Origin of the sequence: Shewanella sp. SP2S2-6 (assembly GCF_031931965.1) — a bacterium.
GTDB lineage: Bacteria > Pseudomonadota > Gammaproteobacteria > Enterobacterales > Shewanellaceae > Shewanella > Shewanella baltica.
The window spans coordinates 1-115343 of the sequence record NZ_JAUOEQ010000008.1; the positions used below are offsets into that span (position 1 = coordinate 1).

99 protein-coding genes, 2 tRNA genes, 1 rRNA gene, 2 pseudogenes and 1 riboswitch (1 of these 105 running past the window's edge) are annotated in these 115343 nt (G+C 47.5%); of the genes and pseudogenes, 58 read left to right on the forward strand and 46 right to left on the reverse strand.

Going from position 1 to position 115343, the window contains the following annotated elements; genetic code table 11:
* Window positions 1-108 precede the first annotated feature (108 nt).
* From rrf to Q4Q57_RS08035, 4 genes are all read left to right on the forward strand, one after another.
* Window positions 109-224: ribosomal RNA gene (gene rrf / locus Q4Q57_RS08020) — 5S ribosomal RNA — on the forward strand.
* Window positions 225-260: 36 nt separating this feature from the next.
* A tRNA-Asp gene (locus Q4Q57_RS08025) sits at window positions 261-337 on the forward strand.
* Between the two features lie 346 nt (window positions 338-683).
* The gene (locus Q4Q57_RS08030) at window positions 684-938 is read left to right on the forward strand and encodes a YkgJ family cysteine cluster protein (RefSeq protein WP_006083785.1); all 255 of its coding nucleotides are present in this window, start codon (window positions 684-686) and stop codon (window positions 936-938) included.
* A 22-nt stretch (window positions 939-960) separates the two neighbouring features.
* Window positions 961-1416 carry an Rrf2 family transcriptional regulator gene (locus tag Q4Q57_RS08035; protein ID WP_006083784.1) on the forward strand — a complete coding sequence of 152 codons (456 nt, stop codon included), beginning with the start codon at window positions 961-963 and terminating at the stop codon, window positions 1414-1416.
* Here the strand turns inward: Q4Q57_RS08035 and Q4Q57_RS08040 are convergent.
* From Q4Q57_RS08040 to gpmM, 4 genes are read right to left on the reverse strand one after another with little or no spacing between them, the layout of a single operon-like run.
* Window positions 1391-2158: a divergent polysaccharide deacetylase family protein gene (locus Q4Q57_RS08040; RefSeq protein WP_311890501.1), complete on the reverse strand. Its 768-nt coding sequence runs from the start codon at window positions 2156-2158 to the stop codon at window positions 1391-1393. The genes Q4Q57_RS08035 and Q4Q57_RS08040 overlap by 26 nt on opposite strands.
* Window positions 2159-2170: 12 nt before the next feature.
* A complete protein-coding gene (locus Q4Q57_RS08045) occupies window positions 2171-3376 on the reverse strand; it encodes a S41 family peptidase (RefSeq protein ID WP_011848272.1) in 1206 nt (401 codons plus the stop codon).
* 32 nt (window positions 3377-3408) lie between these two features.
* The gene (locus Q4Q57_RS08050) at window positions 3409-4542 is read right to left on the reverse strand and encodes a peptidoglycan DD-metalloendopeptidase family protein (RefSeq protein ID WP_311890502.1); all 1134 of its coding nucleotides are present in this window, start codon (window positions 4540-4542) and stop codon (window positions 3409-3411) included.
* A 10-nt stretch (window positions 4543-4552) separates the two neighbouring features.
* The gene (gene gpmM / locus Q4Q57_RS08055) at window positions 4553-6097 is read right to left on the reverse strand and encodes a 2,3-bisphosphoglycerate-independent phosphoglycerate mutase (protein WP_259528823.1); all 1545 of its coding nucleotides are present in this window, start codon (window positions 6095-6097) and stop codon (window positions 4553-4555) included.
* 267 nt (window positions 6098-6364) lie between these two features.
* Here gpmM and Q4Q57_RS08060 point away from each other — a divergent pair, with 267 nt between their 5' ends.
* The 4 genes from Q4Q57_RS08060 (at window position 6365) to Q4Q57_RS08075 (ending at window position 9971) form a co-directional block, all read left to right on the forward strand.
* Window positions 6365-6799, forward strand: coding sequence for a rhodanese-like domain-containing protein (locus tag Q4Q57_RS08060; protein WP_006083779.1), 435 nt, complete (start codon window positions 6365-6367; stop codon window positions 6797-6799).
* Window positions 6800-7094: 295 nt separating this feature from the next.
* A complete protein-coding gene (gene secB, locus Q4Q57_RS08065) occupies window positions 7095-7580 on the forward strand; it encodes a protein-export chaperone SecB (RefSeq protein WP_006083777.1) in 486 nt (161 codons plus the stop codon).
* A 4-nt stretch (window positions 7581-7584) separates the two neighbouring features.
* Window positions 7585-8601, forward strand: coding sequence for an NAD(P)H-dependent glycerol-3-phosphate dehydrogenase (gene gpsA, locus Q4Q57_RS08070; RefSeq protein WP_006084809.1), 1017 nt, complete (start codon window positions 7585-7587; stop codon window positions 8599-8601).
* Between the two features lie 185 nt (window positions 8602-8786).
* Window positions 8787-9971: an NAD(P)/FAD-dependent oxidoreductase gene (locus tag Q4Q57_RS08075; protein WP_311890503.1), complete on the forward strand. Its 1185-nt coding sequence runs from the start codon at window positions 8787-8789 to the stop codon at window positions 9969-9971.
* Between the two features lie 200 nt (window positions 9972-10171).
* On the opposite strand, the gene Q4Q57_RS08080 is transcribed toward Q4Q57_RS08075, so the two are convergent.
* The 6 genes from Q4Q57_RS08080 to Q4Q57_RS08105 form a co-directional block, all read right to left on the reverse strand.
* Window positions 10172-11758, reverse strand: coding sequence for an SIR2 family protein (locus Q4Q57_RS08080; RefSeq protein WP_311890504.1), 1587 nt, complete (start codon window positions 11756-11758; stop codon window positions 10172-10174).
* A 459-nt stretch (window positions 11759-12217) separates the two neighbouring features.
* Window positions 12218-13579: a TrkH family potassium uptake protein gene (locus tag Q4Q57_RS08085; RefSeq protein WP_311890505.1), complete on the reverse strand. Its 1362-nt coding sequence runs from the start codon at window positions 13577-13579 to the stop codon at window positions 12218-12220.
* Between the two features lies 1 nt (window position 13580).
* Window positions 13581-14279, reverse strand: coding sequence for a potassium channel family protein (locus Q4Q57_RS08090; RefSeq protein ID WP_126490862.1), 699 nt, complete (start codon window positions 14277-14279; stop codon window positions 13581-13583).
* 50 nt (window positions 14280-14329) lie between these two features.
* A complete protein-coding gene (locus Q4Q57_RS08095) occupies window positions 14330-15019 on the reverse strand; it encodes a response regulator transcription factor (protein ID WP_311890506.1) in 690 nt (229 codons plus the stop codon).
* A complete protein-coding gene (locus Q4Q57_RS08100; protein WP_012196484.1) occupies window positions 15020-16066 on the reverse strand; it encodes an ATP-binding protein in 1047 nt (348 codons plus the stop codon).
* Between the two features lie 272 nt (window positions 16067-16338).
* Window positions 16339-17262, reverse strand: coding sequence for a pirin family protein (locus tag Q4Q57_RS08105; protein WP_311890507.1), 924 nt, complete (start codon window positions 17260-17262; stop codon window positions 16339-16341).
* Between the two features lie 527 nt (window positions 17263-17789).
* Between Q4Q57_RS08105 and Q4Q57_RS08110 the strand changes: the two genes are divergently transcribed.
* From Q4Q57_RS08110 to mog, 6 genes are all read left to right on the forward strand, one after another.
* A complete protein-coding gene (locus tag Q4Q57_RS08110) occupies window positions 17790-19463 on the forward strand; it encodes a sensor histidine kinase (protein ID WP_297895283.1) in 1674 nt (557 codons plus the stop codon).
* Window positions 19457-20188: a LytR/AlgR family response regulator transcription factor gene (locus Q4Q57_RS08115; RefSeq protein WP_006083764.1), complete on the forward strand. Its 732-nt coding sequence runs from the start codon at window positions 19457-19459 to the stop codon at window positions 20186-20188. The genes Q4Q57_RS08110 and Q4Q57_RS08115 overlap by 7 nt, the downstream gene beginning before the upstream one ends.
* Window positions 20189-20295: 107 nt before the next feature.
* Entirely contained in the window at window positions 20296-21540 is a 1245-nt protein-coding gene (locus Q4Q57_RS08120; RefSeq protein ID WP_113941214.1) for an MFS transporter, read from the forward strand.
* A gap of 134 nt (window positions 21541-21674) precedes the next feature.
* Window positions 21675-22412: a sulfite exporter TauE/SafE family protein gene (locus Q4Q57_RS08125; protein WP_311890508.1), complete on the forward strand. Its 738-nt coding sequence runs from the start codon at window positions 21675-21677 to the stop codon at window positions 22410-22412.
* Window positions 22413-22548: 136 nt separating this feature from the next.
* A complete protein-coding gene (locus Q4Q57_RS08130; RefSeq protein WP_105250911.1) occupies window positions 22549-23013 on the forward strand; it encodes an NlpC/P60 family protein in 465 nt (154 codons plus the stop codon).
* A 318-nt stretch (window positions 23014-23331) separates the two neighbouring features.
* The gene (gene mog, locus Q4Q57_RS08135; protein WP_106648670.1) at window positions 23332-23865 is read left to right on the forward strand and encodes a molybdopterin adenylyltransferase; all 534 of its coding nucleotides are present in this window, start codon (window positions 23332-23334) and stop codon (window positions 23863-23865) included.
* Window positions 23866-23938: 73 nt separating this feature from the next.
* On the opposite strand, the gene Q4Q57_RS08140 is transcribed toward mog, so the two are convergent.
* The 4 genes from Q4Q57_RS08140 to Q4Q57_RS08155 form a co-directional block, all read right to left on the reverse strand.
* Entirely contained in the window at window positions 23939-24187 is a 249-nt protein-coding gene (locus Q4Q57_RS08140) for a hypothetical protein (RefSeq protein WP_306684054.1), read from the reverse strand.
* A gap of 108 nt (window positions 24188-24295) precedes the next feature.
* Window positions 24296-25435 carry an ABC transporter permease gene (locus Q4Q57_RS08145; RefSeq protein WP_311890509.1) on the reverse strand — a complete coding sequence of 380 codons (1140 nt, stop codon included), beginning with the start codon at window positions 25433-25435 and terminating at the stop codon, window positions 24296-24298.
* A gap of 94 nt (window positions 25436-25529) precedes the next feature.
* Entirely contained in the window at window positions 25530-26264 is a 735-nt protein-coding gene (locus tag Q4Q57_RS08150; RefSeq protein ID WP_107946174.1) for an ATP-binding cassette domain-containing protein, read from the reverse strand.
* A 3-nt stretch (window positions 26265-26267) separates the two neighbouring features.
* Window positions 26268-27899, reverse strand: coding sequence for an alpha/beta hydrolase (locus Q4Q57_RS08155; RefSeq protein WP_311890510.1), 1632 nt, complete (start codon window positions 27897-27899; stop codon window positions 26268-26270).
* 93 nt (window positions 27900-27992) lie between these two features.
* Between Q4Q57_RS08155 and Q4Q57_RS08160 the strand changes: the two genes are divergently transcribed.
* The 8 genes from Q4Q57_RS08160 (at window position 27993) to Q4Q57_RS08195 (ending at window position 37500) form a co-directional block, all read left to right on the forward strand.
* Entirely contained in the window at window positions 27993-28364 is a 372-nt protein-coding gene (locus Q4Q57_RS08160; RefSeq protein WP_311890511.1) for a GntR family transcriptional regulator, read from the forward strand.
* A gap of 52 nt (window positions 28365-28416) precedes the next feature.
* Window positions 28417-29280, forward strand: a complete 864-nt coding sequence (locus Q4Q57_RS08165; RefSeq protein ID WP_311890512.1) for an ABC transporter ATP-binding protein — start codon at window positions 28417-28419, stop codon at window positions 29278-29280.
* Window positions 29277-30587, forward strand: coding sequence for an ABC transporter permease (locus tag Q4Q57_RS08170; RefSeq protein WP_311890513.1), 1311 nt, complete (start codon window positions 29277-29279; stop codon window positions 30585-30587). The genes Q4Q57_RS08165 and Q4Q57_RS08170 overlap by 4 nt, the downstream gene beginning before the upstream one ends.
* 128 nt (window positions 30588-30715) lie before the next feature.
* Window positions 30716-32521: a long-chain fatty acid--CoA ligase gene (locus tag Q4Q57_RS08175; RefSeq protein WP_311890514.1), complete on the forward strand. Its 1806-nt coding sequence runs from the start codon at window positions 30716-30718 to the stop codon at window positions 32519-32521.
* A 140-nt stretch (window positions 32522-32661) separates the two neighbouring features.
* Window positions 32662-35118, forward strand: coding sequence for a hypothetical protein (locus Q4Q57_RS08180; RefSeq protein ID WP_311890515.1), 2457 nt, complete (start codon window positions 32662-32664; stop codon window positions 35116-35118).
* Between the two features lie 128 nt (window positions 35119-35246).
* The gene (locus Q4Q57_RS08185; RefSeq protein ID WP_220591617.1) at window positions 35247-35657 is read left to right on the forward strand and encodes a thioesterase family protein; all 411 of its coding nucleotides are present in this window, start codon (window positions 35247-35249) and stop codon (window positions 35655-35657) included.
* Between the two features lie 123 nt (window positions 35658-35780).
* Entirely contained in the window at window positions 35781-36329 is a 549-nt protein-coding gene (locus Q4Q57_RS08190) for an HPP family protein (protein ID WP_006083741.1), read from the forward strand.
* Window positions 36330-36495: 166 nt separating this feature from the next.
* Window positions 36496-37500: a Solitary outer membrane autotransporter beta-barrel domain gene (locus tag Q4Q57_RS08195; protein WP_311890516.1), complete on the forward strand. Its 1005-nt coding sequence runs from the start codon at window positions 36496-36498 to the stop codon at window positions 37498-37500.
* 54 nt (window positions 37501-37554) lie between these two features.
* Here Q4Q57_RS08195 and Q4Q57_RS08200 read toward each other — a convergent pair whose 3' ends face one another.
* Window positions 37555-37983: an acyl-CoA thioesterase gene (locus Q4Q57_RS08200; RefSeq protein ID WP_311890517.1), complete on the reverse strand. Its 429-nt coding sequence runs from the start codon at window positions 37981-37983 to the stop codon at window positions 37555-37557.
* Between the two features lie 156 nt (window positions 37984-38139).
* Between Q4Q57_RS08200 and Q4Q57_RS08205 the strand changes: the two genes are divergently transcribed.
* From Q4Q57_RS08205 to Q4Q57_RS08220, 4 genes are all read left to right on the forward strand, one after another.
* A complete protein-coding gene (locus Q4Q57_RS08205) occupies window positions 38140-38535 on the forward strand; it encodes a GFA family protein (RefSeq protein WP_311890518.1) in 396 nt (131 codons plus the stop codon).
* A gap of 3 nt (window positions 38536-38538) precedes the next feature.
* Window positions 38539-38895: a MerR family transcriptional regulator gene (locus tag Q4Q57_RS08210; RefSeq protein ID WP_311890519.1), complete on the forward strand. Its 357-nt coding sequence runs from the start codon at window positions 38539-38541 to the stop codon at window positions 38893-38895.
* Between the two features lie 218 nt (window positions 38896-39113).
* Window positions 39114-39500 carry a carboxymuconolactone decarboxylase family protein gene (locus Q4Q57_RS08215; protein WP_006083736.1) on the forward strand — a complete coding sequence of 129 codons (387 nt, stop codon included), beginning with the start codon at window positions 39114-39116 and terminating at the stop codon, window positions 39498-39500.
* Window positions 39501-39795: 295 nt separating this feature from the next.
* A complete protein-coding gene (locus Q4Q57_RS08220) occupies window positions 39796-40878 on the forward strand; it encodes a hypothetical protein (protein ID WP_012586387.1) in 1083 nt (360 codons plus the stop codon).
* A gap of 95 nt (window positions 40879-40973) precedes the next feature.
* Here Q4Q57_RS08220 and mtnC read toward each other — a convergent pair whose 3' ends face one another.
* The gene (gene mtnC, locus Q4Q57_RS08225; RefSeq protein WP_311890520.1) at window positions 40974-41654 is read right to left on the reverse strand and encodes an acireductone synthase; all 681 of its coding nucleotides are present in this window, start codon (window positions 41652-41654) and stop codon (window positions 40974-40976) included.
* A gap of 242 nt (window positions 41655-41896) precedes the next feature.
* Between mtnC and Q4Q57_RS08230 the strand changes: the two genes are divergently transcribed.
* Together Q4Q57_RS08230 and Q4Q57_RS08235 are read left to right on the forward strand one after the other, a co-directional pair.
* On the forward strand, window positions 41897-43054 hold the full coding sequence (locus Q4Q57_RS08230; RefSeq protein ID WP_311890521.1) for an alpha/beta hydrolase-fold protein: 1158 nt from the start codon (window positions 41897-41899) through the stop codon (window positions 43052-43054).
* A gap of 210 nt (window positions 43055-43264) precedes the next feature.
* Window positions 43265-43693 (forward strand): hypothetical protein, encoded by a 429-nt coding sequence (locus Q4Q57_RS08235; RefSeq protein ID WP_311890522.1) that lies wholly within the window; start codon window positions 43265-43267, stop codon window positions 43691-43693.
* A 132-nt stretch (window positions 43694-43825) separates the two neighbouring features.
* On the opposite strand, the gene Q4Q57_RS08240 is transcribed toward Q4Q57_RS08235, so the two are convergent.
* A complete protein-coding gene (locus tag Q4Q57_RS08240) occupies window positions 43826-46024 on the reverse strand; it encodes a TonB-dependent receptor domain-containing protein (RefSeq protein ID WP_311890523.1) in 2199 nt (732 codons plus the stop codon).
* A 353-nt stretch (window positions 46025-46377) separates the two neighbouring features.
* Here Q4Q57_RS08240 and Q4Q57_RS08245 point away from each other — a divergent pair, with 353 nt between their 5' ends.
* Together Q4Q57_RS08245 and Q4Q57_RS08250 are read left to right on the forward strand one after the other, a co-directional pair.
* Complete coding sequence (locus tag Q4Q57_RS08245; RefSeq protein WP_311890524.1) at window positions 46378-47391, forward strand: DUF3137 domain-containing protein; 1014 nt, start codon at window positions 46378-46380, stop codon at window positions 47389-47391.
* Window positions 47392-47684: 293 nt separating this feature from the next.
* Window positions 47685-47894: pseudogene (locus Q4Q57_RS08250) on the forward strand (hypothetical protein); the annotation flags it as partial.
* A 12-nt stretch (window positions 47895-47906) separates the two neighbouring features.
* Here the strand turns inward: Q4Q57_RS08250 and Q4Q57_RS08255 are convergent.
* The 3 genes from Q4Q57_RS08255 to Q4Q57_RS08265 form a co-directional block, all read right to left on the reverse strand.
* Complete coding sequence (locus Q4Q57_RS08255; RefSeq protein WP_259529361.1) at window positions 47907-49730, reverse strand: glycerophosphodiester phosphodiesterase; 1824 nt, start codon at window positions 49728-49730, stop codon at window positions 47907-47909.
* A 171-nt stretch (window positions 49731-49901) separates the two neighbouring features.
* On the reverse strand, window positions 49902-50519 hold the full coding sequence (locus tag Q4Q57_RS08260; protein ID WP_311890525.1) for an FMN-binding negative transcriptional regulator: 618 nt from the start codon (window positions 50517-50519) through the stop codon (window positions 49902-49904).
* Window positions 50520-50876: 357 nt separating this feature from the next.
* Window positions 50877-52547 carry an endonuclease gene (locus Q4Q57_RS08265; protein WP_311890526.1) on the reverse strand — a complete coding sequence of 557 codons (1671 nt, stop codon included), beginning with the start codon at window positions 52545-52547 and terminating at the stop codon, window positions 50877-50879.
* Between the two features lie 670 nt (window positions 52548-53217).
* Between Q4Q57_RS08265 and Q4Q57_RS08270 the strand changes: the two genes are divergently transcribed.
* Entirely contained in the window at window positions 53218-53778 is a 561-nt protein-coding gene (locus Q4Q57_RS08270; RefSeq protein WP_311890527.1) for a MarR family winged helix-turn-helix transcriptional regulator, read from the forward strand.
* Complete coding sequence (locus Q4Q57_RS08275; RefSeq protein ID WP_311890528.1) at window positions 53771-54523, forward strand: siderophore-interacting protein; 753 nt, start codon at window positions 53771-53773, stop codon at window positions 54521-54523. Before Q4Q57_RS08270 ends, Q4Q57_RS08275 begins: the two co-directional genes overlap by 8 nt.
* Window positions 54524-54640: 117 nt before the next feature.
* Here Q4Q57_RS08275 and hutI read toward each other — a convergent pair whose 3' ends face one another.
* On the reverse strand, window positions 54641-55867 hold the full coding sequence (hutI, locus tag Q4Q57_RS08280) for an imidazolonepropionase (protein ID WP_311890529.1): 1227 nt from the start codon (window positions 55865-55867) through the stop codon (window positions 54641-54643).
* 233 nt (window positions 55868-56100) lie between these two features.
* Between hutI and hutC the strand changes: the two genes are divergently transcribed.
* From hutC to selB, 9 genes and pseudogenes are all read left to right on the forward strand, one after another.
* Window positions 56101-56808 carry a histidine utilization repressor gene (gene hutC / locus Q4Q57_RS08285; RefSeq protein WP_311890530.1) on the forward strand — a complete coding sequence of 236 codons (708 nt, stop codon included), beginning with the start codon at window positions 56101-56103 and terminating at the stop codon, window positions 56806-56808.
* Window positions 56809-56975: 167 nt separating this feature from the next.
* Window positions 56976-58643, forward strand: a complete 1668-nt coding sequence (gene hutU, locus Q4Q57_RS08290; protein WP_311890531.1) for a urocanate hydratase — start codon at window positions 56976-56978, stop codon at window positions 58641-58643.
* 52 nt (window positions 58644-58695) lie between these two features.
* Window positions 58696-60237 (forward strand): histidine ammonia-lyase, encoded by a 1542-nt coding sequence (gene hutH / locus Q4Q57_RS08295; RefSeq protein WP_311890532.1) that lies wholly within the window; start codon window positions 58696-58698, stop codon window positions 60235-60237.
* A gap of 682 nt (window positions 60238-60919) precedes the next feature.
* Window positions 60920-63934 (forward strand): formate dehydrogenase-N subunit alpha, encoded by a 3015-nt coding sequence (gene fdnG / locus Q4Q57_RS08300; RefSeq protein WP_311890533.1) that lies wholly within the window; start codon window positions 60920-60922, stop codon window positions 63932-63934.
* Window positions 63935-63936: 2 nt separating this feature from the next.
* A complete protein-coding gene (gene fdxH, locus Q4Q57_RS08305; RefSeq protein ID WP_310188505.1) occupies window positions 63937-64848 on the forward strand; it encodes a formate dehydrogenase subunit beta in 912 nt (303 codons plus the stop codon).
* Window positions 64845-65486, forward strand: a complete 642-nt coding sequence (locus Q4Q57_RS08310; RefSeq protein ID WP_311890534.1) for a formate dehydrogenase subunit gamma — start codon at window positions 64845-64847, stop codon at window positions 65484-65486. The genes fdxH and Q4Q57_RS08310 overlap by 4 nt, the downstream gene beginning before the upstream one ends.
* Window positions 65486-66394: a formate dehydrogenase accessory protein FdhE gene (gene fdhE, locus Q4Q57_RS08315; RefSeq protein WP_311890535.1), complete on the forward strand. Its 909-nt coding sequence runs from the start codon at window positions 65486-65488 to the stop codon at window positions 66392-66394. Before Q4Q57_RS08310 ends, fdhE begins: the two co-directional genes overlap by 1 nt.
* A 57-nt stretch (window positions 66395-66451) precedes the next feature.
* Complete coding sequence (selA, locus tag Q4Q57_RS08320; RefSeq protein ID WP_311890536.1) at window positions 66452-67873, forward strand: L-seryl-tRNA(Sec) selenium transferase; 1422 nt, start codon at window positions 66452-66454, stop codon at window positions 67871-67873.
* 2 nt (window positions 67874-67875) lie between these two features.
* Window positions 67876-69669 (forward strand): annotated as a pseudogene (gene selB / locus Q4Q57_RS22095) (selenocysteine-specific translation elongation factor); the annotation flags it as partial.
* A gap of 93 nt (window positions 69670-69762) precedes the next feature.
* On the opposite strand, the gene Q4Q57_RS08330 reads toward selB, so the two are convergent.
* Window positions 69763-69857 (reverse strand) — tRNA-Sec (locus Q4Q57_RS08330).
* A 141-nt stretch (window positions 69858-69998) separates the two neighbouring features.
* On the opposite strand from Q4Q57_RS08330, the gene fdhD reads away from it, so the two are divergent.
* The 3 genes from fdhD to yedF all read left to right on the forward strand — a co-directional run bounded on the left by fdhD (window position 69999) and on the right by yedF (window position 72393).
* Window positions 69999-70835, forward strand: coding sequence for a formate dehydrogenase accessory sulfurtransferase FdhD (fdhD, locus tag Q4Q57_RS08335; RefSeq protein ID WP_259544549.1), 837 nt, complete (start codon window positions 69999-70001; stop codon window positions 70833-70835).
* A gap of 110 nt (window positions 70836-70945) precedes the next feature.
* Complete coding sequence (gene yedE / locus Q4Q57_RS08340; protein WP_311890538.1) at window positions 70946-72160, forward strand: selenium metabolism membrane protein YedE/FdhT; 1215 nt, start codon at window positions 70946-70948, stop codon at window positions 72158-72160.
* On the forward strand, window positions 72160-72393 hold the full coding sequence (gene yedF / locus Q4Q57_RS08345) for a sulfurtransferase-like selenium metabolism protein YedF (RefSeq protein ID WP_006084883.1): 234 nt from the start codon (window positions 72160-72162) through the stop codon (window positions 72391-72393). Before yedE ends, yedF begins: the two co-directional genes overlap by 1 nt.
* A 139-nt stretch (window positions 72394-72532) precedes the next feature.
* On the opposite strand, the gene Q4Q57_RS08350 is transcribed toward yedF, so the two are convergent.
* Complete coding sequence (locus Q4Q57_RS08350) at window positions 72533-73873, reverse strand: M48 family metallopeptidase (RefSeq protein ID WP_311890539.1); 1341 nt, start codon at window positions 73871-73873, stop codon at window positions 72533-72535.
* A gap of 214 nt (window positions 73874-74087) precedes the next feature.
* Window positions 74088-74723: a hypothetical protein gene (locus Q4Q57_RS08355; protein ID WP_311890540.1), complete on the reverse strand. Its 636-nt coding sequence runs from the start codon at window positions 74721-74723 to the stop codon at window positions 74088-74090.
* 409 nt (window positions 74724-75132) lie between these two features.
* Here Q4Q57_RS08355 and Q4Q57_RS08360 point away from each other — a divergent pair, with 409 nt between their 5' ends.
* Complete coding sequence (locus tag Q4Q57_RS08360; RefSeq protein WP_011982062.1) at window positions 75133-75771, forward strand: MliC family protein; 639 nt, start codon at window positions 75133-75135, stop codon at window positions 75769-75771.
* Between the two features lie 18 nt (window positions 75772-75789).
* Window positions 75790-76221: a VOC family protein gene (locus tag Q4Q57_RS08365; RefSeq protein ID WP_311890541.1), complete on the forward strand. Its 432-nt coding sequence runs from the start codon at window positions 75790-75792 to the stop codon at window positions 76219-76221.
* Between the two features lie 3 nt (window positions 76222-76224).
* Here the strand turns inward: Q4Q57_RS08365 and Q4Q57_RS08370 are convergent, their stop codons facing one another.
* Together Q4Q57_RS08370 and Q4Q57_RS08375 are read right to left on the reverse strand one after the other, a co-directional pair.
* The gene (locus tag Q4Q57_RS08370) at window positions 76225-77256 is read right to left on the reverse strand and encodes a DUF481 domain-containing protein (RefSeq protein WP_311890542.1); all 1032 of its coding nucleotides are present in this window, start codon (window positions 77254-77256) and stop codon (window positions 76225-76227) included.
* A gap of 92 nt (window positions 77257-77348) precedes the next feature.
* A complete protein-coding gene (locus Q4Q57_RS08375; RefSeq protein ID WP_311890543.1) occupies window positions 77349-77975 on the reverse strand; it encodes a DUF3157 family protein in 627 nt (208 codons plus the stop codon).
* A 232-nt stretch (window positions 77976-78207) separates the two neighbouring features.
* On the opposite strand from Q4Q57_RS08375, the gene Q4Q57_RS08380 reads away from it, so the two are divergent.
* Entirely contained in the window at window positions 78208-78600 is a 393-nt protein-coding gene (locus tag Q4Q57_RS08380) for a DUF1090 domain-containing protein (protein ID WP_311890544.1), read from the forward strand.
* 35 nt (window positions 78601-78635) lie between these two features.
* Here the strand turns inward: Q4Q57_RS08380 and Q4Q57_RS08385 are convergent, their stop codons facing one another.
* Entirely contained in the window at window positions 78636-79214 is a 579-nt protein-coding gene (locus Q4Q57_RS08385; protein ID WP_311890545.1) for a TonB-dependent receptor, read from the reverse strand.
* 208 nt (window positions 79215-79422) lie between these two features.
* Here Q4Q57_RS08385 and Q4Q57_RS08390 point away from each other — a divergent pair, with 208 nt between their 5' ends.
* Complete coding sequence (locus Q4Q57_RS08390; RefSeq protein ID WP_106648587.1) at window positions 79423-80691, forward strand: mechanosensitive ion channel family protein; 1269 nt, start codon at window positions 79423-79425, stop codon at window positions 80689-80691.
* Here the strand turns inward: Q4Q57_RS08390 and Q4Q57_RS08395 are convergent.
* Both Q4Q57_RS08395 and Q4Q57_RS08400 read right to left on the reverse strand, forming a co-directional pair.
* The gene (locus tag Q4Q57_RS08395; protein WP_259544538.1) at window positions 80688-81311 is read right to left on the reverse strand and encodes a LysE family translocator; all 624 of its coding nucleotides are present in this window, start codon (window positions 81309-81311) and stop codon (window positions 80688-80690) included. The two genes, Q4Q57_RS08390 and Q4Q57_RS08395, sit on opposite strands and share 4 nt — an antisense overlap.
* A gap of 27 nt (window positions 81312-81338) precedes the next feature.
* Entirely contained in the window at window positions 81339-81902 is a 564-nt protein-coding gene (locus tag Q4Q57_RS08400) for a lysophospholipid acyltransferase family protein (RefSeq protein WP_311890546.1), read from the reverse strand.
* 129 nt (window positions 81903-82031) lie between these two features.
* Between Q4Q57_RS08400 and Q4Q57_RS08405 the strand changes: the two genes are divergently transcribed.
* Window positions 82032-82484 (forward strand): nuclear transport factor 2 family protein, encoded by a 453-nt coding sequence (locus Q4Q57_RS08405; RefSeq protein ID WP_311890547.1) that lies wholly within the window; start codon window positions 82032-82034, stop codon window positions 82482-82484.
* 67 nt (window positions 82485-82551) lie between these two features.
* On the opposite strand, the gene Q4Q57_RS08410 is transcribed toward Q4Q57_RS08405, so the two are convergent.
* Window positions 82552-83349, reverse strand: a complete 798-nt coding sequence (locus Q4Q57_RS08410) for an NRDE family protein (protein WP_311890548.1) — start codon at window positions 83347-83349, stop codon at window positions 82552-82554.
* A 61-nt stretch (window positions 83350-83410) separates the two neighbouring features.
* Window positions 83411-85081, reverse strand: a complete 1671-nt coding sequence (locus tag Q4Q57_RS08415) for a metal transporter (protein WP_311890585.1) — start codon at window positions 85079-85081, stop codon at window positions 83411-83413.
* A 219-nt stretch (window positions 85082-85300) separates the two neighbouring features.
* Here Q4Q57_RS08415 and Q4Q57_RS08420 point away from each other — a divergent pair, with 219 nt between their 5' ends.
* Together Q4Q57_RS08420 and Q4Q57_RS08425 are read left to right on the forward strand one after the other, a co-directional pair.
* A complete protein-coding gene (locus Q4Q57_RS08420; protein ID WP_011848195.1) occupies window positions 85301-85894 on the forward strand; it encodes a YhgN family NAAT transporter in 594 nt (197 codons plus the stop codon).
* Window positions 85895-86210: 316 nt separating this feature from the next.
* Complete coding sequence (locus tag Q4Q57_RS08425) at window positions 86211-88814, forward strand: immune inhibitor A domain-containing protein (RefSeq protein ID WP_311890549.1); 2604 nt, start codon at window positions 86211-86213, stop codon at window positions 88812-88814.
* Window positions 88815-88908: 94 nt separating this feature from the next.
* On the opposite strand, the gene Q4Q57_RS08430 is transcribed toward Q4Q57_RS08425, so the two are convergent.
* Complete coding sequence (locus tag Q4Q57_RS08430; protein ID WP_006084902.1) at window positions 88909-89472, reverse strand: chorismate--pyruvate lyase family protein; 564 nt, start codon at window positions 89470-89472, stop codon at window positions 88909-88911.
* Window positions 89473-89588: 116 nt separating this feature from the next.
* On the opposite strand from Q4Q57_RS08430, the gene Q4Q57_RS08435 reads away from it, so the two are divergent.
* Window positions 89589-90011: a flagellar basal body-associated protein FliL gene (locus Q4Q57_RS08435; protein WP_006083670.1), complete on the forward strand. Its 423-nt coding sequence runs from the start codon at window positions 89589-89591 to the stop codon at window positions 90009-90011.
* A gap of 56 nt (window positions 90012-90067) precedes the next feature.
* Window positions 90068-91165, forward strand: a complete 1098-nt coding sequence (gene rlmF, locus Q4Q57_RS08440) for a 23S rRNA (adenine(1618)-N(6))-methyltransferase RlmF (protein ID WP_311890550.1) — start codon at window positions 90068-90070, stop codon at window positions 91163-91165.
* A gap of 73 nt (window positions 91166-91238) precedes the next feature.
* Here the strand turns inward: rlmF and Q4Q57_RS08445 are convergent, their stop codons facing one another.
* The 4 genes from Q4Q57_RS08445 to moeA form a co-directional block, all read right to left on the reverse strand.
* On the reverse strand, window positions 91239-91496 hold the full coding sequence (locus tag Q4Q57_RS08445) for a DUF333 domain-containing protein (RefSeq protein ID WP_311890551.1): 258 nt from the start codon (window positions 91494-91496) through the stop codon (window positions 91239-91241).
* Between the two features lie 17 nt (window positions 91497-91513).
* A complete protein-coding gene (locus Q4Q57_RS08450) occupies window positions 91514-92176 on the reverse strand; it encodes a Bax inhibitor-1 family protein (RefSeq protein WP_106648561.1) in 663 nt (220 codons plus the stop codon).
* Window positions 92177-92275: 99 nt separating this feature from the next.
* On the reverse strand, window positions 92276-93043 hold the full coding sequence (gene moeB / locus Q4Q57_RS08455) for a molybdopterin-synthase adenylyltransferase MoeB (protein WP_011982076.1): 768 nt from the start codon (window positions 93041-93043) through the stop codon (window positions 92276-92278).
* Window positions 93044-93053: 10 nt separating this feature from the next.
* Complete coding sequence (moeA, locus tag Q4Q57_RS08460) at window positions 93054-94307, reverse strand: molybdopterin molybdotransferase MoeA (protein ID WP_311890552.1); 1254 nt, start codon at window positions 94305-94307, stop codon at window positions 93054-93056.
* Window positions 94308-94656: 349 nt separating this feature from the next.
* On the opposite strand from moeA, the gene ftnA reads away from it, so the two are divergent.
* Window positions 94657-95193 (forward strand): non-heme ferritin, encoded by a 537-nt coding sequence (gene ftnA / locus Q4Q57_RS08465; RefSeq protein WP_006083664.1) that lies wholly within the window; start codon window positions 94657-94659, stop codon window positions 95191-95193.
* 72 nt (window positions 95194-95265) lie between these two features.
* On the opposite strand, the gene Q4Q57_RS08470 is transcribed toward ftnA, so the two are convergent.
* Window positions 95266-98490: an EAL domain-containing protein gene (locus Q4Q57_RS08470; RefSeq protein WP_311890553.1), complete on the reverse strand. Its 3225-nt coding sequence runs from the start codon at window positions 98488-98490 to the stop codon at window positions 95266-95268.
* Between the two features lie 442 nt (window positions 98491-98932).
* Window positions 98933-99586, reverse strand: a complete 654-nt coding sequence (gene ribB / locus Q4Q57_RS08475; RefSeq protein WP_011848186.1) for a 3,4-dihydroxy-2-butanone-4-phosphate synthase — start codon at window positions 99584-99586, stop codon at window positions 98933-98935.
* A 190-nt stretch (window positions 99587-99776) separates the two neighbouring features.
* A riboswitch (FMN riboswitch) is annotated at window positions 99777-100006 on the reverse strand.
* A 167-nt stretch (window positions 100007-100173) separates the two neighbouring features.
* Here ribB and Q4Q57_RS08480 point away from each other — a divergent pair.
* On the forward strand, window positions 100174-102309 hold the full coding sequence (locus Q4Q57_RS08480) for a S9 family peptidase (RefSeq protein WP_311890554.1): 2136 nt from the start codon (window positions 100174-100176) through the stop codon (window positions 102307-102309).
* A gap of 11 nt (window positions 102310-102320) precedes the next feature.
* Window positions 102321-102821: a GIY-YIG nuclease family protein gene (locus Q4Q57_RS08485; protein ID WP_311890555.1), complete on the forward strand. Its 501-nt coding sequence runs from the start codon at window positions 102321-102323 to the stop codon at window positions 102819-102821.
* Window positions 102822-103065: 244 nt separating this feature from the next.
* Here the strand turns inward: Q4Q57_RS08485 and Q4Q57_RS08490 are convergent, their stop codons facing one another.
* From Q4Q57_RS08490 to Q4Q57_RS08500, 3 genes are all read right to left on the reverse strand, one after another.
* Entirely contained in the window at window positions 103066-103758 is a 693-nt protein-coding gene (locus tag Q4Q57_RS08490; protein WP_311890556.1) for a hypothetical protein, read from the reverse strand.
* Between the two features lie 100 nt (window positions 103759-103858).
* Window positions 103859-104350, reverse strand: coding sequence for a hypothetical protein (locus Q4Q57_RS08495; RefSeq protein ID WP_311890557.1), 492 nt, complete (start codon window positions 104348-104350; stop codon window positions 103859-103861).
* Window positions 104351-104660: 310 nt separating this feature from the next.
* Entirely contained in the window at window positions 104661-105434 is a 774-nt protein-coding gene (locus tag Q4Q57_RS08500) for a hypothetical protein (RefSeq protein WP_311890558.1), read from the reverse strand.
* 276 nt (window positions 105435-105710) lie between these two features.
* On the opposite strand from Q4Q57_RS08500, the gene Q4Q57_RS08505 reads away from it, so the two are divergent.
* A complete protein-coding gene (locus tag Q4Q57_RS08505) occupies window positions 105711-106478 on the forward strand; it encodes a class I SAM-dependent methyltransferase (protein ID WP_311890559.1) in 768 nt (255 codons plus the stop codon).
* Window positions 106479-106503: 25 nt separating this feature from the next.
* On the opposite strand, the gene Q4Q57_RS08510 is transcribed toward Q4Q57_RS08505, so the two are convergent.
* The 3 genes from Q4Q57_RS08510 to Q4Q57_RS08520 all read right to left on the reverse strand — a co-directional run bounded on the left by Q4Q57_RS08510 (window position 106504) and on the right by Q4Q57_RS08520 (window position 111325).
* Window positions 106504-108555: a M14 family metallopeptidase gene (locus Q4Q57_RS08510; protein WP_311890560.1), complete on the reverse strand. Its 2052-nt coding sequence runs from the start codon at window positions 108553-108555 to the stop codon at window positions 106504-106506.
* 133 nt (window positions 108556-108688) lie between these two features.
* Complete coding sequence (locus Q4Q57_RS08515; protein ID WP_311890561.1) at window positions 108689-109807, reverse strand: FUSC family protein; 1119 nt, start codon at window positions 109805-109807, stop codon at window positions 108689-108691.
* A 267-nt stretch (window positions 109808-110074) separates the two neighbouring features.
* Window positions 110075-111325, reverse strand: coding sequence for a dicarboxylate/amino acid:cation symporter (locus tag Q4Q57_RS08520; RefSeq protein WP_311890562.1), 1251 nt, complete (start codon window positions 111323-111325; stop codon window positions 110075-110077).
* Window positions 111326-111864: 539 nt separating this feature from the next.
* Between Q4Q57_RS08520 and Q4Q57_RS08525 the strand changes: the two genes are divergently transcribed.
* Window positions 111865-112221 carry a hypothetical protein gene (locus Q4Q57_RS08525; RefSeq protein ID WP_311890563.1) on the forward strand — a complete coding sequence of 119 codons (357 nt, stop codon included), beginning with the start codon at window positions 111865-111867 and terminating at the stop codon, window positions 112219-112221.
* 75 nt (window positions 112222-112296) lie between these two features.
* On the opposite strand, the gene Q4Q57_RS08530 is transcribed toward Q4Q57_RS08525, so the two are convergent.
* A complete protein-coding gene (locus Q4Q57_RS08530; protein ID WP_311890564.1) occupies window positions 112297-114039 on the reverse strand; it encodes a hypothetical protein in 1743 nt (580 codons plus the stop codon).
* 373 nt (window positions 114040-114412) lie between these two features.
* Window positions 114413-115343 carry the 3' portion of a hypothetical protein gene (locus Q4Q57_RS08535; protein WP_311890565.1) on the reverse strand. It continues 371 nt past the right edge of the window, so the window shows 931 of its 1302 coding nt (coding positions 372-1302); its start codon lies off the right edge, out of view; it ends in the stop codon at window positions 114413-114415.

The window sequence follows — 115343 nt, forward strand, 5'->3', positions numbered from 1 at the left end:
GACAGAATATCGACACTTGATAAAGTTAAAGACTCAAAAAAAGCAAATCAGCTTTCCGAATTATTATTAACGTGGTCCAGAGATGGCCACGGTAATAAACAGAATTTGCTTGGTGACAATAGCCTTGTGGAACCACCTGATCCCATCCCGAACTCAGAAGTGAAACGCAAACGCGCCGATGGTAGTGTGGGGTCTCCCCATGTGAGAGTAGGTCATCGCCAAGCGCCTAATTTAGGTTAACGTGCAAACGTTAGACTAAAGGAGCGGTAGTTCAGTTGGTTAGAATACCGGCCTGTCACGCCGGGGGTCGCGGGTTCGAGTCCCGTCCGCTCCGCCAACATAAAGATGAAAGCCTCTACAGCAATGTAGAGGCTTTTTTCGTTATGCAATTTATTTCTATTGTCGCGGCTTCTTTTGCAAGGTTCTAGCCCACCCCGGCGTCGTGTTCATGAGTTCATCGTCTCTACCTGCATAGAATGAAAGTCTGTTTAAAGGTTGCAACTCATTCGTAGTAAATTTAAATCTCAGCCTACTTTTTTTGTCTAAGTTTGTCCTACTTTATTCATATTATATCTTTCTCGCACAGAATGGCGCTTGTGCGCGACTTGGCAGTATTGACCTGTGACACTGATCTCGGACAAATTAAACGGTATAATGCCTTATGTCTTTCATGAGTAACGAAAATGAATTGTCGTCTTGGGTGTGGTGCTTGCTGTATTGCGCCTTCAATTAGCAGCGGTATTCCAGGTATGCCAAATGGTAAGGCTGCGGGTGAGCGTTGTGTGCAGCTGAGTGATGCCAATTTATGTTTGATCTTCGGCTCGCCCGATCGTCCCGCAGTTTGCAGTGATTTCGATGCATCGGAAGATGTATGCGGTCATTCGAACGAAGAGGCGCTTTGGTTGATTACCCAACTCGAAGCTCAAACCTCTCATTAAGTTTATCGCTGACAGGTGAAATATGCAGTTAACTCGTTATACCGATTTTGGCGTTCGAACCTTGATGTATTTGGCGGTTCAGCCAGACAGAACCACTTTATTTAGAATTGCTGAAATTACTCAGGTATTTGATCTGTCTCCAAATCATGTCTCTAAGATAGTGCATCATTTAGGCAAGATGGGTTACCTAGAAACCATTCGCGGCAAGATGGGCGGTTTCCGTTTGGGTAAGCCTGCGAGTGAGATTAACTTAGGTCAGTTAGTTCGGGTGTTAGAAAACTCGTTAGCGCCGATTGATTGCAGTAAACCTTACTGCCGATTCACGCCTGCCTGTAAGTTGAAAGGCGTGTTAGCACAAGCAGTTGAAGCCTATTTGAATGTGCTTGATCAATATACCCTACTGGACATTGTGAGTAATCGTGATGAGTTACTTGCCTTGCTGCCTGACATGTCTATCTCAGTGTTACAGCTGGATTAGTTCCATTATTAGTTCCATTTTTGTGTGCAATGCCGATGGGGAGCAAGCTTGATGCAGGTACTAGATCAATCCCCTCGGTTTTTAGTCTTTGTAGATTGGCCTTTAAGAAGCGCATGGTTTCTGGATAAGGATGGGCAATCGCCACTAGGTTACCTTGAGTATGTGCCTGACTTATCATTAAGCTAAATTGTCTTTCGAGTGCTTTAGCACTGATGTCATTGTCTAGAAACAGTTGGCGTTTTAATAACGGCACGCCTAACTGATCCGCTGTCTCTCCCGCCTTTGTGAACTTTGTTGTCATACTATCGATAAAATACAGATGCTTTTGTTTGAGGGTTTCCATCACCCACAGCATAGGATCATCGAGTTGGGTCAGTAAGCTCCCCATGTGGTTATTGGCACCTTTAGCAAAAGGAACGCTGTTAATTGCATCGACAACACTGGCGCGAATTTGTACCTCAGTCATAGTATTGGTCAATCCCCCTAGCCCTAACGCCTTACCATTAAGCGCCTGCATAGGCAGATGCAGCATGATTTCGTGGCCCTTTTTATGGCCAGCATTTGCGAGTTCTTTGCCAAGAGGAGTATGAGGCAACACTGAGAGTGTCACTGTGCTGGGCAGTGCCAGCACGGCTTGATCGGTATGACGATAACCTATGTCATCAATAATGAGGGCAATCTGGGCAGCATGACTTTGAGAAATGCTTAGGGCCAATAGGGCCAAGGAATAAAGTAAGCGCACAGTTTCTTCTTATTAGTCATGATGCTGTATCCATGCAATGGCTGAGGTCACTTGATGATCTTGGGCCAGAGATGCATGGGCGGATAGGGCGTCGATTATAGCCAAATTACCCGCGCCGGAACCAGTTTCTGCGGCAATTTTTATGTCAGGGACGATTCCTATGTTGTGAATGTTTTCACCTCTGGGGGTATTGTACTGGGCAATGGTGAGTTTTATCGCGTTACCATCTTCTAAGATGGGGATCAGGCTTTGTACTGTGCCTTTGCCAAAACTGGTTTCACCTAACAGCTTAGCTCGACCATTTTCCTGCAGTGCGGCGGCGAGCACTTCGGATGCAGAGGCCGAGCCTTTGTTGATCAACACTAGCATGGGCACGTTAGTCAGCATGGTTTGTGGTGAGGCGTAGTAGTCGGAGTTGGCATCGAAGAAGCGGCCAGAGGTTGAGACTATTCGGCCTTTGGCGAGGAATAGGTCAGCAATTTTAACGGCTTGGTCGAGCAGGCCGCCGGGATTATTACGTAAATCTAAGATGAGCCCGGCGAGCGGTTTGTTTTGCCATTGGCTAAGTGAACGCACCATATCTTCGGTCGAGTTTTCTTGGAAGCTACTTAATCTGACATACCCAATATTGCCATCAAGCAATTGAGTGGTGACAGATTCGATAGTGATAGTGCTCGGCTTGAGTGACACCTCAAAGGTCGCATCGTCATTGCTGTGCTTAAGCACTAACTTAATGCTTTGATTGCTGAGGCTATGTTTTTTTATCTCGGCAAGGATATTGGCGAGGTTAGTCTCGGTCGCCAGTGTGTCGTTGAGCTTAACGATAATGTCGCCTGCGCGTATTCCGGCTTGTTCTGCAGGGGAATGGGCGAAGGGGGCGATGATGTTGATGTGGTCATTTTGGGTTGCGACTTCGAAGCCGAAACCAAAATATTCGCCGCGATTGGAGTCTTTGAGATCGAGTAATTCTTGGTGATTCAAAAAGCTAGAATAGGGATCTAAGTGCTCAAAAATACCTTTGATTGCCGCTTGCACTAACTCTTCTTTCGAAACGGTTTTTACGTAATAAGTTTCAACGGTTTCAAGTACATCTTGCAGTAAAGGATAGTCAAAATCACTGCGATAGGACTTAGCGTTCTCTTGACTAGAGAGGCTAATGGATAGGCCCAAAGTCAGGCCTAATCCAACGCAACTGATATAGCGGATCATGTGTTTCATAGCCGTCCCCTGTGATGAGGGGACCGTTATGATTAGCGACAGTATTTCGCTGGATCGACGGCTTGCCCCTTGTGCCTTATTTCAAAGTATAGGCCAGCCTCGCTCTGTCCACCCGAACGTCCGACTAAAGCTATCGCTTCGCCGCTTTTTACCATGTCGCCAGGGCTTTTTAATAGGGTTTGAGCATGGCCGTAAAGGCTCATATAACCTTTGCCATGATCGATAACCATCACTAAACCAAAACCACGTAACCAGTCGGCATAAATAACCTTACCACCTGAAACGGCTCGAATATTTTGCCCTTCTGGTGCGGATAACATAGTGCCTTTCCACACCACTTGGCCGGAACGTTGGCTGCCAAAGCTGGCACTGACGCGACCTTTCGTCGGCCATTTGAGTTTGCCACTTTGTTTACCAAAACCTTCCATCGAAGGATTGTCTTTCATGGCCCGCAGCGCTTGTTCGACCACACGCTTTAAGCTGGCCTCTTCAATTTGCAACTGCTCCAGCTCAGCGCCCTTAGAATTTAAGGTGCGTTGTAGCTCTTTGATGGTCAGTTGTCGCTGATCTTGCTCTTGGCTCAAACGTTTGGCTTGGACCTGTTGTTCGGCCACGAGTTTGGTTAATTGCTTTTGCTTACTCGTTTGCGACACCTTGATCTCATCTAGCTCGGTCAAGGTTTGCTTTAATTCGTTGATCGACTTCATCCGCGCTTTATTGAGGTATTGGTAATAGGCCAACATACGCTCGATAGTGGCAGGACTTTGCTGATTGAGCATCATCTTAGTGTAATCGTGATTACCGGCAAGATAGGCGCTCGACAGCTGTTTCGACAGTGTCTGTTGCTGACTCACTTTTAGCGTTTCTAACTCATCTTGACGTTGTTTCAGCTCGGTCAGTTTAGTGTCTATTTGCGCTAAGCTATTTTTGGTGCTGTTGACTTTTTTGGCCGCTGACGCAATCGCTTCTTCATCGCTTCGCAGCAATGACAGCAATTTATCTCTTTGTTTACTGGTGGTTTTTAACGCGCTTTGTTGTTGATTTATTTGCGATTGGATTGATTTCAACTCGGACTGACGCTTCTCCAAATCAGAAGCGTTGGCCGAGAAAGATAACATCATAAAGCCAGCAAGAATGCTGGCTTTAACAAGGAGTCGAGTGCTCACTAGGTAACGGTTACTCTTTAATGTGGATTAAGGGCTTGCCCGTCATCTCTGCTGGAATGGCTTCGCCAATCAAGGTCAAGATGGTCGGTGCGACATCGCTGAGTTTACCACCTTCATCTATGGTCGCATCGCGGCCCACAAAGACGAAAGGTACCAGTTCACTGGTGTGGGCTGTGTGCGCCTGACCTGTGGTTTCGTCCGTCATTTGCTCGGCGTTGCCGTGGTCGGCGGTAATAATGCATTCACCTCCTACCTTCGCCAGTGCATCCACTACACGGCCGATACAAGCGTCAACCGCTTCACAGGCTTTAACGGCGGCATCGAAATTACCCGTGTGGCCAACCATGTCGCCATTCGGATAGTTACAGATGATCACGTCGTACTTGGTCGATTCAATTGCCGCCACTAACTTGTCGGTCAGCTCGGCTGAACTCATCTCAGGCTGTAGATCGTAAGTCGCCACTTTAGGTGAGTTGATTAGGATGCGATCTTCACCTTCGAATGGCTCTTCTTTGCCGCCGTTGAAGAAGAAAGTCACATGGGCGTATTTCTCAGTTTCAGAGATTCGCAGTTGAGTGCGACCTTGTTTTTGCAGCACTTCACCTAAGGTATTCACCAAGTTTTCAGATGGATACGCGATAGGGGCTTTGATGTCGCCGGCGTACTCAGTCAGAGTGACAAAGTGCATTTTCGGCACTACAGCGCGTTCAAAACCATCGAAGTCTGGATTGATAAAGCTACGGGTGATTTGACGGGCACGGTCGGCACGGAAGTTCATAAATATCAGTGCATCGCCATCTTGCAAGGTGGCAACTTGGCCGTCTGCATCAGTAATCGCCGATGAAGAGACGAACTCGTCGTTCTCGTTACGCTCGTAAGCCGCTTCTAATGCAGTAACCGCATTGTCGTATTGGAATTTTGACTTACCTTGGGTGATCAAATCGTAGGCTTGCGAGACGCGATCCCAACGATTATCCCTGTCCATTGCAAAGTAACGACCAATAATCGAGGCGATACGGCCATGGCCTAATGTAGTAAACAGATCATCAAAATGGCTCAAGCTGCCCTTAGCGCTGCGCGGCGGTGTATCGCGGCCATCGAGGAAAGCGTGCAGATAAACCTTAGTTGCGCCACGGGCAACGGCCATACGGCACATCGCTTCGATATGCTCTTCATGGCTGTGAACACCACCGGCAGAAAGCAGACCCATAATGTGCACTGCGCCGCCGGCTTTAATGGCCGAGTCAACCGCATCACACAGGGCTGGATTTTGTTCAAACTCATGATCTGCAATGGCTTTACTGATGCGAGTGAGTTCTTGATATACCACACGGCCAGAGCCTAAGTTAATGTGGCCAACTTCAGAATTTCCCATCTGGCCATCAGGTAAGCCTACATCTAAGCCAGAACCTGAAATCAAACTATGGGGATATTGAGCGTTGAGACGGTCGAGTACCGGAGTATTGGCGTGGAAAATCGCATTGTTATGCGTGTTTTCACGGTAGCCCCAGCCATCGAGGATCAACAACGCGAGCGGACGTTTAGCTGTCGTCATAGTGATACCTTTAAGTTTTATAGAAGCGATAGAAATCTGAAATTGGTCAAATATTACTACGTTAGCGGGGTATGAAAAAGCGCTTTACCCCGATTAAGGTCATCGAATCACTAATTCGTCCGATTCTGTGAGTGGCTTGTAACAAGCACCTAGGCAATTGCGCTAAAAGTGCGATCTCGAACTGTGACTAAACTGCTGCAATCTGCCAAGGCAATCGGTATACTCTGTGCCCTTATCGAATTTTCGCCATTTATGCGGGCAATCATCATGCAAGAATATATCGAATTTTTTAAAGCTCACTCAATGTTAAGTCTGGCCTGGGTGGGATTATTTGTTGTGCTTGTCGCTAGTATCATCAAATCGAGCATGTCAAAAATCAAAAGTATTTCTCACCAAGAACTGACAATTATGGTGAACAGACAGGACGCTAAAGTCGTTGATGTGCGCTCTAATGACGAGTTCCGCAAGGGGCATATTGTTGATGCAATTAACGTTACGCTAGCAGATATTAAAAATAATCAGATATCTGCCCTTGAAAAGTTTAAAGCCAGTCCCATTATATTGGTATGCAATGCTGGCATGACCTCGTCTCAAGCCGCTCAGCTTTTAAGTCAACAAGGTTTCGAAAACCTGTATAACTTGAAAGGTGGTATGGGTGAATGGCAGGCAGCAAATATGCCTGTTTCAAAAAGCAAAAGATAAGTTGTCGGCGGCAGTTATGATTTAAGCTGCACCCTATCCTTTAGGCAGTGCAGCAATACAGTCATCATTGTTTGGCATACTGATCCTGCGGTCGCTAAGGGCTTAATGTAAGTTTTTAGACTGGTTCGATCGATACCCGAATATGGGTGCAAGTTGGGATGATACCGAGATCTGATACAGGCCTTGAGTAACACAAGCCCCGAGCCAATTTACGTTCAAAGATGAATTGGCTTTCAAATAATAATTGGCTTTCAACGAAAAGCCGATACAACATTGATAGGATAGGTAGGAAATTATGGCTGAAGTAGCAAACAACGAACAACAAGCCCCACAATTCAACATCCAACGTGTTTACACTAAAGATGTGTCTTTCGAAACGCCTAACAGCCCAGCTGTATTCCAAAAAGAATGGAACCCAGAAGTTAAGTTAGATTTAGACACGCGCAGCGCTAAATTAGCTGACGATGTGTATGAAGTTGTCCTGTCTTTAACGGTAACTGCACAAAACGGTGGCGATACCGCTTTCCTATGTGAAGTACAACAAGCCGGTATCTTCTCTATCACTGGTCTGACTGAGCCACAATTGGCCCATTCATTAGGTGCATACTGCCCTAACATCCTATTCCCATATGCTCGCGAAACCGTGGGTAGCTTAGTCGGTCGTGGTACTTTCCCACAACTGAACCTAGCACCAGTCAACTTCGACGCGCTGTTTGCCCAATACGTGCAACAACGTCAAGCTGCTGCGACTGCACCAGCTGCCGAAGAAGCTAACGCTTAATTACATGAAAAACTCTGCCGATATCACGGTATTAGGGGCGGGCTCTTATGGCACCGCCCTTGCCATTTCTTTAGCCAGCAACGGTCATAAGACCTTGTTATGGGGACACGATCCTGTCCACATGCAAACGCTCGCTCAAGACAAGTGCAACCAAGCATTTTTGCCTGGTATTGCGTTTCCTGATTGTTTACAGATCGAAGCCGATTTAGCCAAAGCCTTAGCTGCCAGTAACAATGTGTTAGTGGTAGTACCAAGCCATGTGTTTGGAACTGTGCTTGAGCAAGCTAAACCGTTACTCCGTAGCGATGCGCGCATCGTATGGGCAACGAAAGGGCTCGAGCCTGAAACCGGACGTTTGCTGCAAGATGTGGCCCGTGATGTGTTAGGTGAGCAATATCCGCTGGCGGTGTTATCTGGGCCGACCTTCGCGAAAGAATTAGCCATGGGTTTACCTACGGCCATTTCGGTTGCGGGTACTTGTCCTACGTTCACCAACGATCTCGTCGAGCTGTTACACAGCCCTAAACGTTTGCGGGTTTACGCCAACGACGACTTTACCGGACTGCAACTTGGCGGTGCGGTAAAGAACGTGATCGCGATTGGTGCGGGTATGTCTGACGGCATCGGCTTTGGTGCCAATGCCAGAACGGCCTTGATTACCCGTGGTTTAGTCGAGTTAACTCGTTTAGGCGAAGCCTTAGGGGCCAATGCGGCCACCTTTATGGGAATGGCGGGGTTAGGCGACTTAGTGTTGACCTGTACCGACAACCAATCCCGTAACCGTCGTTTCGGTTTAGCTTTAGGTAAAGGCTGTGATGTGATCACTGCACAGGCTGAAATCGGCCAAGTGGTTGAAGGTTATCGCAATACCAAAGAAGTGTTTACGCTTGCGAAACGCCTTGGGGTTGAAATGCCAATCACCGAGCAGATTTACCAAGTCTTGTACCAAGGTAAATCGCCCGTCGATGCTGCGAAAGAATTGCTCAGCAGAGAAAAGAAATCAGAAACGCCCGCGCAATAAACCGCGAGCCGTGATGATGCTGAATAAAGGAAAGGGTGCTAAAATAGCGCCCTTTTTTGTGCCTAGCGTTTGAGTGTATCTTTGCTCCGTTTAGCGGTTGCTGACTTGCTTGCTAAAGGTTCGCGAGTCAGCAAACTGCCCGTTGGCAGCCAATACCAATTAATTTATCTGTGTGGAGTAAGAGCGTGAAACATCATGATGTCATTATTATCGGAGCCGGCGCCGCGGGATTGATGTGTGCAGCGACCGCGGGTTACCGAGGCCGTGATGTACTCGTACTCGACAATGCCAAGCAAGCGGGGCGTAAAATCCTCATCAGCGGCGGCGGGCGTTGTAACTTCACCAACCTTAAAGTCGAGCCCGCTAACTTCCTCTGTGGTAATCCCCACTTTGTTAAGTCGGCACTCGCGCGTTATTCGTCGCAGCAGTTTATTGAGTTGGTCGAGCGCCACGGTATTGAATACCACGAACGCGATCATGGCCAATTGTTCTGCAATGACTCAGCTAAAGAGATAGTCACTATGCTATTGACTGAGTGTGAATGGGCGGGCGTGACCATTAAGCTGCGCACTGATATTCTGGCCGTTAAAAAGACAGAAGCAGGGCGCTTTGAGCTCAATACTTCTAACGGCGAACTGAGCTGTGACTCACTGGTTATCGCCACGGGCGGCTTATCCATGCCTAAGCTTGGCGCTACGCCTTACGGTTATCAACTGGCAGAGCAGTTTGGTCTCAAAGTATTACCCACTCACGCGGGTTTAGTACCTTTTACATGGCACAGTGAAGATAAAATTCGCTTCGAACCTTTGTCGGGCATAGCCGTGCCGAGCCGCATTACCGCCAAAGATGGCACTGCATTTAGCGAAGCGTTGCTATTCACTCACCGCGGCTTATCCGGCCCTGCAATTTTGCAAATTTCCAACTATTGGAAAGCGGGCGAAACCATAGAAATCGATCTCTTGCCGAATATGGATTTGGCGCAATTGCTAGAGCAACAGCTCACCGCGCATCCAAAACAAAGCCTGCGCAATACCCTCAGCCAATGGTTACCTAAACGTTTGGTCGAAGTGCTATTCGATGAAGCCCTGTTGAACAAAGCCTTAAATCAGCTAGTGCACGCTGAGCGCGCAAAATTAGTCGATGATATCCACCGTTGGACACTATTAATGAACGGCACTGAAGGCTACCGCACCGCAGAAGTGACCTTAGGTGGTATTGATAGTAATGAGTTGTCATCCAAAACCATGGAAGCCAGCAAAGTCGCAGGACTCTACTTTATTGGTGAAGTTATGGACGTAAGTGGTTGGTTAGGAGGGTTTAATTTTCAATGGGCCTGGGCATCTGGCGTGGCTGCAGGAAGGGCTGTTTAGCCCCTGTCGGCACAAAAGAGTGCTGCTAATCTTCCTATCAACTCTTAATGTAAAACGCTTGGCTCAGTGAGTTAGACCTGTCAATATCTTGCAATTTTGCGCTAGGTCCAGTTTATAATAAATCATCGACCATAGATTGATTTATAGAATATCTAATGAATTAACATTACAAAACTGGACCCTCTTTAGCTGCTTTAGCCTTATGGCAGAGTATCTAATAGTTCTTTAAACCACTCTCTATCCCTTACAAAATCCAAGTCCGTATCAGTGTTCAAATGGTTTTTATCAGGTAAGATTTTTGCCTTATAGCAGGCAAAGAGTTCCTCTTTACAATTTAAGTCATTATGCAGTAATGAGTATAGGCAAGCTAAGTTATAGTTTGGTTGATTGGTGACTGAGCGGGCTTGTTTGAGCTTAGATTTTGCATCTTCAAATAACTCTGTTTTTTGTTGTAGCTTCGCTAAGTCTAAAAGGGCACTCCCCCAGTTGTTAAGGGCTTCATGCATGTCAGGCTTAATCGCCAATGCGGCCTGATACTTTTCAAAACTTTGCTCAAATAATGCTGGCTCTTGTTGTAGTTTCGCTAAGTCTGAAAGGGCACTCCCCCAGTTGTTAAGGGCTTCATGCATGTCAGACTTAATCGCCAACGCGGCCTGATACTTTTTAACACTTTGCTCAAATAACTCCGGCTGTTGCGCTTGTTTAGCTTGCTCTACTAATTGATTCCCAAGCGCAATTTCTGCCCACGCAACGAACACCTTTTCTTCTTCGTTCAGCTCCGTCTCTTTGGCCAGAGCTATGAGATCATTGTACTTGCCTTTCATCAGGAGTAGTTCAAAGTTTGGTCTAGCTCTTTGCCCTCTCTCTTTTTGAGATTGTTTTAACATACTTCGAGTTGATGCCAGAATATCCAGTTCATTGTGCTGTTGGGTTGGAAAGTCAAGCACTGGCTGCAACTGGTCCAACAGGTGGCCATATGGATCTTCAAACGCCTTAGGAGGAAAACACTCCAACTCCTGAGCAAGTTCGATAAAAAATCGATCGGCATCTTCATAGTGCAAGTAGTGCGCAACATTATTGGGAGCAATAAGACTCTCACTAACATGCTCTGGAGCTTTTTCATTTCGACCAATCCAGAATAATCTTTTCTGACCAGTAAATTTCTCTTTTAAAAGCGGGAAAAATGCATCTGCATTGCCACTATAACCGATGAAAATACTTGGGGATTGACTCAGCGTGCTTGCAACAAACTGGCTAAGCTTCTCAGCATGGTGCTTAGTTTCTTCATCAGTATTTAGCTGAACAAAGCCATGACTTTGCCCATGCAAATGAACAATGGAGGGATCAATAATCAGATTCAATAAATCTAAGTTTGCCGATGTAAAGTCGTAAATAGATGGGTAAAGACCAAGCAGACCACAGCTTCTTGAAAGGATATTATCAAAGTTAAAGGTCAAGACTCTTTGGATATACCCCTTCTCCAACAGCAAGGCTTGCACAATATGAGCCCAATTAATGTTAGCCTTTTGAATATAATCTTTTAAAAGCTCTCGTCTGTCTTCTTTTGTCAGCGCAGCCATGCAGCGACCATAATTGCGTTTATCTGTATCGGAGAGCTCTTTTAGGTCAAGTGCATACTTTTCGTTAATTTCCTTTACCAGTTCAGAAGCCAGTGGAATGCCAGCACTCTTTGAACAACCAGCACCAGTAAACAGAACAAAGGGTTTATTTTCCCTCTTAGCTCGTCTTATATATTCGGCGAGGTCTTTAACACTGTAGCTACTCATCAACTATCCGTTAATTTTTAAGTTAGTGTTTTATAAATGTTTTTGAAATTAATTACAAGTCTAAACAATAATTCTGGGGGGCAGCAGCCTCATGAACTGAAATCAAGGGGGCATTAAGGGACGAAACGAACTAATTAAAAATGTAAAAGAGGCTCTTTATGCTTCTGCAGCATCCTACGAAAATACTTTATCTAATCAGCTAAGGCTCATATTGAGATTATCTAATCAAGCACTTTTGTCCCCAAATGAGTTAGTGAATCACGTTGTTCCAGATTGATTCACGCTAACCGCTAAAACCAGTCCTAGTCACCCGTTTGCTGCTATTCTGGAGAAGTTTTTTCCCTTAAGATGAATCAAATTTCTAGAGAGCTGATCCATAGTCAACTCGATTATCCCGCTGGCTCAATATTACAAATCTCTGATTATCAGTAAATTTATTGTGTCACCATTAATTAATCCTTACCCAATTGCCAGTTTGGTTTCTGCGTAGCGCAGTTTTTTCACCCTTGGATTCGCGAGGAAATAGGCGAGCATGAGTGGGCCGAGGCGACCCATGAACATCATAAAGATGATGATGGCTTGGCCTAGGCTAGTTAAGTTACCTGTTAAACCTCGGGATAAACCGACTGTACCCAGTGCGGATATGGCCTCGAAGACGATATCGATTAACGGCGCTTTCTCGCTTAATACCAATATGAAAATGGCCAGCCAAGATACGACCAGAGAGATAATGGTCAGTGCTAAGGCTTTGCTGACGGTATCTTTGGGGATTTCCCGTTTAAACACATAGATGGCTTCGTCGCGGCGTAAATAACCATAAGTGGCCAAAATCAGTACCATAAAGGTGACGACTTTAATGCCGCTGGCGGTACTTAATGAGCCGCCGCCGATAAACATCAGCACGAGTATGAGCAAGGTGCTGGCGTCTTCGAGTTGGTCAATCGCTAGGGTATTAAAACCTGCGGTGCGCGGTGTAACGGCTTGAAACCATGAGGCTAACCATTTGCCGAGTTCGCTTAAGGGCGCCAAGGTGTTGGGGTTGTTGTACTCAATAAAGTAAATTGCAATCACGGCGACCGCGTTGATGATAATAGTGCCGGTGATCATCATGCGGCTGTAAACGCTGAGTTTTGACCAACGTTTGTTCCTACGAAGATCTATCCACACCGAAAATCCTAAACCACCAATGATAAATAAACCTGTGATGGTTAGGTTGATCACGGGATCGGCCACATAGGGCATTAGGCTGTCGGCACTGAGGGCAAAACCTGCGTTGTTAAAGGCGCTAATCGTATAGAAAAAACCGTGGAATAAGCTGGTTTGCCAGCCGAGTTCATGGCTCCAATGTACTGATAAAATCAGCATGCCTACGGTTTCAACCAACAGCGAAAACACAAATACGGCTTTGGCGGTTGAGACTAATGTCGATGTATCGGTTTGATTAAACGCCTCTTTTGCGACGGTTTGCTGCAAGAAGCCAATCTTACCGCCAAGGGCGATAAGGGTGACAATCGCAAAGGTCATCAAGCCTAAACCCCCGCATTGAATTAACAGCGCGATTATCACTTGGCCAAAGGGCGTGAACACACTTCCAGTATCGACGACCACAAGCCCTGTTACTGTCACCGCCGAGGTGACGGTAAACAGGCTTTGCAGCCAAGTAATGGGCGACACAGTGGCGATGGGCAGTTTAAGTAAACATGTGCCGACGAGGATTAACAGAGCAAAGCTTGCACTTAAGATAAAGGGCGGCGCGCCAAAGAGTTTTTTGCCGGTTTTAGGAGTGTGCTCTAGGGTGAGCGAAGGATGCCATTGAACCACCTTACACCAACCTTGGCGCGAGCTGTTTTAACTCGGCACGGCTACCGCAAAGGAATAGGGCATCTTCTGTGTGCAAGGTAAAATCGCTATCAATCTTGCTAAATACACTTTGCTCTCGTTTGACCATTAACGGCGCGACTTTGCCCTTAGGGCTGCGTTGCACGTTGATTTGCTCATCAGTGTTTTTCTCTTGCAAGCTCCCCAGCAGTTGGCCAACAGTGGCTTGATGCAAATGGGCTTTAATATGGATTTCAACAATATAGAGCCCATCGCCGATGGCGAGAAAGTTATTCACCATGGGATAGTTTAGCGACTGGGCGACGCGGACCCCCATATCTTCTTCAGGGTGGATAATCCGAGTAACATCGAGTTTAGACAATATGGTGTGGTGCGCCTTATTACTGGCTTTAACCCAAATATTTTGCACGCCGAGATTTTTCAGTGCCAGTGTGCACAGCAGGCTCGATTGCATATCAAAACCGATAGCGACAATCACAACTTCGCTACTGGCAAGATCGAGTTCCCTTAGCGACGCCTCATCTGCGCAATCGCAAATTACGGCTTCGGTAAGAACTTCTACATATTTTTCAACAGCTTTATGGTCATTATCGACACCAGTGACCGTATGACCTAAGTGGATCAGTTCTCGGCTAACAGCGACGCCGAAGCGGCCTAATCCGATGACAGTAAAATGTGCCATACAAACATCCTTTTACGATTTTTTTGAAAGTGTGGTTGATGATAAAAACGTTATTTTTGACTCATGTCAGTCAAGCGATAACCGAGTCCCGCTTCTGTCTTGATCAGCTGTTGCTCTGTGCTGTCGTTAAGCTTTTTGCGTAACTGACTGACCAAGATCCGCAGATAATGATTGTCATCGGTATGGGTTTCGCCCCAAATATCCCGCAGCAATTCAGTTTGTTTTACTAACTGGCCGGGGTGAGACATTAAGGTCTCAATCAGGGCGAATTCCTTTTTAGTTAAGGCGATTTCTTGCTGGTCGAGCCAAAGCTGGTGGGTACTTTTTTGCAGCTTAAGTGCGCCAAATTGCAGCACATCACTCAAGGCGGGTTCGTCCACTAAGTCGCGGACTAATACCTTAATGCGCGCGATTAACTCCCTGATCCCAAATGGCTTGCTGAGATAATCATTGGCGCCCGCTTCCAATAGGCGGATTTTCTCTTCCTCTTGATCGCGGGCGGTTAAGATAAGCACGGGCACTTTGTCATGCTGCCGTAGGGTTTGCAGCAAGCAGATGCCATCGCCGTCGGGTAAGCCAAGGTCGAGCACTAACACGTGTGGCCGCTGTGCTTGATATTGGGCGAGGGCAGAGGCAATCGAGGCGGCGCCATGATATTCAAAGCCTTCCGCTTCTAACGATATCCGCATAAAAGTGTGAATTTGCACTTCATCATCGACAACCAGCACCTTGTAAGCCATTTATTGCTCCCCCTTTTTAATCGGCAAAGCAATACGAATAAGACTGCCCTTAGCCACAGGTTCGGCGCTGATCTGGCCGCCATGGGCGGTAATTATGCCCTTAGCAACGGCAAGCCCAAGGCCTGCGCCGCCATCAGTGGAGGGATGCTGGCGATAAAAAAGTTCAAAAATAGCCTGCGCCTCTGCGGCGGCGATGCCTACGCCCTCATCTTGAATATCTAACCGCAGCATATCGCCCTGCTGGTAAGCTTTTACTGTGACGGGTTTATCTAAGGGCGAATAGCGCAGCGCATTATCCAGCACATTAAAAATGGCCTGTTCAATCAAAGAGCTGCTGATCATCAGTGGCGGCAGTTCGGCCTCGCTGTCGATAACAATTCGTGGCTGCGCGGCGGGAAAGCGGCCGATAGCTTGATGCAATACATTCATCATGGCGTCTTCACTCAGGCTGAACTTGAGTGCGCCGTGTTGTAACTTAGTGGCCTGTAACAGGTTTTCGATATATTGATGCAGACGATGGCTCTCGGCAGCCGCGCTATCAATCAGCTCAGTCTTTTGCGACGCACTGAGCTTAGGCATGTATTCCTTCAGGGTCGTCAGGGTGCCTATGATGGTCGAGAGCGGGGTGCGTAAGTCATGGGAAACCGACAATAAGATGCTGTTGCGTAACTGAGCCTGTTCGAGTGCTGCTTGTTGGCGGCGATAAAGTTCGGCTAATTTGCTGGTGGTCAGGGCGACAAGTAAAAACACAGTTAGATTGAGAATGTCCTCAAGATTGAACATCTGTAGCGAATAGCGCGGGGTGGTAAACAGAAAATTAAAGCTAGTCGCCTCAAACACAGCTGCAAAATAGGCAAAGTTAGCGTTGCATTGCAGGGCCACAGCGACCACGGCCAATTGTAAGATCAGCAGCACGGCTATGGTGGAACCAGCAAAATAATCGATAAAAGCACTGCTAAAAATCGCGATAACTAGCACTGTGCCGGTAAAAAATGTTGGGTGCGAACGCCAGTATTGAGTCATGGGAGCCGCTATGGATGAAGTCATGGATAGAAAGACGCATATAAAGAAAGTGTCTGTACTCTAGCAAAGCCATTTTAAGATAGCGCGTAAAAAATCCGTAAAATTTATAGCCCTGTGAGTGGCTTAGCGTGCAGTTTGCTCGGGCTGTTCTCGCGCACTCATATCAAGCTGCGAGCTAATAATCAGGCTTACCCCATAGACTCATGGGGTAAGCCATTCTAGGCGTGGGCCGTTATCGGATTGATGCTAATGGGCTAGCTATCAAGTATTTGCCCATCTATTTATCTGCCTAAAGATCACCAAGGTATCGGCGGTGGCACTAAGCGCTTACCGTCATAGCCTGGCACAGTATCAAAGCGTGGAGATCTGGCTTCCCAATCCGCTTGAGCCTTAGCGATTTCGTCTTTGCTGTGGCCAACAAAGTTCCACCAAATACTGACAGGGTCGGCCAGTGGTGCGCCGCCAATCAACAGTATGCGGCAACCCGCGTCGAGTTCGACCGTGACGCTTTCGCGTAACATCCCCAGATAGGCGAGATCGTTGTTGTTGAAGCTTTGGTCATCGATACGGAAAAAGCCTTCGAGTGGCATGAGGGCATATTCAAAACTCGGGTCGAGAGTCAGGGTGAGCTCAGTGTTTTCGGCGGCAAACAAATCCATCGCCACAATCGGCGAGAAGTGCAATGTGGGCGCCTGTTGATGCTGCCAACTGCCGATTAGGAGTGTGAAATCAACGCCCGCATCGTGCCACGTGGGGAGTTCGGGATAGTGATCGAATCTCGGCGCTGTATCTTTATGCTCAAGCGGCAGGGCAATCCACAGCTGCGCCGCGTGCATAGTGCTATGGCCAGCGACGGATTCTTCGGTGTGGGCGATACCGTGTCCGGCGGTCATCAAGTTAACTTGTTTAGGGCGGATCACTTGGGCGCTGCCGAGACTGTCCTTGTGCATGATTTCGCCTTCGAGCATCCAAGTAAAAGTTTGCAGCCCAATGTGCGGATGCTGGCCAACGTTTAGCTCAGGGCCGTCGGTGACTGGGCCAATATGGTCGAGGAAACACCAAGGGCCGATAAGACGACGCTCTTTTTGTGGGATCGCCCGTGCGACGGGAATGCCGCCGACATCACTGATTTTGGGGGAAATTCGTTGAACTTGAATGCGGCCATTTTCAATAGGGCATTCCTTAGGGCCACCATAAAACTGTGCTTGAACTTCACTCATGTTCGCTCCTTATTCCTTTGCGAGGACACACTTAGTTAGTGTTAGTCTGGCATGCTGAACTGGTTTCAGATCCCACCTTGCATTCGAGCCGAAGGTTTTAGCTTCGGGTATTCCCGTGGATTTTGCAAATCGACGCTGTCATATGGCTGGGTAATTGAGCTGTTAATATCGCCCTTGGATAACTCTGTTAACCCAATTCAAACGTGAATCTGTGACTGAGCCCGCGTGTATGGGAGTTTTTGCTGTCCTTTACTTTAGCAAGCCTGTATTTATGTGGGGCATTAGCGTTTGATGTTTTACTCGAGCCGTAAATAGCGGACGAGTTCAGGGTTAGTCTCGGTGATTTTTATCCTTCACGCGTTAAGTCAGATCTGCAAAATCGAGTCTATCTTTTATCGGTACAGGCGTTGGCGGCGACATTGCCAGCCTAAGCCGTAATCCATTCAGCATACTGCTTAACACTAACACAGATAGAATTCACATATAGAATTAGGCTGTCACTCAGCGTGATTGATTAAGGGGAAAGCGTGCTCGAAAATCAAATGATGTTACTGGCGGTATTTGAACGGGCGGCCTTGATGCTGATGACCTTGTTCTTTTTAACCCGCACTCGACCGTTCCAGCGTTTATTCCAAAAGCGTAATCACACCCCCGCAGAGCTGGTCTCTGTGGCGGCGATATTTTGCTTATTTGCGGTGTTTAGTACTTATACCGGTATTGAGGTTGAAGGTGCGCTGGTTAACGTGCGCATTATTGCGATTATTTCCGGTGGAATTTTATTTGGCCCTTGGGTCGGCATTCCCGCGGGCGTGTTGTCGGGGCTGCATAGATATTTGATTGATATGGATGGCGATACTTCTATCCCGTGTTTAATCGCCAGCATTATTGCTGGTCTAATGGCGACCTGGATTTACTACAAATGCCCCAAATCTAAGTTATGGATTTATGGCATTGTGGCGGGCATGTTGTGCGAAACACTGACCATGTTGTTGATTTGGCTGCTGACAGAGCCGCACCAAGTAGGTGTAGAGATAGTGAGCCATATTGCCTATCCCATGATTGCGGGCACTGTGTGTATCGGACTGATTATTAAGCTAGTGCAAGATCTCGATGATGAGAAAGAGCTCATTGCCGCCAAGCAGGCCAAGCTCGCGTTGGATATTGCCAACAAAACCTTACCTTTCTTCCGCAAAATTGACCGCCATGCCTTAGAGCAAGTGTGCGGCGTGATCCGTAATGAAATCCATGCTGATGCCGTGGCGATTACCGATACTCGCGATGTATTAGCCTATATGGGCGTTGGCAAAGATTACTACGAGGTCGATGGTCATCAAGCGATTAGCGAGATGACTCAAAGGGCGATAGAGCTAGATCAAAACATTATTAACAACGACTTACGCCAATATCATTTATCGGATTTTCATTCGGTCATCATAATTCCGCTGCGTGAAAACGGCACTGTGAGCGGTACGCTGAAGATTTATTATCGCAATAACTATCGGATTACCAGCTCGCTGCGGGAAATGGCGGTGGGCTTGTCGCAGTTGATTTCGACCCAGATGGAAGTGTCGCGCATTGAGCAACTGCAAGAGATGACCCGCAAGGCGGAGTTTACTGCGCTGCAGAGCAAGATTAACCCGCACTTTTTGTTTAATGCCCTCAATGCGATTTCTTCTTTGATCCGTATTCGGCCGCAGCAGGCGCGGGAGTTGATTGCCAATCTGGCCGATTATCTGCGCTATAACCTAGCCAAGGGCGATGAGTTGATTGATATCCAAGAGGAAGTCAAACAAGTACGCGATTATGTGGCGATCGAGCAGGCGCGCTTTGGCGACAAGCTTGAAGTGGTGTTCGATGTCGACGATGTGCATTTTTGTGTACCTTGCCTCTTGTTGCAGCCGCTGGTGGAAAACGCCATTTTGCACGGCATTCAGCCACGTAGTGCGCCGGGCAGAGTGACCATAGAAGTGAAAAAACTCGATGCTGGCATTCGCGTGGCCGTGCGTGACACTGGTTATGGCATCAGCCAGGAGGTAATAGATGGCGTCGCCGCGGGTCGCATAGAAAGCAGCAGTATTGGGCTAATGAATGTGCACCAGAGGGTGAAGTTATTGTACGGCGAAGGTTTACAGCTTAAACGGCTTGAACCTGGGACTGAAGTCAGCTTTTATTTACCGGAAAATGAGGCGCAAGTATGTTAAAAGCCATCATAGTTGAAGATGAATATCTGGCCCGTGAGGAGCTGGAGTATTTAGTAAAGAGCCACAGTGAAATAGACATAGTGGCAAGCTTTGAGGATGGCTTGGAGGCCTTTAAATATCTGCAGGATCACGAGGTTGATGTGGTGTTTTTGGATATCCAAATTCCGTCCATCGATGGCCTATTGCTGGCGAAGAATCTGCATAAATCGACCCATCCACCCCATGTGGTGTTTGTGACTGCCTATAAAGAATTTGCGGTAGAAGCGTTCGAGCTCGAAGCCTTCGATTATATTCTCAAGCCTTACAATGAGCCGCGGATCATCAGCTTATTGCAGAAGATTGAACAGGCGGGGCGACAAGCGCCAAAGCCGCAACATGAAGCGGCGAGTAATGCCAGTCGTACCGTGAATTTAGTCAAGGGTGAGCGGATTATCGTCACGCCCTGCGAGCAAATTTATTACGCCGAGGCCGATGAAAAACTCACCTATGTGTATACCCGCACCGACCGTTATGTGATGCAGATGACCATTAGCGAGTTTGTCAGCCGCTTGCCCGCCGAGGGCTTTTTCCGCTGCCACCGTTCCTATTGCGTCAATATCAACAAGATCCGCGAAATCGTGCCTTGGTTCAATAGTACTTACCTGATCCGCTTGCATGATTTGTCGTTCGAGGTGCCCGTTAGCCGTAGTAATATTAAGGCTTTTCGACAGCTGATGAGGCTGTAATTGTCATTCATTCCTGCAGATCTGTATTTCATGCCTTAATTGATCGGCGCGAATGGCATCTCTCTTATAGTGGACTCAATTCCTGATCCCCTAAAGCGAGATGCATCATGACTAAAGAGATGAACCGTACTCGGTACCTGACCTTAGTTGGTACTATTATCACCCAGTTTGCACTCGGCTCAGTTTACACTTGGAGCCTGTTCAATGCGCAGTTGGCCGTTAAGCTCGACGAACCCGTCAGCCAAGTGGCGTTTGTGTTTGGTTTGCTGAGTTTGTCTTTGGCCGTGGCATCTTCCATGGCGGGCAAATTACAGGAACGCTTTGGCGTACGTAATGTCACCTTAGGCGCAGGCCTGTTACTCGGCGTTGGCTTCTTACTCACTGCCCAAGCCAGTAACTTGATGATGCTTTACCTGTGCGCAGGGATTTTAGTGGGCTTTGCCGATGGCACTGGCTACTTGATGACCTTGTCTAACTGCGTGAAGTGGTTCCCCGAACGCAAAGGGCTGATTTCGGCGTTAGCGATTGGCGCTTATGGTCTAGGTAGCCTCGGATTTAAATACATTAACGTGCTGTTACTCGAAAACACTGGCCTTGAAACCACCTTCCAACTGTGGGGCCTTATCGCCATGGCGTTGGTCTTGTGTGGCGGTATGTTGATGAAAGATGCGCCTGCACAATCAGCCGCAAGTCAGCAAGCCGAAAGTCGCGACTTCACCCTCGCTGAAGCCATGCGTAAGCCGCAATACTGGATGCTGGCGCTGATGTTCCTGTCGGCCTGTATGAGTGGTTTGTATGTGATTGGTGTGGCTAAAGATATCGGCGAGAAGATGGTCGACTTGCCTGTACTGGTCGCCGCCAATGCTGTTGCTGTGATTGCTATGGCGAACCTCAGTGGTCGTTTAGTGCTGGGTATTCTGTCGGACAAAATCCCCCGCATTCGGGTTATTTCGCTGGCGCAGATCATCACCTTAGTCGGTATGGTGTTACTGTTGTTCATTCCTTTGAATGCAAACTTGTTCTTCGTCGCGGTCGCCTGCGTTGCCTTTAGTTTTGGCGGTACTATCACTGTTTATCCATCATTGGTGAGCGACTTCTTCGGCCTGAATAACCTGACTAAAAACTATGGCGTTATCTACTTAGGTTTCGGTATCGGCAGTATTATCGGTTCGATTGTCGCCTCGTTATTTGGTGGGTTTATTGCAACCTTTAACGTGATTTTAGTGCTACTGGTGGTGGCGTTAGTCATGTCATTAACCATTCGTATGCCAGAGCCCAAAACCCCTGCGTCAGCTAAGAGAGCGACTAAGAGTACGCCTCGCTTAGTGAACATGACGGCAGAATCGGTTTAAGCACAAACACTTAGTCCGGCTTAGCCAAAAGCTAAAACAAAAATCCGCAGTCAAATGGCTGCGGATTTTTTACTTTTTTATCACCTCAACAACAGGTAACTTGATAACCTTAAAGCGTTATTCAGGATGTGTTGATGTTAACGGACCCTCTTTTTTGGTTGGTGGCGATACCCGCAGTATTGATTACTGGGATTTCTAAATCCGGTTTTGCGGGTGGCGTGGGCGGCTTAACTGTCCCGCTATTGGCGCTGGCAATTGGCCCTGCTACAGCGGCGGCAGTCATGTTACCACTGCTGATTTATATGGATTTTTTAAGTGTGCGTTCTTGGTGGGGGCAACATAATCCGCGTCATTTATGGATCCTCTTACCCGCGGCGATTGTGGGCATAGTCATAGCCTATTGGTTGTTCGATCGATTAAGCGAAGATTACTTACGGGCGATTCTAGGCTGTGTGTCCCTCGGTTTTGGTTTGTATGGTTTGATCCTTGGGGATAAAACTCAAGCATTACCTTCACCTTTGGTTGGGCGCTTGTGTGGCTTAACCGCCGGATTTACGAGTTTTGTTGCCCATGCGGGTGGGCCGCCACTTAACGCTTATTTGTTGCCGTTGCGTTTAGCTAAGACGGAGTTTTTAGCCACTGCCGTGGTGTTTTTTGCGGTGGTGAATCTGGTTAAACTTGTTCCTTACAGTTTGCTTGGGCAGATTAACCAAGAGAATATTATCGTTTCTCTGTTATTGGTGCCGCTTGCATGGTTAGGGGTAAAGTTAGGTTTATTCATTCAAGATAAAATTGACGATAGGTTATTTAAATGCATCATCTTGATTTTAATGGTGCTGGTGGGTGTGCGTTTATTGTGGACGGCGTTATAGTTTTAAGCTTTAGGTTATATTAGTCTGCTAGAGTGCGCGGGTGTTGGGGCGTTTTGATCCCCAGCCGCCCTGAATTTACCTGATAAAAACTCAAAATTACGTTACTGTGAAATCTGCCTGCAATGAGTTTGAAGCTATGAAACGATTACTGATAGTTATCTTAGCCTTAGGCCTTGGCGCTTGTGCTAGCGCGCCAGAACCTAAGCCTGTGGTAAAGCAAGTTGAACCCGCCACGGTTTGGAATGATAGCAATATCTCCGAACTGCATTCTGAATGGCGCGGAGTACCTTATCGCCTTGGTGGTGGCACTAAGCGTGGCATAGATTGCTCGGCTTTTGTGTCTGTCGCCTATCAGAAGATGTTGGGTATGACCTTACCGCGCACAGTCGAAGAGCAACAAGCTTTAGGTAAACCTGTGCCGAGAAATCAACTGCGCAAGGGTGACTTGGTATTTTTCAAGACAGGTTGGAGCACACACCATGTCGGCATTTATGTAGGAGGCGATAATTTTCTCCACGTTTCCACTAGCCAAGGGGTGAAGATTTCGAGCTTGCATAACAGTTATTGGGCGTCTAAGTATTGGAATGCACGGCGGATTTAGCCCTTTGACCGTTTTTATCTTTTGAATGGCTCAACTTGCAGTGAGAATGCCTGAGCCAATCTCCCTTTATGGCATGTTTTTATCGGCCCAATGCTGCTTTGCTTTGGGGAAGGCGTTTGTCATCAATGAACAATTTTTAAATTCCGAGTGTTTAAACGGTGTTGCGCGAACCCCATCACGTTTTAGTCGCCCCCTTTTCCGAGCATTTATGCTATTTTAGCTGCGGCTTAAGGTCGAAGCTGTAGCGGCTTCTTCCATGCTTGATGTCGACAATTTTCACTTCGGCATGTTTCATTTCAACATCATTGGGGATTTCCTATGAGCAAAGCAAAAATCGGTATTGTGACGGTCAGCGATCGCGCCAGCGCGGGAATTTATGAAGATATCTCAGGCAAGGCGATTATCGACACGCTCAACGACTATCTCACCAGCGAGTGGGAGCCGATTTATCAAGTGATCCCCGATGAGCAGGATGTGATTGAAGCGACGCTGATCAAGATGGCCGACGAGCAGGATTGCTGTTTGATTGTCACTACGGGCGGCACAGGACCTGCGAAACGCGATGTCACCCCAGAAGCGACAGAAGCCGTCTGCGATCGCATGATGCCAGGCTTCGGTGAGTTGATGCGCGCCGAGTCATTAAAATTTGTGCCTACCGCCATTTTATCGCGCCAAACCGCAGGGTTACGTGGTGATTCATTGATTGTGAACTTGCCCGGCAAGCCAAAATCGATTCGCGAATGTTTAGATGCCGTGTTCCCCGCCATTCCTTACTGTATCGACTTGATGGAAGGCCCGTATTTAGAGTGCAATGAGTCGGTTATCAAGCCATTCAGGCCTAAGGCTAAGTAATCTTGCTATCGAGCCTGTAAAACAATAAAGCCACTGAAAATCCAGTGGCTTTATTGTTTGAGGAGCTTAGGATTCATAACTGATTAATCTGTTGCTTTAGCTCGTACTCTGGCTCTGTCACTATTTTTTCAAGTATTTGTATTCGCTCGATTAGTGCTTGGTTTTGTAGGTTGAGTTGAGTCACTTTGTCCTCAAGGTGCCTATCGTCTGCGGTGCCCACTCTAAGTTGGCGCGCCTTTAGATAGTGTTTAAACATTTCAGTGGCGCTGAGGCCAATAATGAAGGTGACCATAATCACCATTAAGACAAATTCGTTTTCCATAACAAACTCCCGTAGCTATTGAGTTTTTCAACTTGGGAGCGACTTAGTTATCGCCCTCAAGTTTGTCGGTTTAAGTTTATCGTCCCCAAGTTTATCAATCGAAGCGCCCTATAAACCGAAGATCACTTTTTCACTCTTGAGTGACCTTTCCATGCCAAAGGCGAGCAATACCGCAATGGCGAGTGTGCCTAAGGTCGAAACCAGTAACTGCAGCATGGGCAAGTCTTTACCTTTGATAAAGTCCATTAATGCCTGTTGCTGACCCGAGACGGGCAACCACTGCAGCATATCTGGCGCTATGTTGTAACTGGCGGCCATCGACAGGGCTAAGGGCACAAATAGCACCATAGTCAGATAGGACTGAGCCTCCTTAAAGGTTTTCGCCATAAAAGACACAAACAGTTGCAGACAAGCGGCCATTAACGCGACGGGGATGCCGACCACTAACATCAGTGCCATAAATTCCGTGGTGATGTTGACGCTAAAGCCTAATTCCTGCCATGGCACAAAGGCGTAGGCGATTTTAGACACCAGCAAGATCAGCACTAAACCGAGCAAAGCGAACAGGCTTACCGCAATTATTTTTGATAGCACTAATTGGCGAGTGGTCAGCGGATGGCTCAATAGCAGGGCTAAGGAGTTGCGTTCGCGCTCACCGGCACTGGTGTCGATCGCTAGGTTCATCCCCGAGATAAATACCGAGTAGATCATAGTGAAAATGGCGATACCTAAGATCATCCCGCCCTTCGAATCTGTGGTCGCTTGGTCGTGGACACTGACCTTCAGTGGCTGCATCACGCGGGGATCGATACCGCGGGCTATCAGCCGTAGACTGCCCATTTCTGTGCTGTAGGACTGCAGTTGCTTCTCGAGTCGGCGAATCGAGTTTTGCAGTTTTTCATTGGAATTATCGGCAACAATCGTGATCTCGGCGCCTTTACCTTGGTTCATTTGCGCGGCATAGTCTGTGCTGATGATAAGCTCTATGGCCTTAAGTTCACTGTCCTTAGCTTCACCGCTGTTAATACCTTTATTCGATAAAAAACGGACTAAATCCGGCGCTTTATCAGGGTTGGTAATAGTGATCTTAAGATCGTCTGGACTCGTTAGCTGACCAATTAACACCATAAACAGGCCGCACATGATCAGCGGCGTGCCGATGGCGTAATAAAGCCCCGCCATCACAGAGCGCTTATCGCGAGCGGCATCGATGAGTTCTTTACGAACCATAGCGATTATTTTATTCATACTGTCATTCCTTTAACCATGTTCTTAAATGTCATGCCTTTACATATCAAGGTTTTAAAGGATAAAACCTGCGGGCGTAATCTTTGCTGGGTCATCATGCCGCTATCCCTTCATCTGTGCCGATCAGTTGAATAAAGGCTTCTTCGAGTGAGTCCTTACCCGTTTGGGTGCACAGTTCGGTGGGGCTGCCAATGGCGACGACTCTGCCTTGGGCCATGACGATCACTTGGTCGCATAGCGCGGCGACTTCCTGCATCACATGGCTAGAGAACAGCACGCAATGTCCTTGATTCTTAAGGTCGATAAGAATGTCACGCAACAGGCGAGTGCTCATCACATCCAGCCCTCGGGTCGGCTCGTCGAGGATAATGTTGCTCGGGCTGTGGACGATTGCCTGTGCGAGGGCGGTTTTCATCCTTTGTCCTTGGGAGAAGCCCTTGCAGCGGCGATCGCTAATGTCTTCCAAACGTAATTTCGCAATCACTTGGCTGGTGGCTTCCTTGGCCTCCTTGGGTGATAAGCCGCTTAGCTCGGCAAAATAACGAATGTATTCCCGCGGCGTTAAACGTTCGTACAGACCAAAAGGGTCGGGGAATAGCCCGAGTTGCTGCTTAGCGCCGATAGGGTCGATGGCGACATCTATGCCTTCGATTTCTGCTTTGCCGTTATCGGGTTTCAGCAAGCCAAAAATCGTGCGTAAACAGGTAGTTTTACCCGCGCCGTTGGGGCCGAGTAATCCTGTGATTTGGCCGTTTTGTGCGACGAAGCTTAAGTCATTGAGCGCCTGCACGTCACCGATGCGTTTTGAAAGATTGGATACTTTGATCATGGCTTACTCCTTGGCCCCAGTGCTGGCTTTATCATCTGCGGTGGTTTTTGTGCTGGTCGCGTTAAGCGGTTCTACCGAGCTGGCATTCAAATAAAAGCTGCGGCGCACATCTTTCTTTAAGCATTCGCCGTCGAGATCCTTAACGGAACCCGAGCGGACCAGATCGGCGATCAGGTTATTAGCGCAGGATTGATAGGCTACGCCGTGGGTCGCATAGGGGGCGACAAAGTGTTTGGCATTGGTGAGTTTTTCCATCGCTAACTCGCCCCAACTCGGTGGTGTCGCGGGGTCGATTTCGCCGGATAACAACAAGGTCGGAATATCGCTGCTGATGGGCTCGCTAAAGCTGTCATCGACCGCGGGGACTTTCCATACATCACACGTGGCTTCTAAGCCTTCGAGCATAGTTTTGCCCATAAAGGAATGCTGAGCCTGCTCGCGCATGGCGGGCGTAATACGGTGCATATCTTCGCCACAGACCACGGATGCGTGCATACCCATCGCCATGCCAGCATTGTCGATAGTGAGGGAATACAAACCGAGTATGGGTTGGAAGTTGTGTTTCGCGGCTTGATGAATCGCATGGGGCACTAAGGCGCGCACATTGGCTTGATACAGCGCCATGCGGATGGAGCCGTAGAACTTACCGCGCGTCATGGTCAACATAGTCTTTTCACCTGTGACAGGATCGTAGACGTTTTCCATCACGGGCGCTTTGGCGAGTGAGGCCGCGACTTGGTCGAATTCGGCTTTCAGCTCTGGGAACTGGGCATGACAAGCGGTGGTTTCTTGGCAATCTTTAAAGAGTAAATCAAAGCCCCGATCAATCGATGCGCCGATTTCTAATACGCTTTGTTGCATCGGCACTATGCCGTCTAAGGTCACTGTGGCTAAGTGTGCTGGGTATAAACGCATGTAAAGCTGCGCCATACGCGTGCCGTAGGAGATGCCGTAAATATGCAGTTTTTTGTAGCCTAAATGCTGACGCACGGCTTCGAAGTCTTTAATCGCATTGAGGCTACCGTATTGGGTGACGTCGGCATCGATTTTGGCTAAGCATTTTTGGGTTTCGGCTAAAGTGTCGGCATTGTCATCATCGAATGACAGTGGAGATTGCGCGCCTTCATCACAGGTCAGCAGATTCGAGCGGCCTGTGCCCCTTTGGTCGATCAGCAAGATATCCCGCTGTTGGCGGACTTTGCTCAGCATGGCATCAAAACCCGCGGCATTGTCTATGGCCGATTGTCCTGGGCCGCCAGCAATGGCGAGTAAGGCTTCTTCATGGTTGACGTTTTTCACCGCAGGCAAGACCACGTAATGCACTTGGATCTGCTTGCCATCGGGTTTGTTGGGGTTTTCAGGCACAGTCACAAAACCGCAGTTTAGGCGATCGGATACACCTTCTACATAACAAGTGTCGGTGTTATTCGCTATGTTACTCGCGATATCAGCCGCTTGTGTCTTTTGGCTTTTTACATCACTCGCCCACGTCGCCGTACTTGCCATCGCCAGCATAAGTGTGCTGACGCTTAACATGCGCTTGCACCATGTGGCATTAGCGCCATGCAGTTGCCGAGTGGGCGAAGGGCGTTGAGTGGTTTTGCTTAACTTCCTGTGTGTCATGCTATCTATCATGCGCGCTTTCCTTTTTGCATTTCAGGACGAGTGTGTTAATTTAAATACCAGTGTATCGGTGTATCAATGTATTAATACAGTGTGTAAAGGCTAATGTTAGAACTTTTAAATGTCAACCCCAGCAGTGGCGAACCAATTTACAAGCAATTACACGAACAGGTCGTGCGTTTAATTGTGGGCGGTCAACTGCAAGTGGATGATGTCTTGCCCTCTGTGCGCCAGATTGCCGAGTATCTTACGGTGAATCCTATGACTGTCTCCCGTGCGATTCAGCAGCTTGTCGATCAGGGGTGGCTCGAACGCCGCCGCGGCCAAGCGACAAAAGTCGCGCTGCGCACTGAGACTATGGCATCGGGGGCGAGCATGCTCGAACCCCAGCTCGATGCTTTGTTATCGCAGGCTAAACAGTTAGGCGTCAGCCTGTCTGAGTTAATACAATTGATAAATGAACGCTGGCAAGACTAGCGTTAACCTACTGTCTATTATCGATAAATAGAATAAAAAAGGATGAAATTCGATGGACCAAGCGTGCACACCAATACTTGAATTTAGCCAAGTGAATAAAGTCTTTCGCGGCAAAGACGCGGGTGAAAAGTGGGCGCTTAAGGATTTATCGTTAACCTTGTCGGCGGGCATGGTGGTCGGGTTATTAGGGCAAAATGGGGCGGGTAAATCGACCCTAATGCGCTGCGCCTTAGGCGTGCTTACGCCGGATTCTGGCAGTATTGTTACCTTAGGCGAAATGCCCGAAAACTTAACCTCAAAGGCAAAGGAGCGCTTAGGTTATGTGCCGCAGCAACCTTTTGGTTATGAAGGGTTTACCATTGAGCGCGCCCTCGATTTACACCGCAGCTTTTATCCCAATTGGGACAGGCAATTAGAACAAGATTGGCTAGTACGGTTCGAGTTAGATGTGACCCAACAGGTGCAATGTTTATCTGTGGGGCAAAGACAATCGCTAGCCTTGATTATGGCGATGGCTTATCGTCCTGAGCTATTGATCCTCGATGAACCGGTCGCCAGTCTCGACCCGATTGTGCGGCGCAAATTTATGGTCGATTTGTTCGAGCTCGCCCTCGAATCCGGCTCCGCTGTACTGTTTTCATCCCATATCACTTCAGATATCGAGCGGGTTGCCAGCCATGTGGCGCTGATTAAACGCGGCGAATTAGTGCTGTTTAAAGAAATCGATGCTCTACGGGAACAAGTGCGTTTACTCACACTCGCGCCTGCAACAGTTTTGCCTGAGTCGGTCACTGTGCTCAGCCGTGTCGGTGATTCTGTACTGGTGGATTTAGGCGAGCACAGCGCGCCAATCTCGGGTGTATTAAAGAACGAAGCCCTTAATTTGGAACAGCTTTTTATGGAGCTACACAGATGAGTGCGCCAGAACTAAACATCACGCCGACAGCTAAAATGAAAGGCGCGCGGTTGATGAATTCATTTAAAGGCATGCTGCGTCTTTGGTGTTTTGACGTCGGCAGTGTGAGCTTTTTGGGTACTGGCTTATTGGGAATGGTCTTAGGTTGCATTACAGCGTTGCAGGGCAAAAGTGACAGTGTTGAATTGTTGTTTTGTATGGGAATCGTTTCAAGCTCGGCGGCGGTGGCGTGGCAACTTATACGTTTGATGGCGAGCGAGTGCGCTCAGTTAATTCCCCATTATCGTCGCCATATTTATATTCAAAGTGCTGTGGTGTTAACCAGCGTGTTTGGCATAGGCGTGTTAATTTGTTTGGCTCTGGGTTCAATGTCTAGCCTGTCCACCTTAGTGCTGGCCTTGGTGATGAGTTTTGCCTTTATTTACCTGTGTTTACTCAGCACTCAGTGGTTTTACGCTTCCTTTTTATTGTTTGTTTTAGTGCCGTTTATCTCCTTGATTACAGGTTATATTTCCCTATGGTTAAGTGCGATTGCACTGGTGGTATTAGGTGCGCTTATTGTCCGTACCTGCCGTGCTTTACCTTGGCGTGCTGAGGCGAGAACCGTGTACCTCAATGGCCTCGAAATGGGCTGGTTCTGGCTGCCAAATTTGCAATCGATGCGCATTTTGAGCCGCTTTGAGCGTTATCTGCATCCCACCAATTTTTTTATCGGCCCTATGCTGACGATTTTACTGCTGCTCATACCGGCAGTCTGTTTAGTACTTGGAGTGTTATCGCACCAATTCCATCAGAATTTCCCCGTGTTACTGCTGTTGGCACAGTTCAGCGTGATTATGTGTTCGTTGGTGCATTGGAGCCGAGTGCAGCGTTCGCGCTCGACCGAAACCTTATTACTGATGCCAGGATTTGATGGTCGAAAAGGACTCATAGCGGCTTTTTGCCGTGGCCAGCAACGACTGCTGAATGTGGTCGTCGGCATTATGCTGGCGTGTAGTCTGCTGCTGGGTTGGCTCAGTGGTGATCTGAATATGCCATTAGTGGGTCATCTGGTGCTTAGCACTTACTGGGCCTGCGCTTTGACCTTAGGTTTTGGCTGTATGTGTCGCCGAGTGTTGCATGTCACGCTCACTATGATGGTTGTTGCGGGACATTCCCTGTGGGTGTCCATCAGTCTTGCGTCTTTACGGGATGGCGGCAATCTAGGTGATTGGTTTATCTGGGATATGCTCTTAATGATACTTGGGAGCATAGTCCTGTTTTGGGGCAAGAAAACCCTCTGGAAGGGAGATGTCATTAGCGGCTAAACGGATATAGATTGCGATATTGGGACTTAGCTTGCACAAGATTAGAGCAAAAACTCTTAGTTTTTGGCTGGCCTTCAGGTAGAATGGCGCAAAAGCGGTACACTTGTAAGCTAAAAGGTGAGTCTCTTATGTCTCTCGATCAATATCATGTTATTCGACTATTACAGCAGCAGAGCGAGTCTTTAAAAGACGCGATAGCGCTGGAAGGTTTTGAAATGGCCGCTCCTTGGTATCAGGTGAGCTGGCAAGCCTTTGACCAAATTAGCAGTAAAATTGCACAAGTGTTGATCGAACTTGGCGTACAAGTGCAAGACCGTTGCGTTATTTTGGCGCAAAACTGCCCACAGTGGACCTGTGCCGATGTCGGTACACTTAAAAGCCGCGCCGTTGTGGTGCCGATTTACCCCACCAGTACCGTCGAGCAGGCGAGCTTTATCGTTAACGATGCCGCGGCGAAGGTTATGTTTGTCGACGATGCTAAGCAATATGCTATGGCCTGCGAGCTTCAAACCTTATGCCCAAGCCTAGAGCATGTGATTGTTTTTGATGCCAGCGTGGCACTCGCAGCCGACAAAGCTTTCCAGCATTGGCATTTAGATGCCCTGCTAGCGGGCGATGCGAAAGCGATGACACAAGAAGTTGAGCTTAACCAGCGTTTACAGGCGGCTAATCTCGATGATTTACTGACCTTAATTTATACCTCTGGCACCACGGGCGATCCTAAAGGCGTGATGCTGGATTACCGCAATATGGCCTCGACTATACGTCAACACGATCATATTTTGCCTTTTAAAGCTGGCGATGTGTCTTTAGCATTTTTGCCATTAAGTCATGTATTTGAGCGCAGTTGGAGTTTCTACGTTTTGTGCCGTGGCGGTCATAACGTTTATCTGCAAAATACCCAAAGAGTGAAAGAGGCGATTAGCGCCGTACGTCCACATACCTTGTGTGTGGTGCCGCGTTTCCTCGAAAAAGTGTACAGTGCCGTACAAGATAAAGTCGCCAAGTCAGCCGATGGCCGTAAGAGGCTGTTTGCTTGGGCTATGCGCGTTGGCGGGCGTCAGTTCGAAGTCGGCCAAGGTCGTGCTAAGGGCGGATTATGGTTATCGCTGCAATGGCGTTTAGCTAACAAACTTGTGTATAGCAAGTTGCAAGCTGTGCTCGGTGGACGTTTGAAGTTTATGCCCTGCGGTGGCGCGGCATTAGATGTGAATGTTGGCAGTTTCTTTCATGCGATTAATATTCCTGTACTTTGTGGGTACGGCATGACCGAAACCAACGCCACTGTGACCTGTAACACCTTGGACAATCGTGTTGCCGGATCAAACGGTAAAGTCCTACCTGAAATCGAAATTAAGCTGGGTAAGGACGATGAGATTTTAGTTCGTGGCGACACTGTGATGCGTGGTTATTACAATCGTCCTGAAGATACCGCTGCAGCATTTGAAGATGGTTGGTTAAAAACCGGTGATGCAGGGCGTTTCGATGCGAAAGGTAACTTATTTATTACCGACCGTATCAAAGAGTTAATGAAAACCTCTAACGGCAAATATATTGCGCCGCAACGGGTTGAGGGCGCTGTGGGTTGTTGTCCTTTTATCGAACAAGTGGCGATTATTGCCGATGCGCGTAACTATGTGACCGCCTTAATTGTGCCAGCGTTTGAGTCACTGGAAGCGTGGGCGAAGGACAAAGGGCTGAAGTATGAGTCTCCTTTAGAATTGCTGCGCCATAGCCATGTGGTTGAACATTTTGAGCAGCGCTTAAAGCAGTTGCAGCATGAGCTGGCGGGATTTGAACAGATTAAAAAGTTCACCCTCTTGCCTGAAGCTTTCTCGATGGAAGCGGGTTTAATTACCCCAACGCTTAAGTTGCGCCGCAAGATGATTTACCATAAATATGCCCATGAAATAAATGCTATGTATAACAACTGATTGTTAAGTTATTGTTGCTAAAGGCCGCTATTGCGGCCTTTTTTGTTTCTGCTACTTCCTGAAGCGCCTAACTTAGCTTAAAATTCGCCCCGTTTACTGGTGCGCACGAGGCGCAAGGTGTCGGTGTAAAGGATAGTTAAATGGAACTTTCGATTCGTCATTTATGCGCCGCTGTCGGTGCTGTGTTACTTTCTTCTTTTGCGGTCATTCCTGCTGCGGTGGCGGCGGATTTCGACAAAGTGGTTCACGGTCCCGTGGATCTTCCTAACGGCCAATGGCTCGATTTCTACCAAAAAGACCAGCACGTATGGAGCGAAATGCTCTACGGCGATGCGCCAGGCGTGCGCATTGACGATTACGGCCGCGCTGAAATTGTGGCAGTTTTTTACTATGATTTTGATAAAGGCGGCACTAAAGAAGTGATCGTCATGCTCAAGGATGAAGATGGTCAGCACCTGCGCGGCTATGGTTTTGATGGGGAAGAGCTGACTAAACTACCGCGCCTACAAGTTGTGCTCGATGAAGTGGCCCCAACCTTAACCACGTTTACCGTGGGCGGTGTCCGTAAAGTGCTAAGCCAGATTCCGCCACAGCAATACCGTATGACCTATGATGTTGAAGCAATTGAAGATCCTGCCATTAAAGCGATTGTCGATGGCTCAACTAAGCTCAGGCCAACCTTAGTGGGTTATCGAAATTCCGAAGGTTCACCCGTCGATGTAAAAACCGCCGTCGAGTATAAATTACGTTATCCACTGACTCGCAAAGATAAAGATGCTCAAGGCATTGAGCGCCAATACAGCTTAGTGACCACCTTTGATCGCAGTGGTTATAGCGAAGAAGACGGTAGTTTTGTATTGGTGAGTGTGGCCTTTGAGGCTGATCACTTCGACTGGCTTAAAAGCGGCGGCGCTGAAATCCCCCGCACAGGCCCATTCTACAATTTTATGAGCATGGGCATGGGTAGCACTTGGGCAGGGCTTGCGAGTGAAAGTCATTATGCCCAAGGTCTGCTCGATGGTGCCTATGTTGCTTACGATGGCCGCAATGGCAATGTGATGTATTCGGGCGATTACAAGCAGGGTAAAAAAGTCGGTAAGTGGATGGAAGCCGATAGCCGAGAAACCTATTGGGAAGGCGAATACCTTGACGGTAAAAAACAAGGTAAATGGATTACACAGTCGATATTCGATGAGGCCGATAACTTCGGTTTTGCCCACTACAATCAGGATGTGCTCGACGGCCCCTACGAAATTTATGCACTAGATTATGGCTCCAGCACCGAAGGTGCTAAGCAATTAATGGAAAAAGGCATTTATCGCAACGGAGTCAAAGACGGTGAATGGTTAGAGCAAGATGGGACGAAAGGGCGCTATGAACAAGGCGTAAAACAAGGGCCTTGGGTCGATAAAGAGACCCGCGGACATTTTCGCGATCAGGTCGGCGAAGGGGCTTACCTTGGAGGAAAACGCACTGGTCCTTGGATATTTAAAACCGAGAACGGGGCTCGTACTGAAGTGAATTATATCAACGGCTTGCGTCAAGGTGAGTCTAAATCATTCGACAAGAATAATCGGATGTTTAATATCCGCCATTATGAGCAAGGTAGGCTTAATGGTCAGAGTATTTGGTATTCCAGTCAGAATATTATGGTAGATATTTCTAACTATCGCCAAGGTGAGTTAGATGGCCAGCAAATGCGTTTTAACCCCCGGAGCAGTGAGCTGGCTGAATTAACGAGTTATAAATTTAATGAAGCGGTGGCGCTAAAGCCTTCGCACGATGAATGTATCATGCGTGAGAATCCCTACTCAGATGATTGTGAAGGGGTGATCAATAATAAAAGTGAAACAACCTCATCGATAAAACACGGCGAGCAGCGTGAATATCTCGACAGCGGCACGTTATATAAATTGTCCTATTACACTAATGGCGCCGTAGATAAAGAATATCAGTTCGATTCCAACGGCCGTTTAAAGTATATGAAGGCCTTTAAAGCGGGTAAGGAATACGGCCCAAGTATCAGTTATTCCACAGATGGTGGATACTCACTCTCTCAATATGGTCAGCTGGTGAATAACCGTCTCTCTGGCCCCCATTACAGCTTCTATCCGAATGGCCAGTTAAAGCATTTTTGGAACTACTGCCAGCAAGAAGGCGAAACCTGGAACGGTGAACCTTACTACTGGGATAACGCCATTGCGCGCTGTGGTATACAGCGGGAGTACTTTGATAATGGTGCCGTGAATTGTATTGAAGAGTTAGATAGCAATTATGCCGTGGATAAAGTGTGTTACGACTCTAATGGCCAAATCGCGCAAGAAATGCTGCGCATCGATGAACAGCATGTGGTCCATAAGCGTTATATCAAGGGGGTGATCTATCAGGAAGACCCAGGGTTTGCTGCTCATTCTAAAATGGTCAAAGGTCGCACTATTTATCACTTAGAAAACCCAAAAAGCCATGGCGTGTTTAAGTCCTACAATAGTGGCAAGTTAGAATATGAAAAAATTTATGATATGGGTAAGGCAGGATGCATGAAAAAGTATGATGCCAATGGCAAGCAAACGGCAGAAACTGCCAGTTGCCAATTCTAAGGTCTAGATTTGTTTAGCCTTTAGGGTCTGGTAGGCTTGGGATCAAGGATGAATTTGGTGCGGGTAGCTTAATCGCGATAAGCATTAAATTCATCAGTTTATAGAATAACAATAAAAAGGAAGCCCGAATGTCAGTTACCGAATACAGCCTCGAAATCCACCCAAGATTCACAGAAACCGATGGCCTAGGCCATATCAATAACACAGTGATCCCCGTATGGTGCGAAGCCGCGCGCACACCAATCTTCGAGATTTTTAATCCAGAGTTGGATTTACATCAGTGGAATCTTATCGTGGCCGGCTTTACCGTGGCCTTTATCGCGCCGACTTATTACGGCAAAAGCGTTACGGTGAAAACCTATGTCAGCCGTATCGGCAACAGCAGTTTCGAGCTGACGCAAACCTGCTGGCAAGCCGGCAATAAAACCGCTGAAGTGAAAACTACGCTGGTGCATTACGACTACAGCTGCGAAAAGAGTCGCCCTATTCCTGAAGATATCCGCGAAATGCTCGCCAACCTGAATGGTGAAAGTGCTTAATCTTTCCCGTCTCTCGGTCAGCGCAATTGCAATTGCGCTGCTGAAGCGTTAATTTGTCGACCCGTTAACTGTGATGCAGATCACTTATCTGTATCGCCTCATTTTTATCGGTTCGGATTAACCATGAGATTCTATTTTACCCGCATGCGCTCGAAGGACATTTGCCCACCAAGACAGCCACTTAAAAAGATTGTGTGGTCATGGGTTGGAGCTTTCTGTGGCATTTACTTGGTCGCGAGTCTCGCAAATTATATGAGCGAAAACCTCGTTGGCACTATGTTTGTGATTGGTTCATTCGGCGCTTCAGCTGTACTGGTGTACGGCGCACCGCTGGCAGAGTTTTCTCAGCCGCGTAACTTGATTGGCGGCAGTGTGTTATCGGCCTTAATTGGGGTCGCAGTGTACCAAGTGTGTGGCGATTATGTGGTGCTAGCCAGCGCCTTAGCAGTATCCCTGTCTATCGCATTCATGTACCTGACTCGCACTCTGCATCCACCGGGCGGTGCAACGGCACTGATTGCCGTGATAGGCGGTGAGAACGTACATCAACTCGGCTTTCTCTACGCGTTAATGCCAGTATTTCTCGGCTCAGTATTACTCTTACTGGTCGCGCTGGTGGTCAATAACCTCTCCACCGATCCCAAGCGCCATTACCCTGTGTATTGGATTTAACCTATATAAGGTCAATGTGCTGAGTCATTACCTCGATAAATTGGCGGCTTTTTGGGCCAATTCAATTAAGCTTTGTAAACCCGCGTTAGTGATTGACCTTTAGCCTTAGTCGTCATTTTCAGAGGGTAATAAATTGCCATCAGCTTGGGGTTTACAAGGAGTGTTAGTGAAAACAGTGTTAGTGAAAACAATGTTTGTGGGAATCTTGTGTGGTTCATGTATCGCCGCTCACGCGGAAGTACCACAGCTAGATTTGGGTGATATCGTCGCCCAAAAAGTAAAATCGGATATCGCCAGTGCCATGGTGTTAACCGACGCCAGTTTGATCTCGCTCGGCATTATCGATTTTGATCCAAATAAGCTCATCGACTTTGGCAAAATAGATGCAGGCAGCGAGGCCTCGCTCGAGCGTCGTAAGTCACATAAATCTTATTCATTGCCTTGGGAAGGAAGCTGGGAGCAAGTTACGTCCGAGTGGCAAACCGCTACCGCAGCAAGATTCTCCTATATAGATGCCCACCAAAAAGTCGCATTAAGCACAGAAAATGCCGAGCTTAATGTCCAAGATGACAGCAGTTTTCTCCTATTTGCGGAACAAAAGTGGCGTTATCAGTTAACTGAGCATTGGCGCTTAGTCCTCGGGGCGGGAGCCCAAATGGTGTGGTACAAAAACACCTTCGACTTTCGCGATCCCTTTATCCAGCAGTTTCAAAGCCAATTAGATAAGCAGCTCACTAATACTTCGTACGCCGCCCTGATGGCGGACCCATCGGTTCAGTTTAGCTATACCAATCGCTTATGGGACTATAAGTGGGAGTTTATTTCGACCTTCCGTTATGGTTTTGGGCAGACCTTGTTTACAGATTCGGATACTCAATCGGTATCGCCCGAAGTGGGGCGCTTAAGTAATGCTGTGATCATGCATGTCGATTTGCCGAGCGTGTGGAATAACCGCAATGAGATGCGGTTGTTGTTAAAGCGTATCGATTTAAGCGGCGACAGCGTCGAGGCAATGGGCACTCACAACTATTACGAATTTGGCGCGGGATGGATTATTGAAACCCCGTCAATATCGGACTGGATTGCCAATATTGGTATCGGTATCACCATCAATGTGAACAGTGGTCTCAGTGGCGGTGGCGTGGTATTGCTGTTTAATGAAGAGTTGTAACGTGAAGATACACAAGCGGCCTGTTTATCTCGGCCGCAGATTATTGCTATGTGCTTAGTCTTGTTGATGTTGGCGTAAAATCGCCAATAGTTCAGGGCTCAGTTCGGCTTTAGTGCCGGTTTTAAAGTTAAACATCACGGCGACTGAAGTACCTAAGGTGGTTACTGCCTGCTGCTGTTTACTGAAAGCCTGATAATGCATGGTAAATCTATCGCTGTGAATATCGCTAATGCTGACACTCACTAATAGAGTATCGGGGAAGGTCACTGGGCGTTTATAGCGGGCCTGATTTTCGCTGATCACCGGGCCAATACCTGATTTATACAGGGTATCTAGCGGGAAGAGGCGATTGAAAAAGTCGATACGGGCCGTTTCAAAATAACGGAAATAGACGACGTTGTTGACGTGTTGCAACGCATCCATTTCGCCCCAAGCCACGGGGATTTCGGTCACTATAGGGTGCTGTGCGAGAAACTTTTCCATTGTGTTTTCCAGTGTGTTTGGCATTGAATTGCCGATCTAAAAATGCGAGTTGAAACGCTCGTTTAAGATGGTCAGACTAGCAGCATAAAGAACAAGCGACAAGCCATAGCGTTATAGGCATTTAGCGATAACATTAAGCGAAACAAGGAGCAGTGCATGATTAAACGAGTCGGAAACACCCATATTCAAGCTGAACACCAAGCGTCTTGCCACTGTGGCGCTGTTGTTTTGCAATTATCGCTGCCCAATGGCATCGAAAATCCGCGCCGCTGCGATTGTTCTATCTGCCGCCGTAAGGGCGCGATTGTCGGCTCTGTACCGCTGGCAGGGATCAAGATCCTCAAGGGTGAAGAGGTGCTGAAATGCTATGAATTTAATACCAAAACCGCCAAGCATTACTTCTGCTCCGTTTGTGGCATTTACACCCATCACCAGCGGCGTTCCAATCCCCATGAGTATGGTTACAACATTGGTTGCCTCGAAGGGGTCAATCCATTTGATTTAGACAATGTGCCCACGAATGATGGCGTTAACCATCCTGCGGATCGTTAGATTATGAACATAGGTCAGTTTGCTGCACTCACAGGTTTGTCGGCGCACACGCTCAGATATTACGAGAAAATCGGCCTGCTGCAGTCTGTGGTGCGAAATGTGAGCGGGCACCGCGACTATGCCGCGAAAGAAGCAGAATGGATTGGGTTTATCAATCGCTTAAAAGAAACGGGCATGCCGCTAAAGCAGATTTTGACCTATGCCGAGCTGCGTGCTCAAGGCGATACAACCGCAGGACAGCGGCAGCAATTACTTGAGCAACATGCCGCACAATTGGCTGAGCGTATTCGCCAAGAGCAGGCGCATCTGATCGCCCTCGAGCAAAAAATCCGCTATTACCAAACGCATTTCAGTGATTAAGCTTAGCGATTCCATTTAGCCACCTATTTAGCGATTCGGTTCAGTCGCTCAGTTCTGCATTTAAATCCTAATCGATTAATATTATTCGCTTTTATCTTTAGCTGCTGTATTCCTGCTTCAATCACAGGGCTACCTGCATTATTCATCAATCAGCCGTTGACTTAGAGTTAACTCTAAGGCGTAAGCTGACTTCTGTGGTCAAATCCTAAGGAGTCAAAATGAGTAATCAAAGGTATGTGCAGGGCTTAGCTAAGCTGACTGAAATCGACGGCGAAGCGGGCGAGAAAGTGATCAACAGTCTGGCAAATATTTGCCCCGACTTGGGCAAGTACATTATCGAATATCCTTTTGGGGATATTTATCAACGTGAAGGACTCGATCTTAAGACGCGTGAGTTAGTCACGGTCGCGGCGCTCACAGCGTTGGGGCATTGTCAGCCGCAGCTTAACGTCCATATTAATGGTGCGTTGAATGTTGGTTGTGCACCGCAGGAAATCGTCGAAGTGATACTGCAAATGTCTGTTTATGCTGGCTTCCCCGCAGCACTGAATGGCATGTTCGTCGCGAAAGCTGTCTTTGCCGAGCGGGAGTTAAATGTCGTTTGAGTCTATTCTGAGTTAGGTTCATAACACTTCATTGAGGCGATCTTAAGGTCGCTTTAATTGTACTCATAGCTATTACTTCTAAATCCCTTTAAACGATATGTCTGCTCCGCGTCATCGACATAGAATCTCGCGGGAGATTCATTTCGCCGCTAAAGGACGATTCGGCAAGTTTTGTTAGTAAATTGCCAAAGTTAGTCGCTACACTGGCATAAGTGACGCGAGTGTCGCCATAGATTTTGCAGCTTACATCGGCAACTCAAGCGTGTCTTAATCGCAACCGGAATTTAAAATTATAATGAATTTAGGTCGTTACACTGAATCTGCCCGCCAGCACTTACGGCAAGTCATCAAGCCTTTGCCTAGCGAGCTCCAGCTAGGGTTGAGCAAGTTGTGGCGCTACCTAAGCCAAGGGTTTGCCAAGTTATCCTTTGCGCAAAAGCTGTATCTTATTGCCTTGATATTGGCCTTTAGTACTGACTTGATGGGTGTGGTCGCCGTGATTGCGGTTATCGCGATGGCCATCGAGTTTTGGCCCGTGTTCGAGCGGGTCTGGCACAGTTTGGCAGGCAAGGCTGTGTTGTTGCTGTTTTACGCCATTATTGCCAACTTTGCCTTAGGTTGGTCTGGCGCCATAGTGAACGAAGTGGTCGGGGTGTCGGCAAGTCATCTGGATTACACCCATAACTTAGCGATTTTACTCTATATGCCCGCTTGGTTTTTAATGGTGAGCGCAATTGTGCTGCTGGCATTGCAGTTGATTATCCCCATCTATTTAGTATTAATTTTTTTGCTTAAACCTTTGGGTGTCAAATCATTACGGATCACCTCACATACATCCTTTCGTAAAACGACCTTTACGATCCGTATCGTGTTGGCGGCTGTGGTCTTGTATCACTTGAGCTTACTGATTGATTTAGAAACCCGTCTTCAAACCTCGTTTGCGGACTTTATTACAACAACCCAAGAAGCCTCTGAGCATAATCCCGTTGAGCCAGCATTAGGGCTTATGCCGCATACGACCGATGTGCTGACGGCACCGATTGCTGAGTTAGCTAAGATTAAGCCCGAGCTTGAAGCCGACAAACCGGCTGACAAACAAACCGCCGATGAGCGCGAAGAAGCGGAACGCAAGCAAACCTATGCGTCGGTGCGGGCGCAATATCAGTATCTCGTGCGGCAATGGTTAGCGACGTTTGCCTTTGCGCTTGAAGCTAATAGCCGTTCGCGTTGTGAGAAGCCCGCCGAATCGAATGTGATCGAGTTGAATGACTATGAGATTTTGCAGATCACGCCGGATAAGAAAGCGGATTATGGTTATCGTTTTGAAGTGAAAAAGTGTATCTCGGCCGCGTTTCCGCTGACTGAAAAGGGTAAATAAGCAGACCCATAAAAAAGCGACCATAAGGTCGCTTTCATTTTTGGCTAAATCAGCTTGGCTGAGTTAGTCGACTATTGCGTTCTCCAACAATCACGTTATTCAATCAGCAACTCATCGAAGCTGCTGATTTTACGGAACTCACCAGTGCGCTGTGTGCTATCGCGTACCATTTGGCAGGTCATCATGCCTGCAGCGTCGGCAGCCTTTAATTCTTCAATCACATCAGACACAAACAGCACTTGCTTAGGGCTTAAGCTGATAGTGTTGAGGATATTGCAGTAAGCCTGTTTATCTAATTTGTTGCCTGTACGGGTGTCGAAATGGCCGTTAAACATCTCAGTTAAATCACCGCCGTCACTGTGGCTGAATAACAGTTTTTGCGCATCAACAGAGCCTGATGAAAAACTGTAAATACGCAACTTTTGCGCGCTAAAACGTTTCACCGCTTCAATAAAGTCAGGGAAGATATGGCCCTTAAATTCGCCATGGGCGTAGCCTTGCTTCCAGATCAAGCCTTGCAGAGTTTTGAGTGGTGTCGCTTTACGATCTTCGCTGACCCATTGCTGCAAAATTTCAGTCACGCGTGCTAAGTCCGCATCTGGCTCTAGGGCGATATCTTTAGTGTCACAAATACAGTTTTCAACCAATACATTGTGTTGGTTCTGTTCTAAAAAGTCTGGCAAGGCTTTGACAGAATAGGGGAATAGTACATCTTGGATAAAGTTTAGGTCTGTCGTGGTGCCTGCTGTGTCTACGACTATGGCTCTGATACCCATAATGTTTTGATACTCCACAATATGTTGGCTAAAAAATGCAACTCCGATCCTAAGCGTTATTGGTGAAATTGGCTAGTCTATTTCGCGAGTCTTACCACCGCCATCACAACCAAAATGGGAATGGCTAATATTAGGTATGTGTTTGGCGAAAGGGTTAGGCCGTGATATCGGATTTACTTTCAAGAATACGGGTGTTAACTTCGGCTGATACTTATATAGTTGATTTTCAAGGAATGAAATTTATGCGTACGCTATTAATTCTGCTGGTGATTTACTGCTTTGCATTCTTCAGTGTGTCAGCAAATGCCGATAATACCTTTCCCGCTCAACCACAGATGTTAAAGGTCAGTTCGAGCCTGTTAACTGAGCCTGCTGACTTTAAGGTGACATTACCAGCGAGTTACCAATCGAAAGCGGATAAACGCTATGTGGTGCTGGTGGATTTACATCCTCGTAGCCATGGCTATCTCGCTGGAATGGAAGACTGGATGAGTCATAACGGTGGCTGGCCTTGGCTGGAAACCATTATCGTGACGGCGCCAGATGGTCATGCAGGCTTAGGTGAGTTAAAAACTTTAGCCATTATGCAGCAAGAAAATCAGCAGTTTTTGGATTTTATGGAACAAGATCTACTGCCCGCCATCGACAAACAATATCGCACAAATGGTTTTCGGATCCTTAATGGCTTCACTGGCAATGCCACTTTTAGCCTCTACACGCTTTTGAATCGCTCAAGCTTATTTAATGCTTACATCGCCGCAAGTCCGGTACTGGATGATAACTACGCTTTTGTAATGGCAGATGCTGCAAAGAAGCTCGCAGGGATGAAAGGGAAGCCAAGATTCCTTTTTATGAGCACTAGCGACAGTGATTTCGAACAAAATCAGTTAGCTGACTTTGCCAAGCTTGAAGCCATCATCAAAGCGAACGCCACGGATTCTCTCGACTACCGCATCAAGCGCTTCGATGGCACTTACTATATGACGCAACCTATTTTGGCGACGGCTTATGGTATTGAAGCTATTTTTAGCGATGTACACCAAGTGCTTAAGCCTGACTCGACCATATCACGTCAAGGCGTAGCCGCTATTTTGGCGCATTATAAAACCCTGTCGAACGACAAATATGGTTTTGATGTGCCCGCTATCGATTCGCTTATCGCGTTGGCACGTTCCTTCGAGACGACTGATCCTGCCAAAGCTATCGACATTTATCTGCAAACCTTAAAGGCGATCCCAACAGCATTCGAGGCCAGCCATGCATTGGCAAGTGTCTATGCGAGCCAAGGTCAGCGAACTGAAGCGATTAAGTATGAAAAGCAAGCGCTTGAGTTAACGGACCATCCATTCTTCCAAGACAAATACCGTAAACAGTTAGCTGAATATCAGGCGGATAAATAAGTGAATTAACATTTGGCGCTTGCGTTTTACCTGTTTGCTCACCGTATATCGCGCACGGGTTTGTGCTAGCCATAAGACTATGGTCTTAATAGCTAAGGGAAATTTTGGCTGTTATTGTAGTTACAGTCCCTTTTCTATCCTGTGGTTTCTATGCAGTGGTTTTTTGGGAGATGAGACTGCGTATTTTCAGCTGCGAATAGAGAGAGATAAATGAAATATTTACCCGCATTTGGTTTTGGTATCTTATTAGCGTTATTGAGTTTTATCAGTTTCTCATTAGTTGCTAGCGCGGGTTATATGCTGGATATGTTAAGTGCAGTGCCCAAGATTACGCCGAACAGTGTGGAGTACCTGCTGTTAGGGGCTCACGATGCGAGTTTGCTGATATTGCTAGCAGGTTTAGTGCTTTACGCTTACCACAGGATTTTCCCTCAACTTCCCTTCGATTGGTTCACCGCTGTGTTTATCCAAATGCCACTGGGTTTAGCTGTGCTGGCGTTAGATGGTTTTAGCTTAAACCTATTATCATTCAAAGGTTTTGCGCTGACGCTGACCACCTTAGCCGCTTCCTTTGGGGTGTTAGTCATCTTTTGGTTGTTGCAGCGTAGAGCTAAGCGTTTCGAGGTGAGGTTGAACTAAAAAGTTGAGAAGCCTAAAAAATTATATTTATCATATTCTTACTTGTAAGTTTAGGCCATTAAAGTTGTTTCAATGGCCTTGATTTTGTGAATTTACAATTTAGTTAGAAGATAGTGTTCGTTGATGCATTTTCTAGAATTGATAACTGAGTGCCAGTTTGTAGTTACGTCCAGGTAAGGTTTTTTCCTCATCATCAGGCCAAACTGAGTAATTCTTATCCATAAGATTCTCAATACCAGCCCTGAGTTCTAGGCTCGCTAACCAAGGCGCCTGATAAGTTAGGTATACACTGTGAAGCTGATAGCCTTCTGCGTCCATCCCTCTTTTGAGTTGCGCTTCGGGAAGGCGATTCATATCCATTGCAAAACTCGATGTCCATGACAGCCTCAGCTGTGATATCAGCTGCCAGCTAATTCCTAGATTGATTTTATCTTGGGGGGCGCGGTTGTAGGGCTGGCGAATATCTTCAATGGTACCTAGGTAGAAGTTGGGCATGCCCTTGACATCCATCTTCACTTTGCTGTAATTAGCAAAAATATCAATATTATTATATTGATAGGTCAATTCTGCCTCGATACCGTTTGAATAGAGCATGCCAATATTTTTACTGGAATAATCTCTGTGTGTGGCTTCTGTTGGGGAAGCTGGTACTTTTTGGCCATCGATAATTTTGTACATATAAGGCGCAGTGTCGATATAATTTTCGACTTCGGTATCAAACCAGTTTAGTTTGAATAAGAGCCGATCGGCATAAGCAAGTTCGTTGAATACTAAGCCAAATCCAACTTCATAGTTACGGCTATTTTCGGCTTCTAAGCCAGGTTGCGGTTCGCTGTAGCATTGTTTGCTTGGTCTATGACAAATCCATTCATCTTTCTTGTATAGCTCCCTTAAATTTGGCCCTCGAAAGCTTTCAGTATAGCGACCATATAGGCGCAACCAGTCAGTCGGACGAATGGTTAAGCCTGCATTAGCTGACCATGCATTATCACTATTCTCACCAAATTGTGGATAGTTATCTGATTCATTTTGGTAGGAGTCAAAGCGAAATCCCGCTTCTGTGCTCAGCCAAGTACTGTAGTCAGATTCATGTCTTAGACCAAGAGCGAAGGTTTCTCCTTGGCTTTTACCATAGTAAGTGCCATTGGTATTCGTGAGGCGATTAAATTCTTCGTCTTGAAATTGGCTGTAATCAAGATTGGTAAATAGAGTAACTTCACCATGCCAATTATTAACTTCATGGCTTATGCCATTACTCAAGTTAAGGCCGAAGCTCTTATCCTCAAAAGTATCATTTTTATCGAATTGATATTCAGTTGGGCTGAGTATGATCTTGCCTTGCTGTTCGCGAACTTTTTGGTAGTCTTGATAATAGACTTGTGCTCGCAGATTGATCCAAGGGGAATGGCTATCGAGGTGATAGGCTAATGACTGACTTAAACGCTTACCCGTTTCACTTTCGTTTAAGGGTTGATCCATCCAATTGGTGTTATTACCAAAGGGGAGTTCAGCTATTTTGGACTTTGTGTAAAAGGTATCCGAGTCGAAACGACCTATTGGAGTTTCCAAATTGAGTTTTAAGCGCAGGTCATCATTTTTGCCATCATTTTTTAATATTTCAGTTTGACCTCTAAGTGAATCTTCATCATCCCTTGGATTAACTTCAACATCGCCAAAGGTACGTCTATTGGCATGCAATGCGATACCTAAATCTTCAGTTGCATAGTAAGCGGTAATTCCACCGCGCCGCATGGAGTCGACATCGCCCATACCAGCTCTTACTAAAACGCCTGCCCCCGCGTTTCCAGCGGTATAATCCCACGCATTTTTAGTGACAACTTTAATTTGTCCCCCTATAGCACCGCTTCCCGCTGATATGCCGTCGGCTCCACGAGTGACTTCTACTGCTTTAACGACACTGGGGTCTAAATCGAGCGGGCTAATATAACCATTAGTATTGCTTCCATCGCTATACTGTTTGTAATTTACCCCGTCAACTTGGAGGTTAATCCTTTCATTTCCAAAACCGCGAATACTGATATCCCCCATAAGAGGCCTATCGTTATTATTTACACTGATGCTTGGGGTTTGCATTAATACATCGGTCAGCTCGGACGCTTGGGTATCTTCGATATATTTATCAGTAATAACAGTAATAGACCTAGGGATTTCAAGTGCTTTTTGTTTTAAATCGAGTTTAGTTCCAATAACTTGTATGACCTCTAGTTTAGTGGCTTCTTCTGTCTTCTTATGGATATCTTCTGCAACTGCGTGGAAGGATAAAAAGGGAAGTAAAGCATAATAGAGAGGAGAATATGGATGAGCTTTCATACAACTAAGTCCTTTTATTGAGAGGCTTTAAAAATCGCAGAGATTCTAAGCTTGTAACGCATAAATGCAAACGATTCTCATTTAATTTACATTGTTCAAACAAAGTAAATGTGTTTTGTATGGATGGTTTTATATTTTATAAGATGAGGGATTGCCGAGTTGAAAATGGACGCTGGATTTTAGGATTGAAATGCCTGTGAGGCTCTGAACTAAATTAGAGATTTAATGTGATTGGTATTACTTATTGTTTATTACTAGTAACTGTTTCCAACAGGCTGCTTAACTGTTTTTCGGTCACTAAATTATGTAAAATCATTGGCCTAAATGGATTTGAATCGTAAGAGTAGGAGCCAATGAGTTCGATTAAATTTGATATTCCCGAAGATCACCGTATTGCTTTTCAGAAGTATTACAAACAAAAAGTCGCCCCTAAATGCGCACCGTTTGAAGCTAAACGTGAAGGCGTGAACCAAAGGCGGCGTGAAAATGCCAAGTTCACTACCCCAATCTACTACATAGGTATCACTATTATTTTGGGCGCCTTCGCCGGGCTGCTCGGGGTCCAGTTTATGCTGGTGCCTATGGATTATTTTGTGCCTTTGATGATTGTCGCGTTCTTGCCCGCTCCCGTGATAGCGTTAGCGGTCATTGCCTCGGGTAAGGAAAGCAATGAGCTCTATAATGCCGCCTTTGAAAAACTCTATCCCATTAGCCTTAAGTATTTTGGCGATGACTTTGCGCTAACGAGGGAGCCTAAGGTCGATTTCTCTCCCTTCCTTGAGTTGGGGCTGCTGCCTAAAACCGATAAGCAGTATGCGCAAAATTGCCTTAAGGGAACCTATAACAAGGTGCCGTTCCAGTTTTATGAGGTCGATGCTTATAACACTAAAGCGAACGATAATGGCTCGGTTCAGCGGGAGATCATCTTCAATGGTGTGCTACTGGTTTGCAATATTCCTAAGCGATTCAATAGTACTACGCTGTTAGTCACAGATAAGGGCAGTTTAAAAAATCGCCTTGAGGGTTTTAAGACTAAGCTGTCGCGCGTCAAGCTTGAGGACGTAAGGTTCGAGCGGCGCTTTGAGGTTTATAGTAGCGACCAAGTCGAGGCGCGCTACTTACTCAATCCCTTGATGATGGAAAATCTGTTGGCTTTGAGCCGCGAGTTAAATGCCGAAGTTGAAGCCTGTTTCTATCAAAAACAGTTGCTGATTAAGATACCGACAAAACACCACTTCTTTATTAATCAACTCGATTTAGATCGCCCCATCGATTTTAAGCGTAATATCGAGCAAATGTTTACCGAGTTAGGTTACACCTTCTCAATAATCAATACTTTAAAGCTTGATAAGCATACTGGGCTCTAGTGCGTTAGGTTATTAACGAATAAGTGCATGGTATCTATTGGCCCTAGTGTTCTAGGGCTATTTAGCGTCAGTACAACTTTGCTGCGGTAGATATGTTCAGCGCCTACTGTGAGCGGTGAGTCAAACTGCATAGGCATGGAAGCAGGTACTCAAGCTACTGAACACGCTGTTGATCGCTAATGGGTTGGGTCTATGCTAGCCGAGCTTTTCCTTCGCTTGAATCATATCAATCACAATCTTCAATATAGCCTGTCGAAGCTTTCTACAGGCTTGAGACACCATAACAATGAATCCCGAAACTCCCCTTCGATTGGTTCACCGCTGTGTCCATCCAAATGCCACTGGGTTTAGCTGTGCTGGCGTTAGATGGTGTTAGCTTAAACCTATTGTCATTCAAAGGTTTTGCGCTGACGCTGACTACCTTCGCCGCTTCCTTTGGAGTATTAGTCATCTTCTGGTTACTGCAGCGAAGAGCTAAGCGCCTTGAGGCTATGCCCAGCTAATCGTTGCGGCATTTACAGTACATAACGTAGGCGCAGTGCCGTCTGCTCAACGGGTGACAGTGATAGCCATTGTTCTCGTATTTCCACCGCTTCCTGTGGATAGTCGGTGATCAGTACATCGGCTCCCAGTGCTAACATGCGTAGCATTTGCCGTGGATTGTTCACTGTCCATACATGCACTTGCTTGCCGCCCTTATGCGCTCTGGCGATAAACTTCTCATTGGTAATCGACTGATTTATCGCTAGGAATTGCGCATTCGACTTAATCGGGTCGCCGATAGATTGGGTGACAATCAACCCTGTTTGGATTGAAGGGTCTAGTCGTTGCACTTCTTCAATGGCTCTTGCTTCGAGCGAGGTAATCACTACTTGTTGTGTCATTTTCTGTTGTTGCAGTAGGGCAACAACAGCCTGCGCTAAGGTGGGATCGGCTTGATTATATTTAAGCTCAATATTCAAACCTATCTTATTGCGCGCCTCATTGAGCATTTGTAGTAGTGTCGGCACGGATTCACCTGCAAAGGCGGCACTGTGCCAGCGACCCGCATCGAGTTGTTGTATTTCACTGGCGCTGAGATTGGCTACTCGCCGTGGATCGCCCGCGATACGCATTAAATCCGCATCGTGCAGCACCATTAAGGTGCCGTCAGCGGCGGTTTGCACATCTATTTCAGCATAATCGGCCTTTTCTGCAATCGCTAAACGCAAAGCCGCAAGGGTATTTTCTGGTGCCCTAGCGGCCCCCGCTCGGTGGGCTGAAATGAGGATTTCATCCCTTTGTGGCTCACTGCTTAGGGCGTACACTCCAAATCCCAGCATGATTAAAAAAGTCGTAACCAAGACGCCACTTAGAGTGTAAATCGACAGCTCTGAAGTCTTTTTTACTGTCTCTCGTCCAAGGCGTTCTAACCCTGCAGGTTTCTCTCCCAGTTGGCGGTATAACAACAAGATGATAAAGGCTTCGCCAAACATGCCGAGTAAGGACCAGGTTGCACTCAGCATAAAAATCAGTGCAGAGACGAGGGCCAACATGGCTAATTCTGCCGAAAGTGTCAGTGAAACCCGGTCGAGTAAGCTATCGGCCCCCCATGAGATCAACAGCATTAAGGGGTACAGCAAAGCCCCTATCCTTAACCACCATCCCGCCGCGTGCCACATAATCGCGCGTTCATTGCCCGCGCTTAACTGCCAACTGCGTTTGAGTGCCGTTAATGCATCGGTTGTTTCACTGACAATTATCGTCAGGGAAAAGGCCGCTTTGGCCCACAGATATAAGCTAATAAGTAAATAGAGTAATGCTAAGAAGGCCATGCTCGATAAGGCTAAATACCATTCTACTGGCTTGAAATACAGGTAGTAATTGATGTCGTGTCCCTGTAGAAACACGCTGAAAATGAGATACCCTAATCCCATAAAAGGTACGCTGAGCAGCAGTAAGCAAGCCGCATATATGCAACCAAGGCGAATGAATACGGGTAAGCGCGCCGTGGCGAAAATCAGTGCCCGCACTGGGCCAATGGGAATATCGTATAACCCTGATGCGGCGAGAATCGTGACCCCAGCGCGCTGGGTAAAAAACACGGTAAAGCTGCTGAATAGGGTAATGATCATAAATAGCAAGCCATAGGGAGACATGGCGAAGGCGATTAAGTCGTAATTGGTTATGGTGACATTGCCCGTTTTGGCAATCAGATGGCGCAGTAGCCAGCCAAAAGACGGGACGATAATGCCCGCCGACACTAAGGTAAATAGCAGTTCAAATTCAATGAGTTTTCTACCGCAACGACGAATGGCTTTAAGCGTGTCATGCCAGTAACTGTGTTCAGGATTGAGCATGCAGCTTCCTTATTCGTGCGAGTTAGGACTGTAATTTAGCAGCGTTTCAGGTTGACGGTTAGTCATTGGTGCAATGTTTTAGATATGGGCAGGCCGTTAAAGTCTTCTTTTCAATGATTTTACAGAAGACGTATAAGTGACTAATCAAAGTATTGGTTTAGCTGCATGGGCTCAGCCATTGCCTTTGCCGATATCTCGTTGATTCATATAGTGGGCTAATTGTGTCGCATCGGCATGGGGGCTGGCACTTAAGCCGCTGAACACACCCTGTTGATCGCTAATGGATCTATGCTGGCCGAGCTTTTCCTTTGCTTGAATCTCATCAATCACAATTTTAAAGCCGACGATAGCTTGGCGCAGTTTCTGCTGATACTCATCTGGCATAATTTGTTTATCTTGCAATAGCTTGGGTTCGTACTTCGCCACTAACTTGTCCAACATGTCTTGGGTTTCGGTATCTCTCAACAGACTTGCGACACCATAACAATGCACCGCAGCATAATTCCATGTAGGCACAGCAGGTTTAGCGTCATACCAAGTTGGGGAAATGTAAGCGTGTGCGCCGCTGAAAACCACTAATACCCGCTGGCTTTCAAGCTCTTGCCAATGTGAGTTCGCTCGCGAAACATGGCCATACAAGACGCCTTTCTTTCCGACAGTTGCATCGAGTACAAAGGGAATATGGGTCGCATTCAGTGAGCTCGAAACCAGCAAACCAAAGCTGTTTTGCGTGATAAAAGCTGTGATGGCCTGCTGATCTGTCATCGCCATATTCTTAGGTGTATACATTATCGTCCTTGGGTTTTAACACGAGTGAAAGCGTTATATTACAAGGAAAAAGTCGGGAGTCGATAGGGGATTTAGGGGGTTAATTTGTGGCCTTACAGCTGTGGATGTTTTGCGATCAAATTTAATTTGATGCTTATTAAAATATTTTATACCCAAAGATTAGGACCTAGCATCCCAGCGACTGGGTGAATTGTCATCTAGGATTTGAACGTTTATGGATGATAGCTATGGTTAGTGAGTTGTTATGATATGTGTAATCTGTTTAATCTTAACAAATTAGTTACTCAATGTGTTTTTTGTCGTAAGTAATAAGCCCGACATTAGATCGGGCTTATACGTGAGGACGAGATCTAAAGATTAGTTACATGAGGCACTATAAATATCAGCTGCCCATTGTGGGTTATCAATAAACGGGTTGCGGTTGTGTTGTAGCTTATAAACGCGATTATTGCGGCGACGTTCCCAGTCACTCACAGGATCTTGGATATGCCAGCCTAACAAGGTACAGAGATCGCCGAGTAGTGGTTCACCTTCACCCGTCATACCTTTGGCTATGCTCAAGTCTGGAGTTCCACTGTTATCCCCACCTTGATAACGTACATCCATGTAGAAGACCATACGTGCGACATCGCCTTTGACCATGTCGGCAGGTTCAAAACTATCGCTATCAGTTTTGTTTGCCGGTGCTTCACTCAGAGGCGTTCCTCCTAAGGCGAAGTCCTTGTTACCGCGTGTACTGTTGACTGTCACATCCGCAGGACGTAAATGGTTAAGGTCGGTATAAGCGTGTTGACTGCTATTGGGGAAGCCATGGCTTTTTGCCCAGACGTGTTCTCGATTCCAAGCATCGAGTGAGCTGCTCATACCTGCACGATTGGTTTTCGGCTCTGAGCGGCCGGTATAAAGTAGAATTACGTTGTTGCTGTTATTTGGATCTTCATCTGTGTAGTTCAACCCATCCCAGACTTGCGCATAGCTGAAGTGGGTTTGATCTTGAATAATCAGATTCAAACTCGTTTTCAGTGTGGTTCCGCTTTTACCTATCGCATTCGCATAATAACTATCAAAGCTATAGCCATCAGGATTAGGTGTTGTGCCGCCAGTATTTCCGCCAGTACCGTTATCTGGATCTGTGGGTGTTGTTGTGATTGTATAATTAGCCGTTAAGCTAGTGCCACTAAAGCTCTGATAAGCGAAGATATTGACGTAATAACGTCCTGCAGAGGCATTTGCTATAGGGCAGGATTCATTGTTTCCAGAAAGGTAAGGGGCGCAGTCGTGTTGGTTTGTCGTCGGCTCGTTACCGAAACGAACATACAAATCGGCATCCCCGCTGCCACCTTTCATCGTAAAACTGAGATCCGTAGCGTTTTCAGGGATATCAGCAACAAATTTGAGTACTTGGCCTTGGGCTGCACTTAGGTTGAGCTGGCTCTCATCCTGTTCAAGCACATTGTCATCCGTTGCTGGTGGCGTGGAACCGCTGCCATTATCACCGCCGGCATCACATTGGGACGTTAAGTTACCGCTTCCTGGCGTACCTGCATTGTTACTGGCGGCCCAATCAGCTTGTGACTTACTGTTAATGCTGGTTGTACGAACAAGGGAAACATCACGAACATTTAGACTCCAACCTGCCACTCCGCCTTCCCAAGCGACAAGATCAACTTCATCAGTACCCTTAGTGAGGCGGACATAGTCACCCGAGTTACCTAAGCTAAGTGGCATAGGGGCGATATCGGGCGTTGAGCCAAAGAGGTTGTTAAAGCCCGCTGCATTGATTGCAACAGTGAAATAGTGCCCCGCCGTTAAAGTGCCAGTGAGGTTTAAGCTGGCACCATTATCTTTTAATTGGTATTGACTTAAATCGATAGTGTCACAGCCCGGATTAAACAGTTCGATATATTCTTCGACACTGTCATTATTTGGTGTGTCGTATAGCACTTCACTAATTAATAATTCGGCATTGGCATTCAATGCCAAGCCCGCCATGATCAAAGATATCGCGATTTTGGATTTATTTATCATCAACATTACTCATTATTATTTTATTATCAGTTTGGCCTTATATCGGCCAATACCGGACCCCGAACAAATCCGTTTGAATCGATTAAAGAGTGATAATCGAGAAAAGCCGCAGCAGTATGCCACAACTAAGATGTCTGAAAAGTGTGTTTTATGTTAAATTTTTGTGTTTGTATTCGGTTTTAAAACGCTATTTTAATGACTTATCCTATCCATATTTGGCGTCTAAATTCGATATAAATCGTTTTTCACGAGTCAGAACATACTTAGTGCTTATGCAGTCATTAATCAGTTTTGCGTTCTATAACGAATATTTTTATTTTGAGTAACAACTATTAAAACAATTAATTGCATGGAGTGTTGTTTAATTATTTTGTTATGTTGACTATTTAATTGGTCCTATTTTCTAAGATATAAGCTAAATAACTCGTTCGTAGTATAAAGCGCTTTTTCTGGGGTAAATATGCATTTTCTATGTCTTGTTTGATTAGTGGAATAAGCGAGAAACACAGAGCCGCTGGTTATTTAAAATGAGTTTTTAGAGTAAAAAACCAAGCGAGAGCATCACTATGCTTGGTATTCAGTGTCGTGATAATAGTCGACAACCTGAATGGTTGACACAGTCAATCAATCTCGATATTGTTGACACGGTCAACTATATCGAGAGCCTTCTATGCCTTCATTGTCACTCAGTGAAACTTTGCACAGATTAGTGCATGCCTACAAAAAGCAATTGCGTAGCGATATTGCTGCACAAGAGATTGATTTACCTGTCACTCATATCCGTGCCTTGAAGGGCGTGTGTCGCAATCCTGAATCGACAGCTCAGTCTATCGCCCTGCGAATGCAGCGGGATAAAGCGCAAATTACCCGTGTTCTAAATGAGTTACAGCAGGGTGGGTTGATCACTAAAATCGATAACCCTAAGGATGGCCGCAGCCAGTTACTGAGACCCACGGCAGAGGGGGAAAAGATCATGACCCAGATCAGTGCCTCAGAACGTAAAACCGTGGCGCGTATGACGCAGGCGCTGAGCTCAGCCGAAGTCGACACCTTTATTAAACTTGCCAATCGGATCAGCAAAAGTGTGGATGAGGCGGCTGCCGCTAAAAGTGGTGCGGATTGCCCTGCTCAAAAAAGACCATCCAGTAAGCCAAAAGACCCGATTGGCAAAGGAGCCGTTGAGGCACGCTTAATGGAAGAACAGGCCATAGGAGAAAATCATAATGAATAAACCTGCACCACGTGAGCTGGCAGTGATCCGCTCCACTTATATCACTCCGCATATGTTACGCATGACCTTAGGCGGTGCGGGATTCGCTGGATTTCCTATTGATCAAGAGAGTGCCTATATTAAGTTGTTATTCCCACAAGCGGGTGAGCGTCCATTAATGCGAACCTACACCATTCGCCAGCAACGCAATGATGAAATTGATGTGGATTTTGTACTGCACGATACCGACGGCCCCGCATCGAGTTGGGCGAAAACGGTGCAGGTGGGCGAACTCATTCAAATTGGCGGACCCGGACTTAAAAAACTGATCAACTTTGAGGCGGATTGGTTTTTACTCGCAGGTGATATGACAGCCTTACCCGCAATTAGCGTGAATCTGGCAAAATTGCCAAACAATGCAGTAGGTTACGCTGTGATAGAAGTGCTAAGTGAAGCAGATATTCAACCTTTAGTGCATCCTGAACGCGTCGAGCTGCATTGGGTGATCAATCCTGAAGCCGATCCCGAAGGTCGCCCTTTGGTCGAGCGAATTGCCCAATTACCTTGGCTTGCTGGCGAGCCAGCCGTATGGATTGCTTGTGAATTTAACAGCATGCGCGCGCTAAGAAGACACTTTAAGCAAGCGCATTCATTACCTAAGAGCCATTTTTACACATCGAGCTATTGGAAAATTGGTTGTAATGAGGGCGAGCATAAGCTGGTAAAACAAGAAGATGAACAGTTAGAAAATGGGGCCAGTGTTTAAGCTTAAATCCTGTTCTTAAACAAACCGAGCCATTAAACAAAATAAGGTCGCCAAGTTTGATTTTGCGACCTTATTTTATTCGCTACTTATGCCACATTTGCGGCGAGTACGCGCATTTTACTGATGCACTAGCTTGCCATTCTTCACCACATCTTTGCAGGGATTGACGCCGTAGCTGTAGGCCAACTGCGCAGGCGTGGCGATATCCCACAGACAAAAATCGGCTTGTTTGCCAACGACTAAACTGCCGACGTTATCTTCAATTCCGAGTGCTTTGGCGGCATTTAAGGTGAGGCCTTTTAAGGCTTCTTCTGGCGTTAAGCGGAACAAGGTGCAGCCCATATTCAGCATTAACAGGGTTGAGCAAATGGGGGATGAACCTGGGTTGAAATCGCTGGCGAGCACCATAGGTACGCCATATTGGCGCAGTAAATCGATAGGTGGCTTTTGGGTTTCCCGCAAAAAGTAAAACGCGCCGGGCAGCAGTACGGCGCAGGTGCCGCTTTCACTTAAGGCTTTTACGCCTGCCTCATCTAAATATTCGATATGATCCACAGACTTAGCACCAAGACGTGCGGCCAGTGCGCTGCCACCCATATTAGTTAACTGCTCGGCATGGAGCTTAATCTCTAATCCCGCTGCTTTGGCTGCGCTGAGTACGCGTTCTGTTTGCTCAAGGTTAAAGGCGATATTCTCGCAGAATACATCCACCGCATCGGCAAGATTTTCGGCGATCACTGCGGGTAGCATCTTATTGATAATTAAGTCGACGTAGCCGTCGCTATTGTCTTTATATTCTGGCGGAATCGCATGGGCGCCAAGGAATGTGGTCTTCACATCTACGTGGTGATGCTTGCCTAGCTCGCGGGCGACACGCAGGATTTTCAATTCAGTTTCAGTATCTAAACCATAACCCGATTTGATCTCAACCGTAGTCACCCCTTCTTTGGCGAGCGTGTTTAAGCGCTGGCGGCCGAGTTCAAATAATTCTGCTTCATCCGCTTCGCGGCAGGCTTTAACGGTCGAAATAATGCCGCCACCCGAGCGGGCTATTTCTTCGTAACTGGCGCCCTGTAGGCGTAACTCAAATTCATTGGCGCGATTACCGGCAAAGATTAAGTGGGTGTGGGCGTCAATTAATCCTGGGGTGATCCAGCCGCCTTTGCCCCTGTAAACGGGAATTGACAACACATCGAAGGCGGGCAGTTCGCTGCGGGGGCCAAGCCAAGCAATTTTGCCATCTTTTACTGCGATGGCCGCGTTGGTGATCGCACCATAAGGTGCTGATACGGAAGGGTCCATTGTGGCTAAGTTAACGTCTATCCAAACCTGATCCCAAGACATGTATTCCCCTTGCTGTGCTGGCAGATGTTAACCAAGTGATTAACGGTTTATTAAATTTATGTGAGCTGGCTTGTATTTACTTGTATATACAAGCTAGGATTGTAGCCGCTATTTTCACCGTTTGAAAGTGGCATGACAGACCCGTGTCTTTGTCGCCTTCGTCTGCGCCCCTTTAGCAAGCATGACTTTCGCAAGGGCACAGGAACAAGAAGCTGAATTTAAGAGGATGTGTTTTGGCTATTCCTAAGTTTGCAGAAATTAAGCAATACATTATCTCCTCTATCGAATCTGGCGAGTGGGAAGAAAACGCCCGCGTGCCTTCCGAGAATCAGCTGGCCGACTTGTTTACCTGCAGCCGAATGACGGCGCGACGTGCGTTAACCGAGCTTACGGATAGCGGCGTACTCGAACGCTCCCAAGGGCTTGGCACCTTTGTGGCTGAGCGAAAATCCCAGTCGTCTATGTTGGCGATCCGCAATATTGCCGATGAGATAAAAGACCGCGGCCACGGCTATAGCGTGCAGCAATGGGTGTTAGAACAAGTCGCTGCGAGTACGAGTATCGCAATTTCCCTTGGACTTGAGCACGGTGCGACGGTATTCCATTCGATCTTAGTGCATTGCGAGCAGGGGTTACCGCTGCAAGTTGAGGAGCGTTATGTGAATCCCGAGTTAGTGCCCGATTATTTATTGCAGGATTTTACCCAGCAGACACCCCACGAATATTTGTCCCAAGTGGCACCGCTGACCGAGGCGCATCACACGATTGAGGCGATTATCGCCAGTGAAGAATTACAGCAAAGGCTCGAAATCCCCGCCACTGAGCCCTGTTTACAGATTTTACGCCGCACTTGGTCACGCCAAGGCGTCGTGAGTTTTGCAAAATTAGTTCATCCAGGTAGCCGCTTTAAACTCGGCGGCCACTTAACCTTTAGTAAGTAACGTTAGATGTAGATTTAAATCAGTAACCTTAACAGCTTTACCCTATTAGATTATTTCGACAAATAGATAGATAAAAACACAATAAAAACAATAGTGCTAACCCGTATTAGCGACTTAGCGACTTAGCGAATACGAGTTAGCACCACAGGTTGAAAGAGGAAAATTCAATGGACAAGCGCCACGACCCAAGCCGCCGCATTATTGCACCGCATGGCACACAATTAAGCTGTAAGAGTTGGCTCACCGAAGCGCCAATGCGCATGTTAATGAACAACTTGCACCCAGATGTGGCCGAGCGCCCAGAAGACTTAGTCGTCTATGGTGGTATCGGCCGCGCCGCCCGCGACTGGGATTGCTACGACAAAATCATCGAAGTCTTACAACGCCTCGAAGATGATGAAACCTTATTAGTGCAATCGGGCAAACCAGTGGGTGTATTTCGCACCCACGCCGATGCGCCGCGCGTATTAATCGCTAACTCAAACCTAGTACCACATTGGGCGAACTGGGAGCATTTCAACGAGTTAGATAAGCTAGGTTTGGCCATGTACGGCCAGATGACCGCAGGTTCGTGGATCTACATTGGTACTCAAGGCATAGTTCAAGGCACCTACGAGACTTTCGTTTCTGTAGCGAAACAGCACTTTGATGGTATCTCCAAAGGCAAATGGATCCTCACTGGCGGGCTAGGTGGCATGGGCGGCGCGCAAACGCTGGCGGGCACTATGGCGGGCTTCTCGGTGTTAGCCTGTGAAGTCGACGAGACCCGCATCGATTTCCGTTTGCGCACCCGCTATGTCGACAAGAAAGCCACTTCGCTCGATGAAGCATTGGCGATGATTGAAGCGGCAAACCAAGCTGGCAAGCCTGTATCTGTTGGCTTACTGGCAAATGCCGCCGATGTGTTTGCCGAACTGGTTAAGCGCGGCGTTACTCCTGATGTCGTAACCGACCAAACCTCGGCCCACGATCCATTAAACGGTTATCTGCCGCAGGGTTGGACTATGGCAGAGGCCGCAGCTATGCGTAAAATCGACGAAGCTGCTGTGGTTAAGGCGGCAAAAGCCTCCATGGCGGTGCAAGTACAAGCCATGCTGGATCTGCAAGCTGCCGGCGCAGCAACGCTCGATTACGGTAACAACATTCGCCAAATGGCGTTTGAAATGGGCGTTGAAAACGCCTTCGATTTCCCAGGTTTTGTGCCTGCATACATTCGTCCGCTGTTCTGTGAAGGCATTGGTCCATTCCGCTGGGTGGCGTTATCTGGCGATCCTGAAGATATCTATAAAACTGACGCTAAAGTCAAAGAACTGATCCCAGATAATCCACACCTACACAATTGGTTAGACATGGCGCGTGAGCGTATCGCCTTCCAAGGTCTGCCTGCGCGTATCTGCTGGGTCGGCTTGAAAGATCGCGCTCGTTTAGCGTTAGCTTTTAACGAAATGGTCAAAAATGGTGAGTTGTCGGCGCCCGTGGTAATTGGTCGCGACCACTTAGATTCTGGCTCTGTTGCCAGCCCGAACCGCGAAACCGAATCTATGCTGGACGGCTCAGATGCGGTATCCGATTGGCCATTATTGAATGCACTACTCAATACCGCTAGCGGCGCAACTTGGGTGTCATTGCACCACGGCGGCGGCGTCGGCATGGGCTTCAGCCAACATTCGGGTGTGGTGATTGTGTGTGACGGAACCGACGCGGCGGCAAAACGGGTTGGCCGCGTGTTGTGGAACGACCCAGCGACAGGCGTGATGCGCCATGCCGATGCGGGCTACGAGATTGCGAAAAACTGCGCCAAGGAGCAGGGCCTCGATTTACCTATGCAAGACTAGCCGATGCTAACGACTAAATAACAATAATAACTAAAAGCTTGGAGCTAAAAATATGAAATCTGTGAATCACTTAGTGTTAACGCCGGGCAGCTTGAGCCTAGCGCAATTACGCGAAATCAGCCGTCATAAGTTGACACTGGAACTCGCACCAGAGGCTATTACCGACATCAACACCAGCGCGCAAATTGTGCAAAAAGTGTTAGATGAAGGCCGCACCGTTTACGGCATCAACACGGGTTTTGGCTTGTTGGCCAATACCAAGATAGCGCCCGAAGATCTGCAATTGCTGCAACGCTCAATCGTGTTGTCGCACGCCGCTGGTACGGGCCAATACATGCAAGACGCCACAGTGCGCTTGATGATGGTATTAAAAATCAATTCATTAAGCCGTGGCTTCTCGGGCATTCGTTTAGAAGTGATTAACTTCTTAATCAGTTTAGTGAACGCCGAAGTCTATCCCTGCGTGCCAGAAAAAGGCTCAGTGGGCGCATCGGGCGATTTAGCGCCACTGGCGCACATGTGTCTGCCTATGCTGGGCGAAGGCGAGATGAGCTATCGAGGTGAGTTAATTTCCGCCGCCGAAGGTTTAGAAATCGCTGGCCTCAAGCCAATCGATTTAGCGGCCAAAGAAGGGCTAGCTTTGCTGAACGGCACCCAAGCCTCGACTGCGCTTGCGCTAGAAGGGTTATTCCACGCCGAAGACTTGTTTGCGGCAAGTTCAGTGATCGGCGCCATGAGCGTCGAAGCGGCTATGGGTAGTCGTAGTCCGTTCGATTCACGCATCCATACGGCCCGTGGTCAGAAAGGTCAAATCGATTCGGCCATGATTTTCCGTCATCTATTGGGCGAAGAGTCTGAGATCAGCGTGAGCCATGCAAACTGTGAAAAGGTGCAAGATCCTTACTCACTACGCTGTCAGCCACAGGTACTTGGCGCTTGTTTAACGCAAATTCGTCACGCGGCCGATGTGTTAGGCACTGAAGCCAATGGCGTAACCGATAACCCACTGGTGTTCCAAGACACGGGCGATATCATTTCGGGCGGTAACTTCCACGCTGAGCCTGTGGCTATGGCGGCGGATAATCTGGCGATTGCGATTGCCGAACTGGGTTCTATTGCCGAGCGTCGTATCGCACTGTTAATCGATTCTAGCCTGTCGAAACTGCCGCCTTTCCTAGTGAAAAACGGCGGCGTGAACTCAGGCTTTATGATCGCTCAAGTGACAGCGGCAGCATTGGCGTCTGAGAACAAAACCTACGCCCATCCAGCGTCGGTAGACAGTTTACCGACATCTGCTAACCAAGAAGATCACGTCTCTATGGCGACCTTTGCGGCGCGCCGTTTGCGCGATATGAGCGAAAACACCCGTGGTGTACTGGCAATTGAATTGTTAGCGGCGGCGCAGGGTTTAGATTTCCGCGCACCTTTAACGCCAAGTGTTGCAGTGGCCAAGGCCAAAACTGAATTGCGTGAAGTCGTCGCCTATTACGATAAAGACAGGTACTTCGCACCAGATATCGAAGCCGCGATAGACCTGTTATACACAGCAAGCTTTAACGCTTACCTGCCAGCAGGAACGCTAGCCAGCTTTTAAGCGTTTTAGCTCCGAGTGAGTAAACGACTAAGCCGTTGTTGACTCGGTTGAGTTGGGCGTATTGGGGCGCTTTTGCTGAAATACTCAGGATTCACTCCCCAATTTGCTAAACATAACTGCTGAAATAAAACAAAACGAAGGCATAAGTGGATTGCTTATGCCTTTTTATTGAGTGTTTCCCCTTTTTAGCTCGATCCTCATCTTTGCCCTTTTGGTGTGTTTAACACCGCCGACTCTGCACTTTTTGCGCTGATCTTTACATTGTCAATTTCAGTGGCTACTTACCCCTCAATAAACCGTCACTTTTGTGTTTTTATCCGCCATCGTTATACACATTTTAATATCTAAAACTATTTTTAATAACCATATGGTTAGGTTATGGGACAATATGGACCTGCATTGCTAGACAAATTGTCCTTTTGGTATTATTGGTTTTTAACTCTTGAATTAAGTGTTTTTTGCATTATTTAAAGTTTTTAATTTCAACATTATTTATTTATTTAGATTTAAGTTTTGTGATTGGTTATTTGCGATCTCGATCTCATGTCATTATTTGTTATCTATTTCCTCTTTAAGGATAATCTTAAATTAAGTGTGGTCTTTAAGTGGACCCACTCAATCGGTTGCAATTTTCACCACAGCAACCACTAGACTCATAACGACAAGAGTGTGAGAGGACGCAATGAACAGACGCCAGTTTTTTAGACTGTGTGCTGCCGGAGCTGCCACCTCAGCAATTTCTGCGTTGGGATTGATGTCCGAAAAGGCCTATGCGGCCGTTCGGGAATTCAAACTCATTAGCGCGAAAGAAACCCGCAATAACTGCTGCTATTGCTCAGTGGGTTGCGGATTGCTGATGTACAGCAAAGGAAGTAATGGCAAGAACGCCGAACAGAGTATTTTCCATATCGAAGGGGATGCAGACCATCCAGTTAACCGTGGGGCCTTGTGTCCTAAAGGCGCTGGTTTAGTGGATTATGTCAATAGTCCCAATCGTCTTAAATACCCAGAGTACCGTGCACCAGGCAGCAATGAATGGACACGTATCAGCTGGAGCGAAGCTTACCAACGCATCGCCCGCCTGATGAAAGATGATCGTGATGCTAACTTGATTGAAAAGAATTCTGCCGGGACGACGGTTAACCGTTGGCTTAGCACTGGGATGATGACCTCGTCGGCGATGCCGAACGAAGGCGGCTATATCACCCAGAAATTTGCACGGGCACTGGGCCTAGTTGCAATCGATACTATTGCGCGTAACTGACACTCTCCAACGGTAGCAAGTCTTGCTCCGACATTTGGACGTGGTGCCATGACCAACCACTGGATCGATATTAAAAATTCTAATTTGATCATTATCATGGGCGGTAATGCTGCAGAGGCTCACCCTGTCGGATTCGGCTGGGTTACAGAAGCAATGCAACATAACAACGCTAAACTTTTGGTGGTCGATCCTCGCTTCACCCGTAGTGCCGCTGTGGCCGATTATTATGCGCCGATCCGTTCGGGCACAGATATCGCCTTCCTGCTCGGGGTGATCCGCTATCTTATTGAAACCAAACAAGTGAACTACGACTATGTGAAGGCTTATACCAATGCCAGTTACATAGTGCGCGAAGACTTCTCTTTTAGTGAAGGTCTGTTCAGTGGTTTCGATGAAGAAACAGATAGCTACGATAAAGAGTCTTGGTACTACGAGTTAGACGAACAGGGTTACGCGAAAGTTGATCCTAGCTTCGAGCATCCACGCTGTGTGTGGAACTTAATGAAGCAACATGTAGATCGCTATGACTTTGAAACAGTGGGCAATATTACCGGTACGCCGATTCCGGACTATGAGATGGTTTGCCAGCAAATTGGCAGCACTCATACCCACGATAGAGCCGCCACTTTTATGTATGCCTTAGGTTGGACTCACCACACTAAAGGGGCGCAGAACATTCGCTCTATGGCTATGGTGCAGTTGCTGCTGGGTAACATTGGGGTGTTGGGCGGTGGCGTTAACGCACTGCGTGGTCACTCTAACGTGCAAGGCGCGACCGATATGGGTTTATTGTGCCAAAGCTTGCCTGGTTACTTGAAGTTACCGAGTGAAAAAGACACTGATCTTAAGACCTATCTCGATCGTTACACGCCTGTCGCCTTGCGTCCGGGTCAAACCAACTATTGGCAAAATTATCCTAAATTCTTTATTTCACAAATGAAGAGCTTCTGGGGCGATAACGCCACGGTTGAAAACGACTTTGGTTATGACTGGGTGCCTAAGTGGGATAAACAGTACGACTTTACTAAGCACTTAGATATGGCTTTCCACGGTGAAGTGAATGGCTACATTATCCAAGGTGTTAACGCCATTAATTCTATGCCGAACCGCAATAAGGTACTCAAAGCCTTGAGTAATCTTAAGTACATGGTGGTGCTGGATGCCTTGGCAACTGAAACCGCAACCTTCTGGCAAAACGCCGATGGCTTCAACGAAGTGAATCCCGCTGAAATCATGACGGAAGTGTTCCGCTTACCGACGACGTGTTTTGCTGAGGAAGAAGGTTCCATCGTCAACTCTGGACGTTGGATGCAGTGGCATTGGAAGGGTGCTAACCCGCCGGGTGAAGCCAAGCCAGATGCTGAGATTCTCTCCGGTGTCTTGATGGCGATGCGTGAACTGTACAAGCAAGAGGGCGGTAAGTTGCCTGAGCCAGTGCAAGCGATAAGTTGGGATTACCACAATCCTTACTCGCCGCATGCCGAAGAAGTTGCTCGCGAGCTTAACGGTAAGGATCTCGTCACTCAGCGTCAGCTCAGTAGTTTTGCTGAACTCAAAGCTGATGGTAGTACTGCTAGCGCCTGTTGGATTTATGCAGGTTCTTGGACTGAAGAGGGCAACCTGATGGCTCGCCGCGACAACCATGATCCTTCGGGTAAAGGTGTCACTCCGGGCTGGGCATTCGCATGGCCAGCAAACCGTCGTGTGCTGTATAACCGCGCTTCTTGCGATATCAACGGCAAACCCTGGGATCCTAAACGTACTATCGTCGAGTGGGTTGATGGTAAGTGGCATGGTATCGATGTGGGCGACTTCAATATGAAGTTAACACCACAGGAATCCGCTGGCCCCTTCATCATGCAACCCGAAGGTGTGGGTCGTTTCTTCGCCCTTAAATTATTGGCCGAAGGTCCGTTCCCTGAGCACTACGAGCCGATGGAGTCGCCTATTGGGGTTAACCCGTTACACAAGGTCACCAGTAACCCTGCGGTACGTATGCTACCGGGTGTGAAGGAAACCTTAGGTTCCCATAAGGACTTCCCTTATGTGGCAACCACTTATTGTGTAACTGAACACTTTAATTTTTGGTCTACTCATGCCCGTTTGGCTGCGATTTCTATGCCGGAAACCTTCGTCGAAATCGATGAAATGTTGGCGGCAGAAAAAGGTATCGCCAATGGGGATTGGGTCACTGTCAGCTCTAAACGTGGCAGCATTGAAACCAAAGCTTTAGTGACTAAACGTCTGCAGCCGTTAAAGGTGAATGGTCAGTTAGTTCATACCGTCGGGTTACCCCGTCACGGCAGCCATAATGCGCTCACTCGTAAGAGTTACTCCTGTAACGTGCTCACCACTGAAGTGGGGGATGCAAATACACAGGTGCCTGAGTTCAAAGCATTTTTGGTTAACATCACTAAAGCGAAGGGGCTCTGATTATGGCATCACAAGACATTATCCGCCGCTCCGGTACTTCAGCGGTGACGCCTGCGGCAAAGGGGCGTAATTCGTCAGAAAAGGTCGCCAAGCTGTTCGACGCCACTAAGTGTAATGGCTGTAAAGCCTGCCAAGTGGCGTGTTCTGAGTGGAATGATTTACGGGAAGAAGTGGGCACGTTCCAAGGTAGTTACCAAAACCCTATGTCGCTATCGGGCCAATGTTGGACCCTGATGGAGTTCCATGAGGTGATGGAAAGCAACAAGCTGCGTTGGCAATTTACCCACTCGGCCTGTATGCACTGTGCCGACCCTGCCTGCTTAACTGCCTGTTCGACCTCGGGCGCGATTATCCAGCACGCCAATGGTGTGGTGGACTTCGATTCGGACAAGTGTATCGGCTGCGGTTATTGCGCCAGTGCTTGTCCCTTCGATGTGCCCAAAATCGATCCTAAGGATAACAAGGCCTACAAGTGCACTATGTGCTCTGACCGTTTGGCCGTGGGATTGGAACCTTCCTGCGTTAAGTCCTGTACCACAGGGGCGCTGCGTTTTGGCACCCGTGAGGACATGTTGTTCTACTCGCAAAAACGGGTCGAAGAACTGAAGGAAAAGGGCTTTGCTAAGGCAGGACTTTATAACCCTGAGGGTGTAGGTGGCACGGGTATGATGATGATATTGCACGATATCAATCAGCCCGAAAGCTACAACATGCCTGATAACCCGCAGATCCCGCTGTCACTGACTCTGTGGCAAGACTGGGTCAAACCTTTAGGCACTATGGGCATTCTTGCCACTGCCGCTGTCGCTTGTCTGCATAAGATCACCGTCGGTCGCAATATAGTCGAAGAAGACCAGCCGGGTTATCAACCGCCAGAGGAAGAGGCTAAGCAGGAAGAGGAGGGCGACAAATGAGCAAGCATGATAAGCAAGAAATGATAGTGCGTCACAAGCTGTTCGATCGCATCTGTCATTGGTTCATTGTCGCAGTTGGCCTAGTCACCTTTCTCACTGGCTTCTCCTTCTTCTATCCGTCGTTTCAATGGTTGGGGGCGATAGCGGGCACACCGCAATTGGCGAAGTTTATTCACCCCATTGCGGGCTTGATGATGTGCTTACCGCTGATGTTGATGTTGGTGCGTTACTACAAACACAACAAATGGGAAAAACACGATCTCGCTTGGATGCTCGCCATCAAGGATGTGATGTTCGAGAACGAGGAGAAAATCCCGCCTATCGGCCATTACAACCCAGGGCAAAAGGTATTGTTTCGCGCCTTCGTGCTGACGTCTGTCACTTTAACCGTGACGGGGATCATCATGTGGCAACCGTATTTTGCGCCCTATTTCTCCGCCACTGTGGTGGGTTGGGCCATTCTGTTGCACGCCATTTGTGCGCTCATCATGTTGATTTTTGTGATGGTGCATTTCTGGATGGCGACGTGGGTGGAAGGGTCAGTCACGGGCATGCTTTACGGCAAGGTCTCTAAGGCTTGGTGCCGTAAGCATCATCCTGTGATGTTGGATGAACATTCGGACGTGGAGAAACATTAATGAGTCATACAGCCGAGATACCTCTGGTCCCCGGCAGCGAATCGCCGCTGGAACTAAAACCGTTAAAAGCGGCAGATCCCCAAGCTGTGTATCACAGAAGGGCGCATCGTTTGCTGTCATTGGCCAAGGACTCGCCGCTGGCTGACTACTTTGAGCTATGCCGCCGTCTGGTCTCTATACAGGCCAAATTGGCGGAGGAGGCTGACTTCGGTCAGCTTCTCGCTTGGGGGAAAGATGAGGCGACTCCGCTTTCCCGCTTGGGCTCAGAGGCAGATAGCTATTGGCAAGGACTGCTACAGCAACTGTTAAGTGATTTGTTGCCGCAGGTGGATGAGGATATGGCGCGAGTGCTGCGGTTGTTGATGCAGCAATCTCCAGAACAACTCACCTCGTGGGGCAATGCGTTGCGTCAGGGACATATGAGCGCAGTGCCTGCGCGCTTCAGTTTGTTTATCTGGGCGGCGATGGGGGTCTACTGGTCCCACTGGGCGCCTATGGTGATCAAACGAATAGACCAACGCAAGGTGGCGCAGCAGAGCCTATGTCCGATTTGCGGGTGTCATCCGGTCGCGAGCGTAATCGTGGATGAGCCGAGGGCGGGTCTGCGTTATCTGCATTGCAGTTTGTGTGAGAGCGAATGGCATTACATTCGTGCCCATTGCACTAGCTGTGGTCAGGATAAGGAGATGACCCTTTGGTCATTTGATGATGCCAATGCGCAGGTGCGTATCGAGAGCTGCGACGAATGCCATGGTTACACTAAGATGCTGTTCGTTGAAAAGTCACCGCTGATGGATGTGGCAGCTGACGACTTAGCGACCCTGATGCTCGACAGTGAGCTAAATGCCAAGGGCTTTGGGGCGACCACGGTCAATCCATTGCTGCTGGCCCACGAAACTGAGCAATAACCAAAGTCGGGAAGGGCTCTCCGAGTCCTTCCCCTTATATTTATCAAGATGATACAAATGATGACCCAAGTACCCGATACACCCCAAGCCCTGTACCGTGCGCTGCCGTCGATGGACAGTCTGCTCGCCGATGCGATATTGGCGCCCCTGCTGCAAAGCTATGGTAAAGCGGCGGTAAAAGCGGCGCTGGATAGCCAGTTACGCACGGCGCGTGAGCTGATTGCCCAGGAGCGACGTTTACCCGCTTGGTGTGCTAACCCGTCATTATTGAACGGATATTTGGTTGAACAATTGTCTAAGGACTATAGCCATAGTCTTAAGCCCGTGTGGAACCTCACGGGAACTATCCTGCATACCAATCTTGGTCGCGCCCAGCAGTCTGAGGCGGCCATTCGGGCGGTGACCTCTGTGATGCGTTACCCCACGCCGCTGGAATTTGAGTTGGCAGCGGGTGAGCGCGGCCATAGGGATAATGCCATTAGTGGGTTAATCCAGCGCTTAACAGGAGCTGAGGCCTGCTGCGTGGTGAATAACAATGCCGCCGCTGTGCTGCTGATGTTGTCGGCAGTCGCAGCGGGTAAAGAGGTGATTGTCTCCCGTGGTGAGCTGGTGGAAATTGGCGGCGCATTTCGTATCCCAGACATTATGCGTCAGGCGGGCTGCACCTTAGTCGAGGTCGGCAGCACTAATCGCACTCACCTCAAGGACTATGAGCAGGCGATCACCGAAAATACCGCCGCCATCATGAAGGTGCACACCAGCAACTACCATATCAGTGGCTTTACCGCTTCGGTGGATGAGGCCAGATTAGGCCAACTCTGCCGCGATCGTGGGGTTGCGCTGATCTCGGATCTTGGCAGTGGTTCACTCACTGACTTACGCCGTTTTGGCCTTAAACAAGAGCCGACGCCCCAAGCCATGTTGGCTGATGGGGTCGATCTGGTCAGCTTCTCCGGCGATAAACTCCTCGGCGGCCCGCAATCGGGTTTGATTGTCGGTAAGCAGGCGCTCATTAATAAGCTTCAAAGTCATCCGCTAAAGCGTGCATTGCGCTGTGACAAGTTGATTCTCGCGGCGCTCGAGGCAACGCTGATCCACTATCTCAACCCAGGAACCTTGGATCGGGAACTGCCGATTATGGCCAAATTTGCCCGTAGCCAAGCTGAGTTGCGCCAAATCGGTGAGCGTCTGCAGCGCGCCTTAGCGCCGCTGTTTGCCCCGAGCTATGGCATCGAATTAGTGGAGTGCCAAACTCAAGTCGGTAGCGGATCGCAGCCCGATACCTTTTTACCCTCAATCGCCCTGTGCTTTAACGCGCAAGAGGGTGGCAGTTTAACGCTGCTCGAGCAGCATTTTAAGCAGGCGCAGCGCCCTGTAATTGGTCGAATGGCTCAAGATCAACTTCGCCTCGACTTGCGGGGTATCGATGATGAGGCCGAATTATTGGCCGAACTCAGCACCTTAGGTGTGCAGCTATGATTATGGTCACCGCGGGGCATGTCGACCACGGCAAGAGCACGCTGATCAGTGCCTTGACGGGGATGAACACCGACAGGCTCCCCGAAGAAAAACGCCGTGGCATGACCATCGATCTCGGTTACGCTTTTATGCCTCTGCGAGATGGTACTCGTTTAGCCTTTATCGATGTGCCCGGCCATGAAAAATTTATCAATAACATGCTGGTGGGCGTGAGCCATGTGCGCCACGCGCTGCTGGTGTTGGCCTGTGACGACGGCGTGATGCCGCAAACCCGCGAGCATCTGCAAATCCTCGCGCTTTTACCGCTAAAAAGTTTGACCTTAGTGCTGACCAAGCGGGATTTGGTCGATGACCAAACCGCCGCCAAGTTGACCCTAGAGGGGACGGCGCTGCTTGCCGAATACGGGATCGAGGCCAGTGGCGTGTTTGAGGTCTGCGCTAATGATGTAGGCGATGCGGGGGTAGAAACCCTTAAACAACATATTTTAGAGATTGCCGAACAGCAATCGACCCAAGCGGAAGATGCCAGTAGCTTTAGGATGACGCTCGATCGCGCCTTTAGCGTTAAAGGCGCCGGCTGTGTGGTCACTGGCACTGTGATTAGCGGCAGTGTGTGTATCGGCGATAGCCTCTACAGTTCAGGGCAAAAGGTCAAACTACGGGTGCGCGGCATTCACTGCCAAGGGATGGAAGTCCACAGAGCCTTAAGTGGCACTCGGGTCGCGTTGAATCTTACTGGTGTTGATAACCATAGGGCGCCCGCCCGCGGCGACTGGTTAAGCAGCCTGCCACAAGCCGAGTTGTGCGCTAGACCCGTAGTACAAATTCGCAGTTTTGAACCCTTAACCCATTGGCAAAATGTTCATTGTCACCACGGCGCCGACCATACCTTGGGTCGAGTGTCACTACTCGATGAAGTCGATGAGCAGGGGTGCTATCTGGCCGAAATTGTGCTCGATAAGCCGCTGCTGCTGTGTCAGGACGATCCGATAGTGCTCAGGCATATTGGCGGCAAGCAAACCCTGGGCGCAGGGCGGGTGCTGGCAGTGAAAGTCCCCAATCGTAAGAAGCGCACGCCGGAGCGTGTCAGCAAGTTGCAACAACTGGCTCAGCTCTCCAATCCGGTGAATGTGCTGGCGTTACTCGGCCAGAGTGAGGCGCTAAGTATTGATGAAATCCGTTGGCGCTGGCAGCTAACCGATGAAGGGCTCGCAGCTATGCTGGCGCAGGCGGGGCTGACTCGTCTCGGTACCTATGGGCTATCGACTCAGCTACTTGAGCAAGAAAAACAGCAGTTTATCGAGCTGTTACGTGAGTATCACCAACAGCATCCCGACCAATTAGGGCTTGGGCGTAATCGTCTGCAACGCATGAGCCACAGCGTATTGCCTAGCGAGCTTGCCAATAAGGTACTCGATAGCCTCTGCCAAGAAGGGCCGATGGTGCTGCGCGGCGCCTTGCTGCAGTTGGCGGATCACAGGATTGTCCTCGATAGCGAGGCGCAGCAATGCTGGCAACACTTGGCCCCTTGGTTGGCGCAGCAAACCTCGCCCGCGTGGGTGACTGAAATGGGGGAATATCTCGAACTCGAGCCCGCCAAACTCAGGTTGCTGTGCTTTCAACTGGTGCAACAGGGCTTTATTACCGCGGTGGTGAAGGACAGATATCTGCTGAGTGAGCAGTTGTGCCACTACGCCAATCTGGTGCGTGAGCATGTGGTCACCCACGGCAAGCTCGAAACCGCAGAGTTTAAGGATCTGATTGGCCTTGGCCGTAAGGTCAGTATTCAGCTGTTGGAGTTTTTTGACCGCAGTGGTTTTACTCGTAGGAAGTATCGCAGTAACAGTCGGGAGATCCGGGATGGGGAGTTGTTTTATTCCAATGAGAATTGGCGGAAGAACATAGGAGTCGAACCTACCCAGGACTGCTGGCAGCCCTACCCGGATTTGAAATCCGGACGCCTCACCGGAGACGACGTTCTTCCAATAGAAGACAACTCGATAGTAGAAAATGCGTAAAGATGATTCAAGGCGATTCTTATTTAGTTTATGGGTTTGTGATACAAGTCTTAAATTGTTGTCAAACTAATTGTTTTTATTTGGTTTTGTAGTTTTTAGAGGGCGCTATGGAATATCATTCACACGCTGTGGTTACAGAGAGAAACGTAGTCCTGTTAGAGCTGGGACAGGCATCGGATTTGACCGATTATGTCGCCAACGAGGTGCGTGTGGCGCTGGTCTACAACGGCATTTCCCACACTGTGATGTTAGCCAGCCCCGAAAACCTCGAAGAGTTTGCCATTGGCTTTACCTTGTCGGAGCGGATTGTTTCCCATGTGAATGAAATTAAAGGCGTGGATCTCGAATTCACTCCCGAAGGCGTGCTTATTCAGGTGGAAATCACCCAAAGATGCTTTATGGAACTCAAGCAGCAGCGGCGCAATATGGCGGGGCGCACGGGCTGCGGATTGTGCGGTGTGGCTCAGTTGGAAGAGGCGGTAAAACCCGTTATCCGCGTAGATTCGGACGCCAGATTTAATATCGATCACCTGCAGTTTGCCCTCGAACAAGTCAAAGATAATCAACAACATTTTAAGCTCACGGGTGCAACGCATGCGGCCATGGGCTTAGATCAAGATGGACAAATCATCGCCGCCTTTGAAGACATTGGTCGGCACATTGCACTGGATAAATTAATCGGCGGATTCTCAATGTGTCAGGCACAGCGTCCTGTCGCCGTATTGCTCACCAGCCGTGCCAGTTTCGAAATGGTGCAAAAGGCCGCCAGTGCCAATATCCAAATTCTGTTTGCTATGTCCGCCGTGACTTCACTGGCGTTGGAATTAGCAGAGAAAAGCAACATCACGCTTATCGGTTTTTGCCGTAACGGCAGGGCAACGCTTTACACCCACGGTTATCGCCTGTTGGGGCAGCAGTGTGTCAGCTTAGCTAAAGCCATTTAAGCGTGAGGCCACTTGAGATTGAAGTTGTCGAACGCCTTCAATCACTCTGGCACACAGGTTATAAGCGCATTGCGCTTATTTTTTATAGTCTCGTTCATTAGGGTAATGACATGACATGGCAACAATTTAAACAAGAATATTTAGTCCGTTTTTGGGCTCCTATGCCTGCGGTTATCGCCGCCGGTATCCTTTCTACTTACTATTTTGGGTTAACTGGCACTTTTTGGGCTGTCACGGGGGAATTTACGCGCTGGGGCGGGCACTTACTGCAACTCGTAGGGGCAAATCCTGAGACTTGGGGTTATTTCAAAGTGATAGGTTTACAGGGCTCTCCCTTAGACCGCATCGACGGCATGATGATTATCGGTATGTTTGGTGGTTGTATTGCTGCTGCGCTCTGGGCCAATAACGTCAAACTGCGTATGCCACAGAGCCGTATCCGTATTGCTCAGGCGCTGATCGGCGGCATTATTGCTGGCTTTGGTGCCCGCTTGGCTATGGGCTGTAACTTAGCGGCCTTCTTCACGGGTATTCCGCAGTTCTCTTTGCATGCTTGGTTCTTTGCTCTGGCGACCGCTGCGGGCTCTTACTTTGGTGCAAGATTTACCTTACTGCCTATGTTCCGTATTCCGGTTAAGCTGAAGAAGGTGAGTAAAGCGACTTCGATTAAGCAGGATGAAAATCAGGCTCGACGTCGTTTCCGCATCGGTATGTTAGTGTTTGTCGGCATCGTCGGTTGGGGCTTATTGACTATGTTCAATGCGCCTAAACTCGGCATAGCTATGCTTTGCGGAGTCGGATTTGGTCTGTTAATTGAACGGGCACAAATCTGCTTTACCTCAGCGTTCCGCGATATGTGGATCACTGGTCGTACTCACATGGCGAAGGCCATTATCTTAGGTATGGCGGTCAGTGCGATAGGCATTTACAGCTATGTGCAACTGGGTGTGCCCCCCAAAATCATGTGGGCGGGTCCTAATGCGGTGATCGGCGGCTTGCTGTTTGGTTTTGGTATTGTGCTTGCTGGTGGTTGTGAAACGGGCTGGATGTACCGTGCAGTTGAAGGCCAAGTGCATTTCTGGTGGGTCGGTTTAGGCAACGTGTTAGGTTCGACTTTACTGGCGTATTACTGGGATGACCTAGCTCAACCTTTAGCGACCAACTGGGACAAAGTGAATTTATTAACCAGCTTTGGTGATAAAGGCGGTTTATTGCTGACCTATGTGCTGCTGGGACTTTCCTTTGGCGCTATGTTGTTATGGGAAAAACGTTTCTTTGCTCGCAAGGCGAAGCGTGATGAACAATTGCTAGCGGAGGCGGCGTAATGAATCAATATGTTCCAGATTATCAACTCGATATGGTGGGGGAACCTTGCCCTTATCCTGCAGTGGCCACCCTTGAAGCTATGCCTAAGTTAAAGCCCGGTGAAATCCTCGAGGTGATCAGTGACTGTCCGCAGTCCATCAACAATATTCCCCTCGACGCTAAAAATCATGGTTATAAAGTGTTGGAAATTGAGCAGAATGGACCAACGATCCGTTATCTGATCCAGCGTTAGCGATTGATTTTCGCTAAGGCGTAAAACTGAAAAAGGCACAAACTTATGTTTGTGCCTTTTTACTATTTCCTTTGGAAATACAATTAACTTCCTCAGGAAAAGCTTCTTTCAGTCGATGTCTAATTGAGTTAACTCAGGCTTAGCCTTGGCAATCTAGCGGCAGATATTCGTCGGGAATGTCGCTACTGCTGCATACCCAAGTGATATTGCTTTGCTCATCGACTTGTGGTGATAGATAGACTTCGTAGCCTTGATAATCACCGAGCGCTTCGCCTCCAACAAATCCGACTATGCCATCGGAATAGAGATTGAAGGTCGACAACTGCTCGTCGGTAAACCCGAGCACTTCTAACTCAGTTGGCCAAGCTTTATTACCTTGGTAGTAATGTGTTAGTACTTCCGTTATCGGAGCTAATGACTGATGCAACTGGTCAATATGTTCAATGGCGAGTGCGGCATCGGGGACTGTGGCAGGCCCTGTGTTCATTTGCGGCGCCATGATAACTGGATCGGTATAACTGCTGGCTGCACTCATCTTTTCTTGATATTGCTTGTATGCTGGCAACGCAACTGCGGCGGCAACCCCAATAATCGCAGCAAAAATAATGAGTCCACCGCCTGCTGTGCCCATGCGTGGCATAAAGAGGCTAAATACAAATGCCCATGCACTGCGTGATGGCGGCGTGTATTCAGTTCCCTGTGCTTTGGCGTCGACTCTTGCCATACGCTTAGTCAGCCAAGGATAGCTGCCGTTAAGCTCGTGCAGTGACATCCAAAAACCACTCGATTCGCGAGCTTGGCGGATATATTGATCCACATTCATACGTTTCCATTGCTCTACGCCAGCGGCTAATACGGCGACGGCATTGGTGGCAGAACGTAAGCTGTTGCAGCAACGTAACCCGTGGAGATCGCAGGTATATTCACAGGCGCGAGAATAAGCCGCACCCACTAAAGGCAACCAAGTGGCGAAGACTAAAAAGGGGGCCTTGCCAATATGATTGCGGCGAATATGGCCTAATTCGTGGCCGATATAAAAGTTAAGTGCATCTTTATCGGACTCAAGCGCATCCACAATCGATGAAAATAGCACTATATAGTTACGGCCGAGGAAGCGGGTTGCCAGCGCGTTGAGCATGCCATCGGCGGCCAACAAGTAAGCCCGTGGTGGCTCTTTCATTTCTAAACGATCGCAGCATGCTAAATATTGTTTATGTAATTCAGGGAATTGCTCTGCATTGATTTCGACAGCCGTACCTTTTAGGTAGCTGATAAAAGCGGAGTGGCTGAAGAGATAAATAATGAAAAACATCAACACATAGAGCAGGGCCATGCCCAAAGTGCCTATGATCAATGCTGCCCAAACGATTCCAGAGATAATCGCTAACAGAGTGAATAGCGATTTTTCCTTCGAATAGACAATTTCTGTCATTTGAATCGGATTATCGTTCCCTGCAGTTGCGGTAATAACTTGTTCCATGTTGATCCTTTTCCTAGTGAAGTGACAAGCGGCGTGAAAATAGTCAATTTCGCTCGAAAATTCAACCACTATCACGCGTAATGCCAAAATTAACCGTTCTGTGATTCGGTTGAATCAGCATTACGCGCAACTGACGTAGGCAGCTTGTCTCAGGATCTTGCGGCTTTTTGCTTGTTGTTCGTTGCCAAATGCGCTGGCTGTTTTCCAAAGACGGTTAAGGTGCCTTTATCGCCGTGCCCGCTTTAATGGCTGCTTGAGCGAGGCTGACAATTTGCTTCTCTGCGGTATTGGAAAGGCTTTCATGAACTTTGCTTAGCTCATCCATTTGTTGACCAAGCTTGTCCATTGATGTGCTCAGACTGTCGATCTCCGCCTGTATCTGAGGATCTTCATTATCGGTCGCAACATTGAGTAAAAGTTGCTGAGTTTGGCTGTTGATCGCATCGCCTTTTTGCTGCAGCTGTTCACCTATTGCCTGCATTTTTTCTCCCTGTTGTTGCATAGGCATGATGGCGGTTTTGATTTGCGCCACTATGGCGGGATCTGTGATCACGTAAGGCGTTCCTGCGGTTTTCACCCACAGATAATCGGCATGATAAGGATTGCCTTGGCGTTCAAGTTGCTCCCAATCGTCACTGTGACCAGCGCCAATAGTCATTTCGCCATCTTGCTGAACATAAATCCATGAGAAATCTGGCTGACTTTGGCTGAGCACTGATTGGCTGATGACTGATATGCCTCCATCGGCACTGTTGCTCGTTGTTTGGCCCTTTGTTTGAGTCGCCCAAATGGCGGTTGGGATCAGAGCGAGAATAAACAGACCGCTCATAAGTTGAGTGTGCGTATTCATAGTGCTTCCTTGTATGGCTGTGTGGATCGGCGGGTTATGCCTGAGCGCGTTAACTTGCTACCCTGCCACAGCAGAATCTGTGCCATAAAAATTTCATATTACTTATCAATCTAATAGCTATTTAAGTGTCCGACGACCACTGCCGAGATGGCGCTAGAGTGTCCGGCAATGTGTCCGAACAGGCTGGTGGACACGGGTGGCTAAGTCGACGTATTTCTTTCGCCGAGTTCGATTGTTAGCACTAGAATGAAGTGCTCGTGAGGTTGAGATAAAGGTGAATTTAATCACGATTTGTACACTATTTTGAGTGCAATTTAAGGCATGACTCTTTGAGTCAGGTTAGGTTAAGCCACTATAGGCTTAGCTATGGCAAGCGTTGAAGTAACCTACAGAAAATAAAGGAATTGAGATGGCAAAATTAATCAATAAGATGTTGAATAATCGGCTGGGCTTCACTCGGTATTGCGCCGCCGTTGTGATGGTGAGTTCGTTAAGTACAGGAGCGATGGCGGCCGATGTGCCGTCCTTTGACTGCACAAAAGTCGATGCGGGCAGTATCGAAGCTATGGTCTGTAAGGATGCGGGACTGAGCCAACTCGATAATAACTTAGCTGAGGTTTACAGCCAAGCGCTTGAAAAAGCAAAGAATGAACAGCCACCGACTTTAAAAGCGATGCAGCGTGGTTGGGTGAAAGGCCGTAATGAGTGTTGGAAGAGCGACGATAAACACGCGTGTATTGAAGCTAGCTATCAAACCCGTATTGCCGAACTGCAGGCGCAGTACCGTTTAGTCGATATGACCGGCCCAGTGTTTTATGCCTGTAACGGCAATCCTGCTAATGAAGTCGTGGTGACTTATTTTAAAACCGAACCCGCGACTCTAATTGCTGAACATGGTGATAGTACTTCATTGATGTTTGTACAACCCAGCGGCAGTGGTGCTAAGTATCAAGGCCGCAATGAAAGTCTTTGGGAACATCAAGGCGAAGCGAAAGTGGTTTGGGGCTTCGAAGCGCCAGAAATGACGTGTAAACTGGTGACCAAATAGCGTTAATTGAAGGTCGCCATGAAACAAGCCCTTGTGCATATCGCCTTGGTCGTACGAGATTACGATGAGGCGATTGATTTTTATGTGAATAAATTAAAATTCGAATTAGTCGAAGACACTTATCAAGCCGAGCAAGATAAGCGCTGGGTCGTCGTTGCGCCGCCGGGTTCTAAGGGCGCGTCTATTTTGTTAGCGCGGGCTTCTAAGCCAGAGCAGATCGATTTTATTGGTAATCAGGCGGGTGGGCGGGTGTTCTTATTCTTGAATACCGATGACTTTTGGCGTGATTATCGCCGTATGGTCGCCGATGGCGTCGAATTTGCGCGCGAGCCACAAGAGCAAGACTACGGCACAGTCGCTGTGTTTAAAGATCTCTACGGTAATTTATGGGATTTACTGCAATTGAATGATGGGCATCCTATGGCGTACAGGTTAGCGTATCAGGAGTGAGGATTAGAAATTAATACCTAGTCCAAGGTTGTACTTGATATCACGAGTAGTGTGCCAAGGTGTTTGAGTTTCATTAATATCATACTTAAACGAGAGGTAAATCTCTTGTGTAAGCAGATACTTAAGCCCTATTATTGAGTCTGAAATATAGTCAATGGTTGGCGTGTCAGGGAAAGCGATTTGGAGATCGGCATAGGTCTCCAGCACGCCATCAAACCAATACTGTTTATAGTTAATTGTGGTTGCCCAAGCATTGAGTTGATAGGTAAATATTTGACTATCTAACCAAAAGTGGTTGTAAGTGACAACAAAGTCCAGTTTATCTCGTCCTATTCCCCAAAATCGATAACCCGGTCCGAGCGCGGCGTAATAATTGCGAACGGGGAAGTCGAGTCTATCTTCTTGAAAATAATCTTCTTGACGTAATAACCAATGCTCGCTGATGAGGTAGTCAAGGCTGTAGTGAGCTTCAAGCGTATTGCGTTTAGTGGTTTTCTCTTCGGTTTCATAGCGAACCTCAGTTTTGAGGTTATGGCGCCATTGTAAGGTTTCGGCGGTAATATCGCCTTTGGCATGAAGTTTTTGGGTATTTTTAGTGTTACTGGTGACATCAATTGCGGCTTCAACACTGCCACTATAGCGCCACTCAGAGTCACTTTTTCGGTCAGAAAACACCAGATCACTAATAGGAGTTTGTCGATTATTTACCAGCACAAACCCATCGAGGTCGGAGTATTGAATGCTCACATCATGCAGGGTGCGATTAATGCTCCAATAATGATTTTGGGTGGTTTCAAAGCTTTTAATTGCACTACGTTCGATGGTTATTTTAGGGGAATAATTGGGTTTGATGATTAAGTGTTCTTCGTCAAAGTTTTTAATTTCGCCAGTGATTCTATCGCCATTTCTGAGTAACACGGTATCAGCAAGGCTTTGTCCACTTAAGCCCACCAGAAGCATGGCTATAGATAACGTAGGGTAGCGATTTGGCATTAGCGACTGGCTCAGCATAAACGGTGTCGGATATGTTGGCATTCTAGCCTATATCACAGCGAGTAAGGCAATAGTGTTAAGAGGAAGAGATGGAATTGGACATCAACGTCCAATTCCTGCTTTTACTCAAAGGATTAGCGGGAGTTAATTTCGGTGATTTTGAGGTTAATTAACTGCTTCTGCCATTGAGCTTTATCTATGCCTTCGACCCAAATCACGCTGCTTTTACGCTGCTCGCCCTTACGCAGATAGGTTTCAGGCATGCGGAAAATGGCTTCCCACACTTCGAGTTTTTCGGTTTTGAGCAAAGTACCATTATCGGCGAAGAAGCTAGCTTCAACTTCAACTAAGGTAACGTGTTCATTGCTGGTGCTGGCGAGATCGAAGCTGAGTCCGAGTTTATCGCCTTTCCATTGACCTTCGGCAAAGCTGACTTTGATGCCGTCTTTACCGGTTGAGCCTAGTAGCTCAGGTTGGGCAATTGCGGTGGCAGTCAAGGTGGTGACTGGCGCAGCCACAGTTTGAGTGGCGAGTGAAACACTTGGGACGCTGGCAATATTGCTTGAGGTGCTCACTGCCGTCGCTGCTAAGGCATTGGGCGCTGCTTTGGTTTCTGTGATCACATATTCCCAGGTAAAGTCGTCTTTGAGTCTGACTTGGGCGCCATTTTCTAGGGTGATTTGAGCTACGTCGGCGGCCATAACCGATGATGTTAGCAATAACAATGAGCTAAGTGCGCTAAGGCGTAATGAAGTTTGCATTAATTTTCTGGCTCCGATATCCGTCTGAGTCAATATTCTGCCCTAACATAAACAATTTGCCGCATATTAGTCACTGTCTAAGTCGTGTTTTGACGAATAAAGTGGATTTAGCTGGAAGATACTGACTCGAATACAGATTGAGTTCACTGAGTGTGGCACTATATTGATAGCGCGGTGACAGGACACAGTCAGATAGCGGCATTATCAATCAATTTAGCGAGAGGAGATTAAGATGCAGATTAAACATGGAATTTATGGCGTCGTTATTGGCTTGGTATTGAGCGCAGCGGCATGGGCCGATGAAGCCCCTAAAGTCGGCTGCGCGGCGAAATTAGAGGCCATCAGTGCCGAACTTGCCCAAGCCAAAGCAGCAGGTAATAAACATAAAGTCGACGGGCTCGAAAAGGCCTATAACGAAGTCTCAACCCATTGTGACGATGACAGTTTATATGCCGAGCGCGCCGCCAAAGTTGCGGCCTTAGAAGAAAAACTGACCGAGCGTCAAAACGAGTTGGCCAAAGCCATAGAAGAAGGTCGTTCTATGGATAAAATCAACAAGAAACGCAATAAGGTCGCCGAAGTGGAATTGGAGCTTGCTAAGGCGCGAGCCGAGCTAACCCAATAAGTCGCCTAGCTCAGTCGTTTGGATATGCATTAGGCTTAGCCCGCGTAACCTATGCTAAAAACTGTGGATTCTGTGCTGGAGTTGTAGCCCGCGCTCAGGATGAAATGTTCGGTAATGCGGTATCTAAGCCCAGCTTCTGCGCCCCAGCGGGTGGTTTTATCTTCATCCCACCTAGGTTTGCCATCGACAATTCTGGGTGAAATATTGTTAGTGTAAGACACTGTACTGGTATAGCCGCTGCCGCCCGCATAAAAGCTTAAGTCGGCAGTGAGGCTGTAGCTTAACCCTAAGCGAAAGAGGCTTTCTTGGCGGAAGGACTGCGCGGGCTCTGGTACGATAATGTCGGTTTCACGGCTGCGGGCATAGCCTAGGTAATATCCCCATTGCTGGTAATTATTATCGAAATGATAGGGTGCGAGTGTAATACCGTAGAGATTGTCTGCAGCGGGCACGTAATCTAGCATGAGGGCGATATAAGGCGCATTGGCGGTTTTCTCTGATTTATCTGGCATCACCAATGGCTTAGAAGTGCTATATTCGGCCGCTTGAAGCGGTTGGTATAGGCTCAATAGTCCAAAGCTAAGACAAGCGACCTTAGATGAATAACGACACATAGAATGGTTTCCTTAGAGATAGGGGAAATATTGTTCATTTTCCTTTGTGCTTGGTCAATTCAAAATGCTAAAATCTCTTTTAAAATAAGTATTTGTAAATTTATTGTGTTTGAGCATGAGTATTTTCTAGGGTGGCATTAACCGAGGTCAACTCGGCCGTTACCTTTGTATGGGTTTGTTGCGCTAGCGCCTAGGTTGGAGTGGAATTGTGGATCAGGAAATAAGGCTCGAAATTTCGGCATGGTTAGCGGGCTTTGGGATTGATAGCCAACCCTCGGACGGCATATCAACCAGCATAATGATCATTGCCTGCTTACTGCTGGCGGGTATCGCTTATCTCATTGTTCGACGTGTAGTTATACGCGCTGTCAACATGGTGATCCTGCGCTCCAAAGTCACCTGGGACGATGTGTTCATGCGTTACAAAGTGCTCGAAAAGCTGGCCATGCTAGTGCCTGCAATCGTGCTCAATCTATTAGTGCCCATCGCCTTAACCGAACATCAAATCTTAAGTAATTTAATCGACCGGTTGCTGAGTATTTGGCTGGTGGTGCTGATGATCCGCGCTATTTATGCGGGTTTAGATGCGGTCGATGAAATTTCAGATGTCAATCTGGTGAGCCGACGTTTACCCGTTAAAAGCTTTGTGCAGTTAACTAAGCTGTTCTTATTCTTTGTCGGTATTATCGTATCTATCTCCATCTTGGCCGATCAGTCGCCTGTGTACTTCCTCAGCGGCTTAGGTGTGGCGACGGGTTTTGTGATGTTAGTGTTCCGCGACACTATCTTAGGTTTCGTGGCGGGCATTCAGTTAGCGGCTAACCGTATGGTGAGCAAGGGCGACTGGATCCAGATGGACAAATACGGAGCCGACGGTGCGGTAGAAGAGGTTTCGCTGACCACAGTAAAAGTGCGCAACTGGGACAAAACCATCACTATGATCCCCGCCTATGCCTTAGTGTCGGATGCGTTTCGCAACTGGCGTGGTATGTCTGAGTCGGGTGGGCGTAGGATCAAACGCGCTGTTAATATCGACATCAACAGCATTAAGTTTTTGAGCGAGGAAGAGCACGAACGTCTCAGTAAGATCAATTGCTTAAAAGAATATTTCCCTGCCAAAATCAACGAAATCCGCGAGGCGAATGCCAGAGTCTCTGACCTTGATATGAAAGTGAATGGTCGCCATTTGACTAACGTCGGCACCTTCCGCGCTTACCTGCAGGAATACCTACAGCGTCACGATAAAGTGCACAAGGACATGACCCTAATGGTGCGTCAGCTCGCACCAACCACAGAGGGTCTACCGATCGAGATTTATATCTTCACTAACGATACTCGCTGGGCATTTTATGAAGCGATACAAGCGGATATCTTCGACCATGTTTTTGCAATATTGCCTGAGTTTGGTCTGCAGGCTTTCCAAGCGCCAACGGGTAACGATATTCGCAGCTTGAAATCGGTAAAGGTCGAGGGTTAGTCTCGACTGATCAGAATCGCGGCTAAGGTAAGAAAGACACCGCCGCTGCTTCTGTCAAACCAATGCAGCTTGTTGCTCGCCTTTAGGCTGGGCGCAAGCACATTGGCCATGCTGGCGTAAATCATCACAAAGCTAAAATCCACTATTGCCCAAGTGGCTGCCAGTATCATAAGTTGCGGTAATTGCGGCGCGGCAAGATCGATAAATTGCGGAAACAGCGCGGCAAAAAACAGTAAATCCTTGGGATTACTGATCCCCACTAGAAACGCCTGCTGATAAAGTTGTCTTGGCGTGCCTTTGCCTTTTGATTGGCCGATCTCAAGGGGTTGAACTTGGTTCTTAGTCAACAACAACTTGATGCCTAAAAACACTAAATAGGCTGCGCCACACCATTTTAGCAAGGTAAAACCGTATTCTGAGGTGCTGATAATGGCGCCTAATCCCGCCGCTGACGCCATCATCAAGACTAAAGCGGCACTCACACTGCCAAGGCCTGTGGCTATGCTGCGCATCTTGCCGAAATGGATCCCGTGGGACATAGACAACATAGCGATGGGGCCGGGTGAGATCCCAATCAATACAATGGCCAAGAGATAGAGTAACCAAGTTTCGGGTTGCATGTGTGCCGCTCTAAATAGGGGGAAAGATTAATGTTTCGCACTCGCCACAAAATCAGGGATCACCTTAGGATGACGGCCTTTAATGGTGCGATAGAAGCTCAAAATCTCGTGCATGTCGGTCGCGATATCACCACTGGGTTGCAGTGGCGTGCGGATAACGACAGTGCGGCGGCTAAAGTCTAAGCCAACGGGAGTGATAGGCACGTGAGCCTTGCAGGCTATATGGTAGAAGCCGCATTTCCAGCGTGTTACTGGGCTGCGGGTGCCTTCGGGCGCCAACGCTAGCTTATAATCGGTTTTCGACTCAAACAGCTGCACAGCAGCATCGACTAAGTTATTGTTTTTGCGCCTATCCACCGGGTTGCCGCCAATCGCGCGGAAGAACCAGCCCCAAGGCGGGATAAAGAGTTGGTGTTTACCGAGAAAGTGAATTCGAGTGCCAAGCGCCCCACGGGCTAAGATACCCACGATGAAGTCCCAGTTACTGGTATGCGGCGCGACTATGATGATGTATTTAGCGCTGTCGGGCAGTTGGCCTTCTATCTGCCAGCCTGAAAGCTTAAGTAGCCAACGGCAAAGTGGTGTAAACATAGTTCGGTGCCCAGAGTCGAAAAATTAATAATATCATCAGCTTTTTTAGATTTTAAATTGGCTTAAGCAAGATAGTCTGTGCTGAATTCGCTATAGTACAGTTTAACCTGATTGTGGGGGAACAATACTATGTTGAAAAATGGACTATTAAACAAGGCTAGCTGGCAGCGTGTTTTTGCGACACTTTTATTCTTAGTGACTTGCCATGTGAGTGCGGTGCCGACGGATGAAATTACGCAGATGCTCAAAGGCCAAGAAGACGCCTGGAATCGCGGCGATCTCGATGCTTATATGCAAGGTTACTGGAAGAGTGAGCAATTGCGTTTTGTTTCTAACGGTAAGTTTCGTTACGGCTGGGAGGAAACCCTTGCCGCTTATAAGAAAAATTACCCCAATAAAGAAGCGCTTGGTGAGCTGAAGTTCACGATAAAAGAAATCAAAATGCTCAGCAATTACGCCGCTATGGTCGTTGGGCGCTGGGATTTACGGCGGATAAAAGATGCCCCAACGGGCGTGTTTACCCTGTTGATTGAGAAAATTGACGACCGCTGGGTGATCACTATGGATCACAGTTCGGACTAAGTCGCAGTTTTAATTGAACAACAGCGCTGACTAAAGTGCGCGTTTAACTCAGCACAGAAGGTGAGCTTTACGATAGTAAACAGTCTGGCTTAGCGGGTGGCTCGGCGGGCAGGGTTAAATGGAAATCCTGCTGTCCGAGCTGTCTACCTTTACCGTCGTATCTCACTTCGGTGAAATGCATGCCGCCCTCAGTATCCTCAAGTAGAATGCTGGTGGAGCGCGTACCATAGTCGGGGTGACGAATATAAATTGCGGCTAAGCGCCGTTCCCACTCTATCCCCACTCCCGTGTTCGGCAATTCATTATCTTGTGGTTGAGAGTCGTCTTTCATCAGCTGTAACAGCGCTTGCACTTCTAGGTTGTCTGACTGATTGATCACGGCTTCTAGCGCTTGTTGTCCCTTCGCCATTTTCGGCCAAATATCATCGAGTGCGCCATTGCTAATGGCATGAAATCCATCGGCGAGTTTAACTGTGTCTTTATTGATGCTGTTAAAACAATATAAGTCAGTACCTTGGCCGAAGATGAGATTGAATGGTTGATAATTGTCACTGTGCTCAACGAGCCAATTTGGGCACACGAGCGACCCAGAGTTGAGTGTCATAGTGATGAGTTCACCACGACTACGCATGGCTTCTGGGGGCTTTTGCGGTACGCGTAAATTCGTCACAGCGGCGACTTGTCCCTGCTTATTCACCCCAAACCAAGTGCCGCCCGCCTGCAGATCTTTTCCTGCGAGTATGTTTTCTTCCGGTGGCCAAAAGTGTGCTGGTGCGGTCGGTCTATGGTGAAACTCATCACGGTTGGCACAGATGATTAAGGGATACTTAGGATGGGCATTAATGGCGACAAAGAGTATGCACATAGCAGGCTAAATTAATCCAAAGGTAGATTAACTTAGCCTGTCTGCTCACAAATGAACAGTGTTAGTGGTGCGAGTGCTTATCCGCTTTTGCTTTTTCGTGTGTATGTTCATCGGAATGATCATGGGCACTAGGTATTTCAGTCGTGCTTTGAACAGATGCGTGCGAAGCGCTAGGTTCATGGCTATGTGCATGTTCGTGGGAATGTCCATGCGCGTGTGAATGACTATGCGAGTTCGCTACCGGTTTGCTCAGCATTAAGCGGCGTAAAAATTTACGTGGGCCTAAGCGTAGTAAGCTGGCGGCAAATAATCCCGACAGGATCAGCAGCGCGATTAAGTTCACCACTTCCGGTAAAGTGAACAGCGAGAACCACAGTGGTAGACGCAGTGCAGCGACTAAACTCAGCGCAATAATACTCAGTAATATTGCCCTTTGTGGCCATGTCATTAACTTAAGCTGCGCTATGTTAAGCACTGGTGCGGCAATCAGCGGCATGATAATCGCGATAGGGCTCCAGCCACTATAGGCCAGTGCAAGAGCCAGCACCGCTGCGCCTAAGTTGCAGAAACGCATAGGTAAAAATACGAGTAACAGCACTATAACCTGCAGCAGCGGATTGCTTAATGGCACCGAAGGATGGCCGATTAAATTCACTAGGACTAGGCTGAGTAAAATCCACGGTGCGCTGCGATCGACTAAATGTGCAAAGCCGAAACGCAGGGCATTGCTAGGTAATTTAGTGTGTGGATCGGTAATAGTGACGTTAGCGTGGCTTAAATAAGCGCTAAGAATAAAGACCACAAGTAACTGGAATAACGCTATCCAAGGACCGAGTAACAGGGCGGTGATCACTAAGGCTTCTGGCCCCGCTAAGCGTTGAAACCAGCGGCGGGCTAAGCTGCTATCCTGCGGTGTTAAACCGAACTTGAAGCGCAGCGCAGCCGCACCATAGCTCAGCAGTAATATGGGCGCGAGTGTCAGTAGCCAAGTCATTAATTGTTCTGTGCTGTGATCATGGTGGGCATGTTCGTGGCCGCCAGAATCCATCAAGAGCAGCATCACGAGCAAGCCTATGCCGAGCAAACTGCCGATACCCGCTTGGTACTCGTATTTGCCTTGCTTGTCGGTATCGTGCTGGCCGTGGGGTTGATGTAGCACCACATGCAAAATAGAACCGGTAACAAAGGCTTGTAAATAAACGGTATTTTCTAAACTGAGCTGAGTGATTAATTGCTCGCCTGCAAAGTAACCTACACCCGTAAGCAGCATCATAGCGACCAGCACTAAGCTAGCCCAGCGGGTGCCGACTTGAGGTTTGAGTAACCACCAAATGGCAAGGCCGACGGGGAGGCGATGCATAATGACCCCGAGTGCGAGTAAAATCGAATTGCCATCTTGCTGCGCCAATACCATAGCGCCACCGTCTGTGATGGTGTGCAGTAGCAAGCCACCGATCCCTAGGGACAAGGTGAGATTATGGGTGATTTCTGAATAACGGTGGAATAGGCGTTCGCTGGCGGTCGGTCCCCAGATACCTAGGAATACAAAAACAACGGCTAACAAACCGCCATGCTGCAGCAGCTCTGGCAAGATGTGGATCAACACTAATCCGCTTAATGAGACGAATATAAAGCCATCGAGCCCCTTCTGTAATCCGCTGCCCGATGAAAAGTAGCGATAAAACAGTGGCCCAATTAAGAGTGCGATACAACTAGCAAGAAGATAGAGCATGGATTCCACGGAAATTTGCTGAAAAAACGCCATAGTATACCAGCTGTAAGTCAAAGTGAGCAGTGACTTGCTGGCAATTTACCAAACTGACATTTTGCGCTGGGATTTTCGGGGGCGAATTTTATTCACTTTAGCCATTTAGCGGAGAAATTTTCAGATCTAAGACGAGAAAAGGTTATACAATATGGGCTTATGTTGGCTTGGGTGTTGATACGTTAAATGGATATATTTTCTGCTGCGGTAATGTTGTTTTTGATCATGGACCCTCTGGGGAATTTGCCGATTTTTGCGTCGATTCTACGGCATATCGATCCTAAGAAACGCCGTAAGGTATTGATCCGCGAGTTACTCTTCGCCTTAGTGATCATGCTGTCTTTCCTTTATGCGGGTGAGGCTATCTTAAGTTTCTTAAATCTTCGCTCTGAGTCTGTGAGTATTGCAGGCGGGATTATTCTGTTTCTTATCGCGATTAAAATGATTTTCCCTCAACCCGGTGGTGTCGTTGGATTAGCCGCGGGAGAAGAGCCATTTATCGTACCTATGGCCATTCCCTTGATGGCAGGTCCATCGATTCTTGCCGCTTTGATTCTACTGGCGCATACCGATAGCTCACGCATGGGCGATTGGACCATAGCATTAGTGTCTGCTTGGGGGGCAAGCGCAGTGATCTTAATGTTTTATAAACTCTTCACCCGTGTGCTGGGTGAAAAAGGCCTCACTGCGGTTGAGCGTTTGATGGGCATGGTATTGGTCATGATCTCAGTACAAATGTTCCTCGACGGTATTTCAAATTATCTAAAAACCGCCGGCTAAATTTATCTCGCTCGCTTAAATCGAAACCGCATTAACGCTATTAATGCGGTTTTTTTATGGCAGGGATTTGGCTGGAATGCCCTCAGCATAGAGGTTTGCTGAATAAACGCTGACAAAAGTGTAAATCGTGCCAGCGAAGCAATGTATCAAGTTGTTACTTCAACGCAGTGCTGATAATGTCAAAAACTCTGTCTCTCTATCTTGAGATAGATAAACCCTGAGTAGATGACTCATAAAGGCAAATTTGTCTTAATACAAAGAGACACTAGTCTTAATAAATAGAATGGCGTTGGCTGTTACAGTAAGGATGTTAAAAATGCGAAGTGCAAAAGGCGTGACAGCGTTTGGACTGATGTTGGCATTGATTAGCGGCGCGAGTATTGCGGCTCCGAATCATACGCCTGCTGATGCGGGTGTGATTAATAAAGATCGAATTTTATATTGGTTGATTAAACGTGGCGAAGTGGCCGCCGATGCCAGTGATAGCGTAAAGCAGGAAGCGATAGAAGCGTATATTCATCGTGCCACCTTGACTCAACCTAAGGCTCCGCGCATCGAAGTTGAAGCTGAACATCAGCGTCTGCAAAGAGCTAAGTCATCGCAAATGATGCGATCACCTGCACAGCGTTTACTGGTTGATGCGGATGTAAAAAAAACCGTTAAAGTACTCACGGTATTAGTGGATTTCCCTGATTTAAAACATGATAACAATGGCTTAAGTGCGGGCGATACGGCCATGTATTACCCAAGTTATCCTGCGTCCCACTACAAGGCATTACTCTTTTCGACGACTGGCTTTAATGGTCCACAGGGGCAGACGTTAGATTCGGCTTATCAATATTATCAAGCGGTTTCAGGGCAAACCTTCTCCTTTACTGGGGATGTAAAGGGTTGGTATACCGCCTCACAAAATGCCGAATACTATGGTGCTAATGATCCAGATACTCGTAGTGATTCACAGGTCGAACAATTGGTAAAAGAAGCCGTATCTCAGGCCGTCGCGAATATGTCTCCTGCAGAGTTGGCTAGCTATGATGTTGAAGACCAAAATGATTTGAACAACAACGGTAATTACAACGAGCCCGATGGCATTATCGACCATGTGATGATTTTCCACTCTAGCGTAGGCGAAGAGGTCGGCGGCGGAAAATTAGGTGCGAGTGCAATTTGGTCGCATCGATTTTTTGTCGACCAAGCAACCAATGGCTATGCGCTTCCTGGTACGGATAAAAAAGTATTCGGTTATACCATTCAGCCTATCGATGCGGCCACGGGCGTGTGTACCCACGAGTTTGGCCATGATTTAGGTCTGCCAGATGAATACGATACCACTGAAAATGATAATAAAGACGGCTCGCCTGTAGGGTTATGGTCTTTGATGTCTGGTGGAAGTTGGGCTGGCGCTATCGCTGGTGCCCAGCCGAGTGGCTTTAGTCCCTATGCGCGCTCTTACCTACAGGAAAGATATAAAGGTAAGTGGTTGAATGAACGTGAAATCAGCTTAGATAGTATTCCAAAATCTGGCATGGATGTGACCTTGAATGAGGCGGTTAATCATCAGGCGGTTAACCAGATATCCATTCCACTTCCTCCAACGCCAATCCCCTTTAAAGCACCTTATCAGGGCAGTTATCAGTATTATTCTGGTCAAGGGGATATGCTGAATAACAGCATGAATTTCAATGTTACTTTGCCCGCAGTCACGACAGATAAACTGATCCTGAGTATGAAAGCCAGTTGGAGTATTGAGCGTGACTATGACTACATGCAAGTGAAAGTGGATGGTGAGGCTATTGCGGGTAATCACACTAAGTTTAACAATGGGGTAAATAGCGCTCGCCATATCATTACAGGCGAGTCGTCTGCGATTGCTCAGGCGGAAGGCAATGATGCTTGGGTAACGTTAGAGTATGATTTATCTGCCTATTCAGGGAAAACGATTGCGGTCGAGATCAATTATGTCACCGATGACTATACCGGAGGGTCAGGGATCACTCTCGATAACATCAGCGTTAAACAAAATACCACTGATTTCTATAGTGATAATGCTGAAGTTGCGGATAAAGTGACATTCTATGGTTATAGCCGGATTAAGGACTCACGTCCTGATCCAAAATCCCAGTCTCGTTATATTATCCAATTGCGTAGCCATAACGGTGTCGATGCGGGTTTGCAAGCAAAAAGCTTTGATCCTGGCGTATTAGTCTGGTTAGAAAATTTGGGTTACAGAGACAATAACGTTTCAGAGCATGCTGGCCATGGCTTGATTGGCGTGATTGATGCTGACCAAAACTTGATTGGCACTCGCTCTACCGAGGTACAAATCCGCGATGCAGCCTTTAGCACAGTAAAACAAACTTTCTATGCAGGTGACAATAATCTCGATGCTGTTAGCCTGTTTGATGATAGTTTTGATTACAGCGCGCCGCTACAACCCCAGTCAGGCATAGTATTGCAGCAGTTAGGTTTGACGATGCAGGTACTATCGCAAGCCAGCAATAACAGCACTGCGGTTATTCGGTTAGCAAATGCAAATTCTGATGCTGTAGCGCCATTAAAAGTCAGTTTTACTAATGTGGTCAATCAATTAGTTGTAAACTTCACCAGTAATATTAATGGTGGTATGGGGGCATTAACCTACGCTTGGGATTTTGGTGATGGCACCACAAGTGCAGCGGCTTCGCCAACCCATACCTACGCAAGCGCAGGCACTTATACTGTGACGCTTACAGTAACTGATGCGCAAAATACTAAAGATATTAGTAGTCTGACAGTGACCGTTACTGCACCAGTTACACCGCCAGTCACACCTCCTGTGACTCCGCCGGCGAATGAGAGTTCTGGCGGTGGTAGTCTAGGTTGGTTGAGCCTTGCTTTCCTTGGCTTATTGACTTGGCGTCGCCAGTTAAATATTCGCTAAGTTAATCGCGTGATAGCAGAGCAAAAATGCCTCTAATTTAGAGGCATTTTTATTTGTCATCAGTCATTAGTGCAGCTTTGGCTAAAGCTCGGATTCATAACTGACGGATAGCTTGTTCGGCCGCAGGCAGAAAGATTTCACTCACGATCATTTCGTGCTCACCGTGATGAAAATAGCGGCGGCGTCCCCAGAGTTCATGTTCGACACTCTGATCTAAACTTTCGGCTAAATGCGCGAGGCGGCTACAGGTCTCAAAACTGGCGACTTCAATTCTGCCTGGGATAAAATGATCTTGGCTAAACAGCAGTTCACCTAAGGGGCGGGTGCCCAGACCAAGGAAATCGGCTTGGCGCTCGGCCATTAACTTTTCGGGGATCAAGGTTCTGGCAAATACCCAAGGGATTGAGTCGAGGCAAAGTAACACTTCGCGGATCCATACTGAGCCTTGCTGGGGATATTCGCCATCTAAGGGCGCATGCAGTCCTTCGCCAAGGACTTTGACTTCAAATTGAGTGCAGCAAGTTTTGAGTTTTTGAGTTAGGCTGCCAGTGGCAAGTAACCATTCTTTCAAGGGCGATTTGGGGAGTTTGTTGGCGCTTTCGGCACAAAACCACTGAATAGATTCACCATAGGGGAAGCTTAAGCTAGTCACATTCATTAAATACTCGTTACAATATAGGCAAACGTCGGCAGTCTAGCATGTCGCGACGCGAGCAGATAGATTGGGAAGTTTCTTCCATTACCATTATTGTTTTTAGGGAGCCGTAAGCCGCTATGAAAAAATTACTCTCAGTCTGTCTGATCCTGTTTACCAGTGTTTTCAGTGTTTATGCGGCCGATGAAAAAGAAGCTGCACCTGCTGCGACGCCTACGGGTGAGTACGCCTACTATGGTTTTGAGCCCGAAATCGTCACTAACTACATTTCTAACCGCAAGAAATTAGGTTTTGTGAAGATCAGCGTCGAGTTAATGGTTAAGAGCCCAGATGATTTGGTCACAGTTGAGCGCCACGATCCGCTATTGCGCGCCGCTATCGTTGAAGTGTTAGGCAATCAATCAGAAGAAAAGATTAAGTCACTCACTGGCCGTGAAGAAATCCGTCGTGAGTGCTTCGATATGGTCAATAATCTGCTCACTCAAGAAGCGGGTAAAGCCTTGATTGTAAACTTACTCTTTACCTCTTATCTGTACGATTAATTCATTGTCTTATTTTATGGGCTGACTGATGTCGGCCCAGTGTTACAAGAGCTGCTATGTCAAAACCTGCCGTGAAATCCGTTCCATCAGCGACTGCGAAAACCGCAACCCGCGCAGCGAACCCCAGCCAAAAAGCTAAAGCACCAAAGCAGGCGAAACCTGAAGGAAAAGGCAGAGCAAAGCCAAGCAAAGACAAACCCAGAGCTGAAATCAAAAAAGCCCTGCATCCGCGTAACGCCCACTTGAATGGCTATGATTTTCCGGCGCTAATCAGTGCATTTCCTCAGCTGAAAACCTTTGTGCGGCCCACGCCCTATGGCGCGCTATCGATAGATTTTGCCGACCCGCTGGCAGTCAAAACCCTCAATGCGGCGTTACTCAAACATCACTATGGAATTGGTTCTTGGGATATTCCTCAGGGCGCACTTTGTCCTCCGATCCCCGGTCGCGTCGATTATGTGCATTACGTGGCAGATCTGTTAGCCGAAGGCGATAAGTCATGTGCCATGGATAAGGCGAGGGTGCTGGATATTGGCACAGGCGCGAACGGCATTTATCCCATATTGGGCTGCCAAGTGTATGGCTGGCAATATGTTGCCTCGGATATCAATGCCCATTCACTCACCAATGTGCAGAGTATTATCGAGCAAAACCCTGCGCTGCAAGGGCGGATAAGCTTGCGATTACAACCGGATGACAAGGCGGTATTCAAGGGAGTTATTCAAGCCGAAGAACGTTTTGAGTTAACCCTGTGTAATCCTCCGTTTCATGCCTCTATGGCCGAGGCGAGCGAAGGTACAAAGCGTAAGGTGAATAATCTACAGGTTAATCGGGGGAGCTCAGTAAAGGCTGCACCTAAGCTGAATTTCGGCGGCCAAGCGGCAGAGCTTTGGTGCCAAGGTGGAGAGCGACAGTTCTTGGCGACCATGATCCGTGAGAGTCAGATGTTTGCAGACCAATGCTTGTGGTTTACTAGCCTAGTATCGAAGCAAGAAAACCTGAAACCTTGTTATCAAGCCTTAGCACAGTTGAACGTCGATACCGTAAAGACGATTGAAATGCAGCAAGGCAATAAAATTACGCGGGTCTTAGCGTGGAGCTTTCAGTCGGCCGCTAAGCGCAAAATCTGGCGCGCTGAACACTTAGCCAATTAAGATTTTCAGTTTACTTAATAACAAAACAGGCGCCAATGGCGCCTGTTTTGATTAAAGGTAAAAATAACCACTGTTACTGCGGCTTTTCTTCCTGATGATCACGGCGGAATAACGCCCACTCTTCTATGGCTTCACCGTTTGGCAAGGTACAGATACCATGCTCACCTTCGGCGGTTTTCTCTATTACTAAGCTACCACCCTGAGAGATGCAATACTCAGAGGCCGGATTAGCAATCTTAACTTGCGCAGCAGGTTTTTCAGCTTCGCCGCAACCCACGAGTGCCACAGTTGCCAGCAGTAAAGTTGCAGTAAACGGTAATAGGACTTTCATAGACACTCCTTGGTGACTTATTTACGCCCTAAAATTCGCAGAATGCGTAGGAATAAGTTGATGATATCCATATACAAAGCGGCAGCGCTATCGATGGCATTATCTATGGTTTTAGGGATCTGATTCGCCCGTCCCCAGTCGTAACCTATATACCCGCAGAAAATCAGCACCACTATCCAATCTAAAATGCCGTGGTGAGTATTAAAGATAAACACTTCAATTAGCTCGACTACGATAACCAGCAACAAAGCAATCGTGAGTGCACCGGCAATTTTCTGGAAAAAGGCGGGAAAGAGTGTGCCTAGACACATCATGGCAATGGTTACTAGGCCAGTAATGCGAATGGCTTCCGTCACTAATTCAGGGTCGTATTGACTGACTACCATATTGATAATTAAGCCGAAGGGGACGACTACAAAGTTGTAGCCAATAAAGCTGACCACGGGATTGCTCGATTTTTGAAACAGATAAATCCCGAAAAAACAGGAGGCAAAATAGCCGATAAAGAAAATCCAAGGATTCACGCTGGCAATCGCTTCTGGGTCGATATTGGTGACCATCCAATAGTTAACGGCAAAACCCCAAATCAGCGTGAGGCCGATAACGAGGTTGTAGATACCAGCGCCAACGATGGGATCGTCTGTGGTCATGCGATCAAATACACTATTTTCCGAATCCATATATTTTCCTTTTTATTTCCGTATGTTAACTGGTCGTTCAGCCTCACCAGCATCGGGCTAACTTAAGGCAAGTAAAGCTGTTTTTCAAGCGAGAATATCTTAAGCCTGAGTACCACAGACACTGCAGTTGGCGTGTTTCGGTAGTTTCATCTCACGAAACTCCATCGTCATCGCATCGATCATCAACATGCGTCCCGCTAAGGTTTTACCCATACCAGTGATGACCTTGATGGCTTCAACTGCCTGCAAGCAACCTATCATGCCGACCACAGGCGCGAGTATGCCTGACTCGACGCAGCTGAGTTGTTGCTCGCCAAATAGGGCGCTAAAGCAGTGATAACAAGGTGTGTCGCTGTGATAATCAAACACTGTGACCATGCCTTCCATCCGAATGGCTGCCGCGGACACTAAGGGCACTTTATGCTTAAAACAGCTGAGATTGAGTTGTTCGCGCACACTGACATTATCGGTGCAGTCGAGCACTAGATTGTGATTGGCGACAAGGGCGTCAATCTCATGATCATCTAATACTGCATTGATAATGTTGATCTTAATAAAGGGATTGAGCTGACTCAGGCTCTGTTTGGCCGATTCGACTTTTGGCTGGCCGACATTGGCATCTTGATGCAGCACTTGGCGCTGCAGGTTAGAGAGTTCAACGTGATCAAAATCGACCAAGGTCAGCTCGCCAATCCCTGCAACTGTGAGGTATTGGCTGGCGGCGCAGCCTAATCCGCCTGCACCTATCATCAACACTTTCGCTTGTTTTAGGTGTTCTTGGCCGTCGATATCCATGGCTTTGATGGAGATCTGACGGCTGTATCTTAAGAGTTCGCTGTCGCTGAGAATATCGTCAGGCACATTCATAGAGATTTTCCTAGCAGAGCACGCTGTTAAAGGGCTCGACCGTCACTTGCGTGCCAGCGGCAGTATCCCCTTGGAATTGTTCCAATAAAACGAAACAGTTCGCTAGGCTCATTGAAGTCAACATGCCAGAACCTTGGCTACCAGTAATGGCAACCTCGAGTTTGCCCTCTGCATTACGGCTTAAAATGCCCCGTTGATATTCGACGCGGCCCGGTTGTTTACGCACCGGTGTGGTGAGTATGGCGTCTAACATCAAAGGTTCAACTGGGGTTAAACCCTGCATCTTGTTCAGGATAGGCCAAACGAGCTTATAAAACGTCACCATAGAAGACACGGGATTGCCCGGTAAACCACAGAATACCGCCTTGCCAATTTTTCCCATGGCGAAGGGCTTGCCTGGTTTGATGGCGAGTTTCCAGAAGGTGATTTTGCCTTCTTCATCGAGAATTTGTTTCGTGAAATCCGCTTCGCCTACCGACACGCCGCCCGAGGTTAGCACCATATCTGCTTGGCTGGCGGCTTGGCGAAATGCCTGACGTATGGCTTCAGGATCATCGGCTATTACGCCTAAATCGAGCCATTCCACATTAGCGCGGCTGAGTAAACCTTGAATCGAGTAACGGTTTGAATCGTAAATTTGCCCCGGCGCGAGTTCGCTGCCAACAGGACGCAGTTCATCACCCGTGGAGAAAAACGCCACCTTAAGTTGACGATAGACTCGCACTTGGCTGATACCAATAGTGGCTAATACGCCGAGTTCAGCGGCGCCAATTTGAATACCAGCAGTGAGCACTTTAGTGCCTTGGGTCAGCTCTTCACCACGGTAACGCACATTGGCGCCTTGCGCCTTAGGGTGGCGAATATGAATAATCTCACCTTCAACTTCGGCTTCTTCCTGCATTTGTACTGTGTCATAACCTGCAGGCACAGGCGCGCCCGTCATGATCCGTATGCAAGTATTAGGTTTGGCTTCACCTTCAAAACCATGGCCGGCGAACGAAGTGCCGATAAGGCGTAATGAGGTGCGATTGGTTTGCGTATTCAAGTCGACAAAACGGAAGGCGTAACCGTCCATTGAAGAGTTGTCGAAGGGCGGCAGGTCGATGCAGGAAGCGAGATCTTCCGCAAGGACGCGGCCAAGGGCATGGGGAAGCAATACGACTTCGGTGTCTGACACTGGGCTAACTTGTTCGAGCAAAAGGGGAATAGCTTGATCTGGATGCATTAAGCTAGGTTGCGAACAAGGATCGGCTTTTACGGACATGAGGGTCTGCCTTATATGCAATGGGTCGTGATGACGCTGAATGAATTTCCACCTGACTATGATTGGCTATTATGCCACGGTGATCGGCGATGGCTATGATTTGCTTGTGAGTTTCTGTGATAGGCCAGTCAGTTTTTCCTGCCACTTTGGATGATAACCTAGCAATAAGTAACGCAATTTGCGCAGCTAAGTCGAAGGCTGAACGCGAGTCGCTGGACAAATGAAAATCATTTTTATCAATGAATCATTAACTTAGCTAAAAATCTAAAGGTAAATTTTGTTGCTTTTGTCGACCCCCTTGATGACAATGTGCCCCATGATTCAGTTCGAATGCAAAAGAGGATTTACTATGCTGTCAGCCACTATGATCGAAAAGTTGAATGAACAAATTAATATGGAGTTCTTCTCCTCAAATTTATACCTGCAAATGAGCGCATGGTGTGAAGATCAGGGATTTGAAGGTGCAGCTAAGTTTATGCGTGAGCACGCGGACGAAGAGATGGGCCATATGCGTCGTCTGTTCACTTATGTGAGTGAAACCGGTGGCTTACCTTTGTTAGGGGCGATCGAAGCGCCGCAGTCACAGTTTAGTTCTTTACTGGCTCTGTTCGAACTCACCTATGAACATGAGCAGTTGATCACTAGTCAGATTAATGCCTTGGCCCATGCCGCCTTTTCGAATCAAGACTACTCAACCTTCAACTTCCTGCAATGGTATGTGGCCGAGCAGCACGAAGAAGAAAAGCTGTTCAAGTCGATTGTCGATAAGATACGTTTAGTGGGTGAAGATGGTAAGGCGCTGTTCTTTATTGATAAAGATTTAGCTAAGTTAGCCTCTAAGGGCGGCGAAAGCATAATGAACGGTCAAGGCCAACCACAGGCTTAAGTCCGTTTTATTTGCCACAAAAAAGCAGCCTAGGCTGCTTTTTTGTTCTTTATCATTTTATTTTTTATAAGCTTAGATATTCACACAACTATCTTGGTAATCATGATTGAGCAGTGCTGTGTGCTTGATGTGCAGCAAGGGCGTGATCTCGTCGAAGGGCAGTGGTTTAGAGATCAAATATCCTTGGGCAAAGTGGCAACCTAGATCCCGCAGGAAGTGCCACTGGGCCTCGGTTTCTATGCCTTCGGCCACTAACTCCATTTCGAGACTTTGCCCCATCATGACGATAGCTTTGACTAAGTTAGCATTAGCGTTACTTTCGAGGGCATTTTCCACAAAGCTACGATCGATTTTAATCACTGAAATCGGGAATTTTTTCAAATAACTCAGGGAAGAATAACCTGTGCCGAAATCATCGATATAGATTTGCGAGCCTAAATGGCGAATCGATTCGAGCGTGCTCAAGCAATGGCTGGCATCGCCCATCAGCATGCTCTCAGTGATCTCAATATGCACATTGCGTGGGTTTACATGGTGGCGGTTAAAGCATTCCTGCAGCACTTGGTCGAATCCCATGCCGCGGGTGTTGATGCATTGGCGACCGGAAACATTAATCGCGACATTGATTTTTAAGCCACTTTTTTGCCACTGCCTGAGATCATGCATGGCTTGGTTGAGCACCCATTCGCCCATAGGTTCTATCAGTCCGGTTTCTTCGGCCAGCGGGATAAATTGATCCGGTGGGATCAGGCCAAAGTCGGGGTCTTGCCAGCGGATAAGGGCTTCGACGCTGCAGACCACTCCAGTTTGCATATCCACTATGGGTTGATAATGCAGGGCAAATTCATTTTGTGCCACGGCGCGGCGCAGGCGTTGCTCTAATTCCATCCGGGCGAACATGGCTTGATTCATACCAGCGGTGAAGTATTTGAAATTGTTCCGTCCCGCATCTTTAGCTTGATACATGGCGGTTTCGGTATTGCGGGTGAGTGAGCTGACATCGAGGCCATCTTCGGGATAGACGCCGATACCAAAGCTGGCTGAAATCTGGATCTCGCGGTCATTTAAGTCAAATGGTATGCCTAAGGTTTCGATAATACGCGTTGCCATGTGTTCGATGGCAAGCTCGTTGGTTAGTCGCGGTAAAATAAGGACAAATTCATCGCCACCAATGCGGGCAATAAAGTCGGTTTTACCCGCAATGCCTTCTAAGCGTTTGGCCACATCTTTAAGTAATAAGTCGCCCGTGGCATGGCCTTGCACATCGTTGATGTATTTGAATTGGTCTAAATCTATCAGCAGAATCGCCAGTTTGCGTGAGTCATGCTGCGCCACATGGATTTCGTGCTGCAGGCGCTCATTAAACAACTTACGATTAGGCAGTCCCGTTAACGCATCGAAGTTGGCTTGATACCAAAGATCTTGCTCATATTGCTTACGCTTACTGATATCCATAAATAAACCAATGTGTTGGATTATTTGTCCTTGCTCATTTCGCACCACAGTAATGGCTAAATACTCGGGATACACTTGGCCATTTTTGCGCTTATTCCAAACCTCGCCCTCCCATTTTCCTTCCGTTTGCAGCGACTCCCACATGGTGGTGTAAAAGTGCTGCGAATGGCGGCTAGAACTGAGGATGGATGGGCTGCGGCCTTTCACCTCTTCCAATGTATAGCCAGTAATATTGCAGAAAGCCGGATTGACCAGTTCGATATGGTTATCGGCATCAGTCACCATTATGCCCTCGGCAGAATAGTCAAATACCGCAGCGGCGCGGGTGAGCGCATGGTTCGCCTTCTGCCGTTCGCTGATCATGCGGTTCATGGCGCGAGCCATGCGAGCAAGTTCATCAGTACCTGAAACGCGGATATTGATATTGAGCTTAGGATCTTCCGCCATTTGCTGCATGTCATTGGCAATCTTAGTGATTTTATCCATAAAGTTGCGAATGATCTTCTGTCCGAGCCAGAGTGTAACGGTTGCGGTGAACAGGGCTGATAACAAGTACAGGCCGAGGAAGGTCAGGGCTTGGTTTTGTTGATACTCGCTCTGCTGCGCCATGGTCTGGGTGATGCCTTTGGCGAGTTGATGCAGTTGTTCAATACGCTGGGTGGTGAGTGCCCACCATTTTTGGCTGTCAATCGGATGTGGCGGCATTAGCAGCTGTGTCATCGCTTGGCTTAACTTGTCCTCACTGGCTGGGACTTGCGCGATGGCGTTGATCTCCGCCATCGGCAAGCCTTGCTGCTTCAATTGCAGCAGCTTGGCCATACTGAATTGGTATTGATCTATGCTGTTCTCAATGGTTTTCAGCGCCGGCTTAAATTTGGGGAGAAAGCGGGTCTCGTGATTGAGTTCATCTAAGTTGAGATGAATCGTCGCCAGCGCGCTATTAAATTTTTGCAGTGAAACGTCATCGCCCTTCAGCAGAGAGTCCTGAAAACTCCCCATTAAGCCACCGTAACCTAAGTTGGCATTAATATTCTGTGCGAGTGCGCTAATGCGTGTTTGCTGCTCAATTTGTTGGCTTATCTGCAGAATACGTTGATTCTCTGGCGAATCTTGCAGGTTTTGCAGTAACGATTTTCTATCGGAAATCGCTGCATTGCTTGCGTGCATCACGGCTCGGCCATATTCATACATGAAGGAGCCTATGGTGCGGTAATCATTCAGATTGAGTGAGTCGCTTAGTAACAAATGATTGATCGCGCTACGTTCTTTTACGGCGAGTTCCTGCACCATTAGCAGGTTTATTAAATCGGTATAGGCGCGGGATTGGCTGATTTCGTTGGTCTGTAACTGTAATAGTTGAATGAGCTGCAACAGCTGAGTGTGCAGTTGACTATAGAGGTCAGTAAACGGGCTTTGTGTTTCGCTCGCAAGGGTTTGGCGTGCGTTGGCGAGTCTGTGGCCCGTGAGTGTGATGGCATCTAATAATGCGTTCATCTGACTGGCTTCAATACTGTTAGGATCGAGTGCCTCACTGAGGTGGGCTAAAGGTTCACTATTAAGTAACGTATTGAATGCGTTGGAGGTCGCCTGTTGTTGCGCGAGTAGCGCGTTATCGGCGGGCAGTTGATTGGTGCTCAGACCATATTCGTTCTGCAACTGATACAGTAATTCGGTGATGTGTACCGTCGTCTGCACCGCAAGATGGTTTTGCTTGGCCGAGTGTGATTCATTTATTAAGCCATGCATGCGAGTCAGAATAAAAAAACTCATCATCAACAAGGGGACAAGCGAAAACAGAATGAGCTTTTGCTTCAAACTGAGGTGGTGTAGCGCTGACGGCATTAAAGATCACTCCACTCGTTCGCCTAGCTAAAAAAGAAATTCAACGTCATCACGTTGAACTTGAGTTGAAAATGGAACTAGGCACAGGGTGAGAATATTTAACATAGGCGGCCAGTCACGGCGACCTTTAGTTTATGGATATCTAATCTAGGTCACGAAATTAAGCAGATTGTTATATATCGAGCTAAGCAACTATTTTTATTAGTGTATTTTTTGCCTATCAAACAAACATTTCATTTGTCTGTGATGTGAGACAGTATTTCGTCATTCGAAAGAATGGCTTTATTTCTTGCTCTTATGGGCGTTGATTCAGGGAATGGTATAACCGGTGGGATAAGCGATGTTGGACTGCAAATAACGCCCAATAAAAAGGACGTTTGCCGCAGCGAAACGTCCCTTCGTCTTAAATTAATGACCTAAGTTTAGGCCATTAAAGTCTGACTTAACCGACCTTCGCCAGTAGCGATTTACGGTAGACCACTATGTCTTCAATCGTCAGCACAGGCATATTGTGCAGTGCGCCGAAGGCGATAATTTCGGGTAAACGCGCCATAGTACCGTCGGGGTTAGTGACTTCACACAACACGCCTGCGGGTTTTAAGCCAGCGAGTTGCACTAAATCGATCGTGCCTTCGGTATGGCCGCGGCGAGTTAACACGCCGCCCGGTTGGGCGCGAAGTGGATACACATGGCCAGGGCGAGCGAGATCGCTTGGCTTAGCGTTGTCGGCAATCGCGGCTTTAATGGTGGTCACGCGGTCAGCGGCAGAAACCCCAGTCGTTACACCGACAGTCGCTTCAATGCTCACAGTAAATGCCGTGCCGTATTGGCTCGAGTTGTGCTCGACCATAGCAGGCAGTTCGAGGGCTTTGATTTTTTCATCGGGTAAACACAGGCAAACAATACCGCTACATTCACGGATGAGCATGGCCATTTGGGCGTTCGTTAGTGTTTCGGCAGCGAAAATTAAATCGCCTTCGTTTTCTCTATCTTCGTCATCGACAACTAACACACCTTGGCCTTGACGCAGGGCATTAAGACCCGCTTCAACGCGTTCGATAGCAGTACCAAAAGGAGCAAGTAAAGACTGATTCATGGTTAATATCCTTAAAAAATACGACATTGGAATATCCAGAATCAGGGCGCGCAGAAATACAACCTAATCAAACCTAATGGCTCGATTTTGCTGTAGCAATATCACTTCACTTTGGGGTGAAGTTATTGCAAAACATGAGGCTAACACTGCGATACATAAGCGCGTTGCACTTAAATACCACAATGTTGTCTTACATTCTCTTCCATCCGGACTCAGCACTGTCGCCATTAAAGCAAACAGTCCATTACCGTCGGCTCTGGAATAGTCAGTTTTGCACTAGGCAAAATCTAAGGCACCAGATCTGCTGACCCCGAAAGTGATTTCGGGCGCTCGCGGGCTTTGGGGGGCTCAGTAAAATAATCACTTAGCCGTTACCCATTTACCGCCGGTGGGGAGTTTCACCCCGCCCTGAGAATTTGCTTTTGAGCTGTTTGCGCTCAAAAACGCGGTTATGTTGCTCTTATTTACCGCGAATGGCAACTTCTCGCGTTCAATGTTTGCGCTAGTGCACACCTGACCACTATCATGCTAATTTATTTGCCGTTGCATTCTGCGACGGTCGTTATGGACGTCACAAGGACGTATAAATGCGATCTCTGCTGCTAACTTTAGGTATTGCCATGTTGTTATCCGGTTGTTCGACCTCAAAAGGGCAAGTACTCGCCCCAGTTGCTGAAAAAATCCCCCATGTGATGACTTTACATGGCGTAACCCGTACCGATGATTACTATTGGCTGCGTGATGATGAGCGCAAAGATCCTAAAGTGTTGGCCCATCTCGAAGCCGAGAATCGCTACACTGCGGCTTATTTCAAACCCTTAAAGCCGCTGCAAGATGGCCTTTTTAAAGAGTTAACTGAGCGCTTAGTCGCCGATGAGTCGAGCGTGCCCTACCAATGGCACCAGCACAGCTATTACAGTCGTTATAAAGAAGGCGGCGAATATCCGTTAATCAGCCGTAAGGGCGCCGATGGCGTTGAGCAAGTGATGCTGGATGTTAACGAGCGAGCTAAGGGCCATGAGTTTTATGGCTTAGGCGGCGCCAGTGTTAGCCCAGATGAAACCATGTTGGCCTTTGGTGAAGACGTCCTCAGCCGCCGTGTGTACCACATCTATTTTAAAGATTTGGCCTCGGGCGACATGATCGTCGACGTGCTTGAAAATACCGAAGGTCGAGTGGTGTGGGCGAACGACAACAAACATGTGTTCTATATCGCCAAAGATTTGCAAACCTTACTTGGCTACCAAGTGTATCGCCATGAGCTGGGCACTAAGCAATCAAGCGATGTTTTAGTGTATGAAGAACAAGACGATTCTTTTTATATTTCACTCGGCAAAACCTTAGATGAGTCGCAAATTGTGCTGTTCCAAGAGAGCACCACGACGAGCGAAGTGTCGGTGCTTGATGCCAGCGAACCTCTGGGTTTATTCAAGCCAGTGTTAGCGCGGGAAGAAGGCCACGAATACAGCGTGTCTAAGCTGGGTGATACTTATTACATTCTCACCAACTGGCAGGCGACAAACTTCCGCTTGATGAAGGTCGCCATTAAAGATGCGGCGGACAAATCTAAGTGGCAAGAAGTGGTTGCGCATAACCCCAATGCCCGTATCGAAGACGAGTTAGTACTCAAGGATTATCTGATTATTCAGACCCGCGAAAATGGCCTGACGCGAATTAAAGTGATGCCGTTCAACGGTCAAAAGCCTTTCGAACTGAGCTTTGATGAGCCTGCCTATGTGATGGGTTTAGATGTTAATTCTCAGCAAGATAGCAATAAGTTACGCATTTTCTACTCTAGTCTGACAACACCTGAAGCCGTATACGAATATTCGCTAGTGAATCCCGATAGACGGGATTTATTGAAACAAGATCAAGTCTTAGGCGGCTTCGATGCCAGCCAATATCGTGCCGAACGTGTGTTTGTGACTGCCCGCGACGGTGTGAAAGTGCCCGTTTCTTTGGTGTATCGTAAAGATAAATTCAAGAAAGATGGCACTAACCCTCTGTATCAATACGGTTATGGATCTTACGGTTACACAGTTGAACCAGACTTTTCTTCATCCGTTATCAGTCTGCTCGATCGTGGCTTTGTGTATGCCATCGCCCATGTGCGCGGTTCAGAAATGCTCGGCCGCCCTTGGTATGACGACGGTAAACTGTTGAATAAGCAAAACACCTTCAATGATTTTATCGACGTGACGACGGCATTAACGGCACAAGGTTATGGCGATAAAAACAAGGTCGTCGCCTCTGGCGGCAGTGCGGGCGGTTTGCTAATGGGCGCAATTGCTAACCAAGCGCCGGACAAGTACTTTGCCATCGCCGCCCATGTGCCGTTTGTTGATGTGGTGACCACTATGCTGGACGAGTCGATTCCGTTGACCACCAATGAGTACGACGAATGGGGCAATCCGAACGAGAAGACCTATTTCGACTATATGCTCAGCTACTCGCCTTACGACAATGTTGCCGACCATGAATACCCACACCTGTTGGTCACCACAGGTTTGCATGATTCACAAGTGCAGTATTTTGAACCCGCCAAGTGGGTCGCTAAGCTGCGCGATGTTAAAAACCAATGGTACAAGAGCGACGATAAAGTCTTGTTACTTAACGTGGATATGGAAGCCGGCCACGGCGGTAAGAGTGGTCGTTATCGCCAGTACCAAGACACAGCCCAAGAATATGCCTTCTTCTTGAGTCTGTTAGGTATGGCAAAGTAGGTCATTCGTAAGTGACCGAATCTGCCGTCAGCCTAGGCAATACGGACATAGGCGCTTTACAGCAACATGAGTCACTGGGGGCAGACACACTTGCCCCAGTGACTAGCGCTGTCGTTACCAAAAATGTTGTTACAGAAGCTTCGACTATAGAAGAAACCCCAATAGCAGAATTAGTGACAGAAGCTTCGCTGAATCCCGTACTATTAAATCCTGTACCTCTGAAGCCTACACCCATAAAGTCATCATCCCTCTGGTACTTGTATGTCGTCCGCTGCGCCAACGGGCATTTATACACAGGCGTCACTACAGATGTCACACGACGCTTTAGCGAGCATCAATCGGGTGGTATCAAATCCGCTAAGTATCTGCGGGGTAAAGGTCCATTAACGCTGATGTATCAAGAGCTGGTTGGTCGTCACGGCGATGCACTGCGACGTGAGATCGCAGTTAAAAAGTTAAGCCGTGCTCAAAAGCTAGCGCTGATTGAGTCTGTCGAACATAGTGCAATATGAAAGAGTAAAATCCGGTTAAGTCATTGGTATTTGAATACAATGATTAAGCACTGTCATTACAGTGACTCGCAGCAAGTACATCCCTGTATGCTCGATCGTGACATCCATGTCACGGACGGTCACTTCCATGACAGTGCTTAATCCCGCTAACCTCTGAGTATCTTATTTGCATGAACATATCCAAATTCAACAGTGGGTTTCTCGATAAACTTCTCTCGAACTACATGTCCGGTCTTTTCTATGCTTAATTTACAATCCCTGGTAGAGCTTCTCTCAAAAGCTCTAACTCCTTTTTGTTTGCTTTAATCCAAATTTTTTTCAAGTTTGGTATCGAAGCCAAGATTTCTACAGTCTCTTTAGTCTTAATTACATTTGTTTCAACAAGATATAACGCAAAAATATTTTTATTTCCACGCAACTCGTCAATACTGGACAACTGTGGGTTTCCACTGAGGTCTAAAATTTTTACGCTGTCAAGCGTTGAAATGATAGAACCAAAATCTAACTTTTGACATTTATTTAAAGATAAGTAGCTTAAATTCTGGGTGTTTCCGGTAATTTCAGAGAGTTTGCTTGCATGGGACACACTTAATGATTCCACTGAGTCTGAGCATAAATTAATTGACTCTAATGAACGAACAACGGAGCAGTTTAATGAAATTGCGACATCAATTTTTAGATTAATAACTTTGGAGTTGAATATATTTACATGCTTAATCCCGTCAACCAATTCAGATGATTCATTTTGCTCAACATAACCTTTCCGAATGAATGCCATTATGGCTTTCCAATCATCTCGCTGCCACTCAGCGTTATATACATAATCCAATATTGGTAATATAGAATCGAAGGTAGGCAATGAATTTTCCCATCTCTGCCATTCTGAAACATTTTCTGGTGCTAACTTTATATATTTCTTAAAAGATGAAATGTCCATATTATCACTTAATTAAAATTGGGTTGTCGAATTCAGAACGTTGATCTCTTCCGGTATATTTTTGCATTTCTTTTGAGAAGCGGCTCTAAATTCTGATGATTTATTCTGTCACGCTATCCCTTTGCTCACTCTTATTTGAGCTGACTAAAGCTTTAAAGCGAAGGTCACTCTTGCTCAGAGGGGTAAGTGCCTCGGCTTTGGTGAGATATTGCATAGTGATGTGGATAGCGTCTTGATGGTGACTAAATTCCCTAAAAATACGCTTTGCAATCAGCAGATTTAATTGATGTGCGGCTAATGAGGCATGCTCATGCTTTATCTGTAAAATAACCTCTTCTAGGGAGATAGGTTGAATTTCTCCCAAGGATATAAGAAAGGCTTTTGCGACAGTTCTGGCGTGTGAGAAATAGTCTGAGTGCGCATCTAAGGCGTAGATATGCTTGAAAATGTGTTTGGCTAGGGCTTTATTGCCGTTGCGATAAAAAGATTCGCCATCAAAACAAATATCCCCTAGTCCTTCCATTATCTGTCTAGGGTTATCCGATAGGGAAAGCGATTCAATTTCTTTTTGGTATTCCGAAAACTGATCCATATTCTCGACCTTACTGGCAATACAGTGTGACTTTTCGACTATTGAAGTGGGAAGGCTGACAATCTTAGCAAATCCACTAGGTTAAAGCGTAACGGTCTGAATAAAATCAACGTCATTTCTGCAAACTCAAGCTTAATTTCGGTATAAAAAAAATGCCACTACAAGGGGTTAGTGGCATAAATGCATAAGTCGGGCATACGCTTAAAAGGGTGGGTAGAAGACTGACATCTTGGCTGGGAACCGTTGCAACATCAGTCTCTACGCCGGGAAGTTAGTAAAACCTTTGGGTATAGAGTGGTAAAGCGGCGCGTTATTCCATGCTTACTGGGCCGTCGATTTTGTTAAATTTCACATCGCCAGAACCTGCCGCAAGAATCGTTAATCCCTTAGTGTTAAAGACATTAATGTCGCCTGAGCCATCTGTGATGGTCACTGGACTCTGCACATTGGCGACTTCAATGTTGCCTGAACCATCATCGATAGCGATATTGCCGCGAATATCAGTCACCTTGATTGCGCCAGAGCCATCGTCAATCGTGAGGTTGCCGTTGATTTGACTGACTTCAATATCCCCTGAACCGTCATCAATGCTGACATTGTTACCGCCGTTGATGATGAGTTCACCTGAACCGTCTTTGACATTGATATCTGCTGTCATCTTGCTGATCAAAATGGCGCCTGAGCCGTCATCGATATCCAGTGCTAAATTCGCAGGCACTTGCAGTTTTAGGTCGATGTAGGGCGAGTAATTATTAAAACCGCTTTGTTCAAAATCGGCTTTGAGCTTGGCCTTGTTGGCCTTTTTCTCTAGGGTGAGAATGACTTTGCTGTCGTCGTTACTGTAAATGTCGGCGACGAGTTTAATTTGGGTTAGGTCTTCGACACCGATAATTTCGAGGCTGCCTGCGCCAGTCTCGGCAATCAGGCCTTGCAAGTCTTGGCTATCGAGGGTGAGTTCGCGTTGCTGGTGGTCTAAATCGGGCATGCCAGCGGCGTTGACATTAATAATGCAGCCAGTGAGCGATACCCCTGCGGTAAACACTAATATAAAAGCGAGGGTGAACATAAATGGACGTAGTGACATGTTAGCTTCCTTGTTTATCTGGCACTCGTTTTTCGGGGGAGTGCTGAGTCGTCTTGCGATGGATAAGACATTGCACAGCCCATGCCAATTTTAAGTTTCTTTTATAATCAATTGCTTAAAATAAAAGTGTCCGCGCTTGGTTGTGCGGACATGTCCGCCGAATGAGGGATTTACTCACAGATTAGTGAAATTGCTCATTTATTAAGTTAGCTTGAGCCTCATAGGTCTGACTGGGCAAACATACAAAAAATACAAAAAACATAAGAAGGGATGCAGATGGATTATTTAACGACGAACAAGACGGCTTGGGATGCGCGCACTCGGGTACATTTAACTTCGGATTTTTACGATGTGGCAGGCTTCCTGCGTGGGAATAGTTCATTACGGGAAATCGAGCTGAGCGAGCTTGATGTGGCTGGTAAAAGCTTGCTGCATCTGCAATGCCATTTTGGCTTAGATACCCTGTCGTGGGCGCGCATGGGCGCTAAAGTGCTGGGCGTCGATTTGTCCGAGGTGGCGATTGATGAAGCACAAAAGCTGGCGCAGCAGACACAATTGTCCGCCGAGTTTATTTGTAGCGATGTTTACAGTGTGGCGAGCAAGGTTGAGCAGCAAGATATTGTTTTTACGTCCTATGGTGCCATTGTGTGGCTGCCGGATTTAACCCTGTGGGCGCAGACGGTTGCTGACTGTTTAAAACCCGGCGGACAGTTTTACATGGCCGAGTTTCATCCGGCGCAGCAGTTGTTCGATGGTTACAGCTATTTTAATCGGGGTGAGCCAGATATAGAGCAGGAAGGCACCTATACCGAAAATGCCGGTGATGATCAGCAAACCTTAATGTGTTGGTCACACAGTCTATCTGAAGTGATCAATGCGTTATTGCTGGCGGGCTTAGTGTTGGAGTTCTTCCACGAATTTGATTTCAGCCCCTACAACTGTTTCGAAGGGCTCGAAGCCCAAGCCGATGGTCGTTATGTGTCAACACACCAAGGGCAGAATGTGCCCTTGGTGTATAGCATCAGCGCTCGTAAACCTGCGTAAAGCTTGCGGTTTGTGATGGCGAGGATTAACGACTACGGTAAACCGGATACTTAAGGTAACGGTTATCGTAGTAAGGGCTGCGTTCATAGAACCAGCGTAGGCGTGCCTCGGGATCGGCGGCAAATTCGGCGTTGATTAGTGCCTTGTCGAACTCAGCCTGCAGCTTAGGATCTTCTTTCAACATCTTGGCCGCCAGTGGCTCTACCGCATAATCTTCAATGTATTCAGTGCGGGTGAAGATAGGATTAAAGAAACCCCATTGCAGCAAAGAATCTGGTGATTGCGGCTCCAGCAGTAAAACCGCCAGATCGCCCAGAGGTTGATCTGTGCTGATTTTAATGGTGCCAGCGGGCAGAGTAGTGCTGACTTTCGTCAACTCTGACTCGGTTTTGACCGTTTGATGGCCCTCAAAATCCTTAGTATTAAACACTGGGTTACTGAGTTTGTATTGCTGTAATTTAAGCTCTGTCGGTTTGGTCAGGCGCGTCATGCGGATGCCATGTATGTTCAGGCGATCAATCACTTGCGTCCATTGCGCCGGAATATAGTAAGCGCTCGGACGAGTGACTTTAATATCGGGTACAGTCTCGGCGATCACGGGCAAGTTGGGGTACAGCTTAGGTTGACCGTTCCAGCGCACCACCTCAGTGCCACTGATGGGGCTCTTTTCGAGTTGATAGTCGATGCCCTTAAAATCCCAACCTTTTGCCAGCGGTGCCGATTTCCACGTTAGGGTGATCAACGGCGAAGCGCGATATTTATCTTCTTGAATCGCACTCTTCAGTTTAGTCGCCTGTTCGCCCACGGTTTTGAGGGTTTGCTCCAGCATCACATAGGTGCCGAGCACTCTTTGTTTAAAGGGTTTTAAGCTGTGGTTTTCAATCAAAATAGTGGGTAAATGGCGCGCATCACCATAACCGTTAGAGAAGCGCGGACTTGGATTCCACAGCGACATGCCTTTGGTGATATCGGCGTTATCCACGGCAAAAATCAGCGGGCCGGGAATATGGCCTTGCTCGGTTAATGCCGCTTCAACTGCGGGTCTGTAGCTGTTTTCGAGCCAGCGGTAACTGGCTGGGCTTAACCCTTGGGCAAGGTTATAACCAAAGGTGACATCGTATTGATAATCTATGCCGTCGGTGACATGCACGTCGATATACAAATCTGGCTGCCACACGTTGATTGCGCGCAGCATGTGCTGCATTTCTAAGGTATCGGCCTTGGCATAATCGCGGTTAAGGTTGAGATTATTTGCTGTAGTGCGCCAGCCCATATTCACAGGGCCACGTTGATTCACGCGATTAAATTCGCCGCTGCGCTCATGGGCATCGACACTAAACATAGGCACAAACAAGAGGTTGGCTTTATCCAGCAGGGCGCTTTTATTGCCCTTAATGATGTCGCGTAGCAGCATCATGCCGGCATCTTTACCGTCGATTTCTCCGGCATGAATCCCCGCTTGCACTAAAACTGTTGGTTTAGTGTTTTGCTTGAGGCGTGCCGACTCATTAATGCCTTCACTGCTGGCGATATACATCCAAATATCGCGCCCCTGTGGACTCTTACCTAGGCTCACCTTTTGTAATTTATCGGTCTCGCCCGCAAGCTTGTCGAGCCAAGCGATAGTGGCATCGTAGCTCGGACTTTCAATACCACTACTTTGTTCAAAGGGCGTCGCCCACTCGTTATCGACACTCAACATGAGCGATTCGCTGGCGCCATGCCAAGTGATGCTCGGCGGTAAAATGGCATCGTTGACAAAGGTGTTGGCTCGCTCAGGGATCGGCGCGTGCTGAGCCTCTGGCGCTACAGCAGTGGCATCGGTTGCGACAGTCGCAGCGGGTTCGGTTGCTTGGGTATTCGCAGCCGGATTCACATCCTGTGGCGCTGTTGCTACTGGGTTTTCAACTGGCGTTTTGTCGGTGACGGTTTGCGCCGCAGCGACTGGCGTTGAGGTTGGCAAATCTGTAGATGCTTGATCTAAGGTTTTTGCATCGTTGGCAACAGCATCGACAGTGTAGAGACTGCCCGCAGAAAGGCAGGCAATGGCGATAACGGAAAGGGAAAATAAGCGCATGAAAAGAGTCCATATATCGAATTTTTATTAGGACGGTATCTTTTCATTAAACGCCCCGTTAACGCAAGGGCGGTCAAGGGGTTATCTTGGTTCGCGAGAGTGATTTTTAGCTGTGATTCCCCGTGGTAACGGCTTATGAACGCTTGGCAGTTTTGTGTAACACGGTTTGTCCGCTATAGGCGATTTCGATAATCTCGATATCGGCGTAGAGGGCTTCGACGGCGATGGCGAGTTGATAGATAAGCCAGCCGTATCCCGTGAGGGCAAATCCCTGCGCGACTTCATTTGTCAAAGGGGCTGAATTCGGCGTCTGGGCGGCCAAGCTGAGTTGTAATCTGTGCTGCAACTCTTGCCCTAGGGCGGTGGGCAGCGTGGGTAAAGATGCGGTTTTACCTGCGACAAATTCACTCAGCCTTTGAAGATGGGCGGTAAGCTCGGCGGCGACGCGATTAATTTGGTGGTATGCCTCTTTGTCGGCTTCCTGCCAGCGACTCAAAGGCAACAATTCGAGTAGGGTGATCAGCCGAACCTGTTTATTGACCAATTCCGCCAGCAGTATTTTATGTTTTTTTAAGGTTTGGCTTTCCCACTCTAGGGAGAAAAACAGCTTCTTTTGGGTTAATACCGCTTTCATAGCCGCTTCGAGTTCGACGCGAAAATCTAAATCATGGTTAGCGGGAGCGTGTAAATGTTGGGTGAGCACCTTTGCCATATTGTCGATGGCATTGGCGAGCTGGCTGCGCCAGTCTTGTTTGGCCTTGATTGGGAAAATAAATAGCGAGACTAAAATAGCAATCACGCAGCCTGAGAGTATGTTGGCTGTGCGCCACAGCGCTTCAGAAGTATCATGGTTAGCATCGCCGACCACTATGATGATGGTAAATCCTGCCACTAGATAGGCGTAGCTGTAGCGTCCCGCCGAGATAAAACAAATCAAGCTGACGGCTAAGATCAGTAGCCCCATAATCAGCCAATAACTGTCGATAGTGGCGACTAACATCACGCCATAAGCAGAACCTAAACAAGTGCCTACCGCCCTTTGCAGGGACTTTTCAATCGCACCACCCACCTGTGGTAGGCTCATCATAATGATCACGATCGTCACCATGCTCCAAATAAAATGTGGCGGCGACCAAATGGCATTAATGGTGACGGCAATCAGCAAGGCGAGGCCAAGTTTAAGGGCATGAATGGCGCGGAAATGGCGATAGATAAAGTCGGCAAAAGGGCTTGCAGGGGCAAATACGGACATAATGCAACACTCCTTTGGGCTGATGATAGCCAAACTATTATCGCAGAAAGACGTCGCGCCCGTGTGGCTTGGCAGATAAAGAAATACGAATTGCGAGGCAGCGCCGTTTGAGCTTAGTCCAAGGCGCCGCCAAGATCACATTAATTTCAATTAAGTGATAATAAATCAGTAGGATAGAGTTCGGTATATCTAACAGCTGGCATAAAAAAGGCTTGAATAAGCCTTGCCTATTCAAGCCGATATTTGAAGCCTTGAGTGACTGTTTCGCTAGCTTAAGCTGCGCTCGCTATCCGCTTTAACGTCAACTTCTGTGTATTTATCCATGATCAAGGCACAAGCCGCATCGCCAGTAATATTAAGTGCGGTGCGGATCATGTCAAACACTCTGTCTAAGGCAAACAGCAAAGGTAAGCCATCGATAGGGATACCAGCCGCTAACAGCACTGCCACCACTAAGAAAGATGGACCGGGCACACCCGCTTGACCAATTGCGCCTAAGGTTGAGGTGAAGATGATGGCTGCATAGGCTGTCATCGACAAATCGACGTTATACATTTGGGCGAAGAACATGGCGACTAAACCATAGTAAATCGCGTTGCCGCTCATATTAATGGTGGCGCCTAACGGCAGCACAAAGGCCGTGGTTGCCTTAGAGACTTTAAGATCTTCTTCGCAGGTTTCCATATTCACTGGCAGTGTCGCCATTGACGAGGCGGTCGATAACGCCATCACCTGTGGTTTCTTCATTGCCGAAATAAACTGGCGTGCCGAGACTCTCGAGAAGAGCTGCACCACCAATGGGAAGAAGATAAAACCGTAAATCAGAATCGCGGCCACAAACACGGCGAATAACTTAAATACGACTTCTAAGGCATCGAAACCGAAGGTGCCGACAGAATCGGCCATCAAACCAAATACACCGATAGGCGCAATGATCATCACGCAGTTGATCATCCATACAAAGGCGTCAACAACAGTGTTGAGTGCGGCTAAGATTGGCTTAGCGCCATCGCCTTTAACCTTAGTCAGCGCGATACCGAAGAAGATACTAAAGACTAAGATTTGTAAGATGTTACCGCCGTTCAGCGATTCGAACACATTGGTTGGGATCATGCCGATAAAGGTATCCATTACCCCTGGCAATGCGCCGTGTTCCTTAGTCACTTCCATCAAATCTGGGCTGCTATGGGCAGTGAAATCAACCCCCGCGCCCGGTTGGAACAGATTGCCCATCACCAACGCCAGTACTACGGCGATGCCTGATGTCACGATAAAGAAGCCAAAAGTGCCAATGCCGATCTTACCTGCCGATGGGCTATCGCCTAAGCTTGCCGCGCCGCTGATGATAGAAACTAACACCAGTGGTATCACTAGCATTTTGATTAAATGGATAAAAATGGTTCCGAGTGGTGCAAACACGCTTGCACTTTCGCCCATGATAAAACCGACTAGCGCGCCGATAATCATGGCAATAACCACTTGCACACCAATATTGCCTAATAAACTCTTGCTCTTCATTCTTGCGAAACTCCCCAGTTGCCGCAGCATTTTGTGTCATGTAGGCGATTTGAATCTAGACGCCGTAAACCTTAGAGATTAAGGCCTACTCTAGGCTAAAAGCCAATGCCCGACACTTTTTTTGTCCGGCTAAAGTACCACAATTGCATAGCAGGGGATTGTGAAACATCACCAACCTTGGTTTCAAAATAACCAAAGTCTAAATCACGCCAACATTAAATGAATAATGCTTAATTTTATCGGCTTAAAAATGAATAAAGTTTATTTAATGGTGCGATTTTAGCTGCCAGATTGATGAATTGTGATTTTTCGTTTGGTTGCAGAGTCGCGTTGGGTAGGTATAACGACTGTTGAAGGTATCAATTTTAACCTTGGCGTAGTTTTTTTGTGGCATACAACAAGTTTTTTCCACTATCTATGGATGAATTGACTGCAAGTTATTGCAAGGGGCGGATTAACCCTCTCATTCTAAAGCCATAGACTTATGTTTTTTAAGCAAGTTAACATGTCAATCTGACGTTAATATGAAGGAGGCATTTGTGGATATAGGATCATTCCTTGGCGAATCAGAGCCGTTAAAAAACTGGATCAATAAGTGTATTGCTCAGCGAGGCTTACAATATTGGCTTGTTTATCAAGATACTGCGGAAAATGAAATTCTCCAACTGACCACGCGGCTACTGCCAATTGTCGATGATATGAGGGATTGGTCTAATGAAGAAATCGATGAGTTTGAAGATAGTCTGATAAACAATGGTTATTGCTATCTGCTCAATATGGATCAAATCGAAGACGTTATCGATAACTACAAAATGCAAAAAGATAATCCAACAGATGCAGAATTACTTGAAGCCATTATTTTCTATTATGAGCGTGATGCGTTTATCTATCTGTAATCGGCTCTTTTACCTATGGCTTAAGCTGAGTTGAGATAAGCGCCCCTGAGGTATCACTTCAGGGGCGCTAGTTGATTAAGGTTGGGTTGCTAGGGATTTAAAATGGTTGTATAGCGTGTTGCTGAAGCTGCTGTCGTAGGTAAATCGATAAAACTGTTTATTTACTGATGTATCAAAAGCCTTGTTTAGCTCAACTTCGGTCAGCAAGTAAGGGCTGACTAGGTAGTAGTGTGAACTAACCATTTCGCGCTCAATAGGGTCTTCAACTATTTGAGTTATGGTCAACAGCTGCTCATTACTTGGACTGGTACTAATGCCCCATTCATATTGCGCTTCGGGTTGGCCGAAACTATCGAGAAGAGTGAACTTATTGGGCGTATCTTGAATATACCCGTCAGGGTAAGCGTACGACCAGAAGAGTTGCACTAGCAGCTTAGAGTACATCTGACTTGCTGTTGCAACATCAGTTTCATGTTTGATGGGAGCTTCATTGCGGCAAATCACATCGGCAACTTGCTTAAGATCCATACGATATATCTGTGCAGGCCAAGCGAGTGGCGCCAGTTTAAGATCCGCAGGGAGGTTCACTAGCAAATCTTGCCAGTCAGCGGCACTGTTTTGGTACTTCTGAAAATTCATTTGGATTTCGACATCAGTGCCAGCGTAGACGGTTTTTAATAGGTTACCCTCAATGATCGGCTCTTTACTGACATAACCTTGATCGTTACGTGTGGAATTAATCCATTTTTGCATCGGCTCATTCCAACATTCGGTTTCAGTATCCTCTTGAGATGTTTTTTCGATGAGCATAGCGACTTTACCTGAGATCACGCCAGTAAGGCTTTGCTTATCAACACCATAATCCAAGGTGATAAAATGACTGTTGCGTACGGTTTGTATACTGAGTACGTGTAATTCGCCTGCTTGATTGTGCATACTGCTATACACATTATCCCAGTCAACACTGTTCATGGCTTTGTCATCAACCGGCGCTTCCATATAACCGAAGGACACTAAGGTGCTCTCCACCTTATTAGTGACGGCAACAGGATTGGTTTGCAGATAAGCCTCAGTGCCAAAGCCATACCCTAGGATTAAATTCTCGAAGGCTTCAAATGCGGCGATTAACACTTCGATGGCTGCCAAAATTTCCACTGTGCGCTCATTGGTGAGATTTAGCAGATAATCGTGTAACAGCAGAGTGTCGATAAATGTCGGTTGCAGGGTTATTTCGGGCGAAAGACTAAATAAATCGGCTTCGACTTGTTTAAATCCACTGGCGTATAAGGTTTTTAGTTTTGCTCGGAACTCAATCACTTGCTGTGGCGTTAAGTCGGCCTCAATCATCTTGCGATAACGTGAAAACTCAATATTGGTCAGTGCGTTGATATGACCGGCATGGTCGGGCAGGGCGACTATATTGGCATTGCCTGTTGTGCTGGTGTTGGCGTAGCCCGAGGCTGCGCTAACAGCCAATGCAGAGCGTGAAGATGAAGGCGCGCTATCAACCCAATTTGCCAGCAGGTAATAGTTCGGTTTTTCGGTCTCGCTTTTCCAATCTATTTGATATTTACCATCGGTATCCGTCGTTGTGCTAGGTTCGCCCTCAGAGCAGCTTAAGTCCTGGTTGAGATCGACGCACACGTTGGCCCCGGCGATAGCGCCGATATAAGTGACCTGACCTGTGACTTTATGTGCGTATTCTGTAGGAGGCGTCGGCTCTGGCGTCGTGGTGGTGTCATCTTTATCGTCTGAGCCAGAACATGCCGTCAGCAAACTGGTGGCGATTAGCAAAGAGAGCAGTTTAGGTTTAAACATCTTGTGTCCTTACATTAATTCGGCAATTTCCATTGTGCTTATTGAGGGTGAAGCCATCTGATCACTTTGCTTATTCAAAGTGTTACAGCGTTAATCACTACCAAGCCAAATGGTGTTAACTTGAGTTTCTGTTGCTAAGAAGGTTGGTAAGTATCAGTCTGAGGGATATAAATTGGCAGCATGTGCGCTAACGCGCCCTGCATATTGGAGATATCCCTTTCACGACAACGTTTGGCATCCTTCCTGTCGTAACACAGCGGAGTAAAATTGCTGTAGTTAGTAGCGCGTATATTTTCCTTTTTGTTTAAAAATCATACAACTATACAAAGGTATGATAAGGGCTCTTAGCGGCTTATGTCGGTTAAATACATTTTTAGATTGCACATTCGAGCATTAACAGTGGTATGCCATTAGCTTCTGCTTGTTGCATACGTTCGGCCATTTCTGTTGGGCTAAGTCCTGGATGAATAGGGATCAGCTTTTCCGATCTCAATAGAGGCTTGAGTTGATTGCAATCAACGGTGTTATCAATACTAATTGTCTGGGCGTTAAGGGAGAGCAAGCTTGACCAATTGTTAGAATTCACTTGGCTGATTAGCAAACTATCTAGCTGTAGGTTTTTCGATTTAAAATCAGTAACCTTCATATTGTTTAACATTAGTGTTTTCAGATTCTTGTTATTCAGATTAGAAAGTGAAGTGAGCGTGCCACCTTTCAAGCTAAGGGTGTCAAGATGACTAAAGGCGTTGAGGTCGTCTAATGCCACCATATCGGTGGGATTAAACTGACAATTCAGTAAGCTGAGTTCTTGGCTTTGTTGAATCGCGAGCAGTTTCGCCTGTTGTTGAATACAGTCACCCAGTGGCTTGTTGCTAAATTTTAGGGCTGAAATGGGCTGTGAAATCTCACTTGTGGCCTCTGTTTGAGGCCCATCAAAGGTGCCATAATCTTGCTCTGGTTTTTCTTGGATAAGCCCAGGCTCGTCTATCTCACTGAATTGGGAAATATCTTCAGTATCATTCTCTGATATATATTCGGGTGCAGTAGGCGGAATCACTCCCTGTTTGGCTGCAAATGTACTGATAAAGGCATTGGCTATTGCATCTCCTTTCTCGCCGCTGAGCCCCTCGACCAAGGCTGGTGAATCATCGCCTAACACACAGATCCGAAATCGATGAAATAGACTCGTTAGGGTATTGACCCGTGCCTGGCTGATATTCATGTCCATTAACGCTGGGAAGGCATCGCCTAGATTTTGGATATTAGAGTAAGTGTTAAGTCTATCTGCATAGGCAGTTAGTTCT

What these genes read in the sequence shown, in the direction of transcription:
- mtnC (WP_311890520.1), bottom strand. Translation starts at nt 41,654, where the DNA reads ATGGGTATCAGAGCCATAGTCGTAGACACAGCAGGCACCACGACAGAC.
- Q4Q57_RS08400 (WP_311890546.1), bottom strand. Translation starts at nt 81,902, where the DNA reads ATGTTTACACCACTTTGCCGTTGGCTACTTAAGCTTTCAGGCTGGCAG.
- Q4Q57_RS08515 (WP_311890561.1), bottom strand. Translation starts at nt 109,807, where the DNA reads ATGTCCGTATTTGCCCCTGCAAGCCCTTTTGCCGACTTTATCTATCGC.
- Q4Q57_RS08395 (WP_259544538.1), bottom strand. Translation starts at nt 81,311, where the DNA reads ATGCAACCCGAAACTTGGTTACTCTATCTCTTGGCCATTGTATTGATT.
- Q4Q57_RS08125 (WP_311890508.1), top strand. Translation starts at nt 21,675, where the DNA reads ATGTTAACGGACCCTCTTTTTTGGTTGGTGGCGATACCCGCAGTATTG.
- moeA (WP_311890552.1), bottom strand. Translation starts at nt 94,307, where the DNA reads ATGTCCGTAAAAGCCGATCCTTGTTCGCAACCTAGCTTAATGCATCCA.
- Q4Q57_RS08155 (WP_311890510.1), bottom strand. Translation starts at nt 27,899, where the DNA reads ATGATAGATAGCATGACACACAGGAAGTTAAGCAAAACCACTCAACGC.
- Q4Q57_RS08200 (WP_311890517.1), bottom strand. Translation starts at nt 37,983, where the DNA reads ATGGAAAAGTTTCTCGCACAGCACCCTATAGTGACCGAAATCCCCGTG.
- Q4Q57_RS08145 (WP_311890509.1), bottom strand. Translation starts at nt 25,435, where the DNA reads ATGAATAAAATAATCGCTATGGTTCGTAAAGAACTCATCGATGCCGCT.
- Q4Q57_RS08350 (WP_311890539.1), bottom strand. Translation starts at nt 73,873, where the DNA reads ATGGAACAAGTTATTACCGCAACTGCAGGGAACGATAATCCGATTCAA.
- Q4Q57_RS08120 (WP_113941214.1), top strand. Translation starts at nt 20,296, where the DNA reads ATGACTAAAGAGATGAACCGTACTCGGTACCTGACCTTAGTTGGTACT.
- fdxH (WP_310188505.1), top strand. Translation starts at nt 63,937, where the DNA reads ATGGCATCACAAGACATTATCCGCCGCTCCGGTACTTCAGCGGTGACG.
- Q4Q57_RS08255 (WP_259529361.1), bottom strand. Translation starts at nt 49,730, where the DNA reads ATGCTCAATCCTGAACACAGTTACTGGCATGACACGCTTAAAGCCATT.
- Q4Q57_RS08495 (WP_311890557.1), bottom strand. Translation starts at nt 104,350, where the DNA reads ATGGATCAGTTTTCGGAATACCAAAAAGAAATTGAATCGCTTTCCCTA.
- Q4Q57_RS08385 (WP_311890545.1), bottom strand. Translation starts at nt 79,214, where the DNA reads ATGTGTCGTTATTCATCTAAGGTCGCTTGTCTTAGCTTTGGACTATTG.
- Q4Q57_RS08480 (WP_311890554.1), top strand. Translation starts at nt 100,174, where the DNA reads ATGCGATCTCTGCTGCTAACTTTAGGTATTGCCATGTTGTTATCCGGT.
- Q4Q57_RS08030 (WP_006083785.1), top strand. Translation starts at nt 684, where the DNA reads ATGAATTGTCGTCTTGGGTGTGGTGCTTGCTGTATTGCGCCTTCAATT.
- Q4Q57_RS08520 (WP_311890562.1), bottom strand. Translation starts at nt 111,325, where the DNA reads ATGAAGAGCAAGAGTTTATTAGGCAATATTGGTGTGCAAGTGGTTATT.
- hutI (WP_311890529.1), bottom strand. Translation starts at nt 55,867, where the DNA reads ATGTCTTGGGATCAGGTTTGGATAGACGTTAACTTAGCCACAATGGAC.
- fdhD (WP_259544549.1), top strand. Translation starts at nt 69,999, where the DNA reads ATGGAATATCATTCACACGCTGTGGTTACAGAGAGAAACGTAGTCCTG.
- hutU (WP_311890531.1), top strand. Translation starts at nt 56,976, where the DNA reads ATGGACAAGCGCCACGACCCAAGCCGCCGCATTATTGCACCGCATGGC.
- selA (WP_311890536.1), top strand. Translation starts at nt 66,452, where the DNA reads ATGATGACCCAAGTACCCGATACACCCCAAGCCCTGTACCGTGCGCTG.
- Q4Q57_RS08230 (WP_311890521.1), top strand. Translation starts at nt 41,897, where the DNA reads ATGCGTACGCTATTAATTCTGCTGGTGATTTACTGCTTTGCATTCTTC.
- Q4Q57_RS08425 (WP_311890549.1), top strand. Translation starts at nt 86,211, where the DNA reads ATGCGAAGTGCAAAAGGCGTGACAGCGTTTGGACTGATGTTGGCATTG.
- yedE (WP_311890538.1), top strand. Translation starts at nt 70,946, where the DNA reads ATGACATGGCAACAATTTAAACAAGAATATTTAGTCCGTTTTTGGGCT.
- hutH (WP_311890532.1), top strand. Translation starts at nt 58,696, where the DNA reads ATGAAATCTGTGAATCACTTAGTGTTAACGCCGGGCAGCTTGAGCCTA.
- moeB (WP_011982076.1), bottom strand. Translation starts at nt 93,043, where the DNA reads ATGAATGTGCCTGACGATATTCTCAGCGACAGCGAACTCTTAAGATAC.
- Q4Q57_RS08210 (WP_311890519.1), top strand. Translation starts at nt 38,539, where the DNA reads ATGAACATAGGTCAGTTTGCTGCACTCACAGGTTTGTCGGCGCACACG.
- Q4Q57_RS08365 (WP_311890541.1), top strand. Translation starts at nt 75,790, where the DNA reads ATGAAACAAGCCCTTGTGCATATCGCCTTGGTCGTACGAGATTACGAT.
- Q4Q57_RS08355 (WP_311890540.1), bottom strand. Translation starts at nt 74,723, where the DNA reads ATGAATACGCACACTCAACTTATGAGCGGTCTGTTTATTCTCGCTCTG.
- ribB (WP_011848186.1), bottom strand. Translation starts at nt 99,586, where the DNA reads ATGAATCAGTCTTTACTTGCTCCTTTTGGTACTGCTATCGAACGCGTT.
- Q4Q57_RS08185 (WP_220591617.1), top strand. Translation starts at nt 35,247, where the DNA reads ATGTCAGTTACCGAATACAGCCTCGAAATCCACCCAAGATTCACAGAA.
- Q4Q57_RS08435 (WP_006083670.1), top strand. Translation starts at nt 89,589, where the DNA reads ATGAAAAAATTACTCTCAGTCTGTCTGATCCTGTTTACCAGTGTTTTC.
- Q4Q57_RS08530 (WP_311890564.1), bottom strand. Translation starts at nt 114,039, where the DNA reads ATGTTTAAACCTAAACTGCTCTCTTTGCTAATCGCCACCAGTTTGCTG.
- Q4Q57_RS08500 (WP_311890558.1), bottom strand. Translation starts at nt 105,434, where the DNA reads ATGTCACTACGTCCATTTATGTTCACCCTCGCTTTTATATTAGTGTTT.
- Q4Q57_RS08130 (WP_105250911.1), top strand. Translation starts at nt 22,549, where the DNA reads ATGAAACGATTACTGATAGTTATCTTAGCCTTAGGCCTTGGCGCTTGT.
- Q4Q57_RS08105 (WP_311890507.1), bottom strand. Translation starts at nt 17,262, where the DNA reads ATGAGTGAAGTTCAAGCACAGTTTTATGGTGGCCCTAAGGAATGCCCT.
- Q4Q57_RS08380 (WP_311890544.1), top strand. Translation starts at nt 78,208, where the DNA reads ATGCAGATTAAACATGGAATTTATGGCGTCGTTATTGGCTTGGTATTG.
- Q4Q57_RS08170 (WP_311890513.1), top strand. Translation starts at nt 29,277, where the DNA reads ATGAGTGCGCCAGAACTAAACATCACGCCGACAGCTAAAATGAAAGGC.
- Q4Q57_RS08215 (WP_006083736.1), top strand. Translation starts at nt 39,114, where the DNA reads ATGAGTAATCAAAGGTATGTGCAGGGCTTAGCTAAGCTGACTGAAATC.
- Q4Q57_RS08510 (WP_311890560.1), bottom strand. Translation starts at nt 108,555, where the DNA reads ATGCGCTTATTTTCCCTTTCCGTTATCGCCATTGCCTGCCTTTCTGCG.
- gpsA (WP_006084809.1), top strand. Translation starts at nt 7,585, where the DNA reads ATGAAAAACTCTGCCGATATCACGGTATTAGGGGCGGGCTCTTATGGC.
- Q4Q57_RS08265 (WP_311890526.1), bottom strand. Translation starts at nt 52,547, where the DNA reads ATGATAAATAAATCCAAAATCGCGATATCTTTGATCATGGCGGGCTTG.
- Q4Q57_RS08450 (WP_106648561.1), bottom strand. Translation starts at nt 92,176, where the DNA reads ATGGATTCGGAAAATAGTGTATTTGATCGCATGACCACAGACGATCCC.
- Q4Q57_RS08245 (WP_311890524.1), top strand. Translation starts at nt 46,378, where the DNA reads ATGAGTTCGATTAAATTTGATATTCCCGAAGATCACCGTATTGCTTTT.
- yedF (WP_006084883.1), top strand. Translation starts at nt 72,160, where the DNA reads ATGAATCAATATGTTCCAGATTATCAACTCGATATGGTGGGGGAACCT.
- gpmM (WP_259528823.1), bottom strand. Translation starts at nt 6,097, where the DNA reads ATGACGACAGCTAAACGTCCGCTCGCGTTGTTGATCCTCGATGGCTGG.
- Q4Q57_RS08115 (WP_006083764.1), top strand. Translation starts at nt 19,457, where the DNA reads ATGTTAAAAGCCATCATAGTTGAAGATGAATATCTGGCCCGTGAGGAG.
- Q4Q57_RS08035 (WP_006083784.1), top strand. Translation starts at nt 961, where the DNA reads ATGCAGTTAACTCGTTATACCGATTTTGGCGTTCGAACCTTGATGTAT.
- Q4Q57_RS08360 (WP_011982062.1), top strand. Translation starts at nt 75,133, where the DNA reads ATGGCAAAATTAATCAATAAGATGTTGAATAATCGGCTGGGCTTCACT.
- Q4Q57_RS08220 (WP_012586387.1), top strand. Translation starts at nt 39,796, where the DNA reads ATGAATTTAGGTCGTTACACTGAATCTGCCCGCCAGCACTTACGGCAA.
- Q4Q57_RS08045 (WP_011848272.1), bottom strand. Translation starts at nt 3,376, where the DNA reads ATGAAACACATGATCCGCTATATCAGTTGCGTTGGATTAGGCCTGACT.
- Q4Q57_RS08080 (WP_311890504.1), bottom strand. Translation starts at nt 11,758, where the DNA reads ATGAGTAGCTACAGTGTTAAAGACCTCGCCGAATATATAAGACGAGCT.
- mog (WP_106648670.1), top strand. Translation starts at nt 23,332, where the DNA reads ATGAGCAAAGCAAAAATCGGTATTGTGACGGTCAGCGATCGCGCCAGC.
- Q4Q57_RS08260 (WP_311890525.1), bottom strand. Translation starts at nt 50,519, where the DNA reads ATGTATACACCTAAGAATATGGCGATGACAGATCAGCAGGCCATCACA.
- Q4Q57_RS08190 (WP_006083741.1), top strand. Translation starts at nt 35,781, where the DNA reads ATGAGATTCTATTTTACCCGCATGCGCTCGAAGGACATTTGCCCACCA.
- Q4Q57_RS08175 (WP_311890514.1), top strand. Translation starts at nt 30,716, where the DNA reads ATGTCTCTCGATCAATATCATGTTATTCGACTATTACAGCAGCAGAGC.
- Q4Q57_RS08410 (WP_311890548.1), bottom strand. Translation starts at nt 83,349, where the DNA reads ATGTGCATACTCTTTGTCGCCATTAATGCCCATCCTAAGTATCCCTTA.
- rlmF (WP_311890550.1), top strand. Translation starts at nt 90,068, where the DNA reads ATGTCAAAACCTGCCGTGAAATCCGTTCCATCAGCGACTGCGAAAACC.
- Q4Q57_RS08160 (WP_311890511.1), top strand. Translation starts at nt 27,993, where the DNA reads ATGTTAGAACTTTTAAATGTCAACCCCAGCAGTGGCGAACCAATTTAC.
- Q4Q57_RS08375 (WP_311890543.1), bottom strand. Translation starts at nt 77,975, where the DNA reads ATGCAAACTTCATTACGCCTTAGCGCACTTAGCTCATTGTTATTGCTA.
- Q4Q57_RS08165 (WP_311890512.1), top strand. Translation starts at nt 28,417, where the DNA reads ATGGACCAAGCGTGCACACCAATACTTGAATTTAGCCAAGTGAATAAA.
- Q4Q57_RS08370 (WP_311890542.1), bottom strand. Translation starts at nt 77,256, where the DNA reads ATGCCAACATATCCGACACCGTTTATGCTGAGCCAGTCGCTAATGCCA.
- Q4Q57_RS08275 (WP_311890528.1), top strand. Translation starts at nt 53,771, where the DNA reads ATGAATAAACCTGCACCACGTGAGCTGGCAGTGATCCGCTCCACTTAT.
- ftnA (WP_006083664.1), top strand. Translation starts at nt 94,657, where the DNA reads ATGCTGTCAGCCACTATGATCGAAAAGTTGAATGAACAAATTAATATG.
- fdhE (WP_311890535.1), top strand. Translation starts at nt 65,486, where the DNA reads ATGAGTCATACAGCCGAGATACCTCTGGTCCCCGGCAGCGAATCGCCG.
- Q4Q57_RS08405 (WP_311890547.1), top strand. Translation starts at nt 82,032, where the DNA reads ATGTTGAAAAATGGACTATTAAACAAGGCTAGCTGGCAGCGTGTTTTT.
- Q4Q57_RS08205 (WP_311890518.1), top strand. Translation starts at nt 38,140, where the DNA reads ATGATTAAACGAGTCGGAAACACCCATATTCAAGCTGAACACCAAGCG.
- Q4Q57_RS08140 (WP_306684054.1), bottom strand. Translation starts at nt 24,187, where the DNA reads ATGGAAAACGAATTTGTCTTAATGGTGATTATGGTCACCTTCATTATT.
- Q4Q57_RS08490 (WP_311890556.1), bottom strand. Translation starts at nt 103,758, where the DNA reads ATGGACATTTCATCTTTTAAGAAATATATAAAGTTAGCACCAGAAAAT.
- Q4Q57_RS08430 (WP_006084902.1), bottom strand. Translation starts at nt 89,472, where the DNA reads ATGAATGTGACTAGCTTAAGCTTCCCCTATGGTGAATCTATTCAGTGG.
- Q4Q57_RS08505 (WP_311890559.1), top strand. Translation starts at nt 105,711, where the DNA reads ATGGATTATTTAACGACGAACAAGACGGCTTGGGATGCGCGCACTCGG.
- Q4Q57_RS08445 (WP_311890551.1), bottom strand. Translation starts at nt 91,496, where the DNA reads ATGAAAGTCCTATTACCGTTTACTGCAACTTTACTGCTGGCAACTGTG.
- Q4Q57_RS08150 (WP_107946174.1), bottom strand. Translation starts at nt 26,264, where the DNA reads ATGATCAAAGTATCCAATCTTTCAAAACGCATCGGTGACGTGCAGGCG.
- Q4Q57_RS08415 (WP_311890585.1), bottom strand. Translation starts at nt 85,081, where the DNA reads ATGCTCTATCTTCTTGCTAGTTGTATCGCACTCTTAATTGGGCCACTG.
- Q4Q57_RS08060 (WP_006083779.1), top strand. Translation starts at nt 6,365, where the DNA reads ATGCAAGAATATATCGAATTTTTTAAAGCTCACTCAATGTTAAGTCTG.
- Q4Q57_RS08310 (WP_311890534.1), top strand. Translation starts at nt 64,845, where the DNA reads ATGAGCAAGCATGATAAGCAAGAAATGATAGTGCGTCACAAGCTGTTC.
- Q4Q57_RS08090 (WP_126490862.1), bottom strand. Translation starts at nt 14,279, where the DNA reads ATGGCACATTTTACTGTCATCGGATTAGGCCGCTTCGGCGTCGCTGTT.
- Q4Q57_RS08235 (WP_311890522.1), top strand. Translation starts at nt 43,265, where the DNA reads ATGAAATATTTACCCGCATTTGGTTTTGGTATCTTATTAGCGTTATTG.
- Q4Q57_RS08240 (WP_311890523.1), bottom strand. Translation starts at nt 46,024, where the DNA reads ATGAAAGCTCATCCATATTCTCCTCTCTATTATGCTTTACTTCCCTTT.
- Q4Q57_RS08470 (WP_311890553.1), bottom strand. Translation starts at nt 98,490, where the DNA reads ATGCCGTCAGCGCTACACCACCTCAGTTTGAAGCAAAAGCTCATTCTG.
- Q4Q57_RS08270 (WP_311890527.1), top strand. Translation starts at nt 53,218, where the DNA reads ATGCCTTCATTGTCACTCAGTGAAACTTTGCACAGATTAGTGCATGCC.
- Q4Q57_RS08100 (WP_012196484.1), bottom strand. Translation starts at nt 16,066, where the DNA reads ATGACTTCATCCATAGCGGCTCCCATGACTCAATACTGGCGTTCGCAC.
- Q4Q57_RS08420 (WP_011848195.1), top strand. Translation starts at nt 85,301, where the DNA reads ATGGATATATTTTCTGCTGCGGTAATGTTGTTTTTGATCATGGACCCT.
- secB (WP_006083777.1), top strand. Translation starts at nt 7,095, where the DNA reads ATGGCTGAAGTAGCAAACAACGAACAACAAGCCCCACAATTCAACATC.
- Q4Q57_RS08095 (WP_311890506.1), bottom strand. Translation starts at nt 15,019, where the DNA reads ATGGCTTACAAGGTGCTGGTTGTCGATGATGAAGTGCAAATTCACACT.
- Q4Q57_RS08180 (WP_311890515.1), top strand. Translation starts at nt 32,662, where the DNA reads ATGGAACTTTCGATTCGTCATTTATGCGCCGCTGTCGGTGCTGTGTTA.